Source organism: Micromonospora sp. NPDC051227 (genome assembly GCF_044455385.1).
In the GTDB taxonomy this organism is placed as follows: domain Bacteria; phylum Actinomycetota; class Actinomycetes; order Mycobacteriales; family Micromonosporaceae; genus Micromonospora.
Genome location: NZ_JBITET010000002.1, coordinates 168917 through 283452, shown reverse-complemented (window position 1 = coordinate 283452; position 114536 = coordinate 168917). Strand labels below are relative to the sequence as shown.

General features: G+C 70.2%; 105 protein-coding genes, 1 tRNA gene, 1 other RNA gene and 1 pseudogene (2 of these 108 running past the window's edge). 63 read left to right on the top strand and 45 right to left on the bottom strand.

The window, feature by feature from the left end; translation table 11 throughout:
* The 4 genes from mtrB to hpf form a co-directional block, all read left to right on the top strand.
* Window positions 1-882, top strand: partial view of an MtrAB system histidine kinase MtrB gene (mtrB, locus tag ACIA47_RS05500; protein ID WP_396705739.1) — the 3' portion only. Its footprint begins 876 nt before the window's first position; only the last 882 of its 1758 coding nucleotides appear in the window; its start codon lies beyond the left edge, outside the window; the stop codon is at window positions 880-882.
* Window positions 883-914: 32 nt separating this feature from the next.
* Complete coding sequence (locus ACIA47_RS05495) at window positions 915-2693, top strand: LpqB family beta-propeller domain-containing protein (protein ID WP_396706379.1); 1779 nt, start codon at window positions 915-917, stop codon at window positions 2691-2693.
* A 4-nt stretch (window positions 2694-2697) separates the two neighbouring features.
* Entirely contained in the window at window positions 2698-3405 is a 708-nt protein-coding gene (locus ACIA47_RS05490) for a ComF family protein (RefSeq protein ID WP_396705737.1), read from the top strand.
* A 245-nt stretch (window positions 3406-3650) separates the two neighbouring features.
* Window positions 3651-4286 (top strand): ribosome hibernation-promoting factor, HPF/YfiA family, encoded by a 636-nt coding sequence (gene hpf / locus ACIA47_RS05485; protein ID WP_091393991.1) that lies wholly within the window; start codon window positions 3651-3653, stop codon window positions 4284-4286.
* Window positions 4287-4353: 67 nt separating this feature from the next.
* Here hpf and ACIA47_RS05480 read toward each other — a convergent pair whose 3' ends face one another.
* A complete protein-coding gene (locus ACIA47_RS05480; protein ID WP_396705735.1) occupies window positions 4354-5466 on the bottom strand; it encodes a GNAT family N-acetyltransferase in 1113 nt (370 codons plus the stop codon).
* On the bottom strand, window positions 5463-6614 hold the full coding sequence (locus ACIA47_RS05475) for a GNAT family N-acetyltransferase (RefSeq protein ID WP_396705733.1): 1152 nt from the start codon (window positions 6612-6614) through the stop codon (window positions 5463-5465). The genes ACIA47_RS05480 and ACIA47_RS05475 overlap by 4 nt, the downstream gene beginning before the upstream one ends.
* Window positions 6615-6782: 168 nt before the next feature.
* Between ACIA47_RS05475 and secA the strand changes: the two genes are divergently transcribed.
* Window positions 6783-9710, top strand: a complete 2928-nt coding sequence (gene secA / locus ACIA47_RS05470; protein ID WP_396705731.1) for a preprotein translocase subunit SecA — start codon at window positions 6783-6785, stop codon at window positions 9708-9710.
* A 103-nt stretch (window positions 9711-9813) separates the two neighbouring features.
* Here secA and ACIA47_RS05465 read toward each other — a convergent pair whose 3' ends face one another.
* Both ACIA47_RS05465 and ACIA47_RS05460 read right to left on the bottom strand, forming a co-directional pair.
* Complete coding sequence (locus ACIA47_RS05465) at window positions 9814-10410, bottom strand: Rv3235 family protein (protein ID WP_396706377.1); 597 nt, start codon at window positions 10408-10410, stop codon at window positions 9814-9816.
* A 338-nt stretch (window positions 10411-10748) separates the two neighbouring features.
* On the bottom strand, window positions 10749-10976 hold the full coding sequence (locus ACIA47_RS05460; protein WP_203126887.1) for a helix-turn-helix domain-containing protein: 228 nt from the start codon (window positions 10974-10976) through the stop codon (window positions 10749-10751).
* 215 nt (window positions 10977-11191) lie between these two features.
* On the opposite strand from ACIA47_RS05460, the gene ACIA47_RS05455 reads away from it, so the two are divergent.
* Entirely contained in the window at window positions 11192-11701 is a 510-nt protein-coding gene (locus ACIA47_RS05455; RefSeq protein WP_203126889.1) for a DUF6912 family protein, read from the top strand.
* Between the two features lie 210 nt (window positions 11702-11911).
* Here the strand turns inward: ACIA47_RS05455 and ACIA47_RS05450 are convergent, their stop codons facing one another.
* On the bottom strand, window positions 11912-13039 hold the full coding sequence (locus tag ACIA47_RS05450) for a hypothetical protein (protein ID WP_396705728.1): 1128 nt from the start codon (window positions 13037-13039) through the stop codon (window positions 11912-11914).
* A gap of 291 nt (window positions 13040-13330) precedes the next feature.
* On the opposite strand from ACIA47_RS05450, the gene pruA reads away from it, so the two are divergent.
* From pruA to ACIA47_RS05400, 10 genes are all read left to right on the top strand, one after another.
* Complete coding sequence (pruA, locus tag ACIA47_RS05445) at window positions 13331-14959, top strand: L-glutamate gamma-semialdehyde dehydrogenase (protein WP_112582378.1); 1629 nt, start codon at window positions 13331-13333, stop codon at window positions 14957-14959.
* A 177-nt stretch (window positions 14960-15136) separates the two neighbouring features.
* Window positions 15137-15652 carry a PadR family transcriptional regulator gene (locus ACIA47_RS05440; RefSeq protein WP_091393967.1) on the top strand — a complete coding sequence of 172 codons (516 nt, stop codon included), beginning with the start codon at window positions 15137-15139 and terminating at the stop codon, window positions 15650-15652.
* A gap of 64 nt (window positions 15653-15716) precedes the next feature.
* Window positions 15717-16838, top strand: coding sequence for a peptide chain release factor 2 (gene prfB, locus ACIA47_RS05435; protein ID WP_396705725.1), 1122 nt, complete (start codon window positions 15717-15719; stop codon window positions 16836-16838).
* Between the two features lie 118 nt (window positions 16839-16956).
* Window positions 16957-17637: a cell division ATP-binding protein FtsE gene (gene ftsE / locus ACIA47_RS05430; protein WP_030331491.1), complete on the top strand. Its 681-nt coding sequence runs from the start codon at window positions 16957-16959 to the stop codon at window positions 17635-17637.
* A gap of 67 nt (window positions 17638-17704) precedes the next feature.
* Window positions 17705-18580 (top strand): permease-like cell division protein FtsX, encoded by an 876-nt coding sequence (ftsX, locus tag ACIA47_RS05425; RefSeq protein WP_238662823.1) that lies wholly within the window; start codon window positions 17705-17707, stop codon window positions 18578-18580.
* A 218-nt stretch (window positions 18581-18798) separates the two neighbouring features.
* Complete coding sequence (gene smpB, locus ACIA47_RS05420; RefSeq protein WP_396705723.1) at window positions 18799-19278, top strand: SsrA-binding protein SmpB; 480 nt, start codon at window positions 18799-18801, stop codon at window positions 19276-19278.
* 104 nt (window positions 19279-19382) lie between these two features.
* Window positions 19383-19758: a transfer-messenger RNA gene (gene ssrA / locus ACIA47_RS05415) on the top strand.
* Between the two features lie 69 nt (window positions 19759-19827).
* A complete protein-coding gene (locus tag ACIA47_RS05410) occupies window positions 19828-20505 on the top strand; it encodes a hypothetical protein (protein WP_396705721.1) in 678 nt (225 codons plus the stop codon).
* Between the two features lie 172 nt (window positions 20506-20677).
* Window positions 20678-21187 carry a hypothetical protein gene (locus ACIA47_RS05405; RefSeq protein ID WP_396705719.1) on the top strand — a complete coding sequence of 170 codons (510 nt, stop codon included), beginning with the start codon at window positions 20678-20680 and terminating at the stop codon, window positions 21185-21187.
* Window positions 21188-21232: 45 nt separating this feature from the next.
* Window positions 21233-22183: a hypothetical protein gene (locus ACIA47_RS05400; RefSeq protein WP_396705717.1), complete on the top strand. Its 951-nt coding sequence runs from the start codon at window positions 21233-21235 to the stop codon at window positions 22181-22183.
* Between the two features lie 6 nt (window positions 22184-22189).
* On the opposite strand, the gene mdlC is transcribed toward ACIA47_RS05400, so the two are convergent.
* Window positions 22190-23785 (bottom strand): benzoylformate decarboxylase, encoded by a 1596-nt coding sequence (gene mdlC, locus ACIA47_RS05395; RefSeq protein ID WP_396705715.1) that lies wholly within the window; start codon window positions 23783-23785, stop codon window positions 22190-22192.
* 322 nt (window positions 23786-24107) lie between these two features.
* On the opposite strand from mdlC, the gene ACIA47_RS05390 reads away from it, so the two are divergent.
* Both ACIA47_RS05390 and ACIA47_RS05385 read left to right on the top strand, forming a co-directional pair.
* Window positions 24108-24698 (top strand): YqgE/AlgH family protein, encoded by a 591-nt coding sequence (locus ACIA47_RS05390; RefSeq protein ID WP_112582369.1) that lies wholly within the window; start codon window positions 24108-24110, stop codon window positions 24696-24698.
* Window positions 24699-24786: 88 nt separating this feature from the next.
* A tRNA-Ala gene (locus tag ACIA47_RS05385) sits at window positions 24787-24859 on the top strand.
* Between the two features lie 136 nt (window positions 24860-24995).
* On the opposite strand, the gene ACIA47_RS05380 is transcribed toward ACIA47_RS05385, so the two are convergent.
* Both ACIA47_RS05380 and ACIA47_RS05375 read right to left on the bottom strand, forming a co-directional pair.
* Window positions 24996-25256: a YciI family protein gene (locus tag ACIA47_RS05380; RefSeq protein WP_203121550.1), complete on the bottom strand. Its 261-nt coding sequence runs from the start codon at window positions 25254-25256 to the stop codon at window positions 24996-24998.
* Window positions 25257-25387: 131 nt separating this feature from the next.
* A complete protein-coding gene (locus tag ACIA47_RS05375; protein WP_030490864.1) occupies window positions 25388-25510 on the bottom strand; it encodes a 50S ribosomal protein L36 in 123 nt (40 codons plus the stop codon).
* A 124-nt stretch (window positions 25511-25634) separates the two neighbouring features.
* On the opposite strand from ACIA47_RS05375, the gene ACIA47_RS05370 reads away from it, so the two are divergent.
* On the top strand, window positions 25635-26573 hold the full coding sequence (locus tag ACIA47_RS05370; RefSeq protein WP_396705712.1) for a lytic polysaccharide monooxygenase: 939 nt from the start codon (window positions 25635-25637) through the stop codon (window positions 26571-26573).
* Between the two features lie 27 nt (window positions 26574-26600).
* Here ACIA47_RS05370 and mgrA read toward each other — a convergent pair whose 3' ends face one another.
* Window positions 26601-27596 (bottom strand): L-glyceraldehyde 3-phosphate reductase, encoded by a 996-nt coding sequence (gene mgrA, locus ACIA47_RS05365; RefSeq protein WP_203121552.1) that lies wholly within the window; start codon window positions 27594-27596, stop codon window positions 26601-26603.
* Window positions 27597-27700: 104 nt separating this feature from the next.
* Here mgrA and ACIA47_RS05360 point away from each other — a divergent pair, with 104 nt between their 5' ends.
* The 7 genes from ACIA47_RS05360 to ACIA47_RS05330 all read left to right on the top strand — a co-directional run bounded on the left by ACIA47_RS05360 (window position 27701) and on the right by ACIA47_RS05330 (window position 35262).
* Window positions 27701-28198 carry a hemerythrin domain-containing protein gene (locus tag ACIA47_RS05360; protein WP_030331463.1) on the top strand — a complete coding sequence of 166 codons (498 nt, stop codon included), beginning with the start codon at window positions 27701-27703 and terminating at the stop codon, window positions 28196-28198.
* Window positions 28199-28252: 54 nt separating this feature from the next.
* On the top strand, window positions 28253-29497 hold the full coding sequence (locus ACIA47_RS05355) for a sensor histidine kinase (RefSeq protein ID WP_396705709.1): 1245 nt from the start codon (window positions 28253-28255) through the stop codon (window positions 29495-29497).
* On the top strand, window positions 29494-30144 hold the full coding sequence (locus tag ACIA47_RS05350) for a response regulator transcription factor (RefSeq protein ID WP_238683505.1): 651 nt from the start codon (window positions 29494-29496) through the stop codon (window positions 30142-30144). The genes ACIA47_RS05355 and ACIA47_RS05350 overlap by 4 nt, the downstream gene beginning before the upstream one ends.
* Before the next feature lie 76 nt (window positions 30145-30220).
* Window positions 30221-31297: a hypothetical protein gene (locus tag ACIA47_RS05345; protein ID WP_396705707.1), complete on the top strand. Its 1077-nt coding sequence runs from the start codon at window positions 30221-30223 to the stop codon at window positions 31295-31297.
* A 56-nt stretch (window positions 31298-31353) separates the two neighbouring features.
* Entirely contained in the window at window positions 31354-32814 is a 1461-nt protein-coding gene (locus ACIA47_RS05340) for a magnesium chelatase (RefSeq protein WP_396705705.1), read from the top strand.
* Window positions 32815-32816: 2 nt separating this feature from the next.
* Complete coding sequence (locus ACIA47_RS05335; protein ID WP_203121556.1) at window positions 32817-34769, top strand: VWA domain-containing protein; 1953 nt, start codon at window positions 32817-32819, stop codon at window positions 34767-34769.
* Between the two features lie 28 nt (window positions 34770-34797).
* The gene (locus ACIA47_RS05330) at window positions 34798-35262 is read left to right on the top strand and encodes a hypothetical protein (protein WP_203121557.1); all 465 of its coding nucleotides are present in this window, start codon (window positions 34798-34800) and stop codon (window positions 35260-35262) included.
* Window positions 35263-35395: 133 nt separating this feature from the next.
* On the opposite strand, the gene ACIA47_RS05325 is transcribed toward ACIA47_RS05330, so the two are convergent.
* Window positions 35396-36403, bottom strand: a complete 1008-nt coding sequence (locus ACIA47_RS05325; protein ID WP_396705702.1) for a GlxA family transcriptional regulator — start codon at window positions 36401-36403, stop codon at window positions 35396-35398.
* 1 nt (window position 36404) lies between these two features.
* Here ACIA47_RS05325 and ACIA47_RS05320 point away from each other — a divergent pair, with 1 nt between their 5' ends.
* Complete coding sequence (locus ACIA47_RS05320; RefSeq protein ID WP_396706375.1) at window positions 36405-37760, top strand: MFS transporter; 1356 nt, start codon at window positions 36405-36407, stop codon at window positions 37758-37760.
* A 13-nt stretch (window positions 37761-37773) separates the two neighbouring features.
* Here ACIA47_RS05320 and ACIA47_RS05315 read toward each other — a convergent pair whose 3' ends face one another.
* The 3 genes from ACIA47_RS05315 to ACIA47_RS05305 are packed head-to-tail and all read right to left on the bottom strand — an operon-like array spanning window position 37774 to window position 39318.
* Window positions 37774-38478 carry an RICIN domain-containing protein gene (locus ACIA47_RS05315; protein WP_396705700.1) on the bottom strand — a complete coding sequence of 235 codons (705 nt, stop codon included), beginning with the start codon at window positions 38476-38478 and terminating at the stop codon, window positions 37774-37776.
* A gap of 47 nt (window positions 38479-38525) precedes the next feature.
* On the bottom strand, window positions 38526-38810 hold the full coding sequence (locus tag ACIA47_RS05310; RefSeq protein WP_203121558.1) for a DUF427 domain-containing protein: 285 nt from the start codon (window positions 38808-38810) through the stop codon (window positions 38526-38528).
* Between the two features lie 37 nt (window positions 38811-38847).
* Complete coding sequence (locus tag ACIA47_RS05305) at window positions 38848-39318, bottom strand: aminoacyl-tRNA deacylase (RefSeq protein WP_181541348.1); 471 nt, start codon at window positions 39316-39318, stop codon at window positions 38848-38850.
* Window positions 39319-39411: 93 nt separating this feature from the next.
* On the opposite strand from ACIA47_RS05305, the gene ACIA47_RS05300 reads away from it, so the two are divergent.
* The 8 genes from ACIA47_RS05300 to ACIA47_RS05265 all read left to right on the top strand — a co-directional run bounded on the left by ACIA47_RS05300 (window position 39412) and on the right by ACIA47_RS05265 (window position 48332).
* Window positions 39412-40809 carry an FAD-binding oxidoreductase gene (locus ACIA47_RS05300; protein ID WP_396705698.1) on the top strand — a complete coding sequence of 466 codons (1398 nt, stop codon included), beginning with the start codon at window positions 39412-39414 and terminating at the stop codon, window positions 40807-40809.
* Window positions 40806-42149 carry a class I SAM-dependent methyltransferase gene (locus ACIA47_RS05295; protein ID WP_203121561.1) on the top strand — a complete coding sequence of 448 codons (1344 nt, stop codon included), beginning with the start codon at window positions 40806-40808 and terminating at the stop codon, window positions 42147-42149. The genes ACIA47_RS05300 and ACIA47_RS05295 overlap by 4 nt, the downstream gene beginning before the upstream one ends.
* 101 nt (window positions 42150-42250) lie before the next feature.
* Window positions 42251-42808 (top strand): helix-turn-helix domain-containing protein, encoded by a 558-nt coding sequence (locus ACIA47_RS05290; RefSeq protein WP_030490876.1) that lies wholly within the window; start codon window positions 42251-42253, stop codon window positions 42806-42808.
* A complete protein-coding gene (locus ACIA47_RS05285; RefSeq protein WP_396705695.1) occupies window positions 42801-43670 on the top strand; it encodes an SRPBCC family protein in 870 nt (289 codons plus the stop codon). The genes ACIA47_RS05290 and ACIA47_RS05285 overlap by 8 nt, the downstream gene beginning before the upstream one ends.
* Before the next feature lie 184 nt (window positions 43671-43854).
* Window positions 43855-44088, top strand: a complete 234-nt coding sequence (locus ACIA47_RS05280; protein WP_091393870.1) for a zinc-ribbon domain-containing protein — start codon at window positions 43855-43857, stop codon at window positions 44086-44088.
* 352 nt (window positions 44089-44440) lie between these two features.
* Window positions 44441-46696: a putative bifunctional diguanylate cyclase/phosphodiesterase gene (locus ACIA47_RS05275; RefSeq protein ID WP_396705692.1), complete on the top strand. Its 2256-nt coding sequence runs from the start codon at window positions 44441-44443 to the stop codon at window positions 46694-46696.
* Between the two features lie 50 nt (window positions 46697-46746).
* Window positions 46747-47505 (top strand): MerR family transcriptional regulator, encoded by a 759-nt coding sequence (locus ACIA47_RS05270; RefSeq protein WP_396705690.1) that lies wholly within the window; start codon window positions 46747-46749, stop codon window positions 47503-47505.
* Window positions 47506-47558: 53 nt separating this feature from the next.
* Window positions 47559-48332, top strand: a complete 774-nt coding sequence (locus ACIA47_RS05265; protein WP_396705688.1) for a hypothetical protein — start codon at window positions 47559-47561, stop codon at window positions 48330-48332.
* A 7-nt stretch (window positions 48333-48339) separates the two neighbouring features.
* Here the strand turns inward: ACIA47_RS05265 and ACIA47_RS05260 are convergent, their stop codons facing one another.
* The gene (locus ACIA47_RS05260) at window positions 48340-49656 is read right to left on the bottom strand and encodes a serine hydrolase (protein ID WP_396705686.1); all 1317 of its coding nucleotides are present in this window, start codon (window positions 49654-49656) and stop codon (window positions 48340-48342) included.
* A 120-nt stretch (window positions 49657-49776) separates the two neighbouring features.
* On the opposite strand from ACIA47_RS05260, the gene ACIA47_RS05255 reads away from it, so the two are divergent.
* Window positions 49777-50097: a putative quinol monooxygenase gene (locus ACIA47_RS05255; protein WP_396705684.1), complete on the top strand. Its 321-nt coding sequence runs from the start codon at window positions 49777-49779 to the stop codon at window positions 50095-50097.
* Window positions 50098-50119: 22 nt separating this feature from the next.
* On the opposite strand, the gene ACIA47_RS05250 is transcribed toward ACIA47_RS05255, so the two are convergent.
* Entirely contained in the window at window positions 50120-51661 is a 1542-nt protein-coding gene (locus ACIA47_RS05250) for a gluconokinase (RefSeq protein ID WP_203122028.1), read from the bottom strand.
* Window positions 51662-51830: 169 nt separating this feature from the next.
* Between ACIA47_RS05250 and ACIA47_RS05245 the strand changes: the two genes are divergently transcribed.
* From ACIA47_RS05245 to ACIA47_RS05235, 3 genes are all read left to right on the top strand, one after another.
* Complete coding sequence (locus ACIA47_RS05245) at window positions 51831-52982, top strand: hypothetical protein (RefSeq protein WP_396705682.1); 1152 nt, start codon at window positions 51831-51833, stop codon at window positions 52980-52982.
* Window positions 52983-53027: 45 nt separating this feature from the next.
* The gene (locus ACIA47_RS05240) at window positions 53028-53561 is read left to right on the top strand and encodes a hypothetical protein (RefSeq protein ID WP_396705680.1); all 534 of its coding nucleotides are present in this window, start codon (window positions 53028-53030) and stop codon (window positions 53559-53561) included.
* Window positions 53562-53655: 94 nt separating this feature from the next.
* Entirely contained in the window at window positions 53656-54870 is a 1215-nt protein-coding gene (locus ACIA47_RS05235; RefSeq protein ID WP_396705678.1) for a hypothetical protein, read from the top strand.
* 41 nt (window positions 54871-54911) lie between these two features.
* Here ACIA47_RS05235 and ACIA47_RS05230 read toward each other — a convergent pair whose 3' ends face one another.
* Complete coding sequence (locus ACIA47_RS05230) at window positions 54912-55340, bottom strand: VOC family protein (protein ID WP_396705676.1); 429 nt, start codon at window positions 55338-55340, stop codon at window positions 54912-54914.
* A gap of 148 nt (window positions 55341-55488) precedes the next feature.
* On the opposite strand from ACIA47_RS05230, the gene ACIA47_RS05225 reads away from it, so the two are divergent.
* The 3 genes from ACIA47_RS05225 to ACIA47_RS05215 all read left to right on the top strand — a co-directional run bounded on the left by ACIA47_RS05225 (window position 55489) and on the right by ACIA47_RS05215 (window position 56981).
* Window positions 55489-55842 (top strand): type II toxin-antitoxin system RelE/ParE family toxin, encoded by a 354-nt coding sequence (locus ACIA47_RS05225; protein ID WP_396705674.1) that lies wholly within the window; start codon window positions 55489-55491, stop codon window positions 55840-55842.
* Window positions 55839-56138, top strand: coding sequence for a helix-turn-helix transcriptional regulator (locus ACIA47_RS05220; protein WP_355418753.1), 300 nt, complete (start codon window positions 55839-55841; stop codon window positions 56136-56138). The genes ACIA47_RS05225 and ACIA47_RS05220 overlap by 4 nt, the downstream gene beginning before the upstream one ends.
* An 81-nt stretch (window positions 56139-56219) precedes the next feature.
* Complete coding sequence (locus ACIA47_RS05215; RefSeq protein WP_396705672.1) at window positions 56220-56981, top strand: alpha/beta fold hydrolase; 762 nt, start codon at window positions 56220-56222, stop codon at window positions 56979-56981.
* Between the two features lie 62 nt (window positions 56982-57043).
* Here ACIA47_RS05215 and ACIA47_RS05210 read toward each other — a convergent pair.
* Window positions 57044-57802 (bottom strand): annotated as a pseudogene (locus ACIA47_RS05210) (DUF3427 domain-containing protein); the annotation flags it as partial.
* Between the two features lie 393 nt (window positions 57803-58195).
* Here ACIA47_RS05210 and dpdE point away from each other — a divergent pair.
* The 8 genes from dpdE to dpdD are packed head-to-tail and all read left to right on the top strand — an operon-like array spanning window position 58196 to window position 75673.
* Complete coding sequence (gene dpdE / locus ACIA47_RS05205) at window positions 58196-61378, top strand: protein DpdE (RefSeq protein WP_396705670.1); 3183 nt, start codon at window positions 58196-58198, stop codon at window positions 61376-61378.
* Complete coding sequence (dpdF, locus tag ACIA47_RS05200) at window positions 61375-63909, top strand: protein DpdF (RefSeq protein ID WP_396705668.1); 2535 nt, start codon at window positions 61375-61377, stop codon at window positions 63907-63909. The genes dpdE and dpdF overlap by 4 nt, the downstream gene beginning before the upstream one ends.
* Before the next feature lie 2 nt (window positions 63910-63911).
* A complete protein-coding gene (gene dpdG / locus ACIA47_RS05195) occupies window positions 63912-64823 on the top strand; it encodes a protein DpdG (RefSeq protein WP_396705666.1) in 912 nt (303 codons plus the stop codon).
* Window positions 64820-67891, top strand: coding sequence for an AAA family ATPase (locus tag ACIA47_RS05190; protein ID WP_396705664.1), 3072 nt, complete (start codon window positions 64820-64822; stop codon window positions 67889-67891). The genes dpdG and ACIA47_RS05190 overlap by 4 nt, the downstream gene beginning before the upstream one ends.
* Window positions 67884-68573: a hypothetical protein gene (locus ACIA47_RS05185; protein WP_396705662.1), complete on the top strand. Its 690-nt coding sequence runs from the start codon at window positions 67884-67886 to the stop codon at window positions 68571-68573. The genes ACIA47_RS05190 and ACIA47_RS05185 overlap by 8 nt, the downstream gene beginning before the upstream one ends.
* Window positions 68566-72993: a protein DpdJ gene (gene dpdJ / locus ACIA47_RS05180; RefSeq protein WP_396705660.1), complete on the top strand. Its 4428-nt coding sequence runs from the start codon at window positions 68566-68568 to the stop codon at window positions 72991-72993. The genes ACIA47_RS05185 and dpdJ overlap by 8 nt, the downstream gene beginning before the upstream one ends.
* The gene (dpdK, locus tag ACIA47_RS05175) at window positions 72990-73520 is read left to right on the top strand and encodes a phospholipase D-like domain-containing protein DpdK (RefSeq protein WP_396705658.1); all 531 of its coding nucleotides are present in this window, start codon (window positions 72990-72992) and stop codon (window positions 73518-73520) included. Before dpdJ ends, dpdK begins: the two co-directional genes overlap by 4 nt.
* Window positions 73517-75673: a protein DpdD gene (gene dpdD / locus ACIA47_RS05170; RefSeq protein WP_396705656.1), complete on the top strand. Its 2157-nt coding sequence runs from the start codon at window positions 73517-73519 to the stop codon at window positions 75671-75673. The genes dpdK and dpdD overlap by 4 nt, the downstream gene beginning before the upstream one ends.
* Window positions 75674-75859: 186 nt before the next feature.
* On the opposite strand, the gene dbpB (ACIA47_RS05165) is transcribed toward dpdD, so the two are convergent.
* From dbpB (ACIA47_RS05165) to ACIA47_RS05125, 9 genes are all read right to left on the bottom strand, one after another.
* Window positions 75860-77002, bottom strand: a complete 1143-nt coding sequence (gene dbpB, locus ACIA47_RS05165) for a DGQHR domain-containing protein DpdB (protein ID WP_396706373.1) — start codon at window positions 77000-77002, stop codon at window positions 75860-75862.
* A 46-nt stretch (window positions 77003-77048) separates the two neighbouring features.
* Window positions 77049-78290 carry a tRNA-guanine transglycosylase DpdA gene (dpdA, locus tag ACIA47_RS05160; RefSeq protein WP_396705654.1) on the bottom strand — a complete coding sequence of 414 codons (1242 nt, stop codon included), beginning with the start codon at window positions 78288-78290 and terminating at the stop codon, window positions 77049-77051.
* On the bottom strand, window positions 78287-79429 hold the full coding sequence (dbpB, locus tag ACIA47_RS05155) for a DGQHR domain-containing protein DpdB (protein ID WP_396705652.1): 1143 nt from the start codon (window positions 79427-79429) through the stop codon (window positions 78287-78289). Before dbpB (ACIA47_RS05155) ends, dpdA begins: the two co-directional genes overlap by 4 nt.
* Window positions 79429-80430, bottom strand: a complete 1002-nt coding sequence (locus ACIA47_RS05150; RefSeq protein WP_396705650.1) for a hypothetical protein — start codon at window positions 80428-80430, stop codon at window positions 79429-79431. The genes dbpB (ACIA47_RS05155) and ACIA47_RS05150 overlap by 1 nt, the downstream gene beginning before the upstream one ends.
* Window positions 80427-80786, bottom strand: coding sequence for a 6-carboxytetrahydropterin synthase QueD (queD, locus tag ACIA47_RS05145; protein ID WP_396705648.1), 360 nt, complete (start codon window positions 80784-80786; stop codon window positions 80427-80429). Before queD ends, ACIA47_RS05150 begins: the two co-directional genes overlap by 4 nt.
* Window positions 80786-81433 (bottom strand): 7-carboxy-7-deazaguanine synthase, encoded by a 648-nt coding sequence (gene queE, locus ACIA47_RS05140; protein ID WP_396705646.1) that lies wholly within the window; start codon window positions 81431-81433, stop codon window positions 80786-80788. The genes queD and queE overlap by 1 nt, the downstream gene beginning before the upstream one ends.
* On the bottom strand, window positions 81430-82131 hold the full coding sequence (gene queC, locus ACIA47_RS05135; protein ID WP_396705644.1) for a 7-cyano-7-deazaguanine synthase QueC: 702 nt from the start codon (window positions 82129-82131) through the stop codon (window positions 81430-81432). The genes queE and queC overlap by 4 nt, the downstream gene beginning before the upstream one ends.
* Window positions 82132-83130: 999 nt before the next feature.
* Window positions 83131-83649 carry a flavoprotein gene (locus ACIA47_RS05130; RefSeq protein ID WP_396705642.1) on the bottom strand — a complete coding sequence of 173 codons (519 nt, stop codon included), beginning with the start codon at window positions 83647-83649 and terminating at the stop codon, window positions 83131-83133.
* A 294-nt stretch (window positions 83650-83943) separates the two neighbouring features.
* Window positions 83944-84828 (bottom strand): fibronectin type III domain-containing protein, encoded by an 885-nt coding sequence (locus ACIA47_RS05125; RefSeq protein ID WP_396705640.1) that lies wholly within the window; start codon window positions 84826-84828, stop codon window positions 83944-83946.
* 206 nt (window positions 84829-85034) lie between these two features.
* On the opposite strand from ACIA47_RS05125, the gene ACIA47_RS05120 reads away from it, so the two are divergent.
* Window positions 85035-85940, top strand: a complete 906-nt coding sequence (locus ACIA47_RS05120; protein WP_396705637.1) for a hypothetical protein — start codon at window positions 85035-85037, stop codon at window positions 85938-85940.
* Window positions 85941-86049: 109 nt separating this feature from the next.
* Here ACIA47_RS05120 and ACIA47_RS05115 read toward each other — a convergent pair whose 3' ends face one another.
* On the bottom strand, window positions 86050-86580 hold the full coding sequence (locus ACIA47_RS05115; protein WP_203122009.1) for a hypothetical protein: 531 nt from the start codon (window positions 86578-86580) through the stop codon (window positions 86050-86052).
* Between the two features lie 133 nt (window positions 86581-86713).
* Here ACIA47_RS05115 and ACIA47_RS05110 point away from each other — a divergent pair, with 133 nt between their 5' ends.
* A complete protein-coding gene (locus ACIA47_RS05110; protein ID WP_396705635.1) occupies window positions 86714-87349 on the top strand; it encodes a hypothetical protein in 636 nt (211 codons plus the stop codon).
* Between the two features lie 5 nt (window positions 87350-87354).
* Here the strand turns inward: ACIA47_RS05110 and ACIA47_RS05105 are convergent, their stop codons facing one another.
* Both ACIA47_RS05105 and ACIA47_RS05100 read right to left on the bottom strand, forming a co-directional pair.
* Entirely contained in the window at window positions 87355-87723 is a 369-nt protein-coding gene (locus ACIA47_RS05105) for a DUF4180 domain-containing protein (protein WP_396705633.1), read from the bottom strand.
* Complete coding sequence (locus ACIA47_RS05100) at window positions 87716-88168, bottom strand: helix-turn-helix domain-containing protein (RefSeq protein ID WP_396705631.1); 453 nt, start codon at window positions 88166-88168, stop codon at window positions 87716-87718. Before ACIA47_RS05100 ends, ACIA47_RS05105 begins: the two co-directional genes overlap by 8 nt.
* A gap of 167 nt (window positions 88169-88335) precedes the next feature.
* Here ACIA47_RS05100 and ACIA47_RS05095 point away from each other — a divergent pair, with 167 nt between their 5' ends.
* Window positions 88336-91683, top strand: a complete 3348-nt coding sequence (locus ACIA47_RS05095; protein WP_396705629.1) for an ATP-binding protein — start codon at window positions 88336-88338, stop codon at window positions 91681-91683.
* A 119-nt stretch (window positions 91684-91802) separates the two neighbouring features.
* Here the strand turns inward: ACIA47_RS05095 and ACIA47_RS05090 are convergent, their stop codons facing one another.
* From ACIA47_RS05090 to ACIA47_RS05080, 3 genes are read right to left on the bottom strand one after another with little or no spacing between them, the layout of a single operon-like run.
* Window positions 91803-92660 carry an ABC transporter permease gene (locus ACIA47_RS05090; protein ID WP_396705626.1) on the bottom strand — a complete coding sequence of 286 codons (858 nt, stop codon included), beginning with the start codon at window positions 92658-92660 and terminating at the stop codon, window positions 91803-91805.
* Window positions 92657-93670: an ATP-binding cassette domain-containing protein gene (locus tag ACIA47_RS05085; protein ID WP_203126481.1), complete on the bottom strand. Its 1014-nt coding sequence runs from the start codon at window positions 93668-93670 to the stop codon at window positions 92657-92659. The genes ACIA47_RS05090 and ACIA47_RS05085 overlap by 4 nt, the downstream gene beginning before the upstream one ends.
* A gap of 27 nt (window positions 93671-93697) precedes the next feature.
* Complete coding sequence (locus tag ACIA47_RS05080) at window positions 93698-94252, bottom strand: NADPH-dependent FMN reductase (RefSeq protein WP_112641866.1); 555 nt, start codon at window positions 94250-94252, stop codon at window positions 93698-93700.
* A 129-nt stretch (window positions 94253-94381) separates the two neighbouring features.
* On the opposite strand from ACIA47_RS05080, the gene ACIA47_RS05075 reads away from it, so the two are divergent.
* A complete protein-coding gene (locus ACIA47_RS05075; RefSeq protein WP_396705623.1) occupies window positions 94382-94897 on the top strand; it encodes a GNAT family N-acetyltransferase in 516 nt (171 codons plus the stop codon).
* Window positions 94898-94921: 24 nt separating this feature from the next.
* Here the strand turns inward: ACIA47_RS05075 and ACIA47_RS05070 are convergent, their stop codons facing one another.
* The 3 genes from ACIA47_RS05070 to ACIA47_RS05060 form a co-directional block, all read right to left on the bottom strand.
* The gene (locus ACIA47_RS05070) at window positions 94922-95392 is read right to left on the bottom strand and encodes an aldo/keto reductase (RefSeq protein ID WP_396705621.1); all 471 of its coding nucleotides are present in this window, start codon (window positions 95390-95392) and stop codon (window positions 94922-94924) included.
* The gene (locus ACIA47_RS05065) at window positions 95296-95706 is read right to left on the bottom strand and encodes an aldo/keto reductase (protein WP_396705619.1); all 411 of its coding nucleotides are present in this window, start codon (window positions 95704-95706) and stop codon (window positions 95296-95298) included. The genes ACIA47_RS05070 and ACIA47_RS05065 overlap by 97 nt, the downstream gene beginning before the upstream one ends.
* 83 nt (window positions 95707-95789) lie before the next feature.
* Window positions 95790-96542 carry an SDR family oxidoreductase gene (locus ACIA47_RS05060; RefSeq protein WP_203126493.1) on the bottom strand — a complete coding sequence of 251 codons (753 nt, stop codon included), beginning with the start codon at window positions 96540-96542 and terminating at the stop codon, window positions 95790-95792.
* A gap of 102 nt (window positions 96543-96644) precedes the next feature.
* On the opposite strand from ACIA47_RS05060, the gene ACIA47_RS05055 reads away from it, so the two are divergent.
* Entirely contained in the window at window positions 96645-97487 is an 843-nt protein-coding gene (locus ACIA47_RS05055) for a helix-turn-helix transcriptional regulator (protein WP_396705617.1), read from the top strand.
* Here ACIA47_RS05055 and ACIA47_RS05050 read toward each other — a convergent pair.
* Entirely contained in the window at window positions 97418-98452 is a 1035-nt protein-coding gene (locus tag ACIA47_RS05050; protein WP_396706371.1) for a DUF5937 family protein, read from the bottom strand. The two genes, ACIA47_RS05055 and ACIA47_RS05050, sit on opposite strands and share 70 nt — an antisense overlap.
* Before the next feature lie 130 nt (window positions 98453-98582).
* Here ACIA47_RS05050 and ACIA47_RS05045 point away from each other — a divergent pair, with 130 nt between their 5' ends.
* The gene (locus ACIA47_RS05045) at window positions 98583-99113 is read left to right on the top strand and encodes a nuclear transport factor 2 family protein (RefSeq protein WP_396705615.1); all 531 of its coding nucleotides are present in this window, start codon (window positions 98583-98585) and stop codon (window positions 99111-99113) included.
* Between the two features lie 64 nt (window positions 99114-99177).
* Here the strand turns inward: ACIA47_RS05045 and ACIA47_RS05040 are convergent, their stop codons facing one another.
* Window positions 99178-100029 carry an aldo/keto reductase gene (locus tag ACIA47_RS05040; RefSeq protein ID WP_396705613.1) on the bottom strand — a complete coding sequence of 284 codons (852 nt, stop codon included), beginning with the start codon at window positions 100027-100029 and terminating at the stop codon, window positions 99178-99180.
* A gap of 97 nt (window positions 100030-100126) precedes the next feature.
* Window positions 100127-101092 carry a LysR family transcriptional regulator gene (locus tag ACIA47_RS05035; protein WP_396705611.1) on the bottom strand — a complete coding sequence of 322 codons (966 nt, stop codon included), beginning with the start codon at window positions 101090-101092 and terminating at the stop codon, window positions 100127-100129.
* Window positions 101093-101144: 52 nt separating this feature from the next.
* Between ACIA47_RS05035 and ACIA47_RS05030 the strand changes: the two genes are divergently transcribed.
* Together ACIA47_RS05030 and ACIA47_RS05025 are read left to right on the top strand one after the other, a co-directional pair.
* Window positions 101145-102068 carry a serine hydrolase gene (locus ACIA47_RS05030; protein WP_396705609.1) on the top strand — a complete coding sequence of 308 codons (924 nt, stop codon included), beginning with the start codon at window positions 101145-101147 and terminating at the stop codon, window positions 102066-102068.
* Between the two features lie 154 nt (window positions 102069-102222).
* On the top strand, window positions 102223-103200 hold the full coding sequence (locus tag ACIA47_RS05025; RefSeq protein ID WP_396705607.1) for an MBL fold metallo-hydrolase: 978 nt from the start codon (window positions 102223-102225) through the stop codon (window positions 103198-103200).
* A 43-nt stretch (window positions 103201-103243) separates the two neighbouring features.
* On the opposite strand, the gene ACIA47_RS05020 is transcribed toward ACIA47_RS05025, so the two are convergent.
* Genes ACIA47_RS05020 through ACIA47_RS05010 form a run of 3 tightly spaced genes read right to left on the bottom strand, consistent with a single transcriptional unit; the run spans window position 103244 to window position 105634 of the window.
* On the bottom strand, window positions 103244-103783 hold the full coding sequence (locus ACIA47_RS05020) for a DUF1697 domain-containing protein (protein WP_396705605.1): 540 nt from the start codon (window positions 103781-103783) through the stop codon (window positions 103244-103246).
* A 28-nt stretch (window positions 103784-103811) separates the two neighbouring features.
* Complete coding sequence (locus ACIA47_RS05015; RefSeq protein WP_396705603.1) at window positions 103812-104480, bottom strand: response regulator; 669 nt, start codon at window positions 104478-104480, stop codon at window positions 103812-103814.
* Window positions 104477-105634 (bottom strand): sensor histidine kinase, encoded by a 1158-nt coding sequence (locus ACIA47_RS05010; protein WP_396705601.1) that lies wholly within the window; start codon window positions 105632-105634, stop codon window positions 104477-104479. Before ACIA47_RS05010 ends, ACIA47_RS05015 begins: the two co-directional genes overlap by 4 nt.
* A gap of 170 nt (window positions 105635-105804) precedes the next feature.
* On the opposite strand from ACIA47_RS05010, the gene ACIA47_RS05005 reads away from it, so the two are divergent.
* From ACIA47_RS05005 to ACIA47_RS04995, 3 genes are read left to right on the top strand one after another with little or no spacing between them, the layout of a single operon-like run.
* Entirely contained in the window at window positions 105805-106554 is a 750-nt protein-coding gene (locus tag ACIA47_RS05005) for an ABC transporter ATP-binding protein (RefSeq protein WP_396705599.1), read from the top strand.
* Window positions 106548-108971 carry an ABC transporter permease gene (locus ACIA47_RS05000; protein WP_396705597.1) on the top strand — a complete coding sequence of 808 codons (2424 nt, stop codon included), beginning with the start codon at window positions 106548-106550 and terminating at the stop codon, window positions 108969-108971. The genes ACIA47_RS05005 and ACIA47_RS05000 overlap by 7 nt, the downstream gene beginning before the upstream one ends.
* 42 nt (window positions 108972-109013) lie before the next feature.
* Window positions 109014-110048: a hypothetical protein gene (locus tag ACIA47_RS04995; RefSeq protein WP_396705595.1), complete on the top strand. Its 1035-nt coding sequence runs from the start codon at window positions 109014-109016 to the stop codon at window positions 110046-110048.
* A gap of 1 nt (window position 110049) precedes the next feature.
* Here ACIA47_RS04995 and ACIA47_RS04990 read toward each other — a convergent pair whose 3' ends face one another.
* Genes ACIA47_RS04990 through ACIA47_RS04975 form a run of 4 tightly spaced genes read right to left on the bottom strand, consistent with a single transcriptional unit; the run spans window position 110050 to window position 113088 of the window.
* Window positions 110050-110613: an SOUL family heme-binding protein gene (locus ACIA47_RS04990; RefSeq protein ID WP_396705593.1), complete on the bottom strand. Its 564-nt coding sequence runs from the start codon at window positions 110611-110613 to the stop codon at window positions 110050-110052.
* A gap of 32 nt (window positions 110614-110645) precedes the next feature.
* Window positions 110646-111395: a hypothetical protein gene (locus tag ACIA47_RS04985; RefSeq protein ID WP_396705591.1), complete on the bottom strand. Its 750-nt coding sequence runs from the start codon at window positions 111393-111395 to the stop codon at window positions 110646-110648.
* A 2-nt stretch (window positions 111396-111397) separates the two neighbouring features.
* Window positions 111398-112195: an ABC transporter permease gene (locus ACIA47_RS04980; protein WP_396705589.1), complete on the bottom strand. Its 798-nt coding sequence runs from the start codon at window positions 112193-112195 to the stop codon at window positions 111398-111400.
* A complete protein-coding gene (locus ACIA47_RS04975) occupies window positions 112192-113088 on the bottom strand; it encodes an ATP-binding cassette domain-containing protein (RefSeq protein WP_203120951.1) in 897 nt (298 codons plus the stop codon). The genes ACIA47_RS04980 and ACIA47_RS04975 overlap by 4 nt, the downstream gene beginning before the upstream one ends.
* Before the next feature lie 133 nt (window positions 113089-113221).
* Between ACIA47_RS04975 and ACIA47_RS04970 the strand changes: the two genes are divergently transcribed.
* Both ACIA47_RS04970 and ACIA47_RS04965 read left to right on the top strand, forming a co-directional pair.
* Complete coding sequence (locus ACIA47_RS04970) at window positions 113222-114475, top strand: sensor histidine kinase (protein WP_396705587.1); 1254 nt, start codon at window positions 113222-113224, stop codon at window positions 114473-114475.
* Window positions 114454-114536: the beginning of a response regulator gene (locus ACIA47_RS04965; RefSeq protein ID WP_396706369.1), read on the top strand. It continues 667 nt past the right edge of the window; 83 of the gene's 750 nt are visible here — the first part of the coding sequence; the start codon lies at window positions 114454-114456; the stop codon falls past the right edge of the window. The genes ACIA47_RS04970 and ACIA47_RS04965 overlap by 22 nt, the downstream gene beginning before the upstream one ends.

Genomic DNA, 114536 nt, shown 5'->3' with positions numbered 1-114536 from the left:
CAACGGCAGATCCTGCGACTGGAAGAGATGTCCCGGTTGCAGCGTCGCTTCACCTCAGACGTCTCCCACGAGCTGCGTACCCCGCTGACCACGGTCCGGATGGCCGCCGACCTGATCTTCGCTGAGCGCGACGAGTTCGACCCGGCGGTCGCCCGCAGCGCCGAGCTGCTCCAGGCCGAGTTGGATCGATTCGAGGAGCTGCTCACCGACCTGCTGGAGATCAGTCGGTTCGACGCGGGCTTCGCCATGCTGGATTCCGAGCCGACCGACCTGGTGCCGGTGGTGCACCGGGTGGTCGACCGGCTGGCTGGCCTGGCCGAGCGGGTGGGCGTACCGATCGAACTCGACCTGCCGGGCACACCGGTGATCGCCGAGGTCGACCCGCGACGGGTCGAGCGGGTGTTGCGCAACCTGGTCGGCAACGCCGTCGAGCACGGTGAGGCCCGTCCGGTGCTGATCACCCTCGGCATCGACGAGACCGCCGTGGCGATCACCGTCCGCGACCACGGTGTGGGGCTGAAGGTGGGCGAGGAAAAGCTGGTGTTCAACCGGTTCTGGCGGGCGGACCCGTCCCGGGCCCGGCAGACCGGGGGCACCGGGCTGGGCCTGTCGATCAGCCTGGAGGATGCGCGGCTGCACGGCGGCTGGTTGGAGGCGTGGGGTGCTCCCGGGCAGGGGGCGCAGTTCCGGCTCACCCTGCCGGCCCGTGCGGGCGATCGGCTGACCACCTCACCGCTGCGGCTGGTGCCGGCCGACGCCACCCTGCCGTTCGGCGGTCCGCGCGACGGCGGGCCACTGGCCATCGGTCCCGGCGCCGGCGGGGCACTGGCAATCGGCCCGGCTCCAGCCGGAGACGGGCAGCGGACGGAGGTGCGCTCGTGAGACGGCCGACTCTGCTCGGGACGCTCGGCGTGATGGTGCTGCTGGGCGCCGGCTGTGGCATCCCGGCGACATCCGACGTGCGGGTGGACGGCAAGGGCGGTGCCCCGACCGAGTCCGGTGTGATCAGTCGGGGCAGTGAGCCACCGACGCGGACGGCCAGCGGCAGCGTCAACGAGACGTTCGTCCGCAACTTCCTGTCCGCCGCCGCCGGCGAGCCGGATCGTGCGTACGAGCGGGTCAAGGCGTTCATCGCCCCGGAGGACAAGACCCGCCTACAGGACAAGAAGGGCAGCGAGGTCGCGCTGAACGTGGTCCGGCTGCGCGAGGCGGTCTACACCCTCAACAGCGACTCGACCACGACCGTGAAGATCGCCGTGCAGCAGATCGGGGTGCTGCGGACCAACGGCACCCTGGCTCCACCGGTGGCGACCGAGACGGAGTACGAGTTCGGTCTGCGCAGCGCGTCCTTCAACGGCGGCGTCAACGATGACCGGGCCGGCCTCTACATCATCAACCCGCCAAACGTGCTGCTGCTCAGCGACACCGCTCTTCGCGAGTACTACCAGGACGAGACGATCTACTTCTGGAGTTCGGACCGCAGCCGCCTGGTGCCCGACCAGCGCTACCGGCCGCAGGCGGTGCCGGTCGAGCGGCAGGTGAACGAGGTGGTGAAGTGGCTGGTCGGCGGCCCCTCCGACTGGTTGCGCCCGGGAGTCGTCGGGCTGCCGGACCGCACCGAGCTGATCAACAACGCCACCGGCGGCAACGGTCGGTGGGAGGTCAACCTGGACATGTCCGATGACGACCAGAGCGGGATCGATCAGTTGATCACGCAGATCGCCTGGTCGTTGGGCGACCTCACCGGTCAGCTGGAGTTGAAGATTCGCAACAACGCGCAGCCCGTGGTCGACCTGGGCGAGCGACGAGACTCCCGGGTGCTCTATCCGTATGCCGCCAGCCCGCAGCGGTTCGGCGTGTACGACGGCGCGATCCACCCCCTCGACTTCGACGGCGAGCCCAGCGGCACGGTGCCGTTGACACCCGAGGCCAACCGTAACGTCGTCTCCGCCAGCCTCGGGCTGGCCAAGGACCGCCGGATCCTCGCCGCGATGGTGGTCACCGGCAGCGGCAAGAACCGGTACCGACTCGCCGTGGGCACGGGCGCCGACCCGGTCTCCGTCATCAGCCGCAGCGGCACCGAATACTCCTCGATCGGCCGACCGGTGTGGCTGCGTGCTGTCGACAACCGCCCCAGCCGCGGCCTGGTGGTGGCCGACGGGCAGCTCTACCGGTTCGACGAGGCGGCCCGGATGTATCCGGTGCCGCTCAACCTGCCCTCCGCCGCGGTCACCGCGGTGGCCGCCGCGTTGGACGGCCAGCGGGTGGCGCTGATCGCCGGTGGCCGTCTCTACGTCGCCGCGGTCAACCTCGACGGCGGCGGGGCCTCCATCGGCCCGCCCCGAGAGTTGGTCACCTCGCTGACCAACCCGACGGCGGTCGACTGGGGCAGGGAGGACCAGCTCGTGGTGGCGGGGTCGGTCGGCCAGCCGGCGATCTACGAGATCAGTGTCGACGGCGCCCTGGAGACGCCGCTGCGGACCGACCTCGGCGCCAAGGTCACCCACCTGACCGCGTACCCGACCAACCGCAGTGTGCGGGCGCCCAGCGGGGCGTACATGTACGAGGCGAACGGGGTGGCCTACCGCAGCAGCCCGTTCGAACGGATCGAGCCCGGGCGGGTACGCGACATCGCCCCGGTGCCGACCGGTGTCCGGCCGAGCAACCCGTCGGCGCCGTTCTTCCTCTACTGACACGGTGAGCGGGCTCTGGGCGGACCTCGCCGACCTGGTGCTGCCCGCCGACTGTGCCGGTTGTCGGGAGCGCCGCCCCGGCCTGCGGCACGGGGTCTGCCCAGCCTGTGTCGGGGCGCTGGGTGCATTGCGGCCACGGGCGGTCCGCCCGACCCCCGCACCGCCGGGCCTGCCGTCCTGCGTCGCCCTCGGCCCGTACGCGGGTCCGCTGCGCGAGGCCCTGCTGGCGTACAAGGAACACGGCCGACACGGGCTTGCTCGCCCGCTCGGCGCGCTGCTCGCCGACGTCGTCGCGGCGGCCGTCGGTGGGGACCGCCCGGTGGCGTTGGTTCCGGTCCCGGACACCGCAGCGGCGGCCCGGTCCCGCTACGGGGACCACCTCGACCGGCTGGCCCGGCACTGCGCGGCCCGGCTCAACCGGAGCGGTTGGGCGGTGCGGGTGCACCGTCCGCTGCGGGCGTCGCCCCGACCCGACTCGGTCACCCTGGACAGCGCCGGGCGCGCGGCGGCGGCCGAGGCGGCCTTCCAGCCCCGCTCGACCGGGCCGGTCCGGGGTCGTGCCGGGGGCGCGACGCCGGTCGTGGTGCTGCTCGACGACATCGTCACCACCGGCGTGACCCTCGCCGCCGCGAGCCGGGTGCTGACCGCGACAGGGTGGGCACCGAGCGTCGCGGCGGTGCTCGCGGCGACCGAGAAAAGACACCAGCCGTAACCGATCGTGTTTCCGTTTCACCCGTTGGTGTATGAGCTGCGGAAAATCCTGGGCCGTCTCGGCAACATGGGGTGACTGCCGGGCAAACAGGAGTTAGCGTTTCGCTGTCGGGGGTAGGAGGTCGTTCCAACCGCCCCTGGCGGTGAGAGGAGGCGTAGCCGTACCAACCGGTCGACGCCAGCGGGTCTCCCCACGGCGCGCGGCCGGGTAACCGGATCGAAGACCGTCCGAACAAGGGAGGTCACGTGGACATCGTGGTCAAGGGCCGAAACGTCGAAGTGCCGGACCATTACCGGGTACACGTAGCCGAGAAACTCGCAAAGATCGAACGCTACGACCACAAACTTATTCGCGTCGATGTCGAGCTGTTTCACGAGCGCAATCCGCGCCAGGCCGACCACTGCCAGCGGGTGGAGATCACCTGCGTTTCCCGGGGCCCGGTGATTCGGGCCGAAGCCTGCACGAACGACTTCTACAGCGCGCTCGACGCGGCCATCGCGAAGCTCGACACCCGGCTGCGCCGCGCGGCCGACCGCCGCCGCGTACACCGGGGCCGGCACGCGCCGATCTCGGTCGCCGAGGCCACAGCGGGCCTTCCGGTCGCGGACCTGGTGCCCAACGCGCTGAGCGCGCCGAGCGATGGCGCCCGCGCCGGCACCGCGGTCGCGGAGCGGGTCGAAGAGGAGCACGACGACCAGCCGTGGCACATCGCCCGGGAGAAGGTCCACCCGGCCGAGCCGATGACCATCGACGACGCGCTGTTCGAGATGGAACTGGTCGGCCACGACTTCTACCTTTTCCAGGACAAGGAGTCGGGCCGCCCCAGCGTCGTCTACCGGCGCCACGCGTACGACTACGGCATCATCTCCCTCGCCACCTGACCGGTAGCCGATCCGCGTCGATCATGGAGTTGTGGTGGGGAAACGCCCACCACAACTCCATGATCCGTCAGCGGAGGTCGGCGGGGAGCAGCGCAAAGGTCAGGTCGTCCAGGCGGGCGCCGGCCAACCCGGGCAGCCGGCCGCGCTGAACGGACTCGCGCCGAAAACCGACCCGCTCCAGCACCCGGTGCGACGCGGTGTTGTCCGGCACCGTGCCGGCCGACAGCCGGGCGATACCGGCCGAGCCGAACGCCCAGCCCGCGAGCAACCGGACCGCCCGCGTCGCGTACCCCCGGCCGCGCCAGTCCGGCAGCAACGCGTAGCCGACCGACGCCTCGCCGGCGGCCACATCGGTGTACGACAAGCCGCAACTGCCCACGGACTCGCCGCTGGCCACGTCCGTGATCATCAGCCGGGCGATCTCGCCGGTCAGCCAGCCGCTCTGCGCGAGACGACAACGCCGTTCCATCGCCTCGCGCGTCGGCGGCACCGGCGGCGCCTGGTTCGCCACCACCTCGGGTCGGCTGTGCAGCCGGTACAACAGCGCCGCGTCGTCCGGTGCGAGTGGGCGCAGCGCCACCACCTCGTCGGTGAGCACCCCACCGGGTAGGTCGGGCAGCAGCCGGGCGTTCGGGCCGGGCGGATCATCGGCGACGCGTACCCAGGCCAGCAGGTCGTGCCGGCCGGCGTCCCGGGACGCACCGGCCGAACGGCGCAGACCCTCGTAGCGGAAGCCGGCGGCCAGCGCGACCCGCTGGCTCGGGCCGTTCTCCGGTTCGGTGAGCAGCTCCAGTCGCGCCGCCCCGGCGGCGAACGCGTGCTCGCTCAGCGCGCGGGTCGCCGCGGTGGCCAGCCCGCGACCGCGCGCCGACGGTCGCGTCCAGTAGCCGATCTCCAGCTGACCCCGGGCGGGCACCGGGTTGTTCAGCCCCACCGCGCCGAGCAGTCGATCCGTCGCGGGGTCCGCGACGGCGTACGCCGTGCCGCCGCCGGTCCAGGTCGCCGGGGCGCCGACGTCGATCCACCAGCGGGCGTCGGTCTCGGTGTACGGCGTTGGCAGGTTCGACACGAAGCGTTGAGTCAGCGGGTCCGCGCAGCCGTCCACCACGTCGGCGCAGTCCTGCGCGCGAAACGGGCGCAGCCGCACCCCGTGCGCCTCGACGACCGGTCGCAGATTCATCCCAGATCCTTCGCGAGAAGCGACCCGACCCACACGTCCACCCGTTCGCCCCGGTGCTGCACGCCGCCCCGGGCGATCCCCTCGACCAGGAAGCCTGCCTTCTCCGCCGCCCGGCGAGAGGCGGTGTTGCCCACATTCGCCTTCCACTCGATCCGCGCCAGGCCCAAGGTGCTGAAGCCCCAGGCGCTGAGCGCGACCAGCGCGGCGGGCAGGTAGCCCCGACCCCGGGCCGCTGGCGCGGTCATGAAGCCGACGTCGGCCACCAACGGGTCGGCGGGGGAGAGCCGCAGGTCGAGCGTGCCCGCGTACCGGTCGTCGGAGTCGGCGATCACGAAGCAGGCGGCGTCCCCCCGAGCCCAGGCGTCCCGGCCGTAAGCCTGGTAGCCCTGCGCGTCGGCGCGCTCGTACGGGTCCGGCACGGTCGTCCAGCGGATGCTCTCCGGGTCCCGGCAGGTCTGCACCACGGCGTCCAGGTCCTTCTCCTCCATGGGCCGCAGCCGCAGCTCGCCGGCCCCGGTCTCGGCGAACAGAACGGGCTGCGGGCGGCCGAAGACGGCGGCCCGCCGGGCGGCGAGGGTGCCCGGACCGGCCGGACCGGTCGACCCGGCGGCCGGTACCTCGCCGGGCAGCAGTGAGCCGATCCAGCCGTCCGCGCTGCCGGGCAGCGCCGGGTTGGCCAGCCGCAACCTGCCGTCGATCCGGAAACCGGCCCGGAGGGCCACCAGCCGGGAGGCGTGGTTGCCCACTTCGGCCTGCCAGATGAGCCGGCGAAGCCCGAGGGTGTCGAAGGACCAGCGGGCCACCGCCCGGGTGGCCCGGACCATCACGCCCCGACCACGCGCCCAGGGCGCCGTCCAGTAGCCGATCTCACCGGTGCCGTCCTTGTCGATCGAGATCAGTCCGCTGGAACCCAGCAGCTCCCCGGTGTTCGGGTCGCAGACCGCGAACGGTGCCCCGGTGCCCTCGGCCCAGGCATTCCGGCTCAGCTCGGTGACAAATCCGTGGGCGTGTTCCGGCCGGTACGGGCGCGGTACGGTGGTCCAACGCTGAATGTCCGGGTCCTGGCAGGCTCGGTGCACGGCCTCGGCATCCGTCTCTCGCCAGGGCCGCAGCAGCACGCCGTCCTCGATGATCTCCACGAGCTCCACTCGTGCATCCTGCCGTAGCGTTCGCCGACGGCGTAACCGGATAACGTTTGGGGCGTGTGCAGGACGCGAGTTATGTCGGGTTCGGCGGGGTCGAGCACCGCCACCAGTGACCATCGCGCCGATGAAGCGCCTACGATGGTTCGAGACTGTCTAGGGGAGCGTTGATCCGTGTCGATTCTGGAAAAGGTCCTTAACGCGGGCGAGGGCCGCATGGTGCGCCGGCTCAAGGCCATCGCTGCCGCCGTCAGCTCGATCGAGGACGACTACGTCAACCTCACCGACGAGGAACTGGCCGGCATGACCGAACAGTTCCGGGAGCGGCTCGACGAGGGTGAGACCCTCGACGACCTGCTGCCGGAGGCGTTCGCGGTGGCCCGCGAGGCGGCCGCCAGGGTGCTCGGCCAGCGCCCGTACGACGTCCAGGTGATGGGCGGCGCGGCGCTGCACTTCGGCAACATCGCCGAGATGAAGACCGGTGAGGGCAAGACGCTGACCTCGGTCATGGCCGTCTACCTCAACGCGCTCTCCGGCAAGGGCGTCCACGTGATCACGGTCAACGACTACCTCGCCCAGCGTGACGCCGCGTGGATGGGCCGGGTGCACGAGTTCCTCGGGCTGACCGTCGGCGTGGTGCTGCCCAACCGGCCGGCCAGTGAGCACAAGGCCGCCTACGAGTGCGACATCACCTACGGCACCAACAACGAGTTCGGCTTCGACTACCTGCGCGACAACATGGCCTGGTCGAAGGAAGAGCTGGTGCAGCGCGGGCACAACTTCGCTGTGGTCGACGAGGTCGACTCCATCCTGATCGACGAGGCCCGCACCCCGCTGATCATCTCCGGCCCGGCCGAGCACTCCGCCCGCTGGTACGGCGAGTTCGCCGGCGTGGTGGCCCGGCTCCAGCCCGGCACCGACGGCGAGGGCGACTACGAGGTCGACCACTCCAAGCGCACCATCGCGGTGACCGAGCGGGGAGTCGCCAAGGTCGAGGACCGGCTCGGCATCGACAACCTGTACGAGTCGGTGAACACCCCGCTGGTCGGCTACCTCAACAACGCCATCAAGGCCAAGGAGCTCTACAAGCGCGACAAGGACTACATCGTCAGCGACGGTGAGGTCCTGATCGTCGACGAGTTCACCGGTCGCATCCTGCACGGCCGTCGCTACAACGAGGGCATGCACCAGGCGATCGAGGCCAAGGAGGGGGTGGAGATCAAGCAGGAGAACCAGACCCTGGCCACCATCACCCTCCAGAACTACTTCCGCCTCTACGAGAAGCTGTCCGGGATGACCGGTACGGCCCAGACCGAGGCGAGCGAGTTCAACAAGGTCTACAAGGTCGGTGTCGTGACCATTCCGACTCACCGCCCGATGGTTCGCGAGGACCGGCCGGACGTCATCTACAAGACGGAAAAGGCCAAGTTCAACGCCGTCATCGAGGACATCGCCGAGCGGCACCAGATGGGTCAGCCGGTGCTGGTGGGCACCGTCTCGGTGGAAAACTCCGAGATCCTCTCCCAGCTGCTGCGCCGCCGTGGCATCCCGCACAACGTGCTGAACGCCAAGTTCCACGCCCGGGAGGCCGAGATCGTCGCCCAGGCCGGGCGTAAGGGCGCGGTCACCGTGGCCACCAACATGGCCGGCCGCGGCACCGACATCCTGCTCGGAGGCAACCCGGAGTTCCTCGCCGCGAACGAGCTGCGCCAGCGCGGCCTCGACCCGCTGGAGAACGAGGAAGAGTACGCCAAGGCGATGGAGGAGGTCCTTCCCACCTGGAAGCAGGCCTGCGACGCCGAGGCGGAAGAGGTCTCGGCCGCCGGCGGCCTCTACGTGCTGGGCACCGAGCGGCACGAGTCCCGGCGGATCGACAACCAGCTGCGCGGTCGCGCCGGCCGGCAGGGCGACCCGGGCGAGTCCCGGTTCTACCTGTCCCTTCAGGACGAGCTGATGCGGCGCTTCCGGGCGGGAGCGGTCGAGGCGGTGATGGAGCGGTTCAACATCCCGGAGGACGTGCCCATCGAGTCGAAGATGGTCACCCGGCAGATCAAGAGCGCCCAGGCCCAGATCGAGGGCCAGAACGCCGAGATCCGCAAGAACGTGCTCAAGTACGACGAGGTGCTCAACAAGCAGCGCCAGGTCGTCTACGCCGAGCGGCTCCGGGTGCTCAACGGCGAAGACCTCTCCGACCAGGTCCGCAACATGATCGACGACACCGTCGAGGCGTATGTACGGGGCGCCACCTCCGACGGCTACGGCGAAGACTGGGACCTTGAGCAGCTCTGGTCCAGCCTCAAGCAGCTCTACCCGGTCGGCGTGACGATCGAGGAGTTGGAAGAGGATGCCGGCGGCTCCCGGGCCGGCATGGACGCCGATTTCCTGGTCGCCCGCCTCAAGGAGGACGCCAACGCCGCGTACGACCGGCGTGAGGAGCAGCTCGGCACCGAGGGGGTGCGCCAGCTCGAGCGGATGGTGCTGCTCCAGGTCATCGACCGCAAGTGGCGCGAGCACCTCTACGAGATGGACTACCTCCAGGAGGGCATCAACCTCCGGGCGTACGCCCAGCGCGACCCGGTGGTGGAATACCAGCGCGAGGGCTTCGACATGTTCGCCACCATGATGGACGGCATCAAGGAGGAGACCGTCGGTTTCCTCTACAACGTCGACGTCCAGGTGACCGAACCGGAGCCGGAGGAGGGGGCCGACGAGGTCACCCTGCTCGACAAGCCGGTGGAGATCCGGGCCAAGGGCCTCAACCAGGCGCCGCGGCGGCAGGGCCTGCAATACTCCGCCCCCACCATCGACGGTGAGGCCAGCCCGGGCGCGGTCGCCGTGGAGCAGGCCCAGCAGCAGGCTCCGGCGCTCGGTGTGGGCCGACCGGCTCCGGGTGCTCCGGCGGCACCGGGGCAGAGCGCGCCGTCCGCGCCGCAGCGGCCGGCATCCGGGCTGCGTGGCCCGGCAGTTCCGTCGGCCGCCGCCCGTCGGCCGGCACCGAACCAGGCGGAGGCGAGCAACGGCCCGTCCCGCAACGCGCCGTGCCCGTGTGGCTCGGGCCGTAAGTACAAGCGCTGCCACGGCGCCCCCAACGGCGGCAACTGACCAACAGCAGCTGCACCGACAGCGTCTGACCGACGGGTCCCGGCCGACCAGGCCCGGGGCCCGTCGGTGTCTTTGAGCCTCGCCGACGACGGGGCAGGTGCGGTCAGAGCACGTGGAGGGCAACGCAGAGCCAGCGGCCCCGGCGATGTTCGAGGCGCAGCGCCATCGCCCAACTTCGGCCGCCCGCGCCCGTGAGGACGGCTGCCGCCTCCACCGCGGCGTCCCGGGGCTCACAGACTCGAAGGCGTAGCAGCCGGACCAGTGGTCGGCCGCTACGGCGGCGGGATGCCCCGGCCCGGCCGGATGCGCGGGCGAGTTCGGTCAGCAGGTCGCCCGCTCGGGCCGGGTCGAGCAGCGCTCGCACCTGGGTCGGGGAACGGTAGCCGTTGACCACCTCCAGGCAGGTGCCGACGAAGCGGTGTGCGGCTCGGGTGGTTTCCGGTGCGGTCGACGGCGGCAACGACGCGACCGGATGGGTGGTGGTGGACCTGCTGGGCACCGGACGCAGGGCTGCTCGCCGCTCCGGCGGCCGGACCGGGTTGGGCCGGGTGGAGGCGAACAGGTCAAGGGCTAGTTGACCGTCGGTCATCGGCGGCCAGCACGACCCGTCGGCCTCGTCAACGTACGGCGGGTCGAAGGGCGGAACGGGGCGCAGCCGCACGGGTGGTCGGGAAGGACCGGGTCGCGCTCCGCTCATCATGGCCACCTTTTGATCTTGCGTTTGCCTTCGTTTGCCTCCGACAGATCGATTCTGAGTGACAAAATCGCCTCGGTCAATGGCTTCCTGGCGGCCTCTGCCCGACGCGTGGTCCCAGCGACCCCGACACCCCGACTTCCGTAAATCCGAGTGGATCATGCCCCGGGACGGACGGACGGGCGGGCGAAGGGCCAGGCCTGGCAGGCGGGGCAGGCGGCCAGGTCGCGTGCCAGGTCGGGCGGGGCAGGCCAGGCCTGGCAGGCGCCCAGGTCAGGCCAGGGCTGAGCGGGCCGGACCGAGCGGCCCAGGCGGGTCGGGCTGGAGAACGAGTCGGGCTTCTGCTACTCGGAGTCGCGGTCGATCAGCGGGTTGCTCTGCACCCAGTCTGCCGTCTCGTCGTATTTGCGCGTTATGTACTCCTCCAGTCGAGCGCGCTCGACGCGCCACTGGCCGCGTCCGCCGATCTTGATCGCCGGCAGTTCGCCGCTGCGCACCATGTGGTAGACCTGCGAGTCCGACACGTTGAGCTCGGCGGCCACGTCGGAGAGCAGCAGGAACCTCGGCTCCACAGAAACTCCCGGGGTTGATGTCGTTTGGCTCAGTTTGCCACCGACAGCCCCGGCCGCCCAGCACCGGACCGGGTCGGTGGCGGACCAACCACGCGGGACACACCGGCTGGGAACTTCCTCAGGCCGGAGGCGGGGTGTATGACGGTCACGGCGTGCGGCATGATCTGCGCCCGTGCCGGCGGCCGCCGGTGGAGGACGACGCGGGGAGACGACCGGTGACCGACGAGCTTGTCCGGGTGTACGTGCCGGCGACCGTACCGATGCTGGCCCGGCTGCGTGCGGAAGGGCTGGCCGCCGACCAGGCGCACGCCGTCACTCCGGCGCTGCGCGAGTGGTACGCCGAGGGTGACGAGGAGGAGTTGGAGTACGTCGCCTTCACCCGGGCTGCCCAGGACGCCCTGCACCTGCTCCGGGCCGACCCGACCGCTCCCCGCCGTCGCGTCGTCATCTCGGTCGACCTGCCGTCGGCAGCAATCGGGCGTGGCGACGGTGAGCTGGGCTCCAGCACGGTGACGTTGACCGACGCCGTGCCGGTGGGCGCCGTCGCGGCCATCCACGTGGACGGCACGGACGCGGCCGAGGAGGTCGGCGCTGCGGCCGACGTGGTGGCCGAGGCGGCGGCTGGTGACCCGGACGCCCAGTTCACCGTCGACGGCGCGGAGGACCACGAGCTGGAGTGGTACGACGTGACGGAGCTGGACCAGCTGCTGAGCGCAACCGACTGAGCCGGGCACCGCCCGGACAGCAGCCGGACACCCGGACACCGGGCGCGCCCACCTGCGCCGAACGCGCCCACCTGCACCGAACGCGGCCCCGGACGCCGCACCAGGCCCGCCCGCCTGCGCCGCCCGCCTGCGCCGCCAACCTGCGCGAACGCCTGCGCTGACCGCCTGCGTGCGCGAACGCGTGCGCTGACCACCTGCCCTGGTGAGGCGTCAGCGAGCGGGGTCCGCCTTCGCCGGGTCCGCGTCGGACGTCTCAGCTGCGTCGAACGCCTCGGCCGGGTCCGCGTCGAACGCCTTGGCGTAGCCCGGCTTGTCGTCCGCCGGGTCGACCTGGTCCGCGACAGGGTTCGGGCCGTGGGCCGGTTCGTCGTCGTCGCTGTGGGCCGGGCCGAGCGTGCGGCCGAACGCGATGAGCGCGGTCAGCGCCCCCACGAAGAGCACCCAGATGCCGTTGTCCACCCGCGAGGTGCCCAGCGAGGTCTGCGCCACCGCGTCCGCCTCACTGAGCGCGCTGGCAAGGTCGAGCAGCGACCGGCCGCCAACCCTGATGATCACTTCGGCGAGCAGCAGGAGGAGCCCCGGCCCGGCGCCGGCGAGCAGGTACGCCGGCCAGCGCAGCGCCGGGGCCTCGGGATCGCGGCGGACGGCTCGACGCCGTGCCCAGGTCAGGTAGCCGAAGGCCAGAAGCCCGGCGAGCAGCCCGGCGACGAGCGATTCGGTACGGGACACCCACTTGGCCGCGTTGATCAACGATTCCTGGCTGTCGCCGGAGCCGAAGAGGTCGAACAGCGGATCCCGGGCGCGACTGAACGCGACAACGAAGATCAGCGTGCCCAGCGCGGCGGTGACCACAGCACCGACCGCCGGAGCGGTCCGCGCGCCGGCCAGCGCGCCCCCGATGATCGCTGCGGCCGCCGTGGTGCCGGCGATCACGTTGGTGGTGGACGTGTCGAAGTAGGTGAGGTTGATGGCCACCGCGGCAGCGAGCCCGACCAGCATTCCGCCGCCGATCGCCCCGGCGAAGCGCAGGGTGGCCCAGTCGCCGTACCGGCGGGCCAGCAGGTTGCCGCCGGCGAGCGCGACGGCCGCCCCGGCCACCAGCGCGGCCGAGATCACGCCGGCCAGGGCGAACGCGGAGAGGCTGATCGCGGTGACCCCGGCCGCGGCCGAGGTGATGGCCTCCCGGGTGGACCAGAGCATGGCGGCCAGCCAACCGAGCGCCAGCAGCGCGAGCACTGCGGCGCCGGGTGCGGGCAGCGGACGACTGCCGGCGCTGGCCGCGTCGACCGCCGGCTCGTCCGACTCAGCGGCCGGGACGCGGCCGGGCTGCTTGGTCATCGTCTCCCCTTCGAGGCGGCAGGTCACCGACCATTCAGGGTACGCGGGCCCGCTGGGCTGTCTGTCGCCCCGGGACAGCGGGACGGATCGAGGCCGGTCGGTAAGGGGAGGAGGGGTGGGGCGGTCCTTGGTGCGGGGCGGTGGCGGAGGTGGGTCGCGCAGCCCGTCGTGGGAGAATCAGGGGAGGTCCCGCCGCTGCCCGGCCTCCCGTGCGGCGTCCGGTGTCCGGCCATCCGGTCGGTGCCTGCGGGTCCGGTTTCGCCACTGCTGTCGAGATCGCCAGGAGCCTTGATGGATGCCGTGTTCTCCGTTCCCGAGCCGCGCAACGAGCCGGTTCGCAACTACGAGCCGGGCAGCCCCGACCGGGACCGGCTCCAGCGGCGGCTGACCGAGCTCGCCGCCGAGCGCATCGACCTGCCGATGACCATCGGCGGTGAGCAGCGGATGGCCGGCGGTGACCCGATCAACGTGGTGCAGCCGCACAAGCACGCCCACGTGCTGGGGGTGACCGCGCACGCCACCCACGACGACGCGCGCGCCGCGACCAAGGCGGCCAAGGACGCCGCGCCGATGTGGCGGGCGCTGCCCTTCGAGGAGCGCGCCGCGATCTTCCTGCGCGCCGCCGAGCTGCTCGCCGGTCCCTGGCGGGACACGCTCAACGCCGCCACCATGCTCGGTCAGTCGAAGACGGCGATCCAGGCGGAGATCGACGCGGCGTGCGAGTTCATCGACTTCCTGCGGTTCAACGTGCACTTCGCGCGTCGCCTGCTCGAGGAGCAGCCGGCGTCCTCGCCCGGCGTCTGGAACCGCTTCGACCACCGCCCGCTGGAGGGCTTCGTCTACGCGGTCACCCCGTTCAACTTCACCGCCATCGCCGGCAACCTGCCGTCGGCGCCGGCCCTGCTGGGCAACACGGTGGTCTGGAAGCCGGGCCCGACCCAGCAGTTCGCCGCGCACTTCACCATGCGGTTGTTCGAGGCCGCCGGCCTGCCGCCCGGCGTGATCAACATGGTCACCGGCCGGGGCGAGGAGGTCTCCGATGTCGTGCTCGCCGACCCGGATCTGGCCGGCATCCACTTCACCGGTTCGACAAAGGTCTTCCAGCAGTTGTGGCGGACCGTGGGCGACAACATCTCCCGTTACCGGGGCTACCCGCGCCTGGTCGGCGAGACCGGCGGCAAGGACTTCGTCGTCGCGCACACCAGCGCCGACGTGGACGCGCTGCACACCGCGCTGATCCGTGGCGCGTACGAGTACCAGGGCCAGAAGTGCTCGGCGGCCTCGCGGGCGTACGTGCCGCGCTCGATCTGGGAGGGTGGGCTGCGGGACCGGCTGGCCGCCACCACCGATTCGCTGACCTACGGTGACGTGGCCGACTTCGGCAACTTCGGCGGTGCGGTGATCGACGACAAGGCGTTCTCCCGGCACACCGCCGCGCTGGAGCTGATCGCCGGTGACGACAGCTGCCGGGTGCTGGCCGGTGGCACCGCCGACGACTCGGTCGGCTACTTCGTGCGACCGACGCTCTTCGAGTGCGGCGACGCCGCCCACGAGACCTTCACCACCGAGTACTTCGGGCCGATCCTGGGCGTGCACGTGTTCGACGACGCCCGGTTCGACGAGGTGGTCGCGCAGGCGGAGTCGATCGCCCCGTACGCGCTGACCGGCTCGGTGTTCGCCACCGACCGGCGGGTCGTCGACTCGGTCGGCGAGCGCATGCGGTACGCGGCCGGCAACTTCTACATCAACGACAAGCCGACCGGCGCGGTGGTCGGGCAGCAGCCCTTCGGTGGCGCCCGCGCCAGCGGCACCAACGACAAGGCCGGCTCCTGGCTGAACCTGGTCCGTTGGATCTCCCCCCGGACGATCAAGGAGACCTTCGTGCCGCCGACCGACCACACGTACCCCCACATGGGCTGACCGGCGAAGACCCGCCGGCGGCGCGCGTGGGCGCCGCCGGCGGATGCCCGGAATGTGGCAATCCATCGATAGTCCTCAACGGACAGTCTGCCGCCGACAGTGCACTTAGGAAGTCCTGTCGGGTGGCAAACCGGCAAATCCTGGACGCCGGGTGCGCAAAGTGGCAGCGTAGTGGGCATGGCGGATTCCGGAGTCAACCCTACGGCGGCGGCCCTGCTCGGCCTCCTCCACGAGGGCCCGATGACAGGCGGTCAGTTGATGGCCGCCGCTGAGCGCCGTCTGGCGCCGTACTGGTCGATGACCCGCAGTCAGGTGTACCGCGAGTTGCCGGTGCTGGCTGAGCGGGGTTTCGTGCGGCTCGGCAAGCCGGGCCCGCGGATGAGCCAGCCGTACGCACTCACCGCCAGCGGAAAACGGACGTTTTCCCGCTGGCTCGCGGAGAACCCGGGGCGGGACACCATCCGCAACCCGATAGCGCTCCGGATGGCTTTCGGCAACCTGCACTCCGCCAGCCAGCTGAAGGGCCTGTACGCCTCGGCCAACGAATACCACACCGAGGCCCTCGCCCAGGTCCGGGAGCAGGTGAAGAACGCCAAACGGGACGGCGAGACGTACGACGCCAGCGCGCTGGAGTTCGCCGTCGCCTACCACCGGGCGGCCCTGTCGTGGTTGAAGTCCGCCCCCGTCGGGTGACTGTCAGCGGGTTCGCGCATAGGGAACGAGCTGCTCCGCTCCCGGCACAGTACGCTTGTCTGTCGTGACCGCTGCCGATTACGCCGAACAGCTCAAGGAACTCGACGCGACCCTGCGAAACATCGAGGCCGTCCTCAACATCGACCGGCTCCACGAGGACAAGGCCCGCCTGGAGCAGGAGGCCTCCGCCCCCGACCTGTGGGACGACCAGGCCAAGGCCCAGCAGGTGACCTCGCAGCTGTCGTACGTCAACGGCGAGATCAGCAAGCTGGGCAGCCTGCGTTCCGGCCTCGACGACGCCCAGGTGCTGCTGGAGCTGGCCGAGGCCGAGGCCGACCCGGGTGTGCTGACCGAGGTCGAGTCGGAGATCACCGGGCTGACCAAGGCCATCCAGGAGATGGAGGTCCGCACCCTGCTCTCCGGCGAGTACGACTCCCGGGAGGCGCTGGTCGCCATCCGGGCCGGCGCGGGTGGTGTGGACGCCGCGGACTTCGCCGAGATGCTGCTGCGGATGTACCTGCGCTGGGCGGAGCGGCACGGCTACCCGACCGAGGTCTACGAGACCTCGTACGCCGAGGAGGCGGGCCTGAAGTCGGCCACCTTCGCGGTCAAGGTGCCGTACGCGTACGGCACGCTCAGCGTCGAGTCGGGCACGCACCGGCTGGTCCGGATCAGCCCGTTCGACAACCAGGGTCGTCGGCAGACCAGCTTCGCGGGCGTCGAGGTTCTGCCGGTCACCGAGCAGACCGACCACATCGACATCCCGGAGAACGAGGTTCGGGTCGACGTCTACCGCTCCTCCGGGCCGGGTGGGCAGAGCGTCAACACCACCGACTCGGCGGTGCGCCTGACGCACATCCCGACCGGCATCGTGGTGACCTGCCAGAACGAGAAGTCCCAGTTGCAGAACAAGGCCTCCGCGCTGCGGGTGCTCCAGGCCCGACTGCTGGAGCGCAAGCGCCAGGAGGAGCAGGCCAAGCTCGAGGGGCTCAAGGAGAACGCGGCGGGCTCATGGGGCGACCAGATGCGCTCCTACGTCCTGCACCCGTATCAGATGGTGAAGGATCTCCGAACTGAGCAGGAGACCGGCAATCCGAGCTCGGTCTTCGATGGCGAGTTGGACAGCTTCATCGAGGCGGGCATCCGTTGGCGTAAGCGGCGGCAGCTTGCTGGCGACGGTGCGTGACGGCGCGCGGGCGGAGCGCGTCATCGATCTCCAGGTAGAGGCCTGATTCGACGACTCGTGCCGGATCGGCGGGGCGTGGGGCTTGGCTCAGTTGTTACACCGCGTAGACTCACCACCCGTGATTCAGCTTGAGCAAGTGACGAAGACGTACCCGAAGGCGTCCCGGCCTTCGCTCGACAACGTGTCCGTCTCGATCGAGAAGGGCGAGTTCGTCTTCTTCATCGGTCCATCCGGCTCCGGCAAGTCCACGATCATCAAAATGCTGCTGCACGAGGTGGCCCCCAACAAGGGGCGCGTCGTCGTCAACGGCAAGGACGTCACGTCGATGCGTTCCTGGAAGCGACCCCACTTCCGGCGCTCGATCGGCTGCGTCTTCCAGGACTTCCGGCTGTTGCCCAACCGCACCGCCTACGAGAACGTGGCGTTCGCCCTCGAGGTGATCGGCAAGACGAAGGCGGTTGCCCGCCGGGTCGTGCCGGAGGTGCTGGAGCTGGTCGGGCTCGGTGGCAAGGAGCACCGCTATCCGCACGAGCTCTCCGGTGGTGAGCAGCAGCGGGTCGCCGTCGCCCGGGCGTTCGTGAACCGTCCGCTGATCCTGCTGGCGGACGAGCCCACCGGAAACCTGGACCCGGACACCTCGATTGAGATCATGCGTCTGCTGGACCGGATCAATCGCACCGGCACGACCGTCGTGATGGTCACCCACGACTCCAACATCGTGAACCAGATGCGCCGCCGCGTCGTTGAGATTGAGAGCGGTCGCATCGTGCGTGACCAGGCCCGCGGCGTCTACGGGTGAGCCGGCGCTCCACCCCTGCGCAGCCTGACGACGAACACCTCATGCCGGAGACCCGGAGGAAATCCCGATGCGCGTGAAATACGTCCTGTCCGAGGTACTGGTCGGACTGTGGCGCAACGTGACCATGTCCATCGCGATGATCATCACGATGGCGGTCTCGCTGACCATGCTCGGCGCCAGCGGTCTCATGTACCGCCAGGTCGACGACATGAAGGACCTCTACTACAAGAACATCGAAGTCTCGATCTTCTTGACCCAGGAGGTGACCGAGCAGGAGCGCACCGACCTCCAGACCAAGCTCGACAGCGACCCCCTGGTCAAGGACGTCCTGTACGTCAACAAGGACGAGGCGTACAAGCGTTTCAAGGAGATGTACCAGGACGCGCCGGACCTGGTGAACGCGGTCAAGCCGGACCAGTTGCCCGAGGCGTTCCGGCTCAAGCTGAACAACCCGGAGCAGTACAAGGACGTCTACGACCAGTACAAGGACACCGCGGGCGTCGAGGAGATCATCGACCAGAGTCGACTGCTCGACAAGATCTTCAACATCCTCACCTCGATCCAGAACATCGCCCTGGCTGCCGCCGTCGTGATGGCGATCGCCGCCCTGCTGCTGGTCGCGAACACCATTCAGGTGGCCGCGTACAGCAAGCGGCGTGAGGTGGCGGTCATGAAGCTGGTCGGTGCGTCCAACTGGTTCATCCAGGCGCCGTTCGTGCTGGAGGCCGTGGTGGCCGGCCTGATCGGTTCACTGCTCGGTCTGGTGGCCCTGGTCGCGGCGAAGTATCTGCTCTTCGACGGGTCGTTGAGCGCGTTGCAGGGTCTGCTCTCGCCGATCACCTGGGGCGACATCCTGTTCATCTTCCCGCTGATGGCCGGCGTCGGTGGTCTGGTCAGCGCGGGCACCGCCTGGATCACCCTGCGCTTCTACCTGCGGGTCTAGGCACCGTACGGGTCGTCCCGTCGTCTCCCAAGGACCCTTCCGCAGCCGGGAACAAACGGCGCGGGAGGGTCCTTGTCAATGAGGCTTATTCGGGCGGTCCTGACGATGGCACGGCCTGGACGGCGGCGAGAGCCCGAATAAGCCTCATTCGGGTAGCATGATCGGTTGTCCGGCCGGGGTGAGCCCGGCCGCGGACTCCAGGAGAGGGGGTGGCACCGATGCCACGGGAAAAGGGGCGCAAGGTGGTCGCCTCCAACAAGAAGGCGCGGCACGACTACGCCATCTTCGACACGTACGAGGCGGGCATGGCGCTGACCGGCACCGAGGTCAAGTCGCTGCGGGCCGGGCGAGCGTCGCTTGTCGACGCGTTCGCGCAGGAACGGGACGGCGAGTTGTTCCTGCACGCGATGCACATCCCCGAGTACACCCAGGGCACCTGGACCAACCATGAGCCACGGCGTACCCGCAAGTTGCTGCTCAACCGGGTCGAGATCGACAAGCTCCTCGGCAAGACCCGCGAGGGCGGTTTCACCATCGTTCCGTTGCAGGTCTACTTCTCGGACGGCTGGGCCAAGGTCGAGATCGCCCTGGCCAAGGGCAAGAAGTCGTACGACAAGCGTCAGGACCTCGCCAAGCGGGACGCGGACCGGGAGATCGCCCGGGTGTCCGGTCGACGAGGCAAGGGCATGGACGACTAGTTCATCCTTTTTGTCCGGGTCGACATGCCGGCCCGGGGCTCGGGATGAAAGCTGTTGCCGCAGGCGTTAGTCTTGTCAGTGCCGCCACATCGGCGGCCTGTCGAGGGGGTGACTGGTTTCGACTTCGTACGCAGCGACAGGGGAAGCGAGCCGAGGAAGCCGACGTCGTCTCGAGAATCGGTCGTCGGAAACTTATAAGCGCCAAGCAAAATCGCGCTGACTTCGCTCTCGCCGCCTGAGGCGAGTAGCTAAGTCTGTCGGCCTGGGAACGCCTTCGTCCCAGTAGCCGGCATCAGCTAGGAGGCTGGCCAATCGGACCCGGTCGCGGGGTCCGTGCGGCGAGATTAATCAGCGACTGGGCCCGTCACACCAACTTGCTCGCGTGAGCGGTGGGGCCGAGTAGAGGCACAGCGAGCTGCGCTCGGAGAAGCCCTGACAAACCGGCGAAGGACCCGGGTTCGATTCCCGGCACCTCCACCACCTCGAACGAAGCGCCCCGGCCCACCAGCCGGGGCGCTTCGTTGTTCGCGGGGTCTTACGCTGCCCCCTGTGACCAACCAGGAGCTGCGCCTGTCCGTCGGCGCGTCGCCCGGCCAGCGCGTCTCGGCGGTGGTGTTCGGCGTCCTGCTCACGGCCGTGGGCGCGGCGTTCGTGGCACTGCCCCTCGTCGCCGACGGGCTGTTGCGCCGGCTGACCGGCCCGGGTGACGCGTTCGCCTCCTATGAGGAGGCTCGGGACCTGCCACCGGGGCTGCTGCCGCCCGGACTACGCGACTCCGCCGACCCGAACCAGTCCGGTCCCAGCCCGTTCGTCGGCCTGTGTGGCCTGCCCTTCGTCCTGCTCGGCCTCTACCTGGTGCTGCGGGTGCTCCGCACGGCTGCCTGGCTGGACGGCAGCCGGGCGCGGGTACGCGGTGCGGTGCGCACCCGCACCGTCGACCTCGCCACCGCCCGGATCGAGTCCGCCGCGGTGTCGTACCGCGAGGCGGACGACAACGGTCCGGCCGGAGAACCGCAGGTACGGGCCATCCGCGCGACCGACCCGGCGAGCGCCCGGGGGGTCACCATCCCACTGCGCGGCATGGGGCTGCCCGCCCTGCCGCCATCCGAGCTGCGGGCGCTGGCTGAGGCGATCACGACGGGTCGACAGGGCGACGAGCGGGCCGGCGACGCGCGCGCCGCGGCCGACCACCTGCGCCGGCTGGCAGAGCGCCCGTCGACCGACTGAGGCGGTCCTACGTCCCAGGTGGTTTGTGCGGCGCTCCAGAGCGGCACCAACGTGGCTCGTGGGGTCACTGGGTTCAGCGGGGCAGATGAGGCGGCTCAGGCCCTGGACAGGGCGGGCCGGGCGGCCTCACCATCGCGGTATGGGATAGCAGCGCCGCCGCGCGGGAGGTGCCATGGTCACCGGTCCGGTCCAGCAGCCGTCACTCGTCGCCCGACCGCGCGTCGCGCATCCGGCGGGGCTCCCCGCCGATCCACATTCCAGCGGTCTACCCGGCGCGCCGCGTCCGGCCGGCCTCGCCGGTGACGTGCACGCCCTCGGCCGGGCCGTCGCCGTCGCCAGCACCGAGCCGTGCTGGCGCGAAGAGGTGCTCCTTCGGCTGCGTCCGGTGCGCCAGGGCTTCGCCGAGCACGTCCGGGTCACCGAAGGCCCCACCGGCCTCTACCGGGAGTTGCTCACCCAGTCACCGCGACTGGACCACGGCGTGCGGCTGCTGACCCGGGAGCACGTGGCGATCGTCGCCGCGATCCTGGCGGTTCAGCAGATCGCTGAGCGGGCCGAGGCGCACCCCGATGAGCTGCGACACCGGGCCGGGCACCTGCTGCGGCGGTTGGCCCGGCATCGCCGGCGCGGCGCCGATCTGCTCTGGGAGGCGTACCAGACGGATCTGGGTGGCGAGACCTGAGCCCAGGTCGGGAACCGGCCGGTCGGCGGAGGCGTCGAACCGTACATGAATCGGCCTGCCCTGCTGCTCGTACTCCCGTTGCTGCTCTTGACGGGCTGTGCCGCGACCGACGTCGGTCCGGCCGGCGGCTCGCCCAGTCCGACCCGCGTGGAGGCGTTCGACCAGCGGGCCGCTCAGGTCGCCGAGGCGTGGCGACCCGGCCCCGACTGGCGTACGGGCTACGTGCCGCTGGAGGGGCCGACAGTGCTCACCGGTGACCCGGGCTTCACCCCCGAGACCGAGGCGGCCTTCCGGGCCGGGTGGTACCGCGCGCAGGTCGGAATACCGCCTACCCGGGTCGGCGGCGAGATCCAATTCCCGGACGGGCGGCTGACGTTGCCGTTGGTCAGCGCCGCCGAGGCGTACCGGCAGCTCGACCAGGGTGACCCACTGCCCTGCCCGGGGCGGCCGAAGCGGCCCGGTCGGCCCACCCCCGGCGGCCCCACCGTCGAACCAGGGCCCGACGGGTGGGCCACGAGCAGCACGCAGACCGCCTGTCTCCCGCTCACCGTCACCGCTGTCACGTTCGGCGCCGTGCCGGTGCGCACGAGCCGGGGCGTGGCGCAGGTCCCGGCCTGGCTGTTCACCATCAAGGAGTTGGCCACCCCGGTGGCCCGGCTCGCCGTCGCGCCGTCGGCGGTCACCCCCGTCCCCGAGCCCACCGCGCCGGCCCGGCCGCTGCCGGACGGATTGGTGGCGGCCCAGGACCTGGCTGCCGTCGACGGCGCCCGGCTGACCGTGCGGCTCGGCGTCGGCGCGTGCGACACCGGGATCACACCGTTGGTGCGGGAACGGCCGGACGTCGTGGTGGTCGGCGGCAGCGTCACCCGGGCCACCGGGGAATGCATCGCCCTGCTGAAACTGGAGCCGGTCACCGCCACCCTCGCGGCGCCGCTGGGCAGCCGGCCGGTGCTGGACGTCTTCACCGGTGCCCCGCTGTCGATCGCACCGCGCTGACCCGATTCAGAGGATGCTGGGCACGTCGGTGCTGATCGGCACGGCCAGCACGGTGGGCCGGTCCGCGCGCAGCCCGGCGGAGAGCGCCGCGCCGAGCTGATCGGGGGCCTCCACCACCTGCGTGGCACAGCCGTAGCCGGCCGCGATCGCGATGACGTCCAACCCCGGCAGGTCCAGGCCGGGAACATTGGGAGTGTGCTTCAGGTCGGCGAACGCCTTGAGGATCGCGTACTGCTGGTTGACCGGGACGACGACCACCACCGGTAGTGCCAGGCGCGCGGCCGTCCAGAGCGCCTGCACCGAGTAGTGGAAGGAGCCGTCGCCGATCACCGCCACCACCGGGCGACCGCGTCCGGTGTCCCGCTCGGCCAGTGCGATGCCGATCGCGGCCGGCAGGCCGTAGCCGAGGCCGCCGCTGGCCATCGTGAAGTACGACGCCGGGCGGGTGATCCGCAGCTGACGACGCAGCGCGGACAGATTGGATGGTGACTCCTGGACCAGCACGCCGTCGGTCGGCCATTGTGCGGCCAGCGCGGCGAACATGGCGTCGGCGCTCAGGGGGGTACCGACCTCCGGCGGTGCAGGTGCGTCCCGTCGCGTGGGTGCCGGCCGGTCGCTCGACGGCACCCGTTCCACCAGCGCGGCCAGGGCCAGTCCCGGGTCGCTGAGCAGACTGTCACCGACCGGGGCTCGCGCGGCCTCGTCGGGGTCGTCCGTGATGTGCAGCAGTCGAGCGCCGTCGGGCAGGTGCCCGCCCGGCACGTACGGGTAGTAGCGGAACACCGGGGCGCCGACGACCAGCACCGTGTCGTGCCCGCGCAGCGCCTCGGCGAGCGGACCGATCGCGTACGGCAGCACGCCGCGAAAGTGCGGGTGGTCCTCGGGGAACACCGCCCGCTCGGTGGCGGGAGCCGACCAGACCGGCGCGGCGAGCCGCTCCGCCAGCGCGACCGCGGCCGACCAACTCGCGGAGCGGTCCACCCCCGGCCCGTACACGAGCACTGGGTTGCGGCTGCCGGCCAGCACCCGGACGAACTCCTCCAACCGCTCGGGGTCAGCCGTGAACCGGGTGGCCACCGTTCGCGGCGCGGGCGGCGGGTCGGCTGGCTGGGCCCAGTCGTCCATCGGCAGGGAGAGGAAGACCGGCCCGGCCGGTGGCTGCACCGCCGTCGCGTACGCCCGCAGCATCGCCCCGGGGATGTCCTGCGCCCGGGCCGGCTCGTAGGCCCACTTCACGTAGGGCTGCGGAAGCTCGGTGGGCCGGCGGCTGGCCAGCCGGGGTTCCAGGAGCAGCATCTCCCGGGTCTGCTGGCCGGCGGTGACGATCAGCGGGGTCTTGTTGTGCCAGGCGGTGACCAGATTGCCCATGCCGTTGCCGGTGCCCGGTGCGGTGTGCAGGTTGACGTGGGCGGGCACTCCGCCGGCCTGTGCGTAGCCGTCGGCCATCGCGACGGCCGACGCCTCGTGCAGCGCGTGGACGTAGTGGAAGTCGGCGGGGAAGTCCTGGAGGAACGGCTCCTCGGTGGAGCCGGGGTTGCCGAAGACAGTGGTCATACCGAGGGTGCGGAGCACGTCGTACGTCGCCTCCCGGACAGTTGCCATCGCCACCCGCCTCCGTGTCGCGGGCAGGGGCAACCGCGGTCGCCCTCCCGATCAGCCGAATCTATCGGGATGTGACGGACCTTTCGGGCGTTTCGCGGCCGTCGGTGGCCCCGACTGGTCGATCACCGGGAGGTCCACCGTCGGGTGCCTCGGCCCTTCGTCTTAACTGTCCGATCACCCGCCGGTCAGACCTTAGCCAGCACCCAGCACGCAGGCTATGGTGCCAGGCATGGCGTTGACAGGGCGGCTGAACCCGATGCGGCGGGCGGATCCGGTCGATGACCGGCCCCCGGCGCGGGCTCACGGTTGACGGGTGTGTGGCATGCAGGGAGAGGGCCAGGCGATCGGCGGACGAGCGATGGAGTCGATGACCGGGCGGCTGCTGGTCGCGACTCCGGCGCTCAAGGACCCGAACTTCGACCGTACGGTGGTGCTGCTGGTCGCCCACGAGCCGGGCGGCGCGCTCGGCGTGGTGCTGAATCGGGCCACCGAGGTGCCGGTCGCTGAGGTGCTCGGTGACTGGAGCGACCTGGCCCGCCACCCGGCGGTGCTCTTCGAGGGTGGCCCGGTGCAGCCCGACTCGGCCATCTGCCTCGCCCGGATGCGGCACCCGATGCGCCGGGTGAAGGGCTTCCACCAGGTTTCCGGGGCGGTCGGCACGATCGACCTCTCGGTCGACCCGGAGCGGCTGCGGGAGAGCATTGGCGGCATCCGGGTCTTCGCCGGCTACTCCGGCTGGGGCAGCGGCCAGTTGGAGCAGGAGATCGCCGACGGGTCCTGGTTCGTGTTGGACGGGCTGCCCGGGGACGCCTTCGTCGACCGGCCCGACGACCTGTGGCCGATGGTGCTGCGCCGGCAGGGCGGGATGATGGCCGCCGTCGCGCACTTCCCACCGGACGTGGCGCTCAACTGACCCGGCCCGGCGGGGGACCCCGCGAGATGACCATGCGGGCCGGTCTGTGTATAGTTTCCCAGTGCCCGGGCGACCGGGACGACAGCAAGGGGCCGTGGCGCAGCTGGTAGCGCACCACACTGGCAGTGTGGGGGTCAGGGGTTCGAGTCCCCTCGGCTCCACCCTTGAAAACGCCCTGGTCGGGATAATCCGACCAGGGCGTTTTGCTGTTGCTGGCGGTCCCGCCGCAGACTCGTGCCACCCCAACGCCCGCGGCCGGTGGTGCCCAGTTCGATAGCCAGGGCACCCTCGCCCTGGCTATCGAACGATCGGTGACCACTCCCGCTGGCTGGCGATCGTCACCCCGGGGGTCCGGTAATAAGGGTCCTCGGCGACGATCGCGGCGAACGCTTCGGCGTCCGGGACGTCGAAGATCAGCAGTGCTCCGGAGTCGTCGGCGAACGGCCCGGCCATGACCAGCCGGCCCTCCCGGTGCAGGGCCTGGAGACGCTCCCGGTGCGCCGGTCGGGCGGCGAGCCGGTCGGGTTCGTCGCCGAAGGACAGCTCCAAGATGAACACTGGTTCCTCCTCATCGGGGCGATCTTTCGAAGCACCCTAGTCGATCCGCCGAACCGCCTCAGCACGCAAAACGCCCCGACCGGATGACCCGGTCAGGGCGTTGGCGACTAAATGTCCGGTAAGGGCTGGGGTCAGCCCTGGCGGCTCTTCCACTGCGGGTTGGCGCGGTTCACCACGACCACCCGGCCGCGACGGCGGACCACCACCGAACCCGGCTTCTGCTTCAGTGCACGCAACGAGCTACGTACCTTCATCTCTGCCTCCTCGGTGCAAGCGGTTCCGAGTATCGAAACGCCACACCCACCCGCAGGATTCCCGGCCGGTCAGCGTCGAACCTTTGCCGCCCCTCAGCCGTACCAGTGGGCGGAGGTCATCCTCATGCCCGTACGCCGGCTCCTCGCCACGGTGCTGGTCGCTGCCGCGACCGTGCCCGTGGCTGCCACGCCCGCCGCCGCCCACGGCGCCCCGACCGACCCGATCAGTCGCGCGGCGGCCTGCGGCCCCGTTGGGCGGTACGCGGCCACCAGCGCCTGCCGGGCGGCGATCCAGGCCGGCGCGGCGGTGCGCGAATGGGACAACGTGCGCGTTTCCACGATCAATGGGCGAGATCGGGATCGGATCCCGGACGGTGAGCTGTGCAGCGGCGGGCTGTCGGCGTACCGGGGATTGGACCTGCCCCGCACCGACTGGCCCAGCACCACGCTGACCACCGGCGCGAAGTTCACCTTCCGCTACCGGACCACCATCGAGCACCGGGGCACCTTCCGGCTCTACGTCACCACGCCCGACTACGACCCCCGCAAGAAGCTGACCTGGGCGGATCTGGAATCGCGCCCGTTTCTGACGCTGACCGACCCGCCGGTGCGGGCCGGGGCGTACCAGTTGGCGGGCCGGCTGCCGGCGGGCCGCAGCGGCCGACATCTGATCTACACGATCTGGCAGAACTCCAACACCCCGGACACCTACTACTCCTGCTCCGACGTGGTGTTCCGTGGTGCCAAGGCCACCGGTGCCACGGCCACCGCCACCCCGGCGAAAGCCGGCGCGACGAAGAGCGCGGAGGCTGCTCCGCGTACCGCCGCGAGTGGGCCGGCCGCCACCGAGCCGGCGGTGGCGGCGGCGGCCGACCCGGGCGTGCCGGTGGCGTCGGTGACCAACCTCGGCGGCCGGTGGCCGGTGCTGGCCGGTGCCGCCGCCGTGCTGGTCCTGGCGCTGCTGCTGATCGGTGCCGGACGGCGACGTCGCAGCGCCGCCGCACCTGTGGGCCGGCAGTGCGAGGTGCGCAACCACCGGGCCGGGCGGCGCCGGATCTGGTGATCCGACCCGCCCGGGACCCGACGGCGTTCAGCCCAGGTGGCGCTCGATCTCGGCCAACTCGTCGGCGGTGAAGTCAAGGTTGTCCAGCGCGGCGATGTTCGTCTCCAACTGCTCGACGCTGCTCGCCCCGATGATCAGGCTGGTCATCCGCGGGTCACGCAGCGCCCAGGCCAACGCGAGCTGAGCGAGGGACTGGCCGCGCCGCTCGGCGACCGCGCCGAGCCCGCGAATGGTGGCCATCTTCTCCTCGCTGAGGTCGCTCTCGTTGAGGAAGACGCTGGTGCGAACCCGCGAGTCGGCGGGGATGCCGCCCAGGTAACGGTCGGTCAGCAGGCCCTGGGCCAACGGGCTGTACGCGATGCAGCCCGCACCGACCTGCTCCAGCGTGTCGAGCAGGCCGTCGGACTCGGTCCACCGATTGAGCATCGAGTACGACGGCTGGTTGATCAGCAGCGGAGTACCCAGCTCGCGCAGGATCGCGGCAGCCCGCGTGGTCTGCTCCGAGTTGTAGTTCGAGATGCCGACGTAGAGCGCCTTGCCGGAGCGGACGATGGCGTCGAGCGCCCCCATCGTCTCCTCGAGGGGGGTGTCCGGGTCGAACCGGTGCGAGTAGAAGATGTCGACGTAGTCCAGCCCCATCCGGCCCAGCGACTGGTCCAGCGACGAGATCAGGTTCTTGCGGGAGCCCCACTCGCCGTACGGGCCGGGCCACATCAGGTACCCGGCCTTGCTGGAGATGACCAACTCGTCCCGGTACGGCTTCAGGTCGGTGGCGAGCATCCGGCCGAAGTTCTCCTCCGCCGAACCGGGCGGCGGGCCGTAGTTGTTGGCCAGGTCGAAGTGGGTGACACCCAGGTCGAAGGCGCGGCGCACGATGTCGCGCTGCCGTTCGAACGGGCGGTCCGGACCGAAGTTGTGCCACAGCCCGAGCGAGACGGCCGGCAGCCGCAGGCCACTGCGTCCGCTGCGCCGGTAGGTCATGCTGTCGTAGCGGTCATCCGCGGCGAGATAAGTCACGATCATGAGCCTAACTCCGGACCACGTTGGCGGGGATCGGGCCGTGCGAACCCGCACATCAGGGTAGTTTCGACGCCAGTCGGTTCTATCCAACCCGGAAAGCGGGCACAGTGGACGACATCACCGCGCTGATCCTGGACGACCACGCAGCCTTCCGGCGTGGCTTCGCCCGCCTCGACGACGCCCGCGACGAGCAGGAGATGCTCGCCATCTGGGACGCCCTCGCCCTGCACCTGGACATCCACGCCGAGGCGGAAGAGGCGATCCTCTACCCGCACCTGGTCAAGCACGGCGACGACGGCGAGGACGAGACCGCCGACGCGATCGGCGACCACAACAAGATCCGCGATGCCATCGCCGAGGCGAAGCTGCACCCGGTCGGCTCGGATCAGTGGTGGGAAGCGGTCGGCACAGCCCGCCGGGAGAACAGCGAACACCTCGCCGAAGAGGAGGACGAGGCGCTGCCCGACTTCCGCCGGCACGCCAGCACCGAACTCCGCGCCGAGCTGGGCCAACGCTGGCTGACCTTCTACGGCGAGCACAAGAACGGTCGCAACCTTCCGTTCCGCGACAAGGACCCGCAGCAGTACGTCGCCGACCACCGCTGAGATCTCCCCGGCACGGGGGAGTCGCCGGCACCGTCCGGGCCGCAGAATGACGAGGTGACCCTCCGAGCGGCGCTGGCCCCGCTGGTCGCCGGCACCACCTGGCGACGCGGCGTGTTCCTGCTGCTCGGCGGCGTGCTGGCGCTGCCGTACGGGCTGCTCGCGGTGACCTTCGCCCAACTGCTCGCCGACTCGGCGATCCCGCGCCCACTGGTCTACGTCCTACTGGTCATCGCCGTGCTGATCGCCGTCGTCCCGTTGCTGGTGGACGGCAGCCGGGCCTTGGAGATCGCCGCCGTCCGGGCCCTGCTCGGCGTCGACCTGCCCGAACCCGCGCCCGGGCACCACGGCGACCGGGAGACCCGGCTGCGCAGCGCGCTCTGGATCGCCACCCACCTCATCGTCGGCGCCCTGGTGATGATCGCGCTGTTCAGCGCCCTGCCGATGGCGCTGGCGTTCATCGCCCAACAGTTCGGCATCGGCGCCGAGCTGACCAGCCGGGAACAGTTCGGGCCACTGGACGGGCAGGACAGCGGCTGGCTGACTCTGACCGGGGTGCTCCTGCTGGTCGGTCTCGGCTACGCCGTCGCCGGGCTCGGCGCGCTCGCCGGATCCATGGCGCCGGTCCTGCTCGGGCCGGCTCAGGCGGAGCGGATCGCCGCCCTCGAAGCACGGGCGGCCCGGCTCGCCGAACGCAACCGGCTGGCCCGGGAGCTGCACGACTCGGTCGGTCACGCGCTGACAGTGGCCACCCTCCAGGCCGGGGCCGCCCGCGAGGTCCTCGACACCGACCCCGAGTTCGTCCGGCGGGCGCTCACCGCCATCGAGGACGTTGGGCGGACGGCGATGGACGACCTCGACCACGTGCTCGGGCTGCTCCGGGAGAACGGACGCGACCGGCCCGTGGTCGCGCCGCAGCGTACCCTCGCCGACCTGGACCGGTTGGTCACCGACGCCCGCGCGACCGGCCTGACCGTGCACGCCCAACGCGCCGGCGACCCGACCCGGGTGCCCGCGGTGGTCTCCCGGGAGGGCTACCGGATCGTCCAGGAAGGACTGACCAACGCCGCCCGGCACGGCCACGGGCCGGTGACGGTACGCCTGGACCTGCACAGCGACGCGCTGGAGCTGGAGCTGGTCAACGCGGTGCGCCACCCCGACCGAGGCCAGCGGGGGCGCGGCGGTCGAGGCCTGGACGGCATGCGGGAGCGGGTGCTGCTGCTCGGCGGCCGACTCACAGTGGGCCCCGACGGCGACCGGTGGCTGATCCGGGCCCGCCTGCCCTACGAGGAGACCCGATGACCACAGGGGTGTTGATCGTCGACGACGACGAGCTGATCCGGGTGGGGCTGCGGGCCATCATCGACGCCCAACCCGACCTGCACGTGCTCGCCGAGGCCGCCGACGGCGCCGAGGTGCCGCCGCTGGTCGCCCGGCACCGGCCCGACGTGGTGCTGATGGACGTGCGGATGCCCGGCATCGACGGCATCCAGGCCACCCGGCACCTGCTGGCCACCTCCGCCGACCCGCCCCGGGTGCTGGTGGTCACCACCTTCGCCAACGACGAGTACGTCTACGAGGCGCTGCGCGCCGGCGCCTCGGGGTTCCTGCTCAAACGGGCCCGGCCCGCCGAGGTGGTGGAGGCGGTCCGGGTGGTCGCGGCCGGCGAGTCACTGCTCTTCCCGGCCGCGATCCGCCAACTGGTCGGCGCGTACGGGCCGGCGGGCGGCGACCGGTTGACTGCTGCCCGGCTCACCGAACGCGAGGCCGAGGTGCTGCGGTTGATGACCACCGGCCGGTCCAACCCGGAGATCGCCGCGCACCTGGTGGTCGGGGTGGAGACGGTCAAGACGCACGTCGGCAACGTGCTGGCCAAGCTGGGCGTCCGCGACCGCACGCAGGCGGTCATCGCCGCCTACGAGTCCGGCTTCGTCACCCCGTCCGGCTGATCGGTCCCTCCACCGGGGGAGCGGGTTCACCGCCGGCCGGGAGGGAATCCGGCGGCTGTCCGTCGAGGCTGAGAGCATGACAACGATCATTGCCTCCCGGCACCGTACCGACTCCCGCTGGCCGGACCGGCTCGCCCCACTGGCCGCCGGTTGGCTCGGCCTGTGGGGCGTGCTCGCCCTGATCGGCACGCTCACCGGCGCCGGCTACCCGTTCGGCCCGAACGACCCGCACGGCGGCGACGTCAGTTTGCTGCGCCTGGTGCCGGTGGAGGTGGCCACCCCGCTCTTCGCCGGCGTGCTGCTCACCGCCGCGGTGGTCGCCCTGGCGATGAGCCGCCCGGCGGCGCGGCCACCCGGCCCGCTGCGGGCTCTGCTCGCCGGCTACGGCTGGGCGGTGGCGTTCGTACTCGTCATGGTCGTGCCGGATGTCCGCGTGCTGATCGTTCTCGGCTACCTGCCGATACTGATCGTCGGGGCGCCGTTCGGCTGGCCACCGGTGGACTACTCCGACGTCTTCAACTGGGCGCTGTTCGGCCGGTTCGCGGCGCTGGCCGGCGGGCTGCTGCTGGTCGGGGCGGTGCTCACCTGGCAGCGGCGTACCGCCGGGGCCTGCGTCGGCTGCGGCCGCGCCGACACCGGCCAGCGGTGGACCATCCCGGCCGCTGCCACTCGCTGGGGCCGGTGGGCCGCCGGCATCGCCGCGGCCATCCCGTTTACCTACGCGTTGACCCGGTTCGCCTGGGCGGCCGGCATCCCGCTGGGCATCTCCCGCGAATTCCTGACCGAGATGCAGGAAAGCGGGCTGGTCTGGGCCGGGTTCGGGCTGGCTGCGTTCGCCACCGTCGGCGCGATCCTCACCCTCGGGCTGGTGCAGCGCTGGGGCGAGCGGTTCCCGCGCTGGATGCTCGGGCTCGCCGGCCGGCGGGTGCCGGTGAAGCTGGCCGTGGTGCCGGCCACCCTGGTCGCCATCTCCGTGACCGCGGCCTCGCTGGGGCTGCTCAGCAACCCGAAGTTCTGGGAACTCACCGGCGGGCTCAGCGTTACCGGGGCGCCGATGCTGCTCTGGCCGGTGTGGGGCGTGACGCTCGGCGCCGCCACCTACGTGTACCACCTGCGCCGCCGCGGCACCTGCCAGCGGTGCGACAGGGGCTGAGGGTGGTGGCGGGGGTGCCCCTGATGCCCGGGGCACCCCCGCGAATGTGAGCTAGCGTGGGTCGGGTGACTGCGCCTACCCCGGTAATCCCGGTTCCACCGGCCGACCTGCCCGGCACGCTCGGCGCGCTACGGGCGGCCGGTCACCAGTACCGCACCGTCAAGCAGGAACTCCGCGACAACCTCCTCGCCCGGATGCGTTCCGGCGAGACCCGTTTCCCCGGCATCGTCGGCTACGACGACAGCGTGTTGCCCGAGGTCGAGCGGGCCCTGCTCGCCGGGCACGACATGGTGCTGCTCGGTGAGCGCGGCCAGGGCAAGACCCGGCTGATCCGCTCGCTGGGCGCGTTGCTCGACGAGTGGACCCCAGTACTTCCCGGCTCGGTGCTCAACGAGCACCCGATGCACCCGCTCACCCCGGCGTCGCGCGCCCAGGTCGCCGAGGCCGGCGACGAACTGCCGATCGGCTGGCTGCACCGCTCGATGCGGTACGGCGAGAAGTTGGCCACCCCGGACACCAGCGTCGGGGACCTGATCGGCGACGTCGACCCGATCCGCATCGCCCAGGGTCGTACCCTCGGCGACCCGGAGACCATCCACTTCGGGTTGGTGCCGCGCACCAACCGGGGCATCTTCGCTGTGAACGAGCTGCCCGACCTGGCCGAGCGCATCCAGGTGGCGCTGCTCAACGTGCTGGAGGAGCGGGACATCCAGGTTCGCGGCTACCAGCTGCGGCTGCCCCTGGACCTGCTCCTGGTGGCCAGCGCCAACCCGGAGGACTACACCAACCGGGGCCGGATCATCACCCCACTCAAGGACCGGTTCGGCGCGGAGATCCGTACCCACTACCCGGTCGACCTGGAGTTGGAGCTGGCGCTGATCCGCCAGGAGGCCGACCTGGTCGCCGAGGTGCCGGAGCACGTCCTGGAGGTGCTGGCCCGCTTCGCCCGCGCCGTGCGGGAGTCGCCGTCGGTGGACCCGCGCTCCGGCGTCTCCGCCCGATTCGCCATCGCCGCCGCCGAGACGGTCGCCGGTGCCGCGCTGCGCCGCGCCGGGCTGCTCGCCGCCTCCGACACCCCGGACGGCCGCTCCGAGGCCGCCGTCGCCCGCGTCGGTGACGCGGTGTCGGTGACCAGCACGCTGCGCGGCAAGGTCGAGTTCGAGAGCGGCGAGGAGGGTCGGGAGATCGAGATCCTCGCGCACCTGCTGCGTACCGCGACCGCCGAGACGTTCCGGGCCCACCTGGCCGGGCTGGACCTGTCCGGGTTCACCGCCCTGGTCGAGGACGGCGCCGCGATCGAGACCGGCGAGTTGGTCAGCGCCGCCGAGCTGCTGCGCCAGGTCGGCACCGTACCCGGGTTGGCGAAGGTTCTGGACCGGCTCGACCTGGGCGACGCGCCCACCTCCGAGGAGGCTGCCGCCGCCGTCGAGTTCGTGCTGGAAGGGCTGCACCTGACCCGCCGGCTCGGCAAGGACGTCACCGACTCGGGGCGCACCGTCTACGGCGGCCGGGGCTGACAGTGGCCGGCAACCGGTTCCGTTACGGGCAGTGGAACGGCGGGCCCGACCCGCTGGCACCCCCGTACGACGTGCGTGAGGCGGTGGACGCGGTCGGTGCCGAGGTGCTGGCCGGCGGCAGCCTGCGGGAGGCGCTGCGTGACCTGCTGCGCCGTGGCCCGCAGGGGCGGGGTGGCCTGGACGACCTGGCCGCCCGGGCTCGGCGGCTGCGCCGGGAGGCGCTGCGCAGGGGCGACCTGGACGGGGCGGTGACCCGGGCCCAGGCCCTGCTCGACCAGGCCCTTGCCGCCGAGCGGGACGAGCTGCGGGGTCGCGACGACGACGCCGCGCGGTTCGCCGAGGCGGTGCTGGACAATCTGCCGCGCTCGACGGCGCGGGCGGTGGAGGAGCTGTCCGGCTACCAGTGGGCCAGCGACGACGCCCGCCGCTCGTACCAGCAGATCCTCGACCAACTCCGCGACGACGTGCTCGGCCAGCGCTTCGCCGGGCTGCGCGACGCGGTGCGCGCCTCCGCCGATCCGGCCGCCCAGCAGCGGCTCGCCGAGATGATGGGCGACCTGAACGACCTGCTCGCCCGGCACGGTCGCGCGGAGGACACCACCGACGCGTTCGCCGAGTTCATGCGCCGACATGGCGACTTCTTCCCGGAGGAGCCGGAGAACGTCGACGAGTTGATCGACGTGCTGGCCCGCCGGGCGGCGGCCGGTGAGCGGCTGATGAACTCGCTCTCCGAGCGGCAGCGCGCCGAGCTGGCCGGCCTCATGCAGCAGTCGCTCGGCGACCGCCTCGCGGGGGAGTTGTCAGCGCTCGACGCGAACCTGCGCGCGCTGCGACCCGATCTGCGCTGGGGGCGGGGTGAGCGGGTCCGCGGCGACCAGCCGCTGGACTACGCCGACGCGGCCGGCGCGCTGGGCGAGATCGGCGACCTGGACGACCTGCTGGACCAGCTCGACCAGGAACACCCGGGGGCGACCCTCGACGACGTGGACGTCGACGCGGTGGCGCGCACGCTGGGCCGGGACGCGGCCGACGACGTTCGCCGGCTGCGCGATCTGGAGCGAGAGTTGCGCCGCCAAGGTTGGGTGAGTCGGGACGCGGAGGGGCTGACACTGAGCCCGAAGGCGCTGCGCCGGCTCGGCGGGACCGCGCTGCGGCAGGTCTTCGCGGAGCTGACCGCCGGGCCACGCGGCCAGCACGACCTGCGCTCTGCCGGCGCGGCGGGCGAGGTCAGCGGCGCGTCCAGGCCCTGGCAGTACGGCGATGAGCAACCGTTGGACGTGGTCCGGACGTTGACCCGTGCGGTCAGTCGGGCCGGGCCGACGGTCCCGGTGCAGCTCGCGGTGGACGACTTCGAGGTGGTGGAGACCGAGAGGCGGGCCTCGGCCGCTGTGGTGCTCTGCGTCGACCTGTCGTACTCGATGATCTCTCAGGGTCGTTGGGGGCCGATGAAGCAGACGGCGCTGGCGCTGGCACACCTGATGGAGACGCGCTTCCCACAGGACGCCCTCCAGATCGTCGGCTTCGGCCGGGAGGCGATGACGCTCACCCAGCAGCAGTTGGCGGCCGTGGAGCCGGACATGGAGCAGGGCACCAACCTCCAGCACGCGCTGCGGTTGGCGGGCCGGCACCTGCGCCGGCACCCGGACGCCGAACCGATCGTGCTGGTGGTCACCGACGGCGAGCCGACCGCCCACCTCGACCCGGACGACGGGGAGGCGCTGTTCCACTGGCCGCCGCTGCCGGAAACCATCGAGGCGACGGTCCGCGAGGTGGACCGGCTGAGCCGCTACGGTGCCACGCTCAACCTGTTCATGCTCGGCGACGACCCGGGCCTCCGACGCTTCGTCGACGCGGTGGCCCGTCGCAGCCGGGGCCGCATGTTCACCCCGGACACCGACGACCTGGGCGAGTACGTGGTCAGCGACTACCTCCGCTCCCGCCAATCCCGCCGCTAACTCGCGGTGGGGCGGGTTGACTGGGGGGATGGAGAGCGGGGGATTGCGGCGGGCCTACGGTGCCCTGTTCGCGGAGGTCGACGCCGGCGGGTTCGGTCCGGCTCCGGAGGGGCAGCTCAGTGCCGAGCAGATCGTCGCGCATCTGGTCGCCAACGACGAGCTGATGATCCAGGCCACCGAGGCGTTGCTGGCCGGGTCGCCGTTCGCCTACTACGAGTTGGAGGAGGACATGCACCGCCCGCAGCTCGACGCGCTCGCCGCCGAGCAGGGTGGTCTGCGTGGCCTGACCGCCCTGCTGCACGGCACCAGCGACCGGCTGTGCGGGTTGGTCGACCAGCTCGGCCTGGCAGCGGAGACCCCGGTCGAGACGCACCTACGCGAGGGCTTCGACCTCATCGTCGACGAGTCGCTGCCCTGGTCCCGCACCCTGGACCTGCACACCCGGGTGCACCTGCCGAAGCACCAGTCCCAACTGCACCTGCTCCGGTCCTGAGCGACACCGATCGGCCGGTCAGCGCGGCGCGGTGCCGCGGGTCATGCCTCATTGAGCGTGATGTCGGTGAGTCATCACGATGACCCACCGACATCACGCTCGCACTAGTGCTGCCCCGCCTACCCCATCGCGGTCAGGATTCGACCAGCTCGGGGCGGGGGTGGAAGGTGCGGCGGTAGGTGGACGGGGCCACGCCGATGCGCTGGTGGAGCTGCTGGCGTAGGGCGGCGGTGGTGCCGAAACCCGAGCGGTGGGCGATCTGGTCGACGGTGAGGTCGGTCGTCTCCAGCAGCAGTCTCGCGTGGTCGGTGCGCTGTTGCAGCAACCACTGGGCCGGGCTCAGGCCGGTCTCCGACCGGAAGCGCCGGGTGAAGGTGCGCACGCTCATCCGCGCCTGCTCGGCCAGGTCGCGTAGCGCGATCGGCTCGTGCAGCCGCTGCCGCGCCCACTCCCGGGCGCCCGCCGTGCTGGTGTCGGTCGCCTTCGGCACCGGCTGCTCGATGTACTGCGCCTGACCGCCGTCGCGCCACGGCGGCATCACGCAGCGGCGGGCCGCCCGGTTGGCCACCTCACTGCCGTGGTCGAGGCGGATGACGTGCAGGCAGAGGTCGATGCCGGCGGCGACTCCGGCCGAGGTGAGCACCCGGTCGTCGGCGATGAAGAGCACGCCCGGGTCGAGGTCCACCCGGGCGTGCAGGCGGCGGAACCGCTCGGCGTACGCCCAGTGGGTGGTCGCCCGCCGCCCGTCGAGGAGCCCGGCGGCGGCGAGCACGAACGCCCCGGTGCAGATCGACATGATCCGGGCACCCCGCTCGTACGCCGCGAGCAGCGCCCCGGTCACCTCCGGCTCGACGGTTCCCGAGGTCAACGCGGTGCCGTCGTGGACGCCCGGGACGATCACCGTGTCGGCCGTGTCCAGCAATTCCAGACCGTGATCGGGGACCACCTGGAAGCCGGCGGTGCTGCGTACCGGTTGCCCGCCCGGGGTGCACACCCGGACGTCGTAGAAGGGTGTCCCGTCCGCGGCGCGGGCGGTGCTGAAGACCTGGGACGGGGTGCCGAGGTCCAGGCCGACCACCTGGTGCAGCGCGAGTACGGCGATCCGGTGCGGGCGAGCGCTCATGGCCCGATTATTGCGCATGATGGCTTTCCGGCCACTCGTCGAGGTGAGTGGGCCAGCTCAGACTTGTCCCGTGACAAAGAACCGCCGTCTGCATCCCGCCTGGCTGGTCGCCGCCGTCGCCTTCGTGGCGCTGGTCGGCGCGGCCGGCTTCCGCGCCACCCCGTCGGTGCTGCTGCACCCACTACACGAGGAGTTCGGCTGGCCGCTGGCCACGATCTCCGCGGCCGTCTCGGTCAACCTGCTGCTCTACGGGCTCACCGCGCCGTTCGCGGCCGCACTGATGGACCGGTTCGGCATCCGCCGGGTGGTCTCGGTGGCGCTGCTGCTGGTCGCCGCGGGCAGCGGGTTGACGGTCTTCATGACCGCCAGCTGGCAGCTTCTGCTCTGCTGGGGTGTGCTGGTGGGGCTGGGCACCGGCTCGATGGCCCTGGCGTTCGTGGCCACCGTCACCGGACGTTGGTTCGTCCACCGGCGGGGCCTGGTCACCGGCGTGCTGACCGCCGGTGGGGCGGCCGGGCAACTGGTGTTCCTGCCACTGATCGCCATCCTGGTACGCGACCACGGCTGGCGTACCGCCGCGCTCGTGGTGGCCGCGGCGGCGCTGGCGGTCGTACCCCTTGTGGTGTGGCTGCTGCGCGAGCACCCGGCGGATCTCGGCCTGCCCGCCTACGGCGCGACCGAGGTCGTCGCGGCGCCGCCGGCGACCGGCGGCGCGGCGACCCGGGCGCTCGGCGCGCTGGCCACCGCGGCCCGGACCCGACCGTTCTGGCTGCTGGCCGGAGGGTTCGCGATCTGTGGGGCGACCACAAACGGCCTGGTCGGTACGCACTTCGTGCCGGCCGCGCACGACCACGGCATGGCCCAGACCACAGCGGCCGGGTTGCTCGCCCTGGTGGGGCTCTTCGACATCGTCGGCACGATCGCCTCCGGCTGGCTCACCGACCGGGTGGACAGCCGCCTGCTGCTCGGCATGTACTACGCGCTGCGCGGGTTGTCCCTGCTGGTGCTGCCGAGCCTCTTCTCCGGCACCGCCGAGCCGAGCATGCTGGTGTTCATCGTCTTCTACGGCCTGGACTGGGTGGCCACCGTGCCGCCGACCGTGGCGCTGTGCCGGGAATACTTCGGTGGCGCCGGAGCGGTGGTGTTCGGCTGGGTGTTCGCCGCGCACCAACTCGGCGCGGCGGTCGCCGCGACCGGCGCGGGGCTGGTCCGGGACCGGCTGGGCGACTACGCGATGGCCTGGTACGTGGCGGGCGCGCTGTCGATCGGCGCGGCCGGGCTGTCGTTGCTGCTGCGCCGCCGACCGGGCCGACCGGTGTCGGAGACCGTGCTGGTCGCCGCGACCGCGCCGAGGGCGTGGAGCTACCGGGGCTGAGCCGCTCAAACTGTCAGCCGAGGGTCCACTGCTGGGCGGGGCGGCCGTCGCAGGCGCGCTGCCGGATCTCGTCGTCGGGCTCGTCGCCGTCGTCGTCGGCCTGCCCGCACCTGCCGCTGTGCGCGGCTACCAGCAGCACCGGGCCGGTGCCGGTGGGGGACAGCCGCCACTGCTGGTTGGCCCCACCGTGGCAGGGGAACTGGAGCAACCGCGCGCCGTCCTCGGTACTGCCGCCCTCGACGTCGAGGCACTGCCCATGGGCGGCGTTGGTCAGCGTCACCACGTCCCCGCCGGCCGGGTTGACGACCCACTTCTGCTCCGGCCCGCCGGTGCAGACGGCCAACTCGGCCTCCGCCTCCTTGTCGTCGCCGTCGAGCCCCAGGCAGAGCCCGGACGCGACCCGCAGCACCCGGGGCCCGGTGGTCGGTGCCGCCGAGGGCGTCGGCGACGGCTCGACCGACGGGGTCCGGCTCGGCTCGACCGCCGGGGTGATGGCCTCCGCCGCGCTGGACGTCGCGCCGACCGTGGCCGGCACCACCGGCTCGCCGTCGGCGCCGAGCAGCCCGGTCGCGAAGACCACCCCGAGGAGTACCCCCACCAGCCCGACCCCGAGCGCCACCCGCAGCAGCGGGTCGCTGAGCGGGCCGGAACGGGCGGCCCGTCCGCGACCGCCGTAGACGGTGCCGGCGGGGTCGGGGCGTTCCTCGGGCGCGGACATACGGGCCATCCTCGCCCACCGCCGTCGGCTGCGGCCAGTCGACGCCGTCAGTCGACGACCCGGACGTCCTTCCAGAACGCCACCCGGTCACGCACCATCTCGGCGTCCGGTTTGGGCTCCGGGTAATACCAGACCGCGTCCTTGCTGGTGCTGCCCTCGTGTTCGAGGGAGTAGTAGGAGGCGGTGCCCTTCCACGGGCAGACGGTGTGCGTCGCGGACTCGCGAATCAGGTCGTCGCGCAGGGCGGAGCGGGGGAAGTAGTGGTTGCCCTCCACCAGCACGGTGTCGTCGCTCTCGGCGACGACCAGGTTGTTCCACACGGCTTTCGGCATGTCCCAACAGTAGGCCGCGCCGCCGCCCCGGCAGCGCTCAGCGAGTGGGCTGCGGGTCGGTGACGTCGGCCACTGTGGCGTCGAGGGCGGCGATCGCGGCGTCGGCGTCGATTGCGATGGCGAGACCGCGCTCGCCGGCGCCCAGGGTGATCTCCCGGCCGCGCAGTCGCTCGTCGGCGACCACCGGCCAGGCAGTGCTCGCGCCGAACGGGGTGATGGTGCCGCGTTCGTAGCCGGTGGCGGCCAGCGCGCCCGCCGCGTCCGGCATGGAGAGCCGGTGCACCCCGAGCAGGGCGCGCAGCTTGGGCCAGGAGATGACCCGGTCGCCGGGGGTGAGCACGAACAGGTGATCGTCTTCACCACGGCGAACCACTATCGTTTTGACCACGTCGGGAACGGCCACACCGCGGACGGCGGCGGCCTCCGCGAGACTGCCGACCGCACCGTGGCTGACCAGCCGATACGGCAGTTGGGCGGCGTCCAGGGCGGTGATCGCTGGCGATGGCATGCCCGCCACGGTAGCCGTCGGGTCTGCCACCGGACGGGAAACTGCCACCGCCGACATCCCACGGTTTCTGAACGGCGAGCGTAAGGTGATCACATGCGCGCTGAGCGTGTGGATCATCCGATTGACCATGATCAAGCGGTGGACACGCTGCGACGGTCGTACGCCGCAGTGCCCACGGGCGAGCCTGTCCGGCTGGCCAAACGAACCTCCAACCTGTTCCGTCCCCGGTCCGCTCCCCGGACTCCGGGGCTCGACGTGAGTGGCCTGAACGGCGTGCTGTCGGTCGACCCGGCCGGCCGTACCGCCGACGTGCAGGGCATGTGCACCTACGAGGACCTGGTCGACGCGACGCTGCCGCACGGCCTGATGCCGCTTGTGGTGCCGCAGTTACGCACCATCACGCTGGGCGGCGCGGTGACCGGCCTCGGGATCGAGTCGACCTCGTTCCGCAACGGCCTGCCGCACGAGTCCGTCCAGGAGTTGGACGTGCTCACCGGCTCCGGCGAGATCATCACCGCCCGACCCGGCGGCGAGCACGCCGACCTGTTCACCGCGTTCCCCAACTCGCTGGGCAGCCTCGGGTACGCCACCCGGCTGCGCATCGAGCTGCAACCGGTCGGCCGGTACGTGTCGTTGCGCAACGTCCGGTTCACCCAACTGGAGGCGCTGACCGACGCGATCGCGGAGGTGACCGCCACCCGGTCCTGGGCCGGCGAGCCGGTGGACGCCATGGACGGGGTGATGTTCAGCCCCGGCGAGGCGTACCTCGTCTTCGCCACGTTCACCGACGCGGCCGACCCGCCCAGCGACTACACCGGTCAGGCGATCTACTACCGGTCGCTGCGCCGGCGCACCCGCGACGTGCTCACCGCGTACGACTATCTGTGGCGCTGGGACACCGACTGGTTCTGGTGCTCGTCGGCGTTCGGTGCGCAGCACCCGGTCGTGCGCAGGCTCTGGCCGGCGCGTTACCGGCGCAGCGACTTCTACCACCGACTGGTCCGGCTGGAGCACCGCCACCAGGTGGCGGCCCGGATCGACCGGCTGCGCGGGCAACCGGCCCGGGAGCGGGTCGTGCAGGACGTGGAGATCCCGCTGGACCGTACTGCCGACTTCCTGCGCTGGTTCGCCGGCGCGGTGGGAATGAACCCGGTGTGGCTGTGTCCGTTGCGACTGCGTGAGCTGGCGGGGCCCGGTTCGGCGCGGTCCTGGCCGCTATATCCGCTGCGGCCCGGGCAGGACTACGTCAACATCGGGTTCTGGGGGAGCGTGCCGATCGCGCCGGGCGCCGCCGACGGCGACGTCAACCGCACGATCGAACGCAGGGTGTCGGAGTCGGGCGGGCACAAGTCGCTCTACTCCGACGCGTACTACGACCGGGACGCCTTCGATCGCCTCTACGGCGGCGACACGTGGCGCGCGGTGAAAGACCGCTACGACCCGGACCACCGGCTGACGGGACTGTACGAAAAGGCGGTAGCACGAGCATGAGCCTGACCGACAGAGATCAGGGGGCGGCGAGCATCCCCGCCACCCCGCCGGCGGGGGGCCGGCACACGGGTCCGACCGTCGCGGATGTCGTCCGCGCGGTCACCACTGGGCCGTTGCCGGTGCGGATCACCGGGTACGACGGCAGCGCCGTCGGCCCGTCCGACGCCGGCATCACCCTGGCGATCCAATCCGAGCGAGGGCTGTCGTACCTGCTCACCGCACCCGGCGACCTGGGCATGGCCCGCGCGTACGTCAGTGGTGACCTGGCGTTGCAGGGCGTGCACCCGGGCGACCCGTACGAGGCGTTGCGGGTGCTCAAGGACGAGTTGCGGTTACGCCCACCGTCGCTGGCCGAGGGGCTGGCGCTGGTCCGTGGGCTGGGCTGGGAGCGGCTGATGCCGCCGCCGGCACCGCCGCAGGAGGCGCAGCCCCGCTGGAAGCGGGTGATGAACGGGCTGCGGCACTCGCGGGTGCGTGACAGCACGGCCATCTCGCACCACTACGACGTCTCGAACGCCTTCTACGAGAAGGTGCTCGGCCCGTCGATGACGTACACCTGCGCGGTTTTCCGGTCTCCGGACGACACGCTGGAGCAGGCCCAGGCGGCGAAGTACGACCTGGTCGCCGGCAAGCTGGCGCTGAAGAAGGGGATGCGGCTGCTGGATGTCGGGTGCGGCTGGGGTGGCATGGTGCGTCACGCCGCCCGCGAGTACGGCGTCAAGGCCCTGGGGGTGACCCTGTCGAAGGCGCAGGCGCAGTGGGCGCAGGCCGCGATCGAGCGGGAAGGGTTGACCGAGCTGGCGGAGGTGCGATACCTCGACTACCGGGACGCGCCGGCCGAGCAGTTCGACGCCATCTCCTCGATCGGGTTGACCGAGCACATCGGGGTGCGCAACTACCCGGCCTACTTCGGGTCGCTGCGCAGCCGGCTGCGGCAGGGTGGGCGACTGCTCAACCACTGCATCACCCGGGCGGACAATCGCGCGCCGCACCGCTCGGGCGCGTTCATCGACCGGTACGTCTTCCCGGACGGTGAGCTGGCCGGTCCGGGCCGGTTGATCAGTGAGGTGCACGATGCCGGGTTCGAGGTGCACCACGAGGAGAACCTGCGCCAGCACTACGCGCTGACGCTGGCCGCCTGGTGTCGCAACCTTGTCGAGCACTGGGACTACTGCGTCTCGGAGGTGGGCGCGGGCACCGCCCGGGTGTGGGGGCTCTACATGGCCGGGTCGCGGATGGCCTTCGAACGCAACGGCATCCAGCTGCACCAGGTGTTGGCCACCCACAACGGCCCGAACGGCGTGAGCGGCTACCCGCTGCGACCGGACTGGTTGCCCTGATCACCTGCTGACCGCCGCCTGAAGCCGCGTCGAAAAAAGTCGGCGCGGCTTCTCGCGAAGCGATTGACAAAGAAGTTTTGTACGTACAAACTGATTTTGCCATGAGAGATGTCCTGTACCTGGAGCAGATCGAGCAGGCCGAAGTCCTGCTCAAGCCGCAGCGCGTCGAGGTGCTGCGGCAACTGGCCGAGCCGCGCACCTGCACCGAGGTCGCGGCCCGACTCGACCAGACGCCACAGCGCGTCTACTACCACGTCAAGCAGCTCGTCGCGGCTGGCCTCGTCGAGCTGGTCAACGAACGCAAGGTCCGCGGCATCACCGAAGGCATCTACCAGGCCGCCGCCCGCTCCTACTGGCTCTCCCCGCGGCTCGTCGGCCGGATCGGCCTGCGCCGGGCTCGCGACGAGCTGAGCCTGGGCTACCTGCTCGACCTGATGGAGGAGGTCCAGGCCGACATCGCCGGCCTGGACCGGGCGGCACCCGAGCTGCCCTCGATCGGGGTCTCCGGCGAGATCCGGGTGCCGGCCGAGCAGCGCCAGCAGTTCCTGCACGACCTGCAAACCGCACTTCAGGACCTGTTCACCCGCTACGGCGGCAGCGAAGGAGATGCCTTCAAGCTGGCCGTCGCCTGCTATCCGAAAGGGAACGACAATGAGTGAGCCGATGAGGGTCCAGGCCCGTCTCTCCGCGCCCGTCGGGCGCGTCCGCCAGGCCCTGACCGACCCGGCCGAGCTGCGTCTCTGGCTGGCCGAGCACGCCGAGGTCGAGCTGCCCCAGCGGTACGAGTTCTGGGGTCGCTACACGCCCGAGGGCGACGCCCCGCACCAGCGGCTGCTGCACGCCGACGACGACACGCTGCGCTTCGGCTGGCTGCTCGACGGCGTGGAGACCACCACCGAGTTCCAGTTGACCGCCGAGGGCACCGACAGCACAGTGCTGACGCTGATCCAGAGCCACTTCGACTTCGCCGAGGCGATGAGCGGCTCCACCATCCGGGGCGTGCTCCAGACGTTCTGGGCGCTGTCCATCGCCAACCTGGCCGCCCACCTGGAGGGCAAGCCACTGCTGCCGCGCACCGACTTCACCTCCGCCGACCTGCGCGGCGAGCTGGTCATCGCCGCCCCCGCCGACAAGGTGTGGGAGTCGCTGACCGACTCCGAGCAGGCCAGCGCCTGGTTCGGCTACCCGATCGGCATCGAGCCCTGGGTCGGCGGCCGGTACGCCATGGGCGGCTTCGAGACCGGTTACGCGGCCAAGATCGTCGACCTGGAGCCCGGCCGACGGATGTCCGTCGACTGGGGGCCGACCGGCGTGACGAGCTGGGAGCTGGCCGAGTCCGGTGGCCGGACCACGCTGACCTTCGTGCAGAGCGGCTTCGACGAGGCCAACCCCCCGTACGGGGCCTGGAGCGGGTCGGTTGCCGGGCTGTTCGAGCTGCGCCGCTTCCACGAGGTGCCGAACTGGCAGCCGATCTGGCTCTCCGAGGAGATCCCCGGCCTGGAGCCCGCGCCGTCCAGCTGAAGCCTAGATCATCTCGCCTTGATCGTGCTCGATCGGGGATGTAGTGGCCTCGTTCACCCAGAAGGCCACTACATCCGGGATCGAGCACGATCTTGTGCGTGCGTGCGTGCGTGCGGGGCGGGGTCCGGGGGATCCGGCGGCGGGATCTGGTGACTTTTCGCGGTCGAGTGGGTACTGGGGGGCGATGTTCTTCATCTTTGGTCTGCGTACCAAGGTCGACCGGTCCGGTGTCGTGCAGCAGGTCTGCCGCCACTGCGGCAACCAGGCCGCGCAGGTGATCACCCGCCGCTCGACGAAATTCACCCTCTTCTTCATTCCGCTCATTCCGATCCGCACCCGGTACGCGCAGCAGTGCACGTTCTGCGGGGCGGAGTACGAGATCGCGAAGTCCGACGCCGAGCGCCTCCCGGTCGGCTGATCCGACGATGGAACGCTTCCTCTGCTGGTTGATCGGCCGACCGACGCCCTCGGCCGACGTGGCAGTGCACACCGTTGCCCGCCCGCCCTGCACCCCTGGGCGGCGCAGACGCCGCCGCGCCCGCCGTCCGTTGGCCGGTACCGCACTGCCCCGTTCACCGTGGAACCGATCCGCGGGCCGCTGACCAGAGGCGCGAGGATGCTCAGCGCGACAGAGGCCGCACCGAGCAGGGCGCCGCAGCGGGGTGCACGTTCGGCTCTGGCGGCGTTTCTGAGCGCTGGTTAGGCTTTCGGGGTTTGCCGTGGACCGGCGCCGCCGAGGGTGCACGCACGACGAAAGAGCCGGAGCGACCGTGTCCCGACAGGACGGAAAGCAGGCTGCGGGGACGCTCAACCCCGCCGGCGCGTTCGTCGCGGCTGCGGTCATCCTGCTGGAGGCGGGCTGGCTGGTCGCCGCGTTGCCCGGTGCCGCGCTGGTCAGCGACATCGGCGCGATGCTGGTCGCCGGTTGGGCGACGCTCGCGTGTCTCGGGGTGGCCCGTCGACATCCGGCGCCGCTGCGCCGGTTCTGGACGCTGCTCGCCCTCACCATGGCGCTCGCCGCGATCGGCCGGGCGATCTGGACGGTGCAGCGGCTCGTCGGCGGTGACCTGCCGCACACGCCGGTGGTCGGGGTGGTCTTCACCGCCGGCATCCTCACCGGCACTGCCGCGCTGCTCAGCTCGCCGTCCGCACCGAGGACCGCGGTCGGGCGGGCCCGTACGTTGCTGGACGGGGTGATCGTCGCCCTGGCCCTGGTGCCGATCGGTTGGGTGCTGGTCTTCCGTGGGGTCGCCGCCGCCGAGCTGGCCGACCCGGCGCGCACGCTGGGGCTGCTCTTCCCGATGTTCGACCTGATGCAGCTCACCATCCTGGTCGCGGTCTCCGGGCCGGCCCGGCCGATGTGGCGGCCGATGACCGTCCTGGCGGCGAGCCTCACCCTGCGGGTCGTCGCCGACGTCATCTACGTGTCGCTGGTCGCCCGTGCCGACTACACCGCCGGTCACCCGATCGATTTGTGCTGGCCGTTGAGCTACCTGCTGATCGGCCTGGCCACCCGGAACCCGCCGCCACCGGACTGCGACGGCACCGACGACACCGCCGAGTCGCCGCTGCCGCCCTGGTGGCGGGTGGCGCTGCCGTACCTGCCGGTGGGTGGGGCGATCATCGCGGTGGTGCTGGCCCGTCGGCCCACCGGGCAGACCCCGCAGCTGGTGTTCGTGACAATGATGGTGTTGCTGGCCGCCCTCGCCGTCCGGCAGGGGTTGGCGGCCAACGAGAACCTCCGGTTGGTGGCCCGGCTGCGCCTGCTCGCGTACGGCGACCAGCTCACCGGGCTGCCCAACCGGCTGTTGTTCAACCGGCGGCTGCGACTGGCCCTGCGCCACGGGCGGCCGGTGGCCGTGCTGCTGCTCGACCTGGACGGGTTCAAGCAGGTAAACGACCGGTTCGGGCACGCCACAGGTGACACCCTGCTGACCGGGCTCGCGGCCCGGATGCACACCGCCGTGAACGGCGACGGCACCATCGCCCGGCTCGGCGGTGACGAGTTCGCCGTGCTGGTCGACGGCGGCCGGCCGGTGTCACCCGAACGGCTCGCCGAGCGACTGCTGGACGCGTTGCGGCCCTCCGACGACGAGGAGGACGTGGGGGTGCACCCGTCGGCGAGCATCGGTATCGCCGAGTACGGCCCGCAGCACGCCTCCCACACCGACCTGCTGCGCGACGCCGACATCGCCATGTACGCGGCCAAGGCGGCCGGGAAGTCCGCGTACCGCACGTGCACAGCGGCGCTGCGCGAGTCGGCTGTCTCCCGCGCCGAGTTGATCGCCGACCTGCGCCGGGCGGTCGACGAGGACCAGCTGCACCTGGAGTTCCAACCCATCGTCGACCTGACCACCGGCGCGGTACGCAGCGCCGAGGCGTTGGTGCGCTGGCGGCACCCCCGGCTGGGGATGTTGCCACCGGCGAAGTTCCTGCCGCTGGCCGAGGAGACCGGGCTGATCCTGCCGATCGACCGGTGGGTGATCCACGAGGCGTGCCGGGCCGCCGCGACCTGGCGGGGGCGAGCGCCGGAGGCGACAGTCGCGGTGAACATCGCCGCCGCGCACCTGCGTCGGCCGGACCTGATCGCCACTGTCACCGCGGCCACCAGCGCCGCCGGGCTGGCACCACGGGCGTTGACCCTGGAGTTGACCGAGTCGGCGCTGATCGAGGGCACCGAGGCGGTGCTGGAGCGGCTGCACCAACTCCGGGAGTTGGGCATCCGGATCGCCATCGACGACTTCGGCACCGGCTACTCGTCGCTGAGCTACCTGCACCGCATCCCGGCCACCGAGCTGAAGATCGACAGGTCGTTCGTGGCCCGGCTGGGCACCGACGACCGGGCGTACGCCACTGTCGAGATGGTCACCCGCCTGGCCGGCGCGTTCGACCTGGCGGTGGTCGCCGAGGGGGTGGAGACCGAGCGTCAGCACGAGGCGGTCACCGCGATCGGCTGCCCACGCGGCCAGGGCTATCTGTACGGGCGGCCGGACGCCCCCGCCATGGTGGGCCAGAATCGGAGTTGACTCTCACGTAACGGCAGGCAGGAGCCTGGTTCCCGGAAGGGAGGGGGACCATGGCGTACACGGTGGGTCAGGTCGCGAAGGTGGCCGGCGTGACGGTGCGGACGCTGCACCACTACGACGAGATCGGGTTGCTCTCGCCCAGCGGGCGCACCTCGGCCGGTTACCGCCGCTACGACGACGCGGACCTGCAACGGCTGCAACTCGTCCTGTACTACCGGGAGCTTGGTTTCCCGCTTGAGGAGATCACCGCGATCATCGACGACCCGGCGGCCGATCCGGCCGCGCACCTGCGCCGGCAGCATGAACTGCTGACGGTACGGCTCAAGCGGTTGCAGGAGATGGTCACGGCGATCGAGTTCGCGATGGAGGCGAGCAAGATGAACATCCAACTCACGCCGGAGGAGCGGTTCGAGGTCTTCGGTGACTTCGATCCAGAGGAGCACCAGGCCGAGGCGGAGCAGCGCTGGGGTGACACCGACGCGTACCGGGAGTCGAACCGGCGGGTCGCCCGTTACACGAAGGACGACTGGCTGCGGAACAAGGCGGAGAACGAGGACTGGGGTCGGCGGATCGTCGCACTGATGGCTTCGGGCGCACCGGCGGACAGCCCGGAGGCGATGGACCTGGCCGAGGAGCACCGGCAGCTCATCAGCCGCTGGTTCTACGAGTGCTCGTACGAGATGCAGACCGGGTTGGCCGACATGTACCTGGCCGACGAGCGGTTCACCGCGCACTACGAGAACATCGCGCCGGGGCTGGCCGCCTATCTGCACGAGGCGATCCACGCCAACGCGATCAGCCGGGCGTGACGAGGGGTGGTCCGGCTAGTCTGGCCGGACCGCACCGCCCGGGGGAGATGACAGTGCAGAAACCGAAGCTGATCGCCGCTGGTGTCATCCTCGCCGTGGCCGTCGCCGCCGGGGTGTGGGCGCTGGTGGCCACCGGGGACGAACCCGATGAGGGTCGCCCGGCGGCGTCGGCGGGCTCGACCGACCCGGTCGGCGTGCTCAGGGCCGCCGCCGGGAAGGTCGACCAGCAGACCTACAAGCTGGCGTTGAGCAGCGGCGGGACGACGGGCGGGGACGGCACGCTGGTCCTCTGGGACCCAAAGGCGAAGCGTGGTCTGGAGACCACCTCCCTGAAGGTGCCCACCGGCGAGGTGAAGATCGAACGGCTGACCACCGGACCGGACGTCTACGTGCGGATCAGCGCCCCGGACCGGCGCGTTCCGGTCTGGGACGGCAAGACCTGGTGGCATGTCGGCGCTCCGGGTTCACCCCCCGCCCAGCAGGGCCTGGACAACACCAGGTTGGCCAGCACGCTCAGCACGGCGACCGCCGTCCGGCAGACCGGTGCGCGGGAGTACGCGGGCACACTGGACCTGCGCCAGAGCGGCGCGGTGCTGGGCGACGGGGTCGGCGGTGTGCTCGGTGACCGGGCCGCTGCGGTGCCGTTCACCGCTGCCGTCGACGAGCAGGGTCGGCTGGTCCGCTACCGCATCGAGTTGGCCAGCGAGCAGTCGGACGTCGCCCAGCTCGACCTGACGTACTCGGACTTCGGGCTGCGGGTGTCGGCGGACCCGCCGGCGGCCGACCTGGTGGGCGAGGACCCGCCGGCGAACATCCCCGGCGCCTGAGGTCGGCTCACTCCTCGACCGCTCCCTCGACCGGGGTGACCAGGAAGTCGTAGACGGTGCGGGCCATCCGCCGGACGGTCTCGTCGCCGGTGACCATGGGCCCGGCGGTGAGGAACGCGACGGCGGTCTCGGTGCCGGGGATCAGGTAGTAGCCGACATCGTGTGAGGCGTCCGGCAGGTCACCGGTCTTGTGGGCCACCGGCACGCCGGGTGGCAACGCCGCCGGGATCTTGGTGTTCAGGGTCTGCTCCCGCATGAACCCGATCATCAGGTCCCGGGACGCGGGGTTGAGGATCTCGCCGTCCCAGACCGCGCCGAGCAGTGAAACGACGTCGTCCGGGCTGGTGTAGTTCTCCTCGCCGCGTTGCGCGGCCGCGCTGTCCAACATCCGGCGGGCCAGGATGGTGGAGCGCTGGTTCATCGAGTCGATCAACGCGTTGACCGGGGCGAACCCACCCAGGTAGGTGATCAGCACGTTCGCGGCCACGTTGTCGCTGTATTTGATCAGGTACTGGGCGAGCCGGTGCACTGTGACCACCTGCGGGAACGTCTCAAACTGCAGTTGACCGGTGCCGCCGACTACGTCCTGGGGGGTGACCAGCACCCCGTCGTCGAGGAAGACCTGTCCACAGTCGACCCGACGCAGCAGCTCGACGAGGATCCACAGCTTGATGACGCTGGCCGCCTTGGGGCGCAGCGATCCGTTGACGGCGATCTGCTGGTCGCCGTATCGGCCGGACAGGTCGCGGACGGTGACCCCGGCCGGGTTGAGGCTCGCGTCGGCGACCACCCGGGCGAGCTGCCCGCTGAGCGGGAACAGCCGGGCCCCGGCTGCCGGGTCGGTGGGTGGCTGCGGGCTGGTGACCACCACGCCGGTCAGCGTCGTCGGCGGGCGGTGCCGTTGGATCACCTCCAGGGTGCCCTCGCTGCGCCCGACCAGCGGCACCCGGTAGCGGTAGGCGGTGCCTCCGACGACGACCGCGCCGCTGGCCACCCCGGCCGCGACCCGCATGGTCGGGTCGGCGACCCGGCCGGTGTCGCCGTCGCAGGCGCGGTAGCGCACGGTGCGCCCGAGCGAGTCCACAGCGAACACCCCGCCGGGAAACGACAGCCAGGACACCTCGCTGGTCGGCGGGCGCTCCGGCGTCGGGTCCACCCCGGGTTCGTGGCTCTCCGCGACGGGCGCGCGGCCCGGGCCGTCCGCGGTGGCCGGCCCGGTCGTCGCGAGCACCGCGAGCGCGATCGCCGCCGACAGTACCTTCAGGGGTACGCGGGCAGAGTTCCCCAGCAGGGAAGATGAGCGCCTCTTGTCGCTTTTTCTCACGTTTGCACGATATGAAGCGCTGGGGGCCGGTGAGGCCGGCGGGACCGGTGTCACCCGTCTGGGCGGCGATGTCCTAACGAGCGTGATGACACAGAGACATCATGCTGCCTCACAGGCATCATGCTCATCAGCAACCCCGATCCCTGGAGGTCCAACTTGTTGATCATCGCAGGCAGCTTGCGTGTCGAACCGGGCACCCGCGAGGCGTACCTGTCCGACTGCGAACAGGTCATCGCGCGGGCGCGCGCCACCGCCGGCTGCCTCGACTTCCTGCTGGCGGCCGACCCGTTGGAGCCCGGCCGGATCCACGTCTACGAACGCTGGGAGTCCGCCGAGCAGTTGGCCGCGTTCCGTGGTTCCGGGCCGGACGACGCGCAGGAAGTGGCCATCCTCGACGCCGACGTGCAGCGCTACCTGATCGCCGGCGTCGAAGCGCCCTGACCCCGGCGCGAGCCGGCACCGCTCACGCCTGCGGTTCGGGGCCGGTGGGCAGGCCGGGTGCCATCCGACGGATCGAGGCGAAGGTGGGCGTGAGGGCCTCGTACAGCTCGGCGAAGAGCGGCAGCAGTGCCGCGTAGGTGGCGGCGGCGGCCGGGTCCGGGCGGACCGTCTCCTCGATGCGCACCAGGTCGGCGGCGACATCGATGCTGGGGATCAGCCCGAGCGCCTCCATGCCGAGCAGCGCCGCCCCGAAGCTCGACCCCTCGTGCGCGGACGGGAAGCTCACCGGCAGGCCGAGTGCGTCGGCCAGCATCTGCCGCCACAGGCCGCTGCGGGCGAAGCCGCCACCGGCCCGGACCTCCCGAACCTCGTTGCCGGCCGCGCGCACCGAGCTGAGCACCAGCGCGAGCTGTTGGCAGACGCCCTCCAACGCGGCCCGCACCAGATGCTCACGGCGGTGCGCGTGGGTCAACCCCACGTACGCGCCACGCGGAAGGGCGCTCCAGTTCGGTGCCCGTTCGCTGTGCAGGTACGGCAGCATGATGAGCCCGCCCGAGCCGACCGGCGCGCGGGCCGCCAGGGCGACCAGGTCCTCCTCGGAGTGCTCGCCCAGGTCCGGGGCGAGCGCCGCGCCGGCCCACTTGAGCACGATGCCGCCGTTGTTGATCGCGCCACCGACCGCCCAGCGATGCTCGGTCAGCGCGTAGCAGAACACCCCGCCGAGCGGGTCCACGCCGGGCCGCTCGACCATCACCCGCATCGCGCCACTGGTGCCGATCGAGCAGGCCACCATGCCGGGGTGCACCGCGCCCAGGCCCAGGTTCGCCAGCGGTCCGTCGCCGGCGCCGACGACCACCGGGGTGCGCTCCGACAGGCCGGTCTCGGCGGCGGCCTGCGGGGTCAGGTTGGGCAGCACGGCGGTGGTGGCGACGAGTTGCGGGAGCTGCTCCGGGGTGATGCCGGCGATGGTCAGCGCCTCCCGGTCCCACTCCAGCTTGTGGATGTCGAGCAGACCGGTGGCCGAGGCGATCGAGTGGTCGGTGACCAGCGTGCCGCAGAGCCGCAGCAGCACCCAGTCCTTGATGCCCACCCAGTGCGCCACCCGCTCGAAGATCTTCGGCTCCTGCTCGGCGAACCAGAGCAACTTGGGCAGCGGCGACATCGGATGCATCGGCGTGCCGGTGCGCCGGTGCAGGGCCAGCCCCGACGGCACCGCCCGCAACCGCTCGGCCTGCCGGGTGGACCGCGAGTCTGCCCAGGTCACCGATGGGGTGAGCGGATTGCCGTCCCGGTCCAACCCGATCAGGCTGTGCATGGCGGAGCCGAACGACAGCCCCGACACCGGCTGGACCAGCTCGGCCACGACGATGCTGATCGACTTGAGCACCGCGTCGAGGATGAGCTGCGGGTCCTGCTCGGCGTAGCCGGGTTGCGGGTTGTCCAGCGGGTAGCCGACCAGGTGACTGCCGAGCTGCCGCCCGTCGGTGTCGTACGCGACGGCCTTCGTGCTGGTGGTGCCGATGTCGACACCGATCACGACCCCGGGCAGCGTGACCTGCGGCACGACCGCCACCCCCCTCGGAAACATGAACGTCGGCACCAGTATCCCCCTATCGTGCTGGTTGCTCCGCCGATCGGGTAGTTCGCCCGTTTCCGCGTGTCCGTGCGCCGCGCCGGACCTGTTGAACCTCGTGACACCCCAGATTGGTGGCCAGCGCGGCGAAGGAGTCGGCGTGGCAAAGACTGATTCGACGGGTTCCACATGGCGGTACCGGTGGGCGCACCGGCAGAACGTGCGGCGGGTCAGCACGTACCGCGGCGCTGAAGCGGCGTGGCGGCGACGCGACGACGAGTTACGGCGGCTGCGCGCCCTGGCCGCCGACTTCCAGGGCTCGGCGGCCGCCGGCGTCGGGCTGGCGTTGGAGCTGGCGGCCGACGAGGTGGTGCTCTGGGCACTACCCGCCGCGCAACTGGTCGAGGTGCGGCACACGACAGTGCTGCCCGCGCCGGACCTCACTGTCGCCCCGCGAACCGGGCCGCTGCGCCCGCGCCGCCCGGACGGCGTACGCGTCACCGACGCCGGCATGGCCGTGATCACCAGCCGTCGACTCGTGCTGCTCGGCGGGCGGGGCCGGCGCGACTGGGCGTACGGCCGGATAACCGGCCTGGCCCACGACCCGGCTGCGCCGGTCACCCTGATCCAGGTGCTGGACCGGCGGCATACCTCCGGGTTGTTGCTGCCCACCGACGCCGCGCCGGACTTCCGGTTCAAGCTCACGCTGGCCTTCGCCGACGCGATCGAACAGCGCGCCGCGGTGATCGCCCAACTCGACGAGCTGATCGCCGAGCACGCCCAGCTCAAGCCGTTCCGGCCGGCCGCGGCCACCCCCGGACAGGCCCGACTGTCATCGTTGGTGCCCGGTGGCCGCAGGAGCATCGCGGTGGCGGCTGCCATCGCGCTCCTGGTGCCGGCGGCGCTGATCGAGTCCGACCCGTCCGACCCGACCGGTGGCGCGGAGGTCGCCGCCGCAGCCACCCCGGCGCCCACCACCAGCGTGGCACCCGCGCTGGTCCGCCCGGCCGGCCCGGCGCTCGCGCTGAAGACCCCGCCGCCCAAGCCGACAAAGTCGCCACGCCCGTCACCCAGCGCGACCCGGGGCCCGCGCTGCGGGGCACCGGAGAACCCACTGGGGTACGGCTTCTGTGGCGGCACGCGCATCCGCAAGCCGGCCGCCGAGGTGTGCGACTGGTTCGACTGCGTACCGCAGTTCTGGGCCGGACGCGGTTACCTCGTGCAGTGCCGCGACGGTTCGGTCAGCCTGGCCGGCGGCCGGTCCAACGCCTGCGCCGAGCACCGAGGCGTGCGGCGGACCATCACGAAGTGACCGATTCGGGGCCTGAAGTCCGCTTCGCTCGGCCAGAATGATCGAGTGGAGATCCGGTCTGACGATGGCGCTCGGGTGCGGGTACGCCCCGTCGGCTACCAGCCCGGCATCGACCCGCCCGACGACCCCGACGGGGCCACGCCCGGCTGGCACGACTGGCTGCTCATCGAGGTGGACGCCCGAACCGCCGACGGTCAGACCTGGTCACACCACTACCCGAGCCTCATGGTCGAGGAGGCCCGCGCGCTCGGCGGCTGGCTGCACGGGCAGGCCACCGCCGCCCTCGGGCTGAGCGCACCACCGGCGATGGTCCGCTTCACCGAACCCAACCTGGCCCTGCGCAGCCGGGTGCTGCGCCGCCGCCGGCTGGAGCTGATCGTGGAGTTCTCCGCCGAGTCGCTGCCACCGTGGATGCGCCGCCCGTCCAGCGCGATCTACCCGCTGACCCTCACCGTCTCCGCGGACGCCCTCGCCACCGCCGCCGAACACTGGGCCGAGCACTGCGAGGCGTACCCGCCGCGTACCCAGTCGCGGTTTCCCACCCACGGCCCGCAGCCGTACCGGCGGCGAGCCGGCTGATCACCTGCAACTCTCTCCTTCCGGGCACAAGGGGACACATCGATCCCGGTCGCGTTGCCTGTCACGTACGTGAGCGGTTGTACCACGTGTGACCGTGACCTCTGTGGCCTGCGCCCCCTGGCGGATCGCCTGGGCCGAGCGCGAGAACGAGCGCCGGCAGCGCGCGTACCGCGACGCCACCGACGCCTGGCGGCACCGCGACGACCACCTGGCCCGACTCCGCATCGAAGCCGCCAGCTTCCTCGGGTGTACGCAGCCCCGCACCGGCCTGCCGGTAGAACTCGACGACGACGAACTCGTCTTCCGCGTCCTCCCCGTCGCCCAGCTCGTCGAGGCCGAGGCGCGGCACATCCCCGGGCTGCCCAGGCCGGGCGGCTTCTGTTCCTTCGCTGAGGCGTCTTCCGAGGCCGTGCCGGCGGGCCTGCGGGTCGTCGACACCGGCATGGCCGTGGTGACCAGCCGACGGGTGGCCTTCGGCGGTGTTGAACACCGGCGCGAGTGGCGGTACGACGACCTGGTCGGCCCGGCCCACCACCCCGATGTTCCGGTCACCCTGCTGCCCGATCGCAGTCGACTTTCCGGCCTCCTGGTCCCGGCGGGTGCCGTGGTGAACTTCCGCTTCTATCTCACCCTCGCGGCTGCCGACGATCGCGCTGCCGTCGTCGCGCTGGTCGACGCGCTGCTGGCCGCACACCAGGCCGCCCGGCCCGCGCCCCTTGTGTTGGTGCAACCCGACGACGCCCCGCTGACGGCGGTACGCCCCGACCGGCGGGCGCTCGGCGCTGCCGCCGTCGCGGCCGTGGTGTTCGTGACGCTCGGCCCGGGTGCTCTGGGACCTGGCGCGTGGGGCCCTCGCGGGCCGGTGCCCTCGGCGGAGATCGTCGCCCTGGACGCCCCTCGGACCGGGGTGGTCCTCGTTCCGATCGGTCCCGTCGGGCCGGTGGTGCCCAGGTCGCGGGTTGGCTCGGCCGACAGTGCCGTATGGAGCCCGCCGAATGTCCCGGTTGTCCGGCCGTCGGCTGTCTCTACAGTGGCGGAAGCCGCTGTCGTGGTGGCCCTGCCGCCGACTGCTGCGCCGTCCGTTGTTCCCTCACCGTCAGCCAGTTCGGTGCCGACGCCCTGGCCGGTCCCCACCACGAGCCCGCCCGTCTCGGCCCTGCCGACGTCGCCTGTCGTGTCGGCCTCGCCGACGTCGAGCCCGACTGTTACGGCGACGCCTACGCCGGATCCGGGGCTGCTGGCGATCTGCCTGGCCCCTCTTCAACTGCCGTTGCTGGACCCGCTGCTCTGCCCGACTCCGGCGCCCTGATCAGCGTCGTTGCGGGTTCTTCGGTGCTCGCGGCGGCTTGTTCAGTCCATGGCGCTGAAGTCGGGGACGGTCAGGCTGCCGTCCTCCGCGAGGGTGAAGCCCGGGTTCCACGCGATCTCCCAGAGGTGGCCGTCCGGGTCGGCGAAGTAGCCGGCGTAGCCGCCGTAGAAGGTCTCCCGGGCCGGCTTGGTGACCGTGGCGCCGGCCTCGGTCGCCTTGGCGATCACCTCGTCGACCTCGGCCCGGGAGTGGACGTTCTGGGCGAGGGTCATCGCGCCGGTGCCCGGCCCTTCGATGCCCGCGTCGTCGGCTAGCTTGTCACGGCCCCAGAGGACGAGAGCCAGGCCGCCGGCCTGGAAGAAGACAGTCTCCTCGACCTCCTGGCCCTGCCAGCCGAGTTGCTCGTAGAACGCCTTCGCGCGGGCTACGTCCGCAACTCCCAGGGTGATTAGGCTGATCCGCTGCTCCATGCCCTCAACCTAACGCGCAGTCTCGCGGGGGTTCGGCAGGCGGCCTCGACGTTGTTGCCGCCCGGGCGGCAAGGGCAGCTCCGAAATCATTGCCAACACGCGTTCGATGAAGTTCGGTGGGAAAGACCTAACTTATAGCATCGATGCTATGGGTTGGGGTAGCGTGGAGCTGGAACCAGACGTCCGAGACTGGCTGGAGGAACTACCAACCGCCGACTTCGCCCGAGCGGCGTTCTACATCGATCTTCTGGCTGGCCGAGGCGTGTTGCTCGGAGAGCCGCACAGCAGACAGCTCGACGGCAAGTTGCGTGAGCTGCGGTTTTATCTGGAGCGCGACGCGGTCCGCGTGACGTACTGGATAGCCTCCGACCGGAGAATCATCCTGCTCACGGTGTTCCGCAAGACGCGAATGCGGGAGGACCGGGAAGTCGAGCGGGCTCGCCGCGCGCCCGAGCGGTGCGTGGCGGAGCGGCACATCGTGAACGAGGGGGCAGAGCGATGAGTGATCGCCTGGACTGGAACGACCTGCGTGAGCGCCGGATGGCGGAGCCGGGAGCGGCCGAGACCTACGAGGCCACCCGGATCGCCTTCGAGCTTGGGCAGGAGGTGCGCCACCTGCGCGAAGGGCACGGCTGGAGTCAGAGCCAGTTGGCCCGTGCCGCTGGCATGACTCAATCCGCGGTTGCCCGGTTCGAAGCGGGCGGGACCGTGCCGACCTTGCCGGTCCTGGAAAGGCTAGCCCGAGCGTTGGACAGACGACTGGACGTCAGGTTCACGCCGAACGCGGACGCAGCCTGACTGCCTCCGACGCCATCGCGATCAACGGCAGACGTGTTCGCGTAGCGGCAGCTGACGGCTGTTGATCTAGGATTCCAGGTCATGCGGGAGTTATTCACGGTCGGCGGTCGGAGTCTTTCGTATCTCGATTTTGGCGGTCCGGGAAACCCGCTCCTGGCTCTGCACGGGCACTACAACGAAGCGTCGGCATTCGCGCCGCTGGCTGAGGCGTTAGCACCGCAATGGCGGGTAGTCGCGCTCGACCAGCGTGGGCATGGAGAGTCCGACCGTGCCGAAAGCTATGAGCGGGACGACTACGTTGCCGACGTCGCCGCGCTCCACCAGCATCTGAGGATCGGCCCCGCCGTGGTGCTGGGTCACTCGCTGGGCGGGGTGAACGCCTACCAGTACGCCAGCCGGCACGCCGATCGGGTCACCGCGCTGATCGTCGAGGACATCGGCGCGATCGTGGACTGCGACTGGTCGTTCACCACCAGCCTTCCTCGCCGCGCGCCATCCCGTGAGGCACTCGCCTCGGCCCTGGGCGGGGCGGCGCCCTATCTGGAGTGCTCCTTCCGCCAGTCGAAGGGTGGCTGGGGCTTCTCGTTCGACATCATCGACACTGTGGCGTCCCAGAAAGCGCTCAACGGCGACCACTGGAAGGACTGGGAAGCGGTGACCTGCCCTACCCTTCTGATCTGCGGAACACGCAGTGACGAGCTGGCGGCCAACCACGCTCGCGAGATGATCGCCCGTCGCCCCGGTCATGCCCGGCTTGTCGAGGCTGCCAGCCGGCCACGTTGTGCACCACGATGCCCAAGCGCAGTTCGCCGCTGCGGTCGGTGCCTTCCTGTCCGAGCTTGACTGAGCCAGGGAAGTTTCAGCCCTGCCCTCGTGTGGCGAGACGGTCGGGCTCGCGAGGAGCATTAAGCGGCGATTGTTCGGGCGGTGGCGTACACGTCGGCGGGTAGAGTGTGGTGGAGCTGCCACAGGACGCGCATGGGTCGGTCGCCGGTGTGCGAGTCGTAGGTCATGGTGCCGGCGTAGAGGTACGGCGGCGCGCCCAGGTCGCGGTCGGCGATGCGGGTTTCCCGAACGAAAAGGTGCACGGTTGAGCCGCCCGACCTGTAGCGCAGCCCGGTCGCCGACGCCGCCGAAGTGGTGCTCTGCGACTCCCACTGAAACAGGGTGTCGGTGATGGCCTGGTCGGCGTACATGGTGGTGGGGGAGTAGTGCGCCTCCGACTTGACCAGGGTTACGAACAACAGGTCGGCCTGGGCTTCGGGCAGCCACTTCACCCCCTCGCGCAACGACCCCGGGTTGGTCATCCCGAAGGCGGCGCATGCCTCGTTGCGGCTGTACCGGGCGTGCACCCGCAGCGGCATCGCACCCGCGGCGACGGTCGGCGTCACTCGGTGGATGCGATCCCGCAACACCTCGGCGACCTGCCGCAACTCGGCGCAGCGCGCCGGCTCCTTCCAGAGACGTGCCAGCCGTTCGTCGCGCATCGATAGCGGGGCGTTCGGTCCTCAGAGGCTGAAGTGCAGCATGTCCAGAGCAGCCGACTGCTGCCCGCGTACACCTGCTGGCCTGGCGCGTGGCGGTCCGGCCGCGACCCTCGTCAGCAACTCCAGCCGGTCGACGTCGTCGGTGTGCAGCATGCGACCGGTGGCCCGGCCCAACTCCGGTCGTAGCCAGCTAGGGGCTTGGGGGGTGCTGTTCCACGATGGAGCCAAGAATGCTGCCGTCAGATCTATGACACGTGCGCCCTGCCCCGCTGCAGAAGTCCGTTCCGTTGTTCGCCGCCGACCACCCCGCCTAGTGCTGGGTTTCCTCGACCCGCGCCGTGACCTGGGGCGGAGCCGGAGCGGCGCAAGTGGTTGCCCTTACGCAACATCATCGTCGTAGGTTATTGACAGCGCAAAGAGGCGAAGTGGGATCGGCTGAACGGTTGATTACTCGGGGTCCCACTGTGGGGGCCTCTGCCGGTAGTGTCCCCGACACACCTTGCTGGGAGGTCAGGGCGATGCTTGGTGCGCTAGCTCCACCGGCGCGGTCGTAGCGGAACGATTAAGAATTTGCATGAACTCCCTGGCTGCCCGACTTCGCATTGGAAGGCGCGCCCTTTGTTCGGAACGCCCGCTACATCCAACGCCGCCGGCCGACTCCGGCATGCGGGCGATGTAGGCCATGGTAGATCACATTTGGTCGGGCGCATCGTCCGCGACATTCAAGGCTACCGGGGTTTCGCGTGGTGTGAGGCGATCGAAAGTGGACAGGCCCACCTCCGCTACGTCGACCTACCGGGGGTTCGAGAGGAGGTTCGGAAAGTACCTGTCGGCCGAGTCCGCTTAGCAAAGCTTGACCGCGGCGCGCGTGTGTGGGTCAGGAGCACGACATACGGCTGGATGGCAGGCGAGGTAGCCGGCCATTTGAGCCACGGTCGCTACCTAGTGCGGCTACCGGCCGTCTCCGGGGACATCGCCCTGGAAGAGCGGCACCTGTTGGTGCGGTGGAACCGGCCACTGGCCGACCCGGTTGGTGCCGTGGCGCACGGGTTCTGTGACTCACCCGAGTACTACGAGGCGCGTTACCGCTTCCTTGACCAGTTGGTCCACCAGCGTGGTGTCGCCCGAGGCTTCACCGCTGCGTTGTCGGCGCCTATCGCGCTTTACCAGCACCAACTCGACACCGCCGCCAGAGTGCTGGCAGACCCGGTGCGACGTTATCTTCTGGCAGACGAAGTCGGGCTCGGCAAATCCATAGAAGCTGGCCTCGTCATCCGCCAGATGTTCCTCGATGACCCCGAGGCAACCGTACTCGTTTCCGCGCCAGCCGAACTGACGAGTCAATGGGAAGAGGAACTGAACGATCGGTTCCTCCTCGGCGAGGAGATCGACGAGGGAAGGCTGCAGTTGGCCTCCCACGAGCAACTAGCGGACGACCCATCATTGGGTCAGTTGGCCCTTGTTGTGGTGGATGAGGCGCACCGAATGGTTGATTTTCTCGACCGGACGCCCGCGCTCCGGCAGAACCTGTTGCAGACCAAGGCCCTCCTGCTGCTGTCGGCAACGCCGATGCGCAGAAATTATGCAACCTTCCTCGACCTACTTAACCTCGTTGATCCCGTCGCCTTTCCGAGCAACGACATAGAGGGGTTCCGAGAGCGAGTAGCACAACGCGAGAGAGAGGCCACGGGGCTTCAGTTACTTTCCTCGCCCCGCACTGCCAGACGCCATCGTCTCAGCGTTCTGAACAATCTGGAACTGCTGCACGGAACGGACCCGACAGTTCGCCGCCTCGTGCAGGAATGCCGATCGGAGGAGGACGGGGCATCCCCCCTCTGGTCCGACCTAGTCAACTACGTAAGGGAGACGTACCGCGTCAGCAGGCGGCTGATCCGGCATCGCCGGAATACGCCGGCCACTGAAGAGTACCCAGTGGCCGGCCGGCGCACGGTCTTCGTCCGGCTTGATGACCCAGCCCGCCCAATAGTGGATACGTTTTTAGAGCGCTACCAGGAACATCTGGGCGGCGGAGATAGTCGAAGCCTGTACGCGAGGGCGGTCCTCAACGGACTGGGCGGACCGCGCGTACTTCTACGCCACCTGCAGTTGCGGCTCGCGGCATCGGCCGGGAGTCACGATTTTGTACCCCCGCACGACCGGCCACTGCTGAAGGCAGCCGTAGCTCGTCTCCAACTGTTGAATACCAGCGTGCGCCTGCGTTCCAGCCTCGAGGTGGTACAAGATCGGCTCGACCAGGACCTGAAGGTTGTGGTCGTCGGGACCGCGCCCGACACTGCTCGGGAGTTCTATGAGCACGCCACCGTTCGCTGGCCAGGACGGGTCGGGAGGCACTTCGGTGGTGCGGGCCAGAGTGACCACGAAGAGGTCGTCTGGGACTTCTTGTCAGCGCCAGGCGGCCAGGTTCTAATAGGAGACCAGTCACTCGAAGAGGGCCGGAACCTGCAGGATGCCCACGTCCTCGTGAACTTGGACTTGCCGCTCGATCCGAACCGATTGGAGCAGAGAATCGGGCGGCTGGATCGATACAGTCAGCGACCAGGTGCTGCGGAGATCGTCGTCTTCGCTGAACCGGACAGCGGCTGGGTCAGCTCACACCTCCGACTGCTGACCGACGGTATCGGAATCTTCGCGCAGTCCGCCGCCACGCTGCATCACAGGTTGGCCGAACTTCTAGATGAGCTGAGCCAACGGTTGCAACATTCAGGCAGACACGCGTTCGAGTTCGACCTCGACGAACTGCGGGCCAACCTTGAGGAGGAGCGCGAGGAGGTCGACCTTCTCGAGGAGGTCGAGGCCGGCGCCCTTACATCGCACTTCGACCAGGCGGCTGTGGTTGAACTGCGCGAAGCGGAACACAATGTCACCGCGTTGCGTGAGGCATTCTCACGACTTGTCGGGAGGCGAGGAGGCGTCGGGATCCGTTCCTGTGAAGACCCGGACAAGGGCCTGCTGCACTTCAGCCCGGAGATCCACGGACTTCCCGCCGATGCGGTAGAGCAACTGCGTCCCCTACTCAAACGACCCCGCGCGTACGGACGCGACGCTTCCATCGCTCGAAGAGGGGTTGCTCCTCTACGCCTCGGGGATCCCCTCGTCGACTGGCTCGCCGGATACCTGCAGAGAGACGAGAGGGGACGGGCACACGCTTTCGTTCGCCCCTGCTCGGCGGTTGAAGTACCGACTCTCTGGCTGCATTGCGACTTCCTGGTGGAATTCGACGCCTCGCACGCGCAGGTCACCAGCGAAGCCGAGCGCCGGCGTTTGCAGCGTCGAGCTGACGCGCTTCTGCCGCCAGCCATCGTTCGCAACTGGACGAGCGCCTCCGGGTCGGCCCCAGCAAGCCTCGTGCGGGATGTACTGGGCCTACCGTTTGCCCCGGGATCCGACCAGGTGTTGAGGGGCGAACTGTGGGAGCAGGTATTGTCCGCTCTTCCCGACTGGCAGCAACTCTGCCAGATGGCCGGGGAGGCAGCCCAGGACCTCCTGCGGACGTCGCCAGCGTTGGCGAGTGCACCGGCGGCCGCGGCAGAGCGGGCACAGGCGGAGGTAGGGGCGCGGCTCTCTGTGCTGCGTGCCAGATCGAAGCGGCTGGGGTCAGCCGCTGAACGTCTGAGCGCACAACTGGACCTCAATCGCGAGGAGGCAATCGGTCAGGCGCTTGTGCGGGGCGTCAGCACACCCACTGTCCAAATGACCGCATGCGGCGGCATCGTCCTCTGGCCGGCCTCATGACAGAGCACGGGCCATCACTCGATCCTGAAGAGCCGCTTCGCCAGCTCCTGGTCGCCCCCTCCATGGGCGCACCGGTGTTCGAGGACGATCTCTATGCCCGGGTAGCGCAACTTGTCCGCGAGCCCAAGGGCGGTGACCTCGACCTCGCCGTACTCGTCCGGCATCTCCTGCGGCGGTGGTCGCTGGTAGCCAAACGGAACGTGCGAGTTCCCGTCTCCCCACAGATCTCCGCCCGGCTGCGCCGATTTGCTGAGGTCGTGAACCTGCGAGAGGCTTGGGGTGGCATCTGGTTCGCGCCCGCCTGGCAGCCCAAGTGGCTCGATCTGCGGGGCGATGCGCCAGACGCGGCGGCTGCGGCTGGCACGGAATTGGCGCAGCGCTTTCACCAAGACAACCTGCCCGCCGACCCGTTCTTCGAGCGCATTACGGGGCACGTTCGCTACCGCACCGCCGGCCAACGTGCCGCCTGCCGGTCCGTAGTGTCGATTCCAGACGGCAGCAGCATTATCGCCATGCTGCCCACCGGCTCCGGCAAGACAGAGGTAGCACTCTGCTTGGCAGAGCGGTACCCGGACGCGGTAACCCTCATCGTCGTGCCGACTGTGGCACTGGCCTACGACTTCGAGCGTCGGTTTCGAGACCATTACGCGCGGAGGCACCCGCGAGCGGACAAGACGGCCCTGCACTTCGCCTGGACCGCTAGCACGGAGGAGGATCTGCGGGAACGACTGCGCCGTCGGGTCATTGACGGAACACAACCAATCCTTGTCACCTCGCCGGAGTCGGTCAGCCGGGCACTGCGCTCACTGCTGATGGAGGCTGCGTCGAGCGGTCGCCTCGGGGGCTTTGTCGTTGACGAGGCCCATCTGGTCACTCAGTGGGGGCGAGACTTCCGCCCAGACTTCCGGACGCTTGCCAACTTTAGGGATGATCTCGTCAAGCGGGCCAGGCAAGCAGGACATCCCAGCCCGACGACCCTGCTACTCAGCGCAACTTTGGGGTCACACGAACTGCAGGATCTGCGGGACCTTTTCGGATCCGGGGATTCGTCCACCTTGATCGCGGCCAACTCCCTTCGGGCCGAGCCCGATATGTGGATCAGCGACGCGGAGGACGATCAGCAGCGTATGGGGTGGGTGCTTGAGGCCTTGGCGCACCTGCCGCGACCCGCCCTGCTCTATGTCACCTCGCCGGAAATCGCCCAGCGCTGGCTGACTCGCCTTCGTGAAGCAGGGTATCGGCGGGTTGCGATGGTGACGGGGGAGACGAACTCTGACGATCGTGCCCAAGTCCTGGCCGACCTGCGTACCACCGACGGCCACTCGAGCAGGATTGACCTGGTCGTCGCCACGTCGGCCTTCGGGCTCGGCATCGACTACGGACACATTCGGACCGTCGTGCATGGGTGCCTGCCCGAGACGGTGGACCGGTGGTACCAGGAGTTGGGACGGGGCGGACGCGACGGGGATGCCTCGGTTGCGCTCCTGGTAACCGCCCCGCAGGACCGTCGAGAGGCCTCGAGTCTGGGGATCACGGTGCTGAATGCTGATACGGCCCAGGAACGATGGTCGGACCTCTGGCACCACCGTCAAGAGTTGCGTGGGAGGTCCTTCCTCGATCTGGAAGGCAGTCGCGGCGTCGGCCGGGGATCGTACAACCGCCGCTGGAACGCTCAACTCGTTCAAGGCCTCGTCGAGTTGGACGGGCTTCGCCGTTTCCAGGTCGACGCTGAGGACCTGACCGAGTTGGTCGGGGACGGCGACCACCAGGCTGATTGGGCGACAGTGGAATTGACTCGTGGCGACCTCTTCACCCCTGGGTTCTGGTTGCAAAAGTGGACGCCATGGCAGAAGAGGGAAGCAGGGCGTTCCACCCAAGCTCTGGAGCTCATGGAGTCGGTCGCCAAACGAGACGTCCGGGCCTGCGAGGCGATAGCGCAGTCGTATCGTCCGGACGACGATGTCTATGCTCTGTTCGGCCAGGCAGCCCACTTCGTCGAGCCTGCCTGGCCGTGTGGGCGTTGCCCAGGTTGCCGAGCCGACGGGGAGACCAGGGCGGACGAACGGCCGCCGTGGCCGCCCCAGGCCTGGCCGCTCCCAGGTGACACGACCGCTGACCTCGACGACCTCGCGGACGCGGCGGGCGCCCGGGATGGCCTCATCCTCCTTTTAACGAACGACCATGAGCGAGTCGCTCCCCAGCTCGCTCGCGCACTGGTCCGGCGAGGCGTGCGGCACATCGCCGGGACTGTCGGAAGTCCTGTAGAGGATCCTGACTGGCTGTTTGTCGACCCGTCGCCTGTCGCCCCGAGCGACTTGACGCCCTGCTCTTCCTTTGTGGTCTGGCCGGCGGGACACCGCATCCCGAGATCCTGGCTGAGCCCGCGAGCCCGATCGTCTCGGCGGCTTGCCGCTCCTCAGGCGTTCGATGTGCTGCTGTTGCCGGCAGGGGCAACCATTGGAGGTCATGAGGTGGGCCGGGATCTCGCGGGGCTCGATGCCGACAGCGCTCTGCACATCTTGGGGAGTTAATCGTGGACTACCTGAAACAGCATAACCTCGCCAGCGTCCCCGCCCTGCTGGTGATCAGCCGGTATCTGGCGACGCAGCCCGACGGTGCGGAAGAGACCGAACTCCAAAGGATGCTGCAACCAGAGGCCATAACCGAGAGGCGCGGCCGCTCATCTCCTGGCGCCGATGCATCCAACGTCCTCACCTCATCGTTGAGCGTCGGCGAGGACCTGGCACTGTTCGACAGCGAACGCAGCGGACATGGACGACGCCGCTGGAGGCTCAGAGACAGCATCCGGGATGATGTTGGGCAACTCCCAACCGCAGACTCCCGCGGTTTCCGGAGTCTGGTTCTTCGACTGCTCAGCGCGCGCGCCCTAGACGAGATCAGGGCTAAGAAAACGCCCTCCGACGTCGCGCTCGCCCTGACCTGGGTACTGCTACGGGATCCGCTGAACCCACTTTCGACCAACTGGGACAAGGGGCCGGAAGATGCGTTTGAGAACGCCGGCATGCGTACGGCTGTCAAAAATGCTGAGCAGTGGCGAGCCTTTCAGCGGTGGGCCCGGTCCCTCGGGATCGCGACGGTCGCACAGGTCAGCGGACAGGAGACCTGTCTCCTGGTGGACCCCACCAGGGCACTGCTTGACATACTCGACAGACTTCCTGAGCAGGAGCGCGCCGAGCAGTGGTTCCGGCAACTACTTGAGATTCTGCCGGTTCTCGGCCATCCGGCCCTCGTGTCGGCCCTGCCCGAAGGCACTGCGAGACCTCAGGGAATACCGGCATCGCTTGCGCTCGCCGCGCAAAAGTTGAAGCGCCGAGGAGTGCTCGACCTCGCCCCGTCCGCCGACGCGAGCGCCGCAGCCGTCCTGAAAATCGGTAGCCAGAGTTGGCGCATCGGCGAGGTACGTATTGCGGAGGTGGCTGAATGACGAGCACGATGAAGCGTTTCCGGTGCTGGACAAATGGCGACGTGCGCCAGACAGTTTATTCCGACATCGGAGCGCTGCCCAGCGACGCAGATGCCGTCTTCCTCGCCGCGCATACGCCCATGGTTGTGTCACATCCAAAGGGCGAGCAACTTCCGGGCGATAGTTCCGACGAACGCCAGGTCCTGCGGGCCCTGCAGGCGGCCATCGGCGATCCTGACCGGAACACGCTGATCGCGGTCACCGGTGAATCGGGAGCGGGTAAGAGTCACGTCGTCCGCTGGGTGAATGCAAATCTTGACCCGGACCCTCGTTACCACGTGCTCTACGTGCCACGCGCAGTGCAGACCATTCGCGAACTGCTGCGGCGTATCGTCAATGGTCTTCCCGGCGGCGGCGGACAGGACTTGATGAAGCGCGTCGACGCGGCCGTTGGGAAGACGACGCCGGCAGAACTGCAGGACCGCCTGCTGGAGGAGATGCGGCTCGCTCTTACCTGGACACTCGAGCTACAAGCAGTTCATAAGGACGAGGACCCGGAGAAACGGAGCGCTCGGGAGGAGCGCAACAACCTCCTGGGAGAGCCAGACGAGAACGGGAAACGCCGTGACGGCCTAGCCGACCTTCTGGTCCTGCCGCAGGTGAACCGGATCCTCCTCAGGCCAGGTGGACTACTCCACAACGTCGTGCAGTCGATCTTCGCGCAGACCTCTCGGCGGGATGAGCAGCAGGAGCGGTTCGAGGATGCGGATCTACCGCTGCGCGCGCCGGGTGTGCGCAGAGAGTTGGCTGGAAACGGGAACCTTCGTGTCCTGTGGGACCAGATCACGCTGGATCCCGAACCGGCGTTGCGGTTGCTGGATGAGGCGCTGCGCAAGGCGCTACCCAGGACCATCGGTCTGCACGACCACACTGGTGAGACCCTGAACCTGCTGTTTCAGCGTTCGCGGCAAGCGCTCCGGAAGCAGGGACGCGAACTGGTCCTCCTCTTTGAGGACCTCGCCCAATTCGGTCTGGTCGATGGTGAACTGTACGACCAGTTTGTCATTCAACCCGGATCCGACATGGCTCCGCTGCGTGTCCTCTTCGCGGTGACCGAGCACCGCTACGCAGATTTCCCAGAGACGGTACAGACGCGCATCACGCACCAGTTCAAGGTCGACACCTTCCCCCTCGAGGATCGTGACGCCTTCGTGGCCCGCTATCTGAACCTGGTCCGCCTCGGGCGTAAGAATGTCGAAGCCGATTGGTCTGCAGTGCGTAGCACAGGAGGGAGGGACTGGCTCCGCAACGCCTGTGATACCCGCGAGGAGGGCTTGCCGTGCCGCTTCCGCAGTGAGTGCCACACGGGCTTCGGGACCACGGATATTCCTGGACTGGGCAAGGTCGGGCTCTACCCGTACAACAGCATTGCACTGCGGCGGTCTCTTGAGGCCCGGGGGCCAGATGCGACGCCAAGGCAGATCCTGGACGTGTGCGTCTCAGAGACACTCGTTGAGGCTGAACCCCACATCGCCCGCGGCACGTATCCGCACGAGCACGTGCGCGAGCGTTTCGACTTCAAGGTTCAATATGGGAAGGACACCCTGCTCGGCGGCCGAATCGGTGATGAAGCGGAACGGCTGTACCGAACCCTCGTCATCTGGGGCGACGAGGACCCTCTGCTGCCTGCCGTTGTCGAGGCCTTCGGGCTAGACAACGGCGGGCCACGCAAGCCAGGGGCATCGCCCATCGTCTCGCCCAAGCGGCGAGAGGAGCCGACGCAGGTGCAGCCGAGTCCCCTCTCGGACCTCTTCCAGTGGCAGAACGACGAGCGCCTCCCCGACCGTCAAGTGAACCTCTATCGGGACATTCTCTATCGTCTCGTCTTCTCACGCCTCGATTTGGACCAGGATCTGTTCCACATCGCGAACGACCAGGGCGCCCTCATCATCAACAGCCTTTTTAACCGGCAGTCTTTCGACTTTGGCTCCGACGCGCGTGGCCGATCCGCAGGTGCCGGCAAACTTCGCTTCGAACTACGTCGCAGAGCGGAGGATATCCGGGTTTTGATAGCAGGACGATGGTTTGCGGAGCATGGCCATTGGCTCCCCGAGAGAGGCAAATGGCTGTGGCCACAGGGATACGACCCGGTGGATATGATGCTCAGCCTCGAAGAGCGGCTGGATCACTGGGCTGAGCTCGTCCGTACGGCGTTCCGGAGGCGCGTCGGTGGGCGGGACCTTGCCTCCGCGGCGGTCGGCACCCGAGCGGTCGCCCTACTCGCCGCCGGGGCCGCGCCAGGCCAACTCAACCACGTCGGCGCTGTGTTGAACGAGACTGCCGAGGCGGTCATGCGGAGTACGCCGGGCTGGGCAAATGCCGACAGCACGGCACGTGAGGTGCTACGACGCATACCTGCCACTGACCTTGTCGGACAACTCGCGGCGGTACGGCAGGGACACACGGGCAAACCGCAACTTATCGATGCCGCCGAGCTTGAGGCGGGGCTTCAACAAGTGCTTTGCTCGCCGGCGGCGCACCTTAAAACGGTGGTGGCGCGGTATGCCGATGCTGAGCCGGTCGTCGCAAAGGCGGCGCGGGATCTGCTGCCTGCGATCGAGGCGGCAGCCGAGAATTTCTTAGCCGAAGTGGCGGCGGCGGTGGAAGTGCTCGCCACCGGCCTTGAAGGGCAGACGCCGGCATCCGTCGCCCGCGCCGCCGAAGAGGTGGGAAGGCGGGCCCTTGCCAGTGGACTGTTCAGCCCTCGTGACGGCTGGCAGGCTTTCACCACTGCCCTTGAGCGGTTAAAGGTCCTGCCAGCTGACCTGCCGCTCGACTGGCAGCCAGACCTTGGAGAGTCAGCCGCGCAGGAGGCACTGCACATCCAGCACTGGGCGCGAAAGGCGGTCGTGGGTGCGCAGGCCCTCGAGGTGGTCCGGCGAACAATGGCAGCGACCCGCCTGGAGTGCACCCGTAGCGGGGGGCAGGCCGGCGATCTGGATCGTCTGTCCGCGACAGTGCGCCGAAAGCTCGGTCAGCTTGAGGCGCGACTCCAAGAGTTGAGTACCGCGGAGGCGAAGGATGGCTGACGGCACGACGTGGATCAGAGAGGCCCGCGAAGCGGTCGACCAGGCCAGCGACGCGGTACGGCTGCAGGCGAACCTTGACGCTTTTGACCAGTTCGACGAGCAACTCGACGATGCCCTTCGGGACCTCACGGCATTGGCGCAGGCTGCTGCCTTCGGCCGTGGCGATTGGTGGACTGGTGTAAATTCCATACCGGGACTTCGGACTCAGTTGCGGTCGGCACAACACGAGCCGAGCACACGGCAGTTGGGGTCGGTCGTACGCCTGCTCACGTTACTGAGAAGCCAGGTGCGGGAGGCCGTGCAGGGCGGGTGGAGGAGTTATGTAGCTTCCCAAGCCGGCAATGCTCACGAATTGCGAGACCTAGCGAAGGCGCTTGCCGGCGTCGAGGGCCTTGAGGACGTGGCGCCCAAACTGGAGGGTGCCCTCGGTCACCTGGCGCGGCTGGAACGAAAGCCGCCTGACGCGGACTCGATGCGGGTGCTTGCGGAGGTCACCGAACTCCTGGCACTTCTGGAGCACCGACTTCCTCCGGCGGTGAAGGGGTTTGTTTCTGCGGCGACACGAGGCGGCGCCGCACTCGACCTGCTCGACGAGGACGTGCGGAATTGGCTTGTCGACAACAACGCCCTTCACAACTTCCGGGTAGTGCCGGGGCGGCCTCAGGACGGCGAACGTGGGTGAACCGGCGCTCGAAGCGCTCACGACCATCGAACTCCGTGAGGCGGAACTGCTCGCGTGGGGAGCGGTTGGCGCCGAGTGGACCGAGGACGAACTCCTGTCGCTGTTGGCGGACCATGGCGAACCGACGGCTCTGCTCCGCGAACTCGTCGACGCCGCGCTCATCGTCCGCTCCCCGACCAGCGGCTACCGGTCCCGTAGCGCCGAGACGGTGCGTCTGCTTGCCACGATGCGTCAGGCGTTCCCGGGGAGACGAGTTACCGACGGACGGCCACTGGTGCTGGACCATCGGTTTCTCCATCGGCCGCGGAGGCGCCCCAAGCGGGACGTAGCCGCTGGTCAGGTGCTCGCGGAGATCCGCGGGTCCCTGGGGCCGGCAGGCGTCGCCGCGGCAAGGCGGCTCATTCCCAAGACGTTGTCCGGATTCCAGCAGCGGAGCAACTTGGCTGTGCTGGAGGCGCTAAGCAGCGGTCAGCAGGCGGGAGCGATGATCACCGCTGGGACCGGCAGTGGGAAGTCGTTGGCCTTTTACCTGCCATTGATCAGTTGGTTGGTGGACCAGGCGTCGACGAGGCGGAGCGGGTCAAGAGGTGGCACGTTCGCTCTGGCCCTGTATCCCCGTAACGAACTGCTCAAGGACCAGCTGCGAACGCTAGTCAGGTACGCGAAGCGCCTCGGCGAAACCCACGGTTCGCGGGGTGTGGGGTTGAGCGTCGCCACGTGGTTTGGTCCCACCCCTGCCTCCGCCTACCACGTTCAGAAGGGCTGGGCTGAGGGCTGGGAGAAGCGCGGAGGGGGCTACGTTTGTCCGTACCTGCGGTGTCTCGAATGCGACGCGGAGCTGGTATGGCCCGAGGCTGAATGCCGTGCTGGCGACGAGCGGCTGGTGTGCTCTTCCTCCTCTTGCAAGGCGGAGGTGGAGGGGAAGTACCTGAGGCTGACCCGCGACCGCGCACGGCAGCAGCCGGCCGATCTCATGCTCAGCACGACAGAGTCGCTCAACCGGCAACTCGCCGCCCCCGGCAACCTCGGCGCGTTCGGCATCCAGCCGGCCACCCTAGCCGCCGTTCTGTTGGACGAGGTGCACACGTATGAGGGCACCGCCGGAGCGCAGAACGCCTTCCTGTTCCGTAGGCTCAAGCATCGGCTGGGCCGTACTCCGGTATGGGTCGGCCTGTCGGCGACGCTGCGTAACGCGGGTGACTTCTTCTCCCGGCTCGTGGATCTGCCGCCCAGTGCGGTCACGGTCGTCGAGCCAGGCGTCGGCGAGTTGGAGGAGTCAGGGGCTGAGTACCTCCTGGCGCTTCGCCACGACCCGCATTCCGGGACCGGTACGCTCTCCACCACCATCCAGGCCTGCATGGCGCTCGCCCGCTGCCTCGACTCCACCGCGGATGACCCGTTCAACCCACCGCCCTCGTCCGGCGGCGCCTTCGGCAGTCGGCTGTTCGCCTTTACCGACAAGCTTGACAGCACCAACCGGCTCTACTGGGACCTTCTGAACGCCGAAGGCTGGCAGTGGCCCGGGAAACTCCTTAAACGCCGCCCGCAGACCCTCGCTCACCTGCGTGGGGCGAAGCAGGGACGGTTGGCGGCGGAGCGCCGGGAGGCCACCGGTGACCGCGACCCCGACGGGCAGTGGTGGTGGCTGCCAGACCACCTGGGGCACGGCGTCGAGGCGGACCGACCCTTGCGGGTTGGCCGCACCAGCTCGCAGGATCGGGGAGTCGCCACAACAGCCCAGGTAATCGTCGCGACCGCAACCCTCGAGGTCGGGTTCGACGACGACCGCGTGGGTGCGGTCCTGCAACATAAGGCACCGCACGACGCCGCGCAGTTCCTGCAGCGCAAGGGCCGTGCGGGACGAGTCCCGTCGATGCGGCCGTGGACAGCGGTAGTCCTTAGCGACTGGGGCCGGGACCGCCAGGCGTGGGACGCCTACGATGCCCTGTTCGATCCGGACCTGCCGCCGCGAAACCTCCCCATCGAGAACTTCTACATACTGCGGATCCAGGCGGTCTACGCTCTCTTCGACTGGCTGTCCATTGAGTTGGGCTACTCCGGCAATGAATCCACCTGGGAATATCTGGCAGGTCCCGCCTCGGCGCTGTTTCGCGAGAATCCCAAGAAGCAGTCTGAGGCGCGCAGCCGGCAGGCTGCTCTGACCGCCCTGCTCGATCGGCTGTTGCGGCCCGGCCCGGAACGAGGGCGGCTCCGGCGTCACCTGAGGGACGCGCTCGCCGTTGGCAAGGGTGAGTGGGCGGATTCGGTCGTCGACACCCTCCTGTGGGATGCGCCCAGGCCCCTGCTGCTAGCTGTGGTACCGACGATGCGTCGTCAACTGCGGGACCAGTGGCGTGGCGAGGAGCCGTTGGAGGACGACGCCGGACTGCGGACGCGCACCCCGCTGCGGCAGTTTGTGCCAGGCAACCTCTTCGACGACCTCTTGGTCCCTGACGTCGAGTTGCAGGTGCCCGGGCGTGGTGGCGAGGTGGAGGTCGCGCGCCTACCGGCCCTCAGAGTGCTGAGAGAATTCTGCCCGGGCAACGTGAGCAGGCACTTCGGAGTGTGGGCGACGAACAAGCGGCACTGGCTGCCGCTGCCCACTGTTGCTCCCGGCGAGCAGGAGTTGCTGGTCGACGTGGAGCGAACTTACCGTGCTGTGCTGGTGGACGTGGTCGACGATGGCGATGACCGGGTGGCCGTCTATGCGCCTATGGCAGCAGCCCTGGACTCTGTCCCGGACAGCGTCCGGGACGCGTCCAGCGTCCGCCCCGAGTGGCGGTTCGATGTGTCGGCCCTCGGCGGTGGATCCCCGGTGCGGCTGGCCCAGGGAGCCAGCCGGTTGCTCGAGGGGGTCACCGCCCACCTCCACGTCCAAGGCGGTGGGGTCCGGACCGTGCGATACGCCAGGACAGCACGCGGAACGGTCTGGGAGCCACGCCCTCGACCGGTCGCCCTGAGCTTCGGGGTTCCCGGGGACCAGGGGTTGCTGCCGGCAGCCGTGGGCGTGGACGTGCAGTGCGACGCCTTGGAGGGCAGGGTCAGAATCCCCGACGACATCCAGTCTCCGACTGCCCAGGAGAGATCACAGCGCCTACGGCACCGACTCGAGGCCGAAGCTGATCTCCCGAACGCCATGTCAGTCTTCGATCGAGACACTCTCGTCGACGTGGTACTTGTGGCGGCCACGTCGGAGCAGGTCGAGAGTGGGAAGCTGTTAGACGAGTCAGGCCTGGCGGGCGCGTTGCGGCAGGCAGCCGAGACGTTGGGGCTGACGGCGCTTGACGAGACCGGCGAGCGCGACGAAGACGACGAGCGGCGCTGGGAGAGTTGGCTGGGCGATCCCACCCTGCTCTCTGCCGTGCACGACTCGCTGCAGGAGATCTCGGGAGACGAGCGGTCGCCGGCGTGGACCGCCTGGTGGCAGAGACGGTTCGTCCTGTCGGTGGCCCAACTCGCCCTGGCTGCGCTCTCGGCGCTATGCCCCGGGGTCGACACCGACGACCTCATGGTCGACCTGTCCCCCGACGACGACACCGTGTTCTGGATCTCGGAGCCCTCGCCGGGTGGGACGGGGCACGTGGAGGCATTCCAACGGCTCCTCGCCGAGAATCCGGAGGCGTTCGCGCACGCGCTCGAGGACACGCTCACCCCGTCCGAGGCGGAGACCATGGACGAGGAACTCAGCCTGCTGGTACGAACGGAGGCAGCGGAGGTGCGGTCGGCGCTTGACGAACTCCGGACCTCTTGGCGTAACGGCCACGCTGTTGTCGCCCGGGCAACAGAGCGGGTAAACGATGTGGCACAGGCGCATGGTCTCGCCGTGCGTGGTCCGGCCCGCTCCGCGCTGAGCACCCGTCTTGCTGGGCCGGGCGCCCATCCTCGCCTGTTGGCGGAGGTCGCCTCGTGGCTGAAGCTGCGGGACCAGGCGGCCGAGCAGACTGGGATCGAGGTGAGCGCCCGAACCCTGGGGGCGCTGATGGCCGACCACTCGGACCTCGACGAGGTGCTGCATCTCGGGGCCGGGGTGACTGTACAACGGCGGGCTCGCGCGGTGTCCAACGTATTGTGGCCGTGGGGTCAGGCCGCCCAGCCGACCGTCTCCTCCAATCCCTATGCTCCCCGCCTTGGGGCATCGTTTCCCGTTGTGCGGGACCACGTGGACCTCGGACCGGTCCTGTTCGACGTCGCGCCGTGGGATGACAAGCGGCGTAAGGAACTCCAGGAACTGCTGATCGAGCAGGGTGAGGTAGAGCTGCGGGCCGGGCACGCCGATCGGGAGGTCCTGCGGTCTGCCGTCCTGGACCTGCAGACCCAACCGGTCGAAGTCGGGCCGCTCCTGTGTCATCCGGTGGTCCTGGGCGTACGGAGGACGGTCCGCTTCGTGAAAGCCCGGGTGTTGCTGCGGGAGGCGCCGTGAACAGGGTGATTCGCAAGTCCAAGGCGCAGAGCGCGGGTGAGGTACTGGACCTGCTCGGCGCGCTGTTCGCTGCGGAACTCGTCAAGCCCAGCAGGTGTCTGTGGCTGGTGTCGCCGTGGATCTCCGACGTTGAGGTCGTCGACAACCGTGGCGGTACCTACCCGGCCCTGACCCGTTACGGACGCCGGCGAATCCGGCTCGCTGAGATCCTTACTAGCTTGGCAGCCGAGGGGACGCAAGTGGTGATCGCCACGACGTCTGACGCCCACAACGACACGTTCCGCCGACGCATTGAACGGCTCACCGTCGACATGCGGGTCACCGACCAGGTCACGATCGTCGTGAACGGCACCCGCGGCCTGCACACCAAAGCCGTGACCAGCGACGACTACGCCCTGGTTGGCAGCATGAACATCACCTACAACGGCATCCTCCTCAACGAGGAGCAGGTGGAGTTGAGGCGCGAACCCACCTACGTCGCCCAGGCGCGGATGGACGCCTTCGACCGCTTCGGGGGTGTGCTGTGACGGTGCTGGAGGCGCTGCAGGTCGGCATGGGAGACCCGGCCCGCTTCAACGGGCTCCGCCAACGGGTGGAAATGCTCATAGAGGGGCAGGCGCAGGGCTGGGTCAGTGGCTCCAGCGGCTGGTTGGTGGCCCCGCTCCAGCGTCAGCCGCAGGGCTTCTACCTCCTGTCCGAGGACCGGGAGGGACAGCGTCGGGGACGTGAGGTGTTACAGGCCTTCCTCGGCCCGGCGACCGCGACCATCGAAGCAGTGCAATTCTCCCCCGGCGACGAGCAGCCCGACCGGTCTCTGCAGGCGGCGGGCCTCGTTCATCTGTCGTACGTGCGCAGGGTCAATGCCGACCCTGGGAAGTTGCTCGACCGGCTGGAAGACGCCGTCGCGACCGCCAGGGGCAGGGACGCCCGGCTAAGCTCCATCCGGCCGTCGCATGTCGACCTGCTGCGTGACTTCCGACTTGCCCTGCTGCAGCGAGACAGCCGTCTCGCTGAGCAGGCGCTGCAGGACCTGCGCCTGACTGGACAGCTCAGCGCTGAGAACCTCCGGTTCTTGCACATCGAACTGCTCGCCAAACTCGGGCGGTGGCGCGAGCTCCGCGAATTGCCGTACCTTGCCGAACTGCTGCGGGCGCGCAGGCCCCGTATGGTCAACGAAGTCCTCCTCGACATGCTGTGGTGGACAGAGGTAGCCGACCTGTGCGCGGCCGGTCTTGGCCCGCAGAACGTGTACGAGGAAGCGCAACTGGGCGCCCGCTACGGCGCTGTCCTTACTGCGGTCGACGTCCCGGCCAGCGCCGCCGGCCGTAATGTCGCCGCAGTCGACGCCCTGACCCGGAGTGACGGCGAGCGATTTCAGCGACTGCTCCACGCCGCCGACGAAGTCGAACAGGAGCGGTTGTACCGCCTGGCCGCGCTGGCGCAGACTACGCCGCAGTCGACAGAGACCGCCGACGACGACGTCCGAACGTTGTTTGAGGACAGGCAGTACGAGGCGGTCGTCCAAGCCTTTCTCGACGTTGCCGACCCCGGCTGCGCCGAGTTTGCCGTGCAGGCCGTCCTCGACATCCAGGACAGCGGCAGGGCGCCTGCCGTACTCGAGATCGTCCAGAGGCTCGTCGCAGAGGATCGGGTAAGCCTCGACCGGCGGCTGCGCCGGGACATTGACGACCTTGCCCACTTCGTAGACAGCACCTGCGACGGTTGGGTGGAGTGGGGTTTCCGGCTGAGCCGGGATGAACACTGGCCGGAAGCAGCCGAAGTACTGCGTGCGCACCACGCACAGTGGGAGGGCCTGCGAACGCTGCCGGCTTCCGCGGTGAGTGAGCTGGCAAATGGCGTGCTGGATGCCTGGACAGGCGTCAACGCAGACCAGGTCGCGATGGGGCTGGACCTCCTCTGCTTGGCCGCTGCGGAAACGGCTTCGGCGGCACAGGCGGCCGAGTTCAGCGAAACCGTGCTGGAAGTGCTGGCGGAGCAGCAAAACGTGAGCACGCCAGTACGTGAGGCGTACCTGGTTCTGCTCGACCAACTGCTGCAGGCGGCGCCCTCAGAGAGGCGCTACAGAGAGTTGCTGGTCCAGGCCGCCGGCCTTTGGCGGCGGGTGGCGTCACCGAACATGTTCGACTGGGGTCTCGGTCTCGTCGAGGTCCTGCTTAATGCTCCCGCTCCTGACTCCGGCAGCCAGGTCGCCATCGTGATGGAGGTCCTGAGCAGAGGACAGGATTTCCAAAGACGCCTAAACCTGCGACAGCGCTCGGAACTGGAGGCTCTGGCCGAAGAGGTTGCCCTGCCTATCCAGTTGGTAGAGGAGTCGACGGAGGAGTCGGACGGACTATGGCAACAGCTTGACGGCCAAGTAGTCGGGCTTTATTCACTCCTACCACGAGCCGCAGAGTCGCTTGAAAAGCGCCTGTCTCGGCTCTGCTCGCCGGGAGCGATAGAGGGGAATGCCGACACGGTGTCTACAACGGCGCTGCAGTCGCTCGCGCGTCGCGCTGACTATCTGATCGTAGATACCTGGCACGCATCCCATTCCGCCACCGGCGCCATCGATGCCATCCGGCCAAGAAATAGACAGATTCTGCCGCGGGGCCGCGGGGTCAGCGCATTCCTGCAAGCGTTGGAGCAATCGCTGTCCTTGACGGCGACTGACGGATAGTTAAGCTAGGTCACTGTGGGCCATCGGGTCAGAGCGCTCTTTGCCAACGTTTCGCCATGCAATAAGTGTCCTTGGCCCTGCCCAGCATCAGGGCCAAGGTCACAACCGATAAGCTCCGACAGTGCAAGCGTCGCGGCGCCATCCGGGCCAGATTACTCGGGGGGCGGATGTCTCCGGGAGGCGCGGCTAAAAGAGTCGACTTGACCGCTCGTGCCGTTTTCCCTGCTTGGCATAATACGTGGAGACCAGGAAGTCGGTAATTCGCTGAATATCCCGAGGGGTGTTCTGAACGTCGTTCCAGCGGCGCGGAATCCCGTCGCCCAGATCCCATGTGCCCTCGGTCCAGCGACAGTAATCCCTGACGCTCTTCAGTCCCGTGGCAAATCCCTGAGTATCCGGAACATCGCCGCCACTGCCGCTCGTTTCGGCGATGGCGTCCATCAGATAGCCCATGCTGATGATCCCAGCGCCATGCATCAGCCGCGATTTGCGAGGGGGCTTACCCCACGCATCCTCACCGAACACATCTCGCACTGCGGTCCAGAAGTCGCTCAGTACAGTCACCATCAGCCCAATGTTGGGCAAGGTGCTGTCGCCGCCACGGAAGCGATACAGAGCGCCGTCCGAGATGCTGTTCTCGAGCATGCGCAGCATGGAGTTGTCTTTGATGACGCCGGCAGGATTCGTCGGCGTTTGAATCATGTGACGCAGCGGTGAACGCTCGTCGAAGTTGAGGCGCTCAAGAACCGTCGCGGGAAGTTGCCGTACGCGCAGCTGGTTCGGCAGTGGGCCAGATGCGGCCGGGAGCAGTTCGTGAATGAGGCCCTTTGGAAGCGGCTTCGTCGAGTTCACCAGGATGAACTGCGATCGGTGGTCAGCCTGGTCGGCGGTGATGAAGGCGGTGACGCAGATCGGGAAGGTCTCGACGCCTGCGTCTCGGATAGCGGCACAACGCTGCTGGCCGTCTACGATGAAGCCTGGTTTGTCGGCGTCCTCCCAATCCTCGCTGACGGGTACCAGGAGGGTTCCCGAGCGCACGTAACCAGGGCCGTCAGTAGCGGCGTCAGCCGGAACGAAGCGAACTCGGTCATCGAAGGCCACGACGATCGCATTAGGCAACAGGGGACTCTCGGCGGACTCCACGTAGCGTCGGATCGCCGCCACGTGTGCGAGGACCTCCGGCCGTTGGTAGCCGTGTAGTTGCTGCTGGCTGTCGCGCCGAACACGTGAAACTGCGGCAAAGGACGGGACTTGCTTCCCGTCCACGGCAAAGGTGTAGAGACGGCGATCTGGGCCCTGCCTAATCTCGAGAGCGGGGAGATGTAGCACGTTCGGTGGGCTCCCTACCTCCACCGTGCCGCTCTTTCTACCCTGCTTAGTCACGATCGTCTGCTCCAAGCTGCCGGCGCACTCGCTGGCCGAACACGTGTAGGTTGTGGAAGCCCCGACGCTTGTTGCGCTCGGCGCCACGAAAGATGATTACTTCAATGCCCACTGACGCACAAATCGTGCAGTCGCAGGCTCGCCATGGCTGGTTTTCAAGCGTGTCGCGGTATTGGCTCGTTCTATCAGCCTTGCGATCCCACAGGGCGCTATAGGTCACGAGGGCCTCTAGGGCGGCGTCCACGTCGACCTCGTCCTTATCGAACTGGCGAAGGCGGGCCAACGCGGTACGTTCCAATTGCATAGCTTGACCTTGGCTGATTTCGCCAGAGCGAATTTGCGCCTTCAGTTTTGCGTTCCCGTCAACTTGGGGAACGCGGAGCGCCACGAAAGTGCGGTGGGGGGCGTAGTAATTGTCCCGATCGTCCTTGAAGGCCTGGCGGAACGGTGACGTACTATCGAAGCTTGTCACGCCGTGGCCAGCGAAAGTCGGAATCTCCTCACAACGGCTGATCCCCAGGAGATGTAACTGCGTATCGGACTCCCGTACGGCATCGATGGCCCTCAGGCAGGCTAGGATATCCTTTGTCTTGAGCGGCACCATGCCGCCGAGTGCTATGCGCCGGTACCCAATCCGTTGCAGTTCCACCACAGCGGACGCATAGGACTCCGGGCTCCAACCCTGTGCGACCCCGAGCGGAATGAAGTGGACATCACTAGCGCTGCACCGCCGCCAAAACTCGGCGGCCAGTTCGAGAGTGATCTGTTGACGACGAATCCATTCAGCGGCAGCATCATCAGTACGAAGCACCTTCGGCTCATACTGAAAGATGACGTGGTCGACGGAGATGCCGTAGTCGAACCCGCACCCCTCGTAGAAGCTGACCACCTCTTCGACGGTATAGGGCGGGTACTCCTCTCCAACGTACGAGAAGGCTCCGCAGTCACCCATGATCTTCAGAGGGGCGCTACCGTTGTCGAGGCGGAAGAAATCCCGCGCTCCTTGCCTGTACAGCCGGTGGCGCTGGGGCCCAGTGTATTTGCCTGTGCTCGAGTTGGCGGTGCCGTCCACGATGGCCTTCGACACCAGGAGGCCGTTGAACGGTGGCGGCTTCAGCACTTCGTGCGCGTATAGATCGTCGCGTTGGCGCACCCGGAACGGGTCGCGTTCCTCACTGAGGAAGTCGAACGTGGGGTCTACCTGGTCCTGGCTGTCAGGAAAGAAGAACTTCACCGAATTCCCGCCCGTTCGTTCAGGTAGACGCGGATGAGGTAGTTGGACAACTCCTGCACATGACGGGACAGGTTCTCAATCTCGTTCCACCGAAGGTTGAGCTCGTCCCACCTTCCCCCCGTCCACTGACAGTGAGGCGCAATCACCGCGAGGTGTTTGCTGACCATCTCGGGCGCCTCGGGGAGACGGGCATCCACCGTGCCCAACACTCGATCCATCAGTCGTCCCATGGCCCGTATGCCTGCTCCGTGCATGAGCCGGCTCTTGCTCGGCGGCTTGCCCCATGCGTCGGGGAAGGTGTCACGGACCGATGACCAATAGGTGCAGAGTGCCTGGAGAATTCCGTCGAAGTCGGTCTCGTTGCGGGTGACGTCTCGGTAAGGGAAGAGGCACCCAGCCGGCGAGGTAAGGCTCTCCTGGATCATCTCGACGACAACGGTATCGGTGATTACCGCGTTCGGTGCCTGCTGCCGGTTGGTCGATGCCCGTTTGATTAGCCCGTAGAAGGGCGAGGCCTTGTCGGCGTTCAGGACGTCGCACAGTGCCGACGGTGCCTTCCGTATGGCGAGTCGGGGAGGTAGCGGGCTGTCGACCTCCGGCAGGAGTTCGGTCACCAGGCCACGCGGTAGCGGGCGGGTGTTGTTGATGCGCAGGAACTGGTCGCGCTGGAAACTGACGCTGTCCGCCACGAAGGCGGTCACCGGCACTGGAAACTGCTGCCGCTGGGTACGGGACAGCGCGAGGGCCCGCTGCTGCCCGTCCACGATCCATGCGGGCTTGGGCTTGCCGGGTTGCGTCAAGGGAATGCTCAGTAGGCCGGAGGTGGCGAGTCCATCCGCGGCGCCCGGTCCTCTGCTCGACTGGAACCGTACGTTGGAGGACAGGGCCAGGATGATGGGATTGGGAAAGAGGGCGGCTTCGCTGTCGAGGTAGTCGACGATCTCTTGTATGTGTTTCCGTACCTGCGGGCGTTGGTAGCCGATCAGCTTCCCGGCGTCGTCCCGACTGACGCGGGAGATGTCCGCGATCTGCAGGACCTCTTCCGCTTGCAGCGTGAAGAGATAGAGGGCCGGGGTGCCGGGCTGAGCGATTCGCAGGGCACGGCGCGCGATGGTCTTGGGATCGTGTGCGGGCGGCATCAGCAGCGCACATCCAATGAGATCTCATCGAACAGTTGTTTGAAGCGTGCCTGCTCGCATGACTTGCCGGAGTCCCTTAGCTGTCGAAGCAGGCGCGTTGCCGAGGTTGGCCTGGCGCCTGCGAGCGACCGAATGAAGGCCCTGACCTCGTCGTCGCTCATGCGCTCACGATTAGCCCGAGGCGTTGGCGGGGGTGCGGTGGCCGCAAGTTCATGGGCCAGAGCGCGGAGGTGGGACCTGCGGTGCGTGGCGGAGTCCGCGGAAACGAGGCTGACGAGGCGCTGCGCGACCCGGACGTTGAGGGCGAGCAGGCTGCCGCCGACCGCCGGCCTCATCCGAGCGGTCACCCCGACTACCAGTTCGTTCAGGTCGGGATCTGCCTGGGCCGGTCCGACGATCGTCAGCCGCTGCGGGTCGCGTAGCTGCCTCGCCGCCCTACGGAGATCGTCACTGCACGGCCGGAGGTAGGTGTCCGACAGGACTGCGATGATTGTGTCGTGGGGGTTCGTTCGGGCGAGGTCGTAGAACGACCGAGGTGCGCCGGGATCGGGACCCACCCACTCGCTCAGCCCGCGCCACCAGTCGAGGTTCTCGGTCGAACTCCGCCCGACCGAGTCGCCATCCCGCAATCCGAAGGTCGCGGCATAGGGGCGGACGTGCGCGGTAGCAGGAATCAGTCCGTACCCGGCCGAACAGACCCAGAGTTGCGCTTCCACGCGTACAGAGGTGGCCAGCTGGCGCGCCGCCGCCCAATGTTCGCCGGCATAGAGTGACGTCGCGGCAGTGGCAGGTCCGCCGGGTTCGGACAGTCGTCGAATCCACTCCGTGAGCCTCTGCCTTGGCAGGTAGTCCGACAGGTCTCCGATGCGCAAGCCCGGAGGCACCGGAAGATTCTTGCGGTTCGCGCAGGTCACGACGATGTGAACGCGCGGCGGCGCTTCCGCCGGGCTGTTATCCACGGTCGCGCCCGATCGATGCTCGTCGGTCGTCGCTTCCGTCACGGGGCATCGCCCCGGTAGACGGCACCCGAGGTGCAGGTCTCCCTGACCATAATGGCCGACAGCGGCAGTTGATCGATAAGCCTCCCCCAGATCCACTGCGCCAGCACCTCGCTGGTCGGGTTCTCGAGCCCTGGCACGTCGTTCAGGTAGTAGTGGTCCAGTTGGTCCAGGATGGGCCGGAACGCTGCCTTGACGTCACCGAAGTCCATCACCCATCCGGACGACGCTCCGACCTCGCCACGCACGTGCAGTTCAACGCGGTAGGAGTGGCCGTGGAGGCGAGCGCACTTGTGCCCCTCAGGCACATGCGGCAAGCGATGAGCGGCTTCGAAGGTGAACTCACGGAAGATTTCCATCAAGCAATCCCAATGTATTTGTGTGTCTGCAGGCTCAAGGACCATTGAGGATGGGCGAGGCAATAGCTGATGGCGGCCTGAGTATTCGCGGCTTGGTCTGGTCCGTCCATCGGTTGAAGGAGAAAGTGGGCGAAGCCGAGGCCTTCGAACCGCTCAGGCTCCGCGCCCGGTTGCGGGTAGACAAGCTTGAGATCGTCACCCTTGGTCAGGACTAGCTCAGCCCCGGCCTTCGGACTGACGCAGATCCAGTCGACGCTGGCAGGCGCCGGTCGCGTCCCGTTCGTCTCGATAGCTACCTCGAAGCCCTCATCGTGAAGTGCCTCGACGGCAGCAGCGTCAAGTTGCAGTAGTGGCTCGCCACCGGTGCACACGACGTACGGCCTGCTTTTCGGGTGCGCTGCACCGGCCCAGGCCTTGGCTACCGCTGCAGCCAGGTCTTGAGCGGATCTGAAGCGGCCGCCTCCCGGCCCGTCAGTACCTACGAAGTCTGTGTCGCAGAACTGGCAGATCGCTCGGTGGCGGTCTGCCTCGTGGCCGGTCCAGAGGTTGCAACTTGTGAATCGACAGAAGACCGCGGGCCGCCCGGCGTGGGTACCTTCGCCCTGCAGGGTGTAGAAGATCTCTTTGATGCGGTACGCGGATCTCATGACACGTTGCCGACGGCGGGGTCCGACATGCCAAGTTCGGCGAAGCCCCGGGTACGCAGCAGGCAGGAGTCGCAGGTGCCACACGGCCGGCCATCGACGGGGTCGTAGCAACTGTGGGTGAGCGAGTAATCGACACCGAGGCTGAGGCCCAGCCGAATGGTGTCTGCCTTCGTGAGGTCGATGAGGGGAGTGTGAATCTTCAGCCGTTGGCTGCCCTCGACGCCAGCCTTGGTGGCCAGGTTAGCCATCCGCTCGTATGCCTCGATGTACTCGGGCCGGCAGTCCGGGTAGCCGCTGTAGTCGAGGGCGCTTACCCCAATGAAGACGTCGGAGGCCCCAAGGGTCTCCGCCCAGGCAAGCGCGAACGACAGGAAGATGGTGTTCCGAGCCGGCACGTAGGTGATGGGGATCTCGCTCCCGATCTCCTCGGCGCTCTCGTGATGAGGCACAGCGAGGTCGTCGTCAGTCAATGCGGAACCGCCGAAGATCCTGAGATCGATGTCCGCGACGACGTGTCGTGTCGCCCCCAGGGCCTTCGCGACCCGTGTGGCGGCTTCGAGTTCCACGGTGTGCCGCTGCCCGTAGCGGAAGCTGAGGGCGTTGGCTTCGAACCCCTTGTTGGCGGCCACAGCAAGGGCTGTGGCCGAGTCGAGACCGCCACTTAGCAGTACTACGGCTGGGGGCTTGGATGCCGACATCTGAGGCTCCTCGCTTCGTCGATGGTCGAGAAACTGCAGTAGCTTGTTCCGCCGGTGATGCGCAGTTACTGCTCGCAGGTTGCGTCACGTTACCCGAGTACTGCGCGTTGTTGAAAGGTGGCCAGGGCGTGTCCTTCGCGCGCTGCTAGACAGGGCACGCGGCATTGGCTGCGGACCGGCCGACGGGCTGAGTCGGCGGGAAGCGCACTTGGCGGATGGCCGCCGAGATGGCGGAGCAGGCTGAACGCGCGCATCTGGTATGTCCGCTGTCAGCCGGCTATCCGGAGCCCGTTGGGCATCCCGTTTCGCGGATGATCGATGCGTGCCGGGCTGCCTACTTTGCCCCACGTGATCCGCCCCCTGTTCGGATGAGGGCGCAGCCGAGTGCACCCAGTGTCTCGACAAGTGCACCGACAGTCCGATGTCCGGCCCTGCAGCAACGAGCCTCTCGTCAGCCCGGCGAGGCACCCCGACGGAGCGCCTGGACTAACCGACCTGCCACTGCTGGCGGCACTGCTCACCGAGTGGAGCGGCCAACGCGGGTGCGGCCCGCCGGTAGCTGTGCGTCCTTTCGCCGACCGCTGGCACACCACCATCGACCCCAAGTTGGTTTTCGGTGACACTCTCCTGCATACATAACGATACGAAGCCCCGGAACCTTCTGGTGCTCGAAGGAAAGGCAGAGACAGCGATTAGAGTTCGACTCGTCGACTGGTCCAGCCTGCCCGTGGGCGCCGCCTGGATCGACGCCGCAATTCTCCTGCTCCGACTCGTTCGCCATAGCCACACACCCGCCGCTGAGGTATGGACGACGCAGATCCCGTGTATGCCGCCGCCCCCGAACAGCCGGTGACCGGCTTCGCCGACGCTCTGACGCGGCCCTGGCGGCACAAGCAGTTTGCCGCGTCGCCCCCCGCCACGGCCCGCTCCTTGATGCGGTTCAGCGGTAGTCGGCCAACCCGGGGCGCGGTGGCTCGACAAGGCTGACAGAGAACGCCCTCAAGACCGTCGAGTCGCCCGCAGCGCCTCGATGACCACGCTCCAACGCGCCAGCCCGTGCGTCGGGTTCAGCGGGTTCCCGTCGGCCACGAGCACACCGGCAGCCCGTAGCACCGCCACGTGCCCCGTATATGCAGGATGCGCACCCAGCTCCGTCTTGACGTGCGGAAAGGCGATGATCGGCAACCCAGCCCCCAGCGACTCGTTGAGGACGCCGAGTGTCAGCGTGTCGTTGATGCCCAACGCCCACTTCGTCACCGTGTTGAACGTGACCGGCGCGGCCAGCACCACATCGGCCGGCGGGTGCGGCTCCGGGTCGCCGGGCATCCGCCACTCCACTCGTACCAGATAGCCGGTCTTGTCTTGCAACGCCTGGCGGTCGAGCCACGGCGCGGCGGTCGGGCTGACGATCATGCACACCTGCCACCCGTCGGCGATCAGGGTGTCGACCAGCTCGTCGATGTGTTCCGCCGGACCCGCGGCGCAGACGACCAGATACAGCACCGGGCGTTCCGTCATGCCCGCAGTCTGCCCGATTCGACAGTCGCGACGTTGAGCGCATACCGATCACGTATGCCGTCAACGATCACCGTGACATGGCGTTGTGCCTGGTCAGCCGCGAAAGTCGACGCATGGCCCGGGGCGGGTTCCTTGTCCCGGACTTGCGCCGGCCCTCAACGGCGCAGCTCCTCCCGCCCGCCCCGGTGCCAGCCCATGAATCAACGACTTGGAGCCGGCATGCCCACCATGATCGACGACGGTCGTCAGGACATGACCGCCCGGACCGACTCGCGCCGGCCGCCAGGCGCGCGGTCAGGAGTAGGTGTCGCCGAACTCGCGTACCCCGTCGACGTCCAGCGTGATCCGGTCGTTCTCGGTCCACTGGCCGGTGGTGGCGACCCAGCTCGGGTCATCGCGTTCGTCGATGTTGCTCCAGCTGTGCCGGTGGTGCCGTAGCTGGATCGGCCCGGTCGACTGACCCGGCGCGAGCGTGCCGTCGGTGAAGGTCAGCTCCACCCAGCCGGGGACCGGCGTTCCCGGGATCGGGTAGCCCGGCGGCGCCGGCGTCGTCATCCCGCCGGGCGGCCCGCCCGGCGGGATGAAGAACTGCACGCTCTGCCGGATCCGGTCACAACCCAGCGCGGCCCAGTCGCAGTTCGGCACCAGCGACGTGTTGCCGCCCTCGAAGCGCAGGTGGTAGCGCACCCGCACCGTGCTCAGGTCAAGCGGTGCGGTGCCGGTGTTTGTCACCTTCAACAGGTGCTGGATCTGGTTGTTCGTCGGAGACCAGTCCAGGTTGAGGTAGCTGACCGTCGCGCGGCCGGCCGCGGTGCGCACTGTGGTGGTGGGTGAGGTGTCGGAGTAGCCGCCGAGCGCGCGGGCGGCAACCGCGATCCGGTACGTCGTGCCGGGTGCGAGGTCGGTCAGCGTGATCGTGGTGTCGGTGGTGGAGCCGAGGAAGCGGTACGTGTTCGGGCCCAACGGCACCTGCACCTCGTAGTTGATCGGCTGCTCCGCGCCGGGCTCGACCCAGGCGGAGGGCGCCCAGCTGAGCGTGAGCTGATGTGGTTCGTTGGCCACCACCGTGGGGGTGCCCGGCGTGCTGATCGCCGGCCCGTCGGCGCGGGCGGCGTTGACGGCGAGCAGGCTCGCCAGCGCGGCGAGGGCGATGGTGGCGGTGACGCGGCGAGCAGGCATAGCCGCATGGTATGCACAAGCATCGATGCCTGCGCATCCTCCGTCAGTCCAGTGGCGTCGACGAGGCGTCCAGTCCGTTACGCGACGTAGTCGGCTTGGAGATAATGCCTGGTCAGGTGGCTACCTAGCGTGAACCCGTCATCACGAACGGCCTTGACGTCGGCGTCTCACCTGCCGCCCGTCTGGGCCTCAGACGGGAGAAACACATGCGTACTCAGAACAAAAGTCGGCGTTACGGTGCCCGAGCGTCCGTACTCGTGCTCGGTCTTGTCGCGGCCGGGACGGTGCTCGCCCCGGCGAGCCCGGCGTCCGCCGCGGTCCCCGGTCTGGTGCGGGTCGCCGCGACCAGCGTCAGCGACTCCGCCGATTACCACAGCGTCACGGCGACCTGCCCGGTCGGGAAGGTGCTCACCGGCACCGGCTATGAACTTAACGGCGTGACCGGCGAAGGTGTCGTCGACGACCTGCGCCCCAACGGCGGGGTCGCCACGGCACCGACGGCGGTCACCGTCGGCGCCTACGAGACCGAGGCGTTCGCGGGGAACTGGTCGGTGACGGCGTACGCGATCTGCGCCAACCCCCTCGCGGGCCTGGTCCGGGTCACCACAACCAGCGTCAGCAACTCGACCGACTTCCGCAGCGTCACCGCGACGTGCCCGGTCGGGAAGGTGCTGACCGGCACCGGCTACGAACTCAACGGGGTGACCGGCGAAGGTGTCGTCGACGACTTCCGGCCCAACGGTGGCGTCGCCACGGCGCCGACCGCGGTCACCGTCGGCGCGTACGAGTCGGACGCCACGGCCCTGAACTGGTCCGCCACCGCGTACGCGATCTGCGCCAACCCCCTCGCGGGTCTGGTACGCACCTCAGCCGTCGGGGCCAGCACCTCCCTCGACTTCCGCAGCGTCACGGCGACCTGCCCGGTCGGAAAGGTGCTGACCGGCGCCGGCTACGAGCTGAACGGCGTGACCGGCGAGGGCATCGTGGACGACTTCCGCCCCAACGGCGGCCTCGCCACCGCCCCGACGTCCGCAGCGTCCGGCGCGTACGAGGAGGACGCGTTCGCCGGCAACTGGTCCGACACGGCGTACGCCATCTGCGCCACCGCGTAACCGGCAGGTCGTCCGGCGTGGCCACCCCAGCGCTCGGGGTGGCCACGCCGCGCCGCTACCCGGCAGCAGGTCGGCCGCGACAGACCGTTCCGTCAGTGCTCGTCCGGCCTCACGGATTCCAGTAGACGAGGACGCTGGCCTGGTCGAAGCGTCGCTCCTTCACGTCGGCACGCTGGATCACCCAGTGGATGCTCGCGCCGCCTGGTCTGCCGCCATGAAACTCGGCCAGCACAACCCAGTCACCATGGTCGGGTGGCCCGCCACCGCGCACCGACCCGTCGTGGCCGGACCGGCCCGAGGGGTTGGCGCCCAACCACGCGGGGTTGAAACCGTTGCAGTCAGTGCCGTAGCCGCCCAACAGCAGCGGCGTCGTCCAGCCTCCATAGGAGAACGGGCCGTCCGGCACCTTGGCCAGGACTTCCTTCCACACCTCGGTCATCTCTTCGAACGGGGGATCTCCCGGCAGCGGCGGAGACCACGGGGGCCCCGGGATCGTCTTGACGTAGGGCAGAGATATGTCAACCGTGAGGTGCAGATCGCCCTGCGGGATCTCCGTGTAGACCTCGGCACACTCCTCGTCGTCCGGAGAGAAGCCAGGCGGATATTGTTCTCGCTCCTCGACGGCTACGCCCGCCGGCACATACCTGACCTCGCCGTAGCCGCTTTCTTCGGGCCAGCCCGCGATTTGCCGTCGGCGGGCGGCAGGTGGAAGCGCGCGGCCATAGCGTCCGAACCACGGAGTTCCGCGAGCGCACGATCTGTGGGAGGCGACCATGCAGACGACCAGAGGTGTGGTGTTACCGGGCGAGCGCACCCCGGTCACCGTCACCGTCGACCGCTGGCGGGCGGGGCTACCGCCGGATGCGTGGCCCGATTCCCTGCCAGCGAGCGGTGAGATCTGGCGGCGCGACGTCTTCGCGGTGGCCGACGCGTACCGGGCGGGGTCCGCGAGCCCACGGCAACTGTTGACGGCCGTGCTGGTCTGGGCTTACGGACCCATCGGGTACGGCCCGTGGCGCGCCGCCAGGTCGCTCGACGCCGATCCCGACGGCAAACGCCTGGCGTACGCGCTGAAAGAGGTGTCCGCGCCAGCGCCCGACGAGGCCGCGCTGTCTACGGCGTACCGCCGCTTCGGCGACCCCGACCACGCTCGCCTGCCCTGGTTGCGGCCGGGCCTGTTCACGAAGGTTCTCTACTTCGCCGGCTACCGGCGCGGGGTGGGCGGGGTGCAGCCCCTGATCCTCGACCGTGTCGTGGCCGGCCAACTCCCCGCCGAGGCGGGTGTCGGCCGGCGCAACGGCTGGTCGTCCGAGGAGTGGCTGGCCTACCTGCGGTGGGCGGCCGAGCAGTCCCGGGTGAGGGGAGTGGAGCCGGACGCGGTGGAGATGGCGGTCGTTGGCGGCGGGTGAGGTGGCTATCGCGCCGCGCGGAGGCGGGCGTCGAGCGCGTCGAGGTCGGGGACGAACCAGATCTGCCCGCCCTGGTTCGACTCGTGCACCAGGGCGCGAAGCGCCGAACTGCCCGCGAGTTGGGTCGAGATGTCGCCGACGACGGCCAGCCGCACCCGGTAGTTGACGAACTTCTGCATCACGTCACCGGCGAAGCGGGTGCCCAGCGAGAAGAAGCGTTCGTCGAGTCGGTTGGCCGGCACGGCGACCACCTGGGCGCCGAGGAACGCCGCCCCGATCAGGTCCAGCGCGTCCTGCTCGGTGGCCAGTGGCGGGCCGTCGGGGTCACAGACCAGCACCGGCACTCCGGCGCGTTCCTGGATCTCGTCAGGCATCGCGGACCTCCCGGTCGAGCAGGCCGTTGTCAGCGTTGAGGACGGCGTCGAGCAGGTGCAGCAACTCGGCGGTGGCTGCCGGGTCGCCCAAGATGATGATCTTCATGCGGTGGCGGTGCTCGTCGTACACGGTCTGCACCCGCAGTGGGTTGGCCTGGTCGTGGCCGGCGTTGGCGCTGGTGAGCACGAGCGTGCCGAGCCGGTCGGCGGCGGCTCTGTCGACGCCGTCGATCTGGACGATGCTCGACACCTCCGCCTGCCTGGTGACGCTGGGCGCGGTCGGGGCCTGTCCGGTGAGCGCGTCGAGATCGCTGGCGGCGATCCGGTACTGCTTGCCGATCCGTACCGCCCGGAGCCGACCGTTGCGGATATAGCTGCGCACCGTCCGCACGTGCAGCCCGAGCCGGTCGGCGACCTGCTCAACTGAGTACATGTCTTCCTTCATCGCTCCCTATGTTACGCAGATAGGGAAGGTTAGGAACAGGTAGGGTGATGCGTTGGCGACATCAGCTCCAAAGCGCCCCGAACACACCTGCCCGCCGAGGCCAAGAGAGGAGCTCGGCCGGCTAACTCGCACGCGCTGTCGGACGGTTGCAGTACCGTCTGGAAACCATGGACGCGCGGCGCGGCGACGCCATCATCGGGCGGGATCATCCTGCGGGCCTGCTGCGCGCCGAGTTGGACCGCGCCGCCACCAGCCACGGCGGTCTCGTCCTGGTCACCGGCGAGCCGGGCATCGGCAAGACGACCCTCGTCACGTCGGCGGCCCGCGAGGCCCGGCAACGCGGCGCGCTGGTGCTCGGCGCCGCCTGCTGGGATTCCGACAGCGCCCCCGGCTACTGGCCGTGGGTGCAGGTGCTGCGCGGCCTGCGGCGCTCCGCCGACGACTGGGCGGTGGCGCGGCCGGACGCCGAGCCGGCCCTCGCGGCCCTGCTCGGCGAGACCGACACCAGCAAGCAGCAGGCCGAACGGCTCACCAGCTGGGCCGGCGTCAACACCGACAGCGCCGACCAGGAGGCGTTCGCGCTGTACGACGCGGTGACCGCGGCGCTGGTCGCCGTCTCCCAGCAACGGCCGGTCGTGGTCGTCCTCGACGATCTGCACTGGGCCGACCCGGCCTCACTGCGGTTGCTGAGCTTCGCCGCCCAGCACACCTGGTTCGAGCGGCTCCTGCTGATCGGCACCTACCGAGACGCCGAGGTCGAATCGGGCGAGCATCCGCTGCGCCCACTGCTGATGCCGCTGGTCGCGAAAGCCACCACGATCACCCTCACCGGTTTCACCCGCGACGAGGTGGCCGCACTGATGGCCCGGACCGCCGGCCGGGAGCCGGAGGCCGGCCTGGTCGACGAGGTGCACCGGCGCACCGGCGGCAACCCGTTCTTCGTCGAGCAGACCGCGCGGCTCTGGCATGCCGAAGACGCGGCCGGCACGATCGCACCCGGCGTACGGGAGGCGGTGCGCCGCCGCCTGGCCCAGTTGCCGGCGGCCGTGGTCGAGGCGCTCACCGTCGCGGCCGTGCTGGGTCGCGAGTTCCACCGCCAGGTCCTGGCGGCCTGCGGTGCCGCTCCGGTGGCGCAGGTCGACCGGCTGCTCGACCGGGCGGTGACCGCCCGACTGGTGGTCGCCCGGGGCGGTGGCCGCTTCGCCTTCGCTCACGACCTGGTCCGCGAAACGCTCTACGACGGGCTGTCCCACGACGAGCGACAGGCGCGCCACGGCGCGGTCGTCCGGGCGGTCGACGACCTGCGGGAGCTCACCGATCAGCTGATCCCGGCCGACCTCGCCCGCCACGCCTACCTCGCCGGCCCCGCACTCGACCGCGCCCGGGTGGCCACGCTGCTGGTCGCCGCCGGGCGGGACGCGTTCGTCCGGCTCGCCGCCGACGAGGCGTCGGTGCACTTCCGTCGGGCCCTCGAGGTCGTCGAGGACCGGGAGCAACGTGTCCGGATCCTCGTCGAATTCGGTGAGGCGCAATATCACCACGCCGGCCGGGAGGAGTCCGCCGCACTGCTCGCCGAGGCCGGGGCGCTGGCTCGCACACTCGATGACCCGGTGTTGCTGGCCCGCGTCGCCCTGATCGTGAACCGGGCCCGTCAGGTGGAGACCGTTCACTCGATCGACGCGGCGGAGTTGGTGCGCGACGCGTACCGGAAACTGATCGGCGAACCGGCCCCGGACGCGTCGGTCGGCGCGCTGGTCGCCGACCTGATCACCGCCACCGAGACGATCGCCCGTCGAGGGCAGGACGACGAGGCGCTGACGTTCAGCCTCTGGGCCCGCCACGACACCACCTGGGGGTTGGGCACCGCGGCGGCCCGCGTCGCGCTGACCGCCGAGATCCGGGACGTGGCCCGCCGCACGGGAGACCGGGAAACCGAGCTGTGGGCCACCTCGCTGCGCTGGGTGGCGCTACTGGAGTTGGGCGACCCGCACTTCAACGAGGAGTTGGCCACCTTCGTCAACGTGGACAGGGGCGGCGACGCCAGCCGGCACCGCATAGCGGCGGGCATCGACAGCGGGATCATCGCGGCCTTCCGGGGTGACTTCACCGAGGCCGACGAGCGGTTCGCCATCCTCAGCGACTTCTCCGACCCGGGCCATGCCGAGTTCGGGTTCATGGGCCATCACCTGCGCTGGTCCCGGCTGCTGCTCCAGGGTCGGTTCGCCGAGGCCGACACCCTGCTGGACGCGCTGGCCCCGATCGACTACCCCTATCGGGAGCTGCTGCGGGCGATCACCGCCGCGGAGCGGGGCGACGGCGAGACGGCGGTTCGGCTGACCGCCGGCATCGAGGCCGCTGCCATTCGCTACCCGCGCCCGGTGTCGCCGATCTGGCTGCGGTTACGCGCGCAGGCCGCCGCCGCGTCCGCCGACTCGCAACGCTGCGACGCTGCACGGGCCGCACTCGCCCCGCACCGGGGAGAGTGGATGGTGGCGCTCTTCGGCTGCGACGTCAGCGGCCCGGTCGACCACTGGCTGGCAGTGATCGACGCCGCCCAGCAACGCTGGGACGACGCCATCGCCGGCTTCACGGCCGCCCGTGATTCCGCCGACCGGCTGGGCTCCCGTACCTGGTCGCTCATCGCCCGGGCCGGCCTCGCGAACGCCCTCGCCGGCCGAGGTCACCCGGGGGACACCGCGACGTCGACCGCGCTGCGCGCCGCCGCCGTCCAGGAGGCGACAGCCCTCGGCATGGCGCAGGTGCTCCACCGGCTCGCCGCCCCGACGGCCCCCGACGCCGACGTCCCGGACCAGGCCGTCGTGTCGGTCCAGGCTGCTGGGACGGGTCAGCTTGTAGCGCCCGGCCAGGCCATCGCGCCGGGCCAGGTTGCTGGTTCGGGCCGGGCCGTCGGGTCGGGTCAGGTCGTCGCGCCCGGCCGGGCCGCGCCGGTCGCGAGTGCGATCGAGGGGTACGAGTTTCGGCGCGACGGGCCGGTCTGGCAGCTCGCGTACGACGGTGTCGTCGTGCACCTGCCCGACGCCAAGGGCCTGCATGACCTGCACCTGCTGCTCAGCCAACCGGGCAGCGACGTACCGGCTGTCGAACTGCTCGACCCGGCGGCCGGGCCGGAGCTGGTCGCCGCCCGCCGGATGGGCGCCGACCCGGTCCTCGACGACGAGGCGAAGGCCCGCTACCGGCGGCACCTGGCCCGCCTCGACGAGGAGATCGACCGGGCTGCCGCCCGCGACGACGACCGGAAGGTGTCCAAGCTGGACGCCGAGCGGGGTGCGTTGCTCGACGAGCTGCGTGCCGCGGCGGGTTTCGCCGGCCGGAGCCGCCGCCTGGGCGACGATGCCGAGCGGGCCCGCAAGACGGTGACCGCGCGAATCCGCGACGCGCTCCGCAAGCTCGACGACCGACACCCGGCACTGGCGAGCCACCTGCGCGACGCCGTCTCCACCGGCACCACCTGCCGCTACCTGCCCCCCAAGCCGCCCCCGCCTTGGCAGCTCTGACCCCGCCCCAGCCCTCCGCGATCTTGCACTTTCGGTCGCCGGTTCAGGTGTGTTTGCCACCTTTGTCGGGACAGTAAGTGCAAGATCGCGGGGGTGGGTGGTGGGGGTGGGGGTGGGGGTTAGCGGCGGTTGTACTTGTACATGGTCAGGGTGCCGAAGACCAGGACGAAGCCGGCGCTCCAGAGCAGCAGCCACATCGTGGCCGACGGGTCCGAGTCGCCGCTCATGGCACCGCGGATCGCGGCCACCAGCTGCGTCACCGGGTTGACCTTCACGAACGCCTGGAGCCAGCCGGGCATGGTGCTCGGCTCGACGAAGACGTTGCTCAGGAATGTCAACGGGAACAGCACCATCATGCTGACCCCCATCACCGACTTCTCGCTGCGCAGGATCAGCCCGAAGAACGTCCACACCCAGGAGAACGCGAACGAGAAGACCACCAGCAGCCCGATCCCGACGGCAACCCCGACCACCCCACCCTCGGGGCGGAACCCGAGCACCAGCCCGAGGCCCAGGATCACCACGGCGGCGAGGATGTAGCGCAGCACGTCGCCGAAGATCATGCCGACCAGGGCGGCCGGTCGCCAGACGGGCAGCGTCCGGAACCGGTCGAAGATGCCCTTCTCGATGTCGGTGTTGAGGCCGATGCCGGTGTACATGGTGATCATGACGACGCTGGTCACCATGATGCCGGGCAGGAAGAACTGCAGGTATTCGCGCGGGCTGCCGGCGAGGGCGCCACCGAACAGGTACGTGAACATCAGCACCATGATGATCGGGAACGCGGTCACGTCGAAGAGCTGCTCCGGCACGTGCTTGATCTTCAGCATGGCCCGCCAGCCGAAGGTGAGCGACGCGCCCAGCGCGCTCGGCCGGGGCGGTCGGGCACCGGGCGCGAGTACCGTCGCCAGCGCCTCGGCGGACGGGACGTAGACGGACGGCGCCCGTTCGGTCGTGGCGGTCGTGGTGTCGCTCATCGGGCTGCCTCCAGCTCGTCGTCGCGCTCGTCGGTCGGCACGGCGGGGTGGTCGGTCAGGGCCAGGAAGACCTCGTCCAGACTCGGCTGGCCGAGGGAGAAGTTGTCGACCGCGATGCCGGCGCGGGCCAGGTCGCTGAGCACGCGAGCGGCCTGGGCGCTGGCGTCGAGGTCGGTGCCGGCCTCACCGACGCGGGCGGTCAACGCCACCGGATCGGCGGCGAGCTGCACCGGCACGTCGAGCGCCTCCCGGAGCACCCGCTCCGCCTCGGGGCGCTGAGCGGGGTCGCGCAGTCGCAGGTGGACGGTGCCGGAGCCGATCGACGACTTCAACTCACCCGGGGTACCCTCCGCGATCACCCGGCCGTGGTCGACTACCGCGATCCGCCCGGCGAGCTGGTCGGCCTCGTCGAGGTACTGGGTGGTCAGCAGCACCGTCGTGCCGTGCGACACCACCGCCCGGACGATCTCCCACACCTGGTTGCGGCTGCGCGGGTCGAGGCCGGTCGTCGGCTCGTCGAGGAAGAGCAGATCCGGGGTGTTCAGGATGCTGGCGGCGATGTCGATGCGTCGCCGCATCCCACCCGAGTACTTCTTCACCTGGCGGTCACTCGCCTCGGTCAGACCGAACGCGGCGAGCAGGGCCGCGGCGCGCTCCCGAGCGGCCGGCTTGCGCAGGCCGAGCAGGCGGGCGAGGAGCACCAGGTTCTCCGTGCCGGTCAGGTCCTCGTCGACGGAGGCGTACTGGCCGGTGAGGCTGACCCGGGAACGGACCTTGTCGGCCTCGGTGACCACGTCGTGCCCGAAGACACGGGCCGAGCCGCCGTCGGGGCGCAGCAACGTGGCGAGCACCCGGACCGCTGTGGTCTTGCCCGCGCCGTTCGGGCCGAGCAGACCGTAGACGGTGCCGGCGGGCACCTGGAGGTCGATGCCGGCCAGCGCTCGGGTGTCCCCGAATGAGCGGGTGAGCCCCTCGGCCTCGATGGCCAGGCCGGTGGTGCGTCTACTCATGATCCTTACCTTTCGTGTTGGACGTGTTCAGGAGACGTAGGGTCGAGCCGCCCGGCCGTCGCGCAGTGCCAGGCCCCACCAGCGCAGCTGGTCGAGCAGGACGCCGACGTCGCGTTGCAGCTCGTCGGTGCACTGGGCGGTCGGCTCGCCGGCGAGCAGGTCGATCCCGACGACGTCGCGCACCGTCATCGCGTGCAGCGCGGTGAAGACGGTACGGAGCTGGTCGACCGCGTGCAGGCCGGTGGACCGACACCCGTACGACACGAAGCCGACCGCTTTGGCCTGCCACTCGTCGTACGCGTAGTCGATGGCTTGTTTCAAGGGTGCCGGGAAGCTGTGGTTGTACTCGGGGGTGACCACGACGAACGCGTCCGCCCGGCCCACCTCGCGGACGAACGCCCGGATGGACGCGGTCGGCTCGGCGGGGTAGGTGGCCGGGAAGTCGTACTCGGTCAGGTCAACGACAGTCACCGCCAGGTCGTCGTGCCGCGCGGCCTGCTCGACGAACCAGTGCGCCAGCCGGTCGCCGACCCGCCCCTCCCGGGTGCTGCCGACGATCACGGCGATCCGCAACTGTGTCATGGCCACCCCCTTCCACAGTGAAGGCGCGAGGTGACGACAGGCACCCGCTAGATCCGATCTAGCGGTCCCGGTTCGGGGGCGAAGTGTCGGTGGGATCGGCTTGACTGGGGGTCGACGAACGGGGGCGGTATGGCGCAGGTACGCATCGAGCAGTGGCACGAGGACGATCTCGACCTGCTGCGGCAGCTCAACTCACCGGAGACCCGCAAGTACACCGGCGGCCCGGAGACCGACGAGCAGGTGCTCGCCCGGCACGACCGGTACGTGCACTTCTCCGGCACCGAGCAGGGCTGCATGTTCACGCTGGTGCTGCCGGACGGGGCACGGGCGGGCAGCGTCGGTTACTGGGCCCGCGAGTGGCGCGAGCAACAGGTGTACGAGCTGGGCTGGGCGGTGCTGCCCGCGTACCGGGGGCAGGGGCTGGCGACCGCGGCGGTGCGCGCGGTGGTGGACGTCGCTCGCGCCCGACGGGACCGGCACCACGCCCACGCCTACCCCTCGGTCGACAATCCCGCCTCGAACGCGGTGTGCCGCAAGGCCGGCTTCACGCTGCTCGGCGAGACCGGTTTCGAATACCCGCCGGGGCAGATGATGCGGGCCAACGACTGGCAGCTCGACCTGACCGCCCCACCGACCGCAAGCTGAGGCCGGCGGGGCGGCCGGTGACTGTCACCAGGTGGTGTCGAGGCGGTGCCGTTGCTCGGCGGTCAGCTCCAGGTCGACCGCTGCCAGGCTCTCCTCCAGTTGCGCCACTGACGAGGCGCCCACCAGCGGGATGGACGGCAGCTCACCGCCGAGCAACCAGGCGAGCACCACCTGGTTGACGGTCGCGCCGCTCTGCCCGGCCACCTCCCGCAGCGCGGCCAGTCGCCGGGGCGCGCTCGGCAGGTCGTACGCCGAGCTGAGCGGCTTGTCCGCCCGGGTGAACGCCCCCTTGAGCAGCGGCGAGTACGCCACCAGGGTCAGCTCGGGCTCGGCACGCAGGTAGCTGAGCAGGTCACCGCTGACGCCGCCCGGCTCGCCGTCCGGGTCCAGTTCGCTGATCAGGTCGGTGCGGTTCGGCAGGTAACTGCGGTGGTACTGGAGCACCTCGTACCCGGGCAGGCCGGCGGCGGCGACCAACGCGCGGGCCCGCTCCACCCGCCAGGCCCGGTGGTCCCCGGGGACAGCGGTCGGGCGCCCAGTTTGGTGGCGATGACGATCTCGGCGCCGACGCCCCGGCTGCGCCGCCACCGGCCGAGCAACTTCTCACTCTGCCCGCCCTGTCCGCCGTCCACCCAGAACGCGTAGTTGTCCGACGTGTCGATGAACGTGCCGCCGGCCTCGACGTACCGGTCCAGGATCGCGTACGAGGTAGCCTCGTCGGTGGCGCTGCCGAAGAGCATCGCGCCGAGGCTGAGCACGCTGACCTCGCGTCGGGTCGCCGGGTCGGCGCCGATCGTGCGGTACCGCATGGGGGTCTCCTCTCGTGCGCCCTACCGGTGGGCGCACGAGTCACACTGCCGGCTGGAGCGCACTCCAGGTCAAGCGCCCATCGTCACCAGGGCAGCACGCCGTACCCGCCGCCGGCGTCCATCTGGAAACCCCAGAGCAGCCCGGTCGGTCCGTCGGCCGGCAGGGTCGCCAGGTGCACGCTCACCTCGGCGCCCTGCTCGGCGGTGCGGAAGCCGCTGTTGCCGTTCAGGTCGGTGGCGCAGTAGCCCGGGTTCGCCGCGTTCACAGTGATCGGGGTGTCCCGCAGTTCCTTGGCGTACATCGCGGTGAGCATGTTCAGCGCCGCCTTCGACGACGGGTACGGCACGGAGGTCAACTCGAACAGCGCGCCGTTCGGGTCGGTCATCACCGCGATCGAGCCGACCTCGCTCGACACGTTGACGATCCGGGCGGCCGGTGCCCGACGCAGCAGCGGCAGCAGCGCGTTGGTCACCGTCACCACCCCGAAGACGTTCGTCTCGTACAGCCGGCGCAGCGTTGCCACAGTGGTCTCGCTGGGCAGCCCCCGAGCGCCGTCGGCGAGGATGATGCCGGCGTTGTTGACCAGTACGTCCAGCCGGCCGTACTCCGCCTCCACCCGCTTCGCGGCGGCAGTCACCGACTCGGCGTCGGTGATGTCGAGCGGCAGGAACACCGCGTCCGCGCCGCCGTCGCGCAGTTCCCGTTCGGCTGCCCGACCCCGCTCGGCGTCCCGTGCGCCCACCAGCACTGTCATCCCCAGGGCACCGAGCTGCCGGGCGGTGGCGAAGCCGATTCCCTTGTTGGCCCCGGTGATCAGGGCGATCTTGTTCGTCATGCCGTCGAGCGTGTCCGCGCCGACGGCGTCCGGGGAGAGACGGGCCGATGCTGGGACCGGTGGTACCACCCTGGCCGGCCCGGCCCGGGGCATGCTGGGGGCATGACGAGCAGCGGCCTGCGGCGTGACGAACTGGCGGCGTTCCTGCGTACCCGCCGCGCCCGGCTGCGCCCCGCCGAGGTCGGGCTGCCCGAGGGCGAACGCCGACGCACCCCCGGGCTGCGCCGGCAGGAGGTCGCCCAGCTCGCCGGCATGTCGATCGACTACTACATCCGGCTGGAGCAGGGCCGTGGGCCGCACCCGTCCCGGCAGGTGCTCGCGTCGATGGCCCGGGCGCTGATGTTGAGCCGGGACGAGCGCGAGTACCTGTTCCGGATCGCCGGGGAGAACCCGCCGCCGACCGTCGGCCCGAGCCGGGAGGTGACGTCCGGGCTGCGGCACCTGCTCGACGCGATGACCGAGACCCCGGCGTACCTCGTCGACGCCGCGTACCACGTGCTGGCCTGGAACCGCATGGCCTCGTACTTCCTGGGGGACCTCGCGGCCGTGCCGGACGCGGAGCGCAACATGATCCGCTGGACGTTCCGGCAGCCGGTCACCGAGGGCCACTGGACCGATGCCGACGCCCGCCGCTTCGTGCACAGCACGGTGGCGGACCTGCGGGCCGCCTACGGCCGCTACCCGGCCGACCCGGCGATCCGTGATCTGGTCACCGAGCTGCTCGGCACCTCGCCGCGGTTCGCCCAGCTCTGGGCCGAGCACGAGGTGGAGGAGCGCCGTCCCGTGACCAAGCGGGTGCCGCATCCCCACCTGGGGTCGTTGGAGTTCGAGTGCCGGGTGTTGCTGGTACCGGAGACCGAGCAGCGGCTGATCGTCTACGTCGCCGAGCCCGACTCGCCGACCCAGGCGGTGTTCCACCGGATCGCCGAGCGCGTCGTAACCTGACCTGCCCGGCACCCGACCAGCCCGTCCCCGTGGTCGGACCGCCGGTAGAGCACGCTGTGCCGCTCCCGAGTGCGCACCACCAGGCCGGAGCGCAGCAGCACCCCCAGGTGGTAGGAGACGGTGGCCGGGGCCAATCGGTGTCGCTCGCTGAGCTGCCCGGTGGACCGGGGAACGTCCAGGTCCGCCAGGATCGCTGCCCGGCTCGCACCGACCAGGTCACCGAGCCGATCCGCCCGGCGCTGGACTGTCGGCCCGGCGCCGACCGGGTAGACCAGCACGGCGTTGCCCTCGTCGCACAGCTGGGTGGAGAGCTGAGGCCAGGCCAGCGCCGACGGAGCGAGCACCAGCTCCGCGCCGGTCAGCGCGGTGGTGATCCGGTACGAGCTGTCGATGGTCAGCGACCTGCCGGTCCAGCCGACCTTCGGGTGCAGGCTGTTGAGCATGCTGCCCACCCCGGCGGTGGCCATCGTGGTGGCTCGCAGGGCCAGCTCGGCCTCCAGCGTGGTCCGCACAGCTGGCCACTGCTCGGCGAGCGCGGCCCGCCAGAAGTGGCGCAGCCCGTTGGTGACCCGCCGGGCCAGGCTGCCGTCCTCGACCGCCGTGCGGATCCGCGCCGGGATCCCGCCCGCCGGAAACCGCTCGTTCACCTGCGCCGCCACCTCGTCGGCGGGCGTCGCGGCCGCGGCCGCCAACTGCTGCTCGAAGGCCGCGTCGAGCGGACCCAACGGCGGCTTCGGCGTGAGCAGGTCCGGCGTGTAGCCGAGCCGGCCGGGCGGCGTCACCAGCTCCGCTACCAGGGCCACGTCGGGGTGCCGCAGCGCGGCGCGGGCCGACGGACCGGGATCGCCATGCACCGGGTGCCCGAAGCGCGACAGCGCGGCCCGCAGCCAGGACGTCACCTCCGAGGCCGGCGAGATCGCCAACCGGAGCCGGGCGAGGCTCGAACCGTCCAGGTGAGCGACCATCACACGGCGGATCGTACAAGCGGTGGCGTCGATGTGGTGTCGGCATTCGAACTGGTTCGAATCAGTACCCGGCGGCGCGACGGGTCGGGTTGGCTGCGACGGCAATGCCACTCGTCCTGAGGAGAAACCGATGCGTCCACCCGCCTCCGCCCGTCCCGCCGGCCGGTTCGGCCGCACGATCGCCCTGCTCGGGCTCACCGCCGGCCTGCTCGCCGCCGCTCCGGCCGCGGTGTCGGCCGCCGCCCCCGGCCCAGGCGACACCACAACCGGGGAGGCGGCGGCCCGCAGCTGCGAGCGCGCCTTCGACCGCGCCGTCCGGGCGTACGTGGAGACCACCGCCCGGCGCGACCTGGACGGCTTCGCCGCGCTGCTGCACCCCGAGGTCACCTCCGTCTTCGCCTCCGACGGGGAGGTGCTCGACGGCAAGCGAGCCACAGTGGACTGGCTGCGCGGGTTCTTCGCCGACGACTCGTGGACCCAGTCTTTCAGCGTGGCGAAGCAGACCGTGGTGGGCTGCCGGACCGGGTTCGTGCTGTTCGACTCCGTCTACGCGGTGCCAGCCACCGGCACCAGGGTGCCGCTGTTGATCGGGGTCAGTTACACGTACCAGCACGGCCGGTGGCTGGTGTTGCAGAACCAGGACTCCGTGGGCCGGATCTGACCGGGGGGTCGACGACGGGGGAGGGGCGGGCGCCAGCGCAGTGGGCGCCCGCCCCAGCGTCAGGTCAGTTGGGCAGGTAGGCGAAGGTGTCCGGGTTCGGGCCCTGCCGGCCGGCCTCGCCCTTGTCCAGCGCGGTGATCCGCTCCATCGCCGCATCGTCCAACTCGAAGTCGAAGATCCGGGTGTTCTCCTCGATCCGCTTCGGGGTGGTCGACTTCGGGAAGATGATGTCGCCGCGCTGCACGTGCCAGCGGAGCACCACCTGCGCCGGGGTCCGGTCGAGCTGCCCGGCGATGTCGACGACAGTCGGGTCGTCGAGCACCTTGCCCTGCGCGATCGGCGACCACGCCTCGGTGAGGATGTTGTGCGCACGGCCGTAGGCGCGGACCTCGTCGTTGGTGAAGTACGGGTGCGCCTCGATCTGGTTGACCGCCGGCACGACGCTCGCCTCGTCGGCCAGCCGCTCCAGGTGCGGCACCTGGAAGTTGGAGACGCCGATCGAGCGGGCCCGGCCGTCGCGCTGGAACTCCTCCAGCACCTTCCAGGTCGAGACGTAGTCGCCGTCGTACAGGGTCGGCAGCGGCCAGTGGATCAGGAACAGGTCGATGTGGTCCATCTTCAGCGCCGCCAGCGTCGAGTCGAACGCCCTGCGGGCGTCGTCGGGGCGGTGGAAGGCGTTGTTGAGCTTGCTGGTCACGTAGACCGAACTCCGGTCGAGGCCGGACACGCGTACCGCCTCGCCGACCTCGGCCTCGTTGCCGTACATCTCGGCGGTGTCGATGTGCCGGTAGCCCACCTCCAGGGCGGTGGTCACCGCCGCGACGGTGTCCTTCGGCTCGATCTGGAACACCCCGAAGCCGAGCTGCGGAATGGTGGTGCCGTCGTTCAGGCTGATGTCGGGAATCGTGATTGCCACTGCGGCTCCTTCGCGTCTTCGTTTCCTGTCATCCATACCCGGGTGGGTGGACGATCCACCGCCCAACCGGGGGTGACGAACACAACGGCCGGTCGGTTCACCCGGTCGTGTCGAACAGCACCGGCCATGGCCGTGCCGCCGGCACCGACGTCGCGGGCGGTGCGGGCGCGGTGGGCTCGGCGTCGGCCAGCACCTCCGCGGCGAGTTGGCCGAACATCGCCGCCGCCGGGTGCGCCGACCGGTCCGGCCAGGCCGCCGAGGTGCGCTTGGCCAGCGGTGCGTCGGTGATCGGCCGCCAGGCCATCCGGGGTTCCCGGCGGGCCACCGTCGCCGGTTCCACCGCCACCCCGCCGCCGGCCAGCACCAGCCCGCAGAGGAACTCCGGGTTGCGGGCCGGGCGCACCCGCCCCGGGCGCCAACCGTGCTGCCGGCACACCGCCAGCAGGTGGTCGTGCCAGCCGGGGGCGGTGGCGCGGGGAGCGGCCACCAGATCCAGACCGGCCAGCGACGCGAGCGTCACCTCGCGTCCGCGGGCCAGCGGCGAGGTGCGTGGCAGCAGCACCCCCAGGGGTACGTCGACCGGGGCGCCGAAGCGCAGCCCGTCCGCCGCCACCGGGTGATGCACGAGCCCCACGTCCAGGGTCCGCTCGGTGAGCATCCGCACCTGCTCGGCAGTGGTCAGCTCGTGCAGCTCCACGTCCAGGCCGGGCGCCCGGGTGGTGAGCCCGTCCAGCAGCGAGCGCAGCGTCACGGCGGGCGTCTCCGGTGGCACCCCGGCCCGGAGTACGCCCAGCTCACCGGCGCGGATCTGGCCCATCAGGCTGCGCAGTCGACCCTCACCGGCGAGCAGTTCCTCCGCCTCGCCGAGCAGCAGCTCACCGGCGGTGGTGAGGCTTACCTGGCGGCGGGAGCGGTCGAACAGCTCGACCGTCAGCTCCCGTTCCAGCCGCTGGATCGACTGGCTCAGCGGCGGCTGGGCCATCCCGAGCAGCTCCGCGGCCCGCCCGAAGTGCAGTTCGTGTGCGACCACCACGAAGTGCCGCAGGTGCCGGAGCAGATCCACGGCCGGGACCCTACGCCAGCGCGGTCACCGCGGCGCTGGATACCGTGCTGGCGTGGACGTGGAGGAACGCATCGGGGCCATCTTCGCCGCCGTCGGGGTGACGGCCAGCCTGCACGTCGTGGACCTGGACTCCGTCGACCTGAGCGCCGTCGATGGCGGCGGCCCGGCCGGCGGCGTTCGCGAGGTCGGGGTGCGGGCCGACGAGCAGGTGGTGATCGCCTCGATCTTCAAGATACTGCTGGTGTTGGAGTTCGCCCGGCAGGTGGAGGCCGGTCAGCTGGACCCGACCGAGCGGGTCGTGGTCACCGCCGCCGACCGGCTCGGTGGGTGGGGTCTGGCCGGTTGCACCGACGACGCCGAGGTGTCGCTGCGCGACCTCGCGTACTTCGCCATGTCGGTCACCGACAACACGGCAGCCGACCTGCTGCTGCGCCGGGTCGGCCCGGACCTGCTGCCGATGCTCGCCGTCGAGCTTGGGCTGACCCGTACCCGCGTCCTCGGTGGTCCTCGGGAGTTGGTCGAGACGATGCTCGCCGACGTGGGCGCCCGGACCGAGGCGGAGTTCGCCCGGATCTTCCCCACGCTGACGGCGGACCGGGTTAGGGCCATGCGGGTCTTCGACCCCGCGCACACCACGTCCAGCACCGCCCGGGAGATCACCCGGCTGCTCACGCTGATCTGGCGGGACGAGGCCGGGCCGGCGGCGGCCTGCGCGATGGTCCGCACCTGGATGGCCCGGCAGATCTTCTGGACCCGGCTGGCCGCCGGTTTCCCGCCCGGCGTCCGGGTCTCCGGAAAGACCGGCACCCTGCCCGGGTTCCACCTGGAGGCCGGGGTCGCCGAATACCCCGACGGCGGCCGGTACGCGATCGCCGTCTTCGCCCGCGCCGAACAGCTGACCCCGCGCCGCATAGACGTGGACCTGGCCATGGGGGAGGCCGCCCGGACGGCCGTCGAGGTGCTGCGCGGCGACTGATTTCGCGGCCCTCCGAGCGTCGCCGCACCCCCGCCGAGCAGGACCGATATCCGTCGGCGTATCGAAGCCGACGGCCCTTGATCTTGGACCGCGGCCCGGTGCCGCTGGTTGGCTCGTGGTCGACACATCACCCGACCACGGGGAGTAGATCCGCATGCCCAGTCTCGACCGCCGACGCTTCCTGCGCGACGCCGCCGCCACCACCGCCCTGGTCTCCGCCGGTGGCCTCGCCGCCGGCGTCGCCACCCCGGCCCAGGCCGCGCCCCCGACCGCCGCGCCCACGCCGACCGCTCGCCGCAAGGGCGCGGTCAGCTTCCGCTGGTGGGGTACGGCCGGCTGGCGCGTCGACATCGGCGACCGCACCGTTCTCGTCGACCCGTTCCTCAGCCGGATCGACACCGGGCTGTTCACCGGGGCGTTCAAGACCGATACGGCGTTGACAGTGCGCACCGACGTGATCGACCCGCGGGTCGACCGGGCCACGACGGTGCTGGTCACGCACACCCACTGGGACCACTTCATGGACGTGCCGTACATCGCCGAGCGCACCGGGGCGCGGGTGTTCGGCACGCTGACCGCGTACCACCTGGGGTTGGCCTACGGGTTGCCGTCGGCGCAGCTCAGCGCCGTGAAGGGTGGGGAGGTGCTGGACTTCGGGGACCACAGCGTCGAGGTGGTCGGCTCGCTGCACAGCCGCAACCCGTCGTACTCGGTGGCCTTTCCCGGGGTGCGGGTGAGCCCGCCGCCGCAGCCGGCCACCATCGCCGACCTGCCGGAGGGCGACACGCTGGGCTACCTGCTGCGGGTCGACGGCGGACCGTCGGTCTACTTCACCGGGGCCAGCGACGTCGCCGAGCGGAACCTCACCGGCCTCGCGCCCGACGTGGCGATGGTGGCCATGCAGAACGCCACCACCACCGGCGACTACCTGCCCCGGCTGCTGGCCGGCCTCGACTACCCGAAGGTCGTGGTGCCGGTGCACTACGACAACTTCGAGACGGCGTTGCAGAACCCGCCGCCGGTCGCCCCGACCGACCGCACCCGGCTGAACGAGATGATCGCGGCGGTGCGTCGGATCTCGCCGCGCAGCCGGGTGCTGGTGCCCGAGTACGAGACCGCGTACCACTTCTGAGCAGCGTCGGTGGGGGTCGCCGGGCGGCGACCCCCACCTGAGGTCAGGAGGCGGTCATCTCCGCCAGGGCGCGCACCGACTTCCAGTTGCGGGAGGTGGCCACCACGCCGAGCTGCTTCTCCAGGTACGCGTTCGTGAACTTCGACCGCCCGTAACCGCCGTCGACGTAGTGCAGGAACACCTCCCGGCCGGTCACCGTGAACGACACGTTCTCGCCACCCGGCACGGCCAGCACATCCACAGTGGACGGCTTCGGTGCGGTGGCGAGGAAGGCCACCAGCAGTCGCGTCGGGTCGTCCTCGCGGTCGGCGTACGGGTTGCCGCCGGCGATCGCCGCCAACTCCCGGCCGCTGCGCACCAGCACCGGCACGGTCAACGCCAGCTCGTCGGTGAGCGCCCGCGCGATGCCGTCGGCCAGCTTCTCGGCGTCGCGCACGGTGCTGCCGAAGGCCACGTTGCCGCTCTGCAAATACGTAGTGACGTCCTCGTGCCCGAGGTCGGTGACGATCCGGCGCAGGTCGGCCATCGCCAGCCGGGTGGTGCCGACGTTGACCCCGCGCAGCAGGGCGACGTACCGGGTCATGGCTCCTCCTCGGGTGCGGACAACCCGCTCAGCGTAGGCCGCCCGGCCCCACCAGGCCCGTCTCGTACGCGACGATGACCAGTTGCGCCCGGTCGCGTACCGCCAGCTTGGTCAGCAGCCGCCCGACGTGCGTCTTGACGGTGGCCTGGCTGAGGTTGAGGTGCGCGGCCAACTCCGCGTTGGACAGGCCCCGGGCGATCAGCGCGAGGACCTCCCGTTCCCGATCGGTCACCCCGTCGAGCTGCCGGGGCAGCGGCCGGGTCGGCTCCGGCTGCCGGGCGAACTCGTCGATCAGCCGGCGGGTCACCGTCGGCGCGAGCAGCCCCTCCCCGGCCGCGACCACCCGGATGCCGGTCAGCAGGTCCGCCGGTGGGGTGTCCTTGAGCAGGAACCCGCTGGCTCCGGCGCGCAGCGCCCCGTAGACGTACTCGTCGAGGTCGAACGTGGTCAGGATGATGACCCGGGTGTCGGCCGTCGCCGGGTCGCCGCAGATCCGCCGGGTCGCCTCGATGCCGTCCATCTCCGGCATCCGGACGTCCATCAGCACCACATCCGGCCGGTGCTGCTCGGTCAACGCGACAGCCTCCACGCCGGTGCCCGCCTCACCGACAGTGGTGCAGTCCGGGCTGAGATCCACCAGCAGCCGGAAACTGCCGCGCAGCAGCGCCTGGTCGTCGGCGATCAGCACGCGGATCACGCGGCCACCCGGTAGGCGAGGCTGGCCGTCACCGCGAAGCCACCGTCGGAGCGGGGGCCGGCGCGGAACTCCCCGCCGTGCAACGCCACCCGTTCCCGCATGCCGATCAACCCGTGCCCCTCCCCGCCGAGCAGGACCGGCCGCCGGCCGTCGTCGGTCACCTCCACCCGCACCTCGTCCGGCAGGACGGTCACCGTGGCCCGGCAGGCAGCCGGGGCCGCGTGCTTCACCACGTTCGTCACCGCCTCCTGCACGATCCGGTACACCGCGAGGCCCACCGATTCCGGCACCGCGCCGGCCGGCTCGTTCCGCCGCACGTCGAGCCGCACGTCGACGCCGCCGATCGCCGCCTGCCGGGCGAGGAGGGGCAACTCGTCCAGCCCCGGCGTCGGCGCGTACGGGCTGTCCTCGCGCAGGACGCCGAGCACCCGACGTACGTCGGTCAGCGCGGTGCGGCCGGTCTCCTCGATGACCCGGAGCGCGGCGCCGGCCTCGCGGGGGTCGGCCTCGGCGACGTGGTTGGCGACGGCCGCCTTCACCACGATGAGACTGAGCGTGTGCGCGACCACGTCGTGCAGCTCGCGCGCCACCCGCAACCGCTCCTCGGTGGCAGCCTGACGGACCAGCTGATCACTCTGCCGGGTGGCGAGGGCGCGCCGCTCCCGGATCTGCCAACCGATCATCCAGGCGGGCGCGACCATGACGGCGGCGTAGACGACCGCGCCGGTCCGCGACCAGAGGTCGCCCGCTGTCAGCACCAGGCCGACGCTCACCAGCGCCAGACAACCGGCGGCGCAGAGCATCGACCGGCGGGTGGGCGTCGCCACGGCCACCGTGTAGAAGGACAGGCCGATGGCGAACGCCGGAGCGGCGGCCGCGAAGTTGGGTATCACCCCGGTGATCAGCGCGACGGTGGCGATCGAGCTGATCACGACGGCCACCGTCATCGGCCACCGTCGCCGGACGGCCAACGGCAGCCCGAGGGCCATCCCGACCAGCACCGACACCCAGAGCGGCTCGCGTACGCCGCCGTGCAGCGGCGACTCCAGCGCCGCGTACGGGCAGAGCAGCCCACCGACGGCTACCGCCAGCAGGGCGTCCACGGTGTACAGGTCCACCGGCCGCATCCGTCGGGTCAGCAGGAGAGCGGTCACCCGTCGAACGGTAATGGCCGGGCCGGGTCGGCCGCGTCCGCCTGCGGGTGGTCATCCCGCAGGACGACGCGTCGGCGGTTTTAGGCCCCGGACTCCACCCGGGGGAGGGCCGGAAGGTGCCCGCCCCGGCACGACGCGCCGCACCCCCGGCATTCGGCACCGTAACGGCCATGACCACAGACACGGTGACCCTGACGGGGCTGCGCGCGGTGTATGGCACCGGAACCCGGCGGGTGACGGCGCTCGACGGCGTGACCACCGGCTTCGCGAGCGGCACGTTCACGGCGGTGATGGGCCCCTCCGGCTCGGGGAAGTCCACACTGCTGCACTGCGCGGCGGGGCTGGACCGCCCGACCGAGGGGACCGTCACGATCGACGGCACCAACCTCAACGACCTCGGTGAGGACGAGCTGACCCGGCTGCGGCGGGACCGGATCGGCTTCGTCTTCCAGGCGTTCAACCTCGTGTCCACGCTGACCGCCGCGCAGAACGTCGAGCTGCCGTCGCGCCTGGCCCGGCGCCGCCCGCCGGCCGGAGACGTCGCCGCCGCCCTCGACGCCGTCGGCCTCGCCGACCGGGCCGGGCACCGGCCGAGTGAGCTGTCCGGCGGGGAGCAGCAGCGCGTCGCCGTGGCCCGCGCGTTGATCACCCGTCCGGCGGTGGTCTTCGCCGACGAGCCGACCGGGGCGTTGGACAGCGCCTCCTCCCGGCAGGTGCTCCGGCTGTTGCGGGCGCTCGTCGACGACCACGGGCAGACAGTCGTGATGGTGACCCACGATCCCGCCGCCGCCGCGTACGCCGATCGGGTCCTCCTGCTGGCCGACGGCCGCGTCGTCGATGAGCTGACCGGCCCGATCACCGCCGCCGTCGTCGCCGCGCGGATCGCCGAGCGGGAAACCGTAGCGGAGTCGTCGTGCTGAGCGTCCGACGGTCAGCCAGCGCGTTCGTGGCCGTCGCCATCGGGGTCACGCTGGTCGCGGCGGCCACACTGCTGCTCGCCTCCGGGCGCCCGCAGGTGCCGGACCGGCTGGCGCGGGCGGCGGTCGTGGTGCAGAGCCCCGAGGCGGGTGCGTCAGCCGACGAGTTCCTGCCGACCCGGCCCTGGTCCGCCAGCGCGGCGGCGGAGTTGGTCGGCAGGCTGGCCGGTCTGCCGGACGTGGTGGCGGCGGTGCCGGACCGCACCTTCTACGCGCAACCGCTCGTGAACGGTCGACCCTCGGCCGCCGACACCCGGCGCGAGGACGCCTACCAGGGGCACGGCTGGTCCAGCGCCCAGCTGGGCGGGCTGCGCCTCACCGCCGGCGAGCCACCTCGCCGGCCCGGCGAGGTGGTCGTCGACAGCGCGCTCGGACTGCGCGCCGGTGCACCGGTCACGCTGCTGACCGCTGTGGGCCCGGAGTCGTACACCGTCACCGGTCTGGTCGACGGACCCGGCGTCCACGTCACGGACGAGGTCGCCGCCGCGCTCGCGCCCGGCGTGCGGGCCATCGGGCTGGTGCTCGCGCCGGACGCCGACTCTGAGCGGGTCGCCACGGCGGCTCGCGGAGTCGTCGGCGTCGACGGACGGGTACTCACCGGTGACGCCCGTGGTGCGCTGGAGCCGCGCGGCGACGCCCGTACCCGGTGGATCGGCATGCAGGTGCTCACCGCCACGGCGGCCCTCGCCGGCTTCGTCACCGTGTTCGTGGTCGCCTCCACGTTCGCGTTCACCATCGCGCAGCGCCGCCGTGAGCTGGGCCTGCTGCGCGCCGTCGGCGCCACCGGACGCCAGGTCCGCCGCATGGTGTACGCGGAGGCGCTCGCCGTCGGCGCGTCGGCGGGGATCGTCGGCCTGTTGGTGGGCGCGGCGCTCGCCCCGTTGCTGGGTCGGCTGCTGGTCGACGTCGGCTACGAACCGTCGACCTTCCGGGTCCGCTACGAACTCTGGCCGGTCGCGGTCTCGCTCGCCGCCGGGCCGGTGATCGCGTTGCTGGCCGTCTGGTCGGCGTCCCGCCGGGCGGCGCGGGTCCGCCCGTTGGAGGCGTTACGCGACGCCGCCGTGGAACAGCGGTCGATCGGACGGCTGCGCGCCGTCACCGGGGTGCTGCTCGTCGCGGCGGGGGCCGCGCTCAGCGTGGGCACGGCGACCGCGGACGAGGCGCGGGTGGGGGCGCAGTACGCGCTCTACGCGGTGATGGCGCTGGTGGCTGGCGCCACAGTGCTCGCCCCGGTGGTGGTCGGGCCGCTGGTGTGGCTGCTGCGTTCCCCGGTGCGTCGGCCCGGTGGCGCGATCGGGATGCTGGTTCGGGGCGGGGCGTTGACCGCGACCCGGCGGACCGCCGCCATCGCCGCGCCGGTGTTGCTCACTGTCGCGTTCGCGGTGCTGGTGTCCGGGATGGTGCGCACCACCACCGCCGCGTACGCGGCAGGTCGGGCGGACAACGTGAACGCCGGCTGGATCGTCGTGCCGGACCGCGCGCCCGGCCTGTCCGACCGGGCCGTCGCCGCGACCGGTGGCACCGCGCTTCTGCCGACCACCGTCTACCGCACCGACCCCGGAACATCGCCGCAGAATCGGCCGATGACCGCGCTCGGCGTGGACCCGGAGGGCTTCGCCGCCGCGAACCGGGTGCTCACCGTCGTCGCCGGCTCGCTGAACGACCTGGAGGGCGACGACACGGTGGTGGTCACCGCCTCGACGAACCGGCTGCCGTCCGAGCCGTACCCGGTGGTCTTCGCCGACGGGACGACGGTGTCGTTGCGCGTCGTCGCCGTGGTCACCGACACGTCGATCCCCGGCGACCTGCTCGTGCCCCGGGCAGTGGTGCGAGCGCACGACCCGTCGGCGCTGACATCCACCGTGTACGTCCGGGACCGGATCGATCCGCCGGTCGGCGCGCGGATCCTCGACGTTCCGGGCTGGGCGGCCGAGGCGGACGCCGCCGAGGACCGCCTCGTCTGGCTCTTCACACTGCTGCTGATCGGGGTGTCCGGGGGTTACGGTGCCATCGCGGTGGCCAACACGCTGCTGCTGGCCGCCGCCGGCCGCGCCGCGGACCTGCGGCTGATCCGGATGGCCGGGGCGACCCGACGGCAGGTCATCTGGCTGGTCACGGCGGAGTCCGCCCTGGTGGTCCTGATCGGCGCGTTGCTGGGTGGGGCTGTCGCGTTCGTCGGTCTGCTCAGCATCAGCGCCGGCCTCGCCGAGCAGGTCGGCGCCCCCGTCGACCTGGTGGTGCCGTGGTCGGTGGTCGCCGGGGTGGTGGGGCTGTGCCTGCTGCTCGCGGTGCTGTCCAGTGTGTTGCCGACGTGGCGGCTGCTGCGCCACCGTCCCGCCCGGTCACCGGTCGGCGGATGACCGCGCCCCCCGCGCGGGCGATCGGGCCGTTACCGTCCACTGATGCGATCCGTGCGCCCGGTCGGGCTGCTCCTCTCCGCCGCCGCCGTCGCGCTCTGGGCGTACGGCATGACCACGTGGCAACCGCTGACCGAGCCGCTCGGCCCGTGGTCGGAGAGCCTGCCGGGCAACAACGCCTACTGGGCGCGCGACCTGCGGTTCATGGCGATCATGGCGGTGCCGCTCGGGCTGGTGCTGGCCGGGCGGGGGCAGGTGCGGTGGAGCGGTCCGGCGGTGGTGCTGGGCGGCTGCTGGATCGCCGCCGACGTGGCGATCGACCGGGCCGACCTGATCGGCGTCGACGCGACGGTGTGGCTCGCCGGCGCCGGCTGCGCCGTGCTAGGCGTGGTCGCGGCGATTCTGCTCTGGTGGGAGCGGGCCGCGACGCCAGCGTGGGATCCCGACACGCAGTCGACAGGGGAGCGTGGCACGCCGTCGGCGGCCGACCGGCGGGTGCTGACCGGCGCGGCCTGCGTGGCCGGGGTGCTGACGCTGGTGGCGGCCGGGATGGAGTCACCGACCGACCGGGAGCCGGAGCTGAACCAGGGTGCCCTGGCCACCGGGGCGCTGCTGGTGGTCCTGGCCATCGGCGCCGCGCTGGCGGCGGCTCCGGCGCGGACCCGCCCTCGGGTCGGCCTGGCGGCCGGCCTCACCGTGGCGGGCCTGCTCGGCGTCGGGCTGGTCCGTGCCGTCGCGCCCGGCGAACGACTCCTGCCGGAGGCCGCTCTCGGGGCGGTGCTGCTCACCGGGGTCACCCTGCTGGCCTGGGACTGGCCGGGCGGCCGGCCGATCTGGCGGCACCACGCCCTGGCCGCGCTCATCGCGTTGGTGGGCCCGTTGGTGTTCCTGGTGGCCACGGCCGTCTCCATGATGATCATGCTGCCGATCGGCGCGACGCTCACCGAGCTGGCCGATAACAGCCCGATCAACTCCGCCGACTCCGACCTGCTGGTCTCCCTGGCCGGGCTGATCGCCGGGCTGGGGATGGCAGTGCTGCTCGCGCGGCCCAGCATCGAGGACCGCCGGCAGCTCAGGTAGCTCACTCGACGACCGGCAGCACCACCTCGTTGCGGCGCAGGAACCACGGCTTCCACGGCGGGTCGAAGCGCGCGTACCGGATGGCGCCGGTCGGTTGCAGCCCGGCCGCGGTCACCGACCGGCCGAGCATGGTGGCCCGCTGGCTGAACGCCTGCTCCGTCCACCGCCCGGAGAACCGCATCGCCGCCGCCAGCCGCGCCGGAACCGCACGGATCCGCACCCGGGCGTCCACCGGCTCGGGCAGGGTGGCGGTGGTGAAGGTGGCCGGCATGACGAACTGGATCAGGTACGCGCCCGGCCACTCGCCCTCGATCTGCACCACCGGCACGGTCATGGCGATCTTCTCCGAGCCGCTGGCCGCCGCCATCGCCGGCGCGGCGGAGCCGATCGGGTGCCGGGCCCGATTGGCGCCACCGATGTACGCGGCCAGCGGCCGGAACGCCTCGATCGGCGCCCGGGTGAACGACGCCTGGATCTGCATCTCGGCCACCAGGTGGGCGGGGTACCGACGCAGCTCGAACCCGGGGTGTCGGGACACCACCCGGTACGGCTGCTGTTCGGTCATCGCGCGGCTCCCACTGTCTGCTGGGACAGACGCTACCGCCCGTCCGCCTCCCGCTCGGCCGAAGTCGGCCGCTCCGGCCCGGGGGCGAGGGTCCGGGTGGTCAACCGCCAGTACTGCCGCTTGCCCTCGTCGCGCAGCACGACACCGATCTGGCCCAGCTCGCGGCGTAACTCCCGGGCGTCGTCGCGGCGGTCCCGCTCGATCGCCCGGTCCCGGGCCCGCAGCAGCGCGTCCGCGCCGGCCGGCAACCCGGGCAGGTCCGGAACCCACAGCCGGTACGCCGACCGGTGCGGGTCGTCGTCCGCCCAGCCCCAACCGTGCTCCCGGAACGCCGCCGCCAGTTGGGCGGCCGGCAGATCCGTGGACTCCCGGACCAGTTCCGCGCCGTCGGCGTCCAGCAGCACGAGGTGCTTGTCGGCGAGGAAGACCACCCGGGCGTCCACCCGGGGGACGGTCCGGTTCTCATCGGAGCGGCGCAGCCGAACCTGCGCCGCGTCGACGGTGACGATCAACCGTTCGGCGGTGCCGATCCCGGCGATGACCAGGCCGGCCAGGACGCCCACCCCGATGGTGCCGGCGGTGGCCTGCGGCTCGGGCAGCCGGTCCAACCACTCGATCAGGTCGCCGAACGGCACCCAGGGCAGCCGGGCGAGCCAGCCCGTCGCCGCCGCGAGGAGCCATCCGGCGCCCGCGCCGAGCAGCGGGAAGCCACCCCACAGGACCGCCAGCTCCAGCGGGCCGCCGCTGACCACGGTGCGGGGTCGGTAGCCGGCCATGTCCATGGTCAGGACACCTCGCGGCGCAGCGTCCGGAACAGCCCGGCGGCCAGCGGGAGGACCATCCAGACCAGCAGGGAGACCGCTATCCGCCCCCACTGCCCGCCGGTGACGGCGTCGCTGCTGAACAACGGTTCCATGGTCTTGCTGGTGTCCAGCCATTCGGACGGACCGCGCAGCGGCTTGACCATCTCGCCGAGCACCCCCCACAGGGTGGGCAGCAGCAGGTAGCCGACGATCGCCAGCGGCGGGTTGAGCAGCAGCAGACCGAAGGCGGCACCCATCAACACGCTGGTGACCTGGAGGACCGCCGCGTTCAGGACCAGCGACCAGTCGAACTGCCAGGTGCCCGCCCCGCCGGTGGCGGAGGCCACAAGCGTGCCGACGGCGGCGACCGCGAGGCTCGCCAGCACCGAGGCGAGCGCGGTGAGCATCACGGCGAACAGCTTCGCGGCGACCACCCGCTCCCGGCGGGGCACCAGGGCGTACGTGGTGAGGGCGGTGCGCTGCGACCACTCACTGGTGATGGACAGGATGCCCAGCACCGGCAGCAGCACCGACACCGGCAGCAGCGAGGGGACGAAGAAGTTGAGGAAGGTCTGGTCGGCGTCGCCGGCGTAGATCAGTTGCAGGGTGACGATCGCGGCGGTGGCCAGGCCGATGGTGATCAGCAGCCAGCGACCGGCCCGGGTGTCGACGAGTTTGCGCAGCTCAACGCCGGTGAGCCGCAGCAGCGACGGTCGGCGTACCGGAGTGTGGTGCCGGGGCGCGACGGCGCCGGCGGCGGGCGCGGTGGTGGTGGTCATCGGACGGCCTCCTTGGTCGATTCGCCGGCGGTCAGGGTGAGGAAGAGCTGTTCGAGGCCACCGCCGCTGGCGGGGCGCAGCTCGGCCAACGCGACGCCGGCATCCGCGGCGGCCTGGCCGACCGCCTCGGCGTCGGCCTGCACGAGCAGTCCTTCGGAGCTGTCGGCGGCGCTCAGCCCGGCCACCTCCAGCGCCCGGCGCAGCGCCGCGCCGTCGCGGGCCCGGACCACGGTGCCGCCGCCGGCCAGCAGTTCGTTCTTGTCGCCCTGGGCCACGATCCGGCCGCCCCCGATAACCACCAGCCGGTCCGCGACCGCCTCCACCTCGCGCAGCAGGTGGGAGGAGAGCAGCACGGTGCCGCCCCGGTCGGCGAAGTCGCGCAGCAGGCCGCGCATCCAGAAGATCCCCTCCGGGTCCAGGCCGTTGGCCGGCTCGTCGAGGATCAACACCCGGGGGTCGCCGAGCAGCGCCTGCGCCAGCCCGAGCCGTTGGCGCATGCCCAACGAGTACGCCCGTACCCGACGCTTCGCCGCCACCGCGTTCAACCCGACCAGGTCGAGCTTCGCGGCGACCTCGCGCCGGTCCAACCCCATGGTGTACGCGGACAGCGTCAACGCCTCGCGGCCCGTGCGCCCGGCGTGCTGGGCGGAGGCGTCCAGCAGCACCCCGACCTCCCGCCCTGGACTGGGCAGCTCCTGGTACAGGTGCCCGGAGACGGTGGCGCGGCCGGCGGTCGGTCGGGTGAGCCCGCAGATCATGCGCATGGTCGTCGACTTGCCGGCGCCGTTGGGGCCGAGGAAGCCGGTGACGGTGCCCGGCTCGCACTGGAACGACACGTCGTCCACCGCCGGGTGTGGCCCGTATCGCTTGGTGAGGTTCTCCACGGTGATCATGTGGTCGAGCCTGCCCGCGCCGCCCGGCCATCCGCTGCGGCCAGCGGTCGGTGCCGCGTCGACCTTGGTCGATCATCGGATCTCGACTTTGGTAGCTGGTTACCGGGGCCCGATGCTGCCTAGCATGGGCGTCGTGACCAGCCTCGCCGTCCCGGAGCACCCCTGGCTGCTGCCAGGGGAGCTGGTGGTGTCGGCTGACCGTGGGCGCACGCGTCCGCGCCGCACCACCCGCGACTGGATCGTGGACAGCGTCGCGTTCCTGATCTCCCTGCTCTGGGTGTTGTTCGCCACCGCGGACGCCCTGTCACCGGATCCGGCGATGGCGGTCCCGCTGCCACACGACTGGATGACCGGCGTGGACGCGCTGCTCGGGCTGGTCTGCTGCGGGCTGCTCTGGCTGCGCCGACGGTGGCCGCTCGGGCTGATCATCGCCACGACACCCCTGACCCTGTTCTCGATGGCCGCCGCCATCCCGCTGCTGATCTTCTACTTCACCGTGGTGGTGCACCGACGGACCGCCATCGCGATCGCGGTCACCGGTGCGGGTCTCGTCACCAACCTGGTCTTCAGTTGGGTGCGCCCGGATCCGCACATGTCGTACTGGGAGACCACTTCCTGGGGCGTGGTGCTCAGCTTCGCCGTGCTGGCCTGGGGGATGTTCGTCCGGGCCCGCCGGCAGTTGATCGTGTCGTTGCGGGAGCGGGCCGAGCGGGCCGAGGCGGAGCAGCAGCTGCGGGTCGCCCAGGCCCGCCACCTCGAACGCACCCGGATCGCCCGGGAGATGCACGACGTGCTGGCCCACCGGATCTCGCTGCTCAGCCTGCACGCGGGTGCGCTGGAGTTCCGCCCGGACGCGCCGGCCGACGAGGTGGCCCGGGCCGCCGGGGTGATCCGGGGCAGCGCGCACGCCGCCCTCCAGGACCTGCGCGAGGTGATCGGGGTGCTGCGGGCCGAGGACGACGGTGGTGGCGACGCGCCGGAGCCGCCGCAGCCCACCCTCGCCGACGTGCCGGCGCTGATCGCCGAGTCGCGGTCGGCCGGGGTTCGGGTGAACGTCAGCGACAGCGTCGTCAGCGCCGGCGAGGTGCCGGCGGCGCTGGGCCGGGCCGCGTACCGGATCGTGCAGGAGGGGCTGACCAACGCCCGCAAGCACGCGGCCGGCGCGGCCGTCACCGTGGATGTGGCCGGCGGGCCGGGCACCGGGCTGAGTGTGGCGATCGGCAACCGGTGGCCGGTCGGCGCACCGGCGGGCGGCACCTTGCCGGGTGCCGGCACCGGCCTGGTCGGCATCAGCGAGCGGGTCACCCTGGCCGGCGGGCGGCTCGCCTACGGTCGGGACGACAGCGGTGACTTCCGGCTGGCCGCCTGGCTGCCGTGGCCGGCGTGACCAGCCCTGCCGGCGCAGCCGGACCGCCGGACGCGACCGGGCCGGCCGACGCGGCCGCGCC

Bases quoted from the DNA above. Each gene is read 5' to 3' on its own strand.
- ACIA47_RS05495 (WP_396706379.1), top strand. From the start codon at position 915: ATGGTGCTGCTGGGCGCCGGCTGTGGCATCCCGGCGACATCCGACGTG.
- ACIA47_RS05480 (WP_396705735.1), bottom strand. From the start codon at position 5,466: ATGAATCTGCGACCGGTCGTCGAGGCGCACGGGGTGCGGCTGCGCCCG.
- ACIA47_RS05465 (WP_396706377.1), bottom strand. From the start codon at position 10,410: ATGATGAGCGGAGCGCGACCCGGTCCTTCCCGACCACCCGTGCGGCTG.
- ACIA47_RS05450 (WP_396705728.1), bottom strand. From the start codon at position 13,039: ATGACCAAGCAGCCCGGCCGCGTCCCGGCCGCTGAGTCGGACGAGCCG.
- pruA (WP_112582378.1), top strand. From the start codon at position 13,331: ATGGATGCCGTGTTCTCCGTTCCCGAGCCGCGCAACGAGCCGGTTCGC.
- ACIA47_RS05440 (WP_091393967.1), top strand. From the start codon at position 15,137: ATGGCGGATTCCGGAGTCAACCCTACGGCGGCGGCCCTGCTCGGCCTC.
- ftsX (WP_238662823.1), top strand. From the start codon at position 17,705: ATGCGCGTGAAATACGTCCTGTCCGAGGTACTGGTCGGACTGTGGCGC.
- smpB (WP_396705723.1), top strand. From the start codon at position 18,799: ATGCCACGGGAAAAGGGGCGCAAGGTGGTCGCCTCCAACAAGAAGGCG.
- ACIA47_RS05405 (WP_396705719.1), top strand. From the start codon at position 20,678: ATGGTCACCGGTCCGGTCCAGCAGCCGTCACTCGTCGCCCGACCGCGC.
- ACIA47_RS05400 (WP_396705717.1), top strand. From the start codon at position 21,233: ATGAATCGGCCTGCCCTGCTGCTCGTACTCCCGTTGCTGCTCTTGACG.
- mdlC (WP_396705715.1), bottom strand. From the start codon at position 23,785: ATGGCAACTGTCCGGGAGGCGACGTACGACGTGCTCCGCACCCTCGGT.
- ACIA47_RS05390 (WP_112582369.1), top strand. From the start codon at position 24,108: ATGCAGGGAGAGGGCCAGGCGATCGGCGGACGAGCGATGGAGTCGATG.
- ACIA47_RS05375 (WP_030490864.1), bottom strand. From the start codon at position 25,510: ATGAAGGTACGTAGCTCGTTGCGTGCACTGAAGCAGAAGCCGGGTTCG.
- ACIA47_RS05370 (WP_396705712.1), top strand. From the start codon at position 25,635: ATGCCCGTACGCCGGCTCCTCGCCACGGTGCTGGTCGCTGCCGCGACC.
- mgrA (WP_203121552.1), bottom strand. From the start codon at position 27,596: ATGATCGTGACTTATCTCGCCGCGGATGACCGCTACGACAGCATGACC.
- ACIA47_RS05350 (WP_238683505.1), top strand. From the start codon at position 29,494: ATGACCACAGGGGTGTTGATCGTCGACGACGACGAGCTGATCCGGGTG.
- ACIA47_RS05345 (WP_396705707.1), top strand. From the start codon at position 30,221: ATGACAACGATCATTGCCTCCCGGCACCGTACCGACTCCCGCTGGCCG.
- ACIA47_RS05330 (WP_203121557.1), top strand. From the start codon at position 34,798: ATGGAGAGCGGGGGATTGCGGCGGGCCTACGGTGCCCTGTTCGCGGAG.
- ACIA47_RS05325 (WP_396705702.1), bottom strand. From the start codon at position 36,403: ATGCGCAATAATCGGGCCATGAGCGCTCGCCCGCACCGGATCGCCGTA.
- ACIA47_RS05320 (WP_396706375.1), top strand. From the start codon at position 36,405: ATGGCTTTCCGGCCACTCGTCGAGGTGAGTGGGCCAGCTCAGACTTGT.
- ACIA47_RS05315 (WP_396705700.1), bottom strand. From the start codon at position 38,478: ATGTCCGCGCCCGAGGAACGCCCCGACCCCGCCGGCACCGTCTACGGC.
- ACIA47_RS05310 (WP_203121558.1), bottom strand. From the start codon at position 38,810: ATGCCGAAAGCCGTGTGGAACAACCTGGTCGTCGCCGAGAGCGACGAC.
- ACIA47_RS05305 (WP_181541348.1), bottom strand. From the start codon at position 39,318: ATGCCATCGCCAGCGATCACCGCCCTGGACGCCGCCCAACTGCCGTAT.
- ACIA47_RS05300 (WP_396705698.1), top strand. From the start codon at position 39,412: ATGCGCGCTGAGCGTGTGGATCATCCGATTGACCATGATCAAGCGGTG.
- ACIA47_RS05295 (WP_203121561.1), top strand. From the start codon at position 40,806: ATGAGCCTGACCGACAGAGATCAGGGGGCGGCGAGCATCCCCGCCACC.
- ACIA47_RS05290 (WP_030490876.1), top strand. From the start codon at position 42,251: ATGAGAGATGTCCTGTACCTGGAGCAGATCGAGCAGGCCGAAGTCCTG.
- ACIA47_RS05285 (WP_396705695.1), top strand. From the start codon at position 42,801: ATGAGTGAGCCGATGAGGGTCCAGGCCCGTCTCTCCGCGCCCGTCGGG.
- ACIA47_RS05280 (WP_091393870.1), top strand. From the start codon at position 43,855: ATGTTCTTCATCTTTGGTCTGCGTACCAAGGTCGACCGGTCCGGTGTC.
- ACIA47_RS05270 (WP_396705690.1), top strand. From the start codon at position 46,747: ATGGCGTACACGGTGGGTCAGGTCGCGAAGGTGGCCGGCGTGACGGTG.
- ACIA47_RS05255 (WP_396705684.1), top strand. From the start codon at position 49,777: ATGCTCATCAGCAACCCCGATCCCTGGAGGTCCAACTTGTTGATCATC.
- ACIA47_RS05230 (WP_396705676.1), bottom strand. From the start codon at position 55,340: ATGGAGCAGCGGATCAGCCTAATCACCCTGGGAGTTGCGGACGTAGCC.
- ACIA47_RS05225 (WP_396705674.1), top strand. From the start codon at position 55,489: ATGGGTTGGGGTAGCGTGGAGCTGGAACCAGACGTCCGAGACTGGCTG.
- ACIA47_RS05220 (WP_355418753.1), top strand. From the start codon at position 55,839: ATGAGTGATCGCCTGGACTGGAACGACCTGCGTGAGCGCCGGATGGCG.
- ACIA47_RS05215 (WP_396705672.1), top strand. From the start codon at position 56,220: ATGCGGGAGTTATTCACGGTCGGCGGTCGGAGTCTTTCGTATCTCGAT.
- dpdF (WP_396705668.1), top strand. From the start codon at position 61,375: ATGACAGAGCACGGGCCATCACTCGATCCTGAAGAGCCGCTTCGCCAG.
- ACIA47_RS05190 (WP_396705664.1), top strand. From the start codon at position 64,820: ATGACGAGCACGATGAAGCGTTTCCGGTGCTGGACAAATGGCGACGTG.
- ACIA47_RS05185 (WP_396705662.1), top strand. From the start codon at position 67,884: ATGGCTGACGGCACGACGTGGATCAGAGAGGCCCGCGAAGCGGTCGAC.
- dbpB (WP_396705652.1), bottom strand. From the start codon at position 79,429: ATGCCGCCCGCACACGATCCCAAGACCATCGCGCGCCGTGCCCTGCGA.
- queD (WP_396705648.1), bottom strand. From the start codon at position 80,786: ATGGAAATCTTCCGTGAGTTCACCTTCGAAGCCGCTCATCGCTTGCCG.
- queE (WP_396705646.1), bottom strand. From the start codon at position 81,433: ATGAGATCCGCGTACCGCATCAAAGAGATCTTCTACACCCTGCAGGGC.
- queC (WP_396705644.1), bottom strand. From the start codon at position 82,131: ATGTCGGCATCCAAGCCCCCAGCCGTAGTACTGCTAAGTGGCGGTCTC.
- ACIA47_RS05130 (WP_396705642.1), bottom strand. From the start codon at position 83,649: ATGACGGAACGCCCGGTGCTGTATCTGGTCGTCTGCGCCGCGGGTCCG.
- ACIA47_RS05125 (WP_396705640.1), bottom strand. From the start codon at position 84,828: ATGCCTGCTCGCCGCGTCACCGCCACCATCGCCCTCGCCGCGCTGGCG.
- ACIA47_RS05120 (WP_396705637.1), top strand. From the start codon at position 85,035: ATGCGTACTCAGAACAAAAGTCGGCGTTACGGTGCCCGAGCGTCCGTA.
- ACIA47_RS05110 (WP_396705635.1), top strand. From the start codon at position 86,714: ATGCAGACGACCAGAGGTGTGGTGTTACCGGGCGAGCGCACCCCGGTC.
- ACIA47_RS05105 (WP_396705633.1), bottom strand. From the start codon at position 87,723: ATGCCTGACGAGATCCAGGAACGCGCCGGAGTGCCGGTGCTGGTCTGT.
- ACIA47_RS05100 (WP_396705631.1), bottom strand. From the start codon at position 88,168: ATGAAGGAAGACATGTACTCAGTTGAGCAGGTCGCCGACCGGCTCGGG.
- ACIA47_RS05095 (WP_396705629.1), top strand. From the start codon at position 88,336: ATGGACGCGCGGCGCGGCGACGCCATCATCGGGCGGGATCATCCTGCG.
- ACIA47_RS05090 (WP_396705626.1), bottom strand. From the start codon at position 92,660: ATGAGCGACACCACGACCGCCACGACCGAACGGGCGCCGTCCGTCTAC.
- ACIA47_RS05085 (WP_203126481.1), bottom strand. From the start codon at position 93,670: ATGAGTAGACGCACCACCGGCCTGGCCATCGAGGCCGAGGGGCTCACC.
- ACIA47_RS05080 (WP_112641866.1), bottom strand. From the start codon at position 94,252: ATGACACAGTTGCGGATCGCCGTGATCGTCGGCAGCACCCGGGAGGGG.
- ACIA47_RS05075 (WP_396705623.1), top strand. From the start codon at position 94,382: ATGGCGCAGGTACGCATCGAGCAGTGGCACGAGGACGATCTCGACCTG.
- ACIA47_RS05065 (WP_396705619.1), bottom strand. From the start codon at position 95,706: ATGCGGTACCGCACGATCGGCGCCGACCCGGCGACCCGACGCGAGGTC.
- ACIA47_RS05060 (WP_203126493.1), bottom strand. From the start codon at position 96,542: ATGACGAACAAGATCGCCCTGATCACCGGGGCCAACAAGGGAATCGGC.
- ACIA47_RS05055 (WP_396705617.1), top strand. From the start codon at position 96,645: ATGACGAGCAGCGGCCTGCGGCGTGACGAACTGGCGGCGTTCCTGCGT.
- ACIA47_RS05050 (WP_396706371.1), bottom strand. From the start codon at position 98,452: ATGGTCGCTCACCTGGACGGTTCGAGCCTCGCCCGGCTCCGGTTGGCG.
- ACIA47_RS05045 (WP_396705615.1), top strand. From the start codon at position 98,583: ATGCGTCCACCCGCCTCCGCCCGTCCCGCCGGCCGGTTCGGCCGCACG.
- ACIA47_RS05025 (WP_396705607.1), top strand. From the start codon at position 102,223: ATGCCCAGTCTCGACCGCCGACGCTTCCTGCGCGACGCCGCCGCCACC.
- ACIA47_RS05020 (WP_396705605.1), bottom strand. From the start codon at position 103,783: ATGACCCGGTACGTCGCCCTGCTGCGCGGGGTCAACGTCGGCACCACC.
- ACIA47_RS05005 (WP_396705599.1), top strand. From the start codon at position 105,805: ATGACCACAGACACGGTGACCCTGACGGGGCTGCGCGCGGTGTATGGC.
- ACIA47_RS04995 (WP_396705595.1), top strand. From the start codon at position 109,014: ATGCGATCCGTGCGCCCGGTCGGGCTGCTCCTCTCCGCCGCCGCCGTC.
- ACIA47_RS04990 (WP_396705593.1), bottom strand. From the start codon at position 110,613: ATGACCGAACAGCAGCCGTACCGGGTGGTGTCCCGACACCCCGGGTTC.
- ACIA47_RS04985 (WP_396705591.1), bottom strand. From the start codon at position 111,395: ATGGACATGGCCGGCTACCGACCCCGCACCGTGGTCAGCGGCGGCCCG.
- ACIA47_RS04980 (WP_396705589.1), bottom strand. From the start codon at position 112,195: ATGACCACCACCACCGCGCCCGCCGCCGGCGCCGTCGCGCCCCGGCAC.
- ACIA47_RS04975 (WP_203120951.1), bottom strand. From the start codon at position 113,088: ATGATCACCGTGGAGAACCTCACCAAGCGATACGGGCCACACCCGGCG.